Source organism: Microbacterium sp. STRO-2N, assembly GCF_057747775.1.
Map to the genome: position 1 here is coordinate 1,805,205 of NZ_CM173223.1, position 114,262 is coordinate 1,919,466.

At 70.0% G+C, this 114,262-nt stretch carries 100 protein-coding genes, 7 tRNA genes and 1 other RNA gene (2 of these 108 only partly in view); 36 read left to right on the plus strand and 72 right to left on the minus strand.

Annotation, left to right across the window (positions count from 1 at the left end; genetic code table 11):
- The 6 genes from ruvB to pdxS form a co-directional block, all read right to left on the minus strand.
- Positions 1-260 carry the beginning of a Holliday junction branch migration DNA helicase RuvB gene (ruvB, locus tag AC3ANN_RS08400; RefSeq protein ID WP_488340525.1) on the minus strand. The gene continues 769 nt to the left of window position 1, outside the view, so the window shows 260 of its 1,029 coding nt (coding positions 1-260); the start codon lies at positions 258-260; its stop codon lies off the left edge, out of view.
- Positions 253-879 (minus strand): Holliday junction branch migration protein RuvA, encoded by a 627-nt coding sequence (gene ruvA, locus AC3ANN_RS08405; protein ID WP_488340526.1) that lies wholly within the window; start codon positions 877-879, stop codon positions 253-255. The genes ruvB and ruvA overlap by 8 nt, the downstream gene beginning before the upstream one ends.
- 70 nt (positions 880-949) lie before the next feature.
- Positions 950-1,525 carry a crossover junction endodeoxyribonuclease RuvC gene (ruvC, locus tag AC3ANN_RS08410; protein WP_488340527.1) on the minus strand — a complete coding sequence of 192 codons (576 nt, stop codon included), beginning with the start codon at positions 1,523-1,525 and terminating at the stop codon, positions 950-952.
- Positions 1,526-1,602: 77 nt separating this feature from the next.
- Positions 1,603-2,364, minus strand: coding sequence for a YebC/PmpR family DNA-binding transcriptional regulator (locus AC3ANN_RS08415; protein WP_488340528.1), 762 nt, complete (start codon positions 2,362-2,364; stop codon positions 1,603-1,605).
- A gap of 126 nt (positions 2,365-2,490) precedes the next feature.
- Complete coding sequence (gene pdxT / locus AC3ANN_RS08420) at positions 2,491-3,093, minus strand: pyridoxal 5'-phosphate synthase glutaminase subunit PdxT (protein ID WP_488340805.1); 603 nt, start codon at positions 3,091-3,093, stop codon at positions 2,491-2,493.
- Positions 3,087-3,977, minus strand: a complete 891-nt coding sequence (gene pdxS, locus AC3ANN_RS08425) for a pyridoxal 5'-phosphate synthase lyase subunit PdxS (protein WP_488340529.1) — start codon at positions 3,975-3,977, stop codon at positions 3,087-3,089. The genes pdxT and pdxS overlap by 7 nt, the downstream gene beginning before the upstream one ends.
- Before the next feature lie 112 nt (positions 3,978-4,089).
- Here pdxS and AC3ANN_RS08430 point away from each other — a divergent pair, with 112 nt between their 5' ends.
- On the plus strand, positions 4,090-5,445 hold the full coding sequence (locus AC3ANN_RS08430) for an aminotransferase class I/II-fold pyridoxal phosphate-dependent enzyme (protein ID WP_488340530.1): 1,356 nt from the start codon (positions 4,090-4,092) through the stop codon (positions 5,443-5,445).
- A gap of 8 nt (positions 5,446-5,453) precedes the next feature.
- Entirely contained in the window at positions 5,454-6,305 is an 852-nt protein-coding gene (gene pdxY / locus AC3ANN_RS08435) for a pyridoxal kinase PdxY (protein ID WP_488340531.1), read from the plus strand.
- Positions 6,306-6,354: 49 nt separating this feature from the next.
- On the opposite strand, the gene AC3ANN_RS08440 is transcribed toward pdxY, so the two are convergent.
- Together AC3ANN_RS08440 and thrS are read right to left on the minus strand one after the other, a co-directional pair.
- Positions 6,355-6,894: an HIT family protein gene (locus AC3ANN_RS08440; protein ID WP_488340532.1), complete on the minus strand. Its 540-nt coding sequence runs from the start codon at positions 6,892-6,894 to the stop codon at positions 6,355-6,357.
- Positions 6,895-6,959: 65 nt separating this feature from the next.
- Positions 6,960-8,963, minus strand: coding sequence for a threonine--tRNA ligase (thrS, locus tag AC3ANN_RS08445; RefSeq protein WP_488340533.1), 2,004 nt, complete (start codon positions 8,961-8,963; stop codon positions 6,960-6,962).
- 346 nt (positions 8,964-9,309) lie between these two features.
- On the opposite strand from thrS, the gene AC3ANN_RS08450 reads away from it, so the two are divergent.
- Positions 9,310-9,522, plus strand: coding sequence for a KTSC domain-containing protein (locus AC3ANN_RS08450; RefSeq protein ID WP_488340534.1), 213 nt, complete (start codon positions 9,310-9,312; stop codon positions 9,520-9,522).
- Between the two features lie 97 nt (positions 9,523-9,619).
- Here the strand turns inward: AC3ANN_RS08450 and AC3ANN_RS08455 are convergent, their stop codons facing one another.
- The 4 genes from AC3ANN_RS08455 to AC3ANN_RS08470 form a co-directional block, all read right to left on the minus strand.
- Positions 9,620-11,062 carry a collagen-binding domain-containing protein gene (locus AC3ANN_RS08455; RefSeq protein WP_488340535.1) on the minus strand — a complete coding sequence of 481 codons (1,443 nt, stop codon included), beginning with the start codon at positions 11,060-11,062 and terminating at the stop codon, positions 9,620-9,622.
- A gap of 244 nt (positions 11,063-11,306) precedes the next feature.
- A tRNA-Val gene (locus AC3ANN_RS08460) sits at positions 11,307-11,381 on the minus strand.
- Between the two features lie 27 nt (positions 11,382-11,408).
- Positions 11,409-11,482 (minus strand) — tRNA-Cys (locus AC3ANN_RS08465).
- Positions 11,483-11,536: 54 nt separating this feature from the next.
- Positions 11,537-11,609, minus strand: a tRNA-Gly gene (locus AC3ANN_RS08470).
- 155 nt (positions 11,610-11,764) lie between these two features.
- Between AC3ANN_RS08470 and AC3ANN_RS08475 the strand changes: the two genes are divergently transcribed.
- Positions 11,765-11,840: transfer RNA gene (locus AC3ANN_RS08475), tRNA-Val, on the plus strand.
- Between the two features lie 29 nt (positions 11,841-11,869).
- Here the strand turns inward: AC3ANN_RS08475 and AC3ANN_RS08480 are convergent.
- The 3 genes from AC3ANN_RS08480 to zapE form a co-directional block, all read right to left on the minus strand.
- Positions 11,870-12,379 carry a type II toxin-antitoxin system PemK/MazF family toxin gene (locus tag AC3ANN_RS08480; protein WP_488340536.1) on the minus strand — a complete coding sequence of 170 codons (510 nt, stop codon included), beginning with the start codon at positions 12,377-12,379 and terminating at the stop codon, positions 11,870-11,872.
- A 75-nt stretch (positions 12,380-12,454) separates the two neighbouring features.
- Positions 12,455-13,723 carry an ammonium transporter gene (locus AC3ANN_RS08485; protein WP_488340537.1) on the minus strand — a complete coding sequence of 423 codons (1,269 nt, stop codon included), beginning with the start codon at positions 13,721-13,723 and terminating at the stop codon, positions 12,455-12,457.
- A 161-nt stretch (positions 13,724-13,884) separates the two neighbouring features.
- Positions 13,885-14,913: a cell division protein ZapE gene (gene zapE, locus AC3ANN_RS08490; RefSeq protein WP_488340538.1), complete on the minus strand. Its 1,029-nt coding sequence runs from the start codon at positions 14,911-14,913 to the stop codon at positions 13,885-13,887.
- A 152-nt stretch (positions 14,914-15,065) separates the two neighbouring features.
- Here zapE and AC3ANN_RS08495 point away from each other — a divergent pair, with 152 nt between their 5' ends.
- Entirely contained in the window at positions 15,066-15,962 is an 897-nt protein-coding gene (locus AC3ANN_RS08495; protein WP_488340539.1) for a sulfurtransferase, read from the plus strand.
- Positions 15,963-16,004: 42 nt separating this feature from the next.
- Positions 16,005-16,442, plus strand: coding sequence for a SufE family protein (locus AC3ANN_RS08500; RefSeq protein WP_488340540.1), 438 nt, complete (start codon positions 16,005-16,007; stop codon positions 16,440-16,442).
- A gap of 1 nt (position 16,443) precedes the next feature.
- Here the strand turns inward: AC3ANN_RS08500 and AC3ANN_RS08505 are convergent, their stop codons facing one another.
- On the minus strand, positions 16,444-17,679 hold the full coding sequence (locus AC3ANN_RS08505; RefSeq protein WP_488340541.1) for an alpha/beta hydrolase family protein: 1,236 nt from the start codon (positions 17,677-17,679) through the stop codon (positions 16,444-16,446).
- A gap of 25 nt (positions 17,680-17,704) precedes the next feature.
- Between AC3ANN_RS08505 and AC3ANN_RS08510 the strand changes: the two genes are divergently transcribed.
- The 5 genes from AC3ANN_RS08510 (at position 17,705) to AC3ANN_RS08530 (ending at position 23,676) form a co-directional block, all read left to right on the plus strand.
- Entirely contained in the window at positions 17,705-18,292 is a 588-nt protein-coding gene (locus AC3ANN_RS08510) for a DUF3000 domain-containing protein (RefSeq protein WP_488340542.1), read from the plus strand.
- Entirely contained in the window at positions 18,285-19,484 is a 1,200-nt protein-coding gene (locus tag AC3ANN_RS08515; RefSeq protein WP_488340543.1) for a ribonuclease D, read from the plus strand. Before AC3ANN_RS08510 ends, AC3ANN_RS08515 begins: the two co-directional genes overlap by 8 nt.
- 72 nt (positions 19,485-19,556) lie before the next feature.
- The gene (locus tag AC3ANN_RS08520; protein ID WP_488340544.1) at positions 19,557-20,762 is read left to right on the plus strand and encodes a thiolase family protein; all 1,206 of its coding nucleotides are present in this window, start codon (positions 19,557-19,559) and stop codon (positions 20,760-20,762) included.
- Positions 20,763-20,773: 11 nt separating this feature from the next.
- Positions 20,774-22,918 (plus strand): 3-hydroxyacyl-CoA dehydrogenase NAD-binding domain-containing protein, encoded by a 2,145-nt coding sequence (locus AC3ANN_RS08525; protein ID WP_488340806.1) that lies wholly within the window; start codon positions 20,774-20,776, stop codon positions 22,916-22,918.
- 80 nt (positions 22,919-22,998) lie between these two features.
- Entirely contained in the window at positions 22,999-23,676 is a 678-nt protein-coding gene (locus AC3ANN_RS08530; RefSeq protein ID WP_488340545.1) for a TetR/AcrR family transcriptional regulator, read from the plus strand.
- A 6-nt stretch (positions 23,677-23,682) separates the two neighbouring features.
- Here AC3ANN_RS08530 and dxs read toward each other — a convergent pair whose 3' ends face one another.
- From dxs to dut, 5 genes are all read right to left on the minus strand, one after another.
- Positions 23,683-25,641: a 1-deoxy-D-xylulose-5-phosphate synthase gene (dxs, locus tag AC3ANN_RS08535; protein WP_488340546.1), complete on the minus strand. Its 1,959-nt coding sequence runs from the start codon at positions 25,639-25,641 to the stop codon at positions 23,683-23,685.
- Positions 25,642-25,737: 96 nt separating this feature from the next.
- Complete coding sequence (locus tag AC3ANN_RS08540; protein ID WP_488340547.1) at positions 25,738-28,572, minus strand: aconitate hydratase; 2,835 nt, start codon at positions 28,570-28,572, stop codon at positions 25,738-25,740.
- A gap of 134 nt (positions 28,573-28,706) precedes the next feature.
- Positions 28,707-29,513 carry a DUF3159 domain-containing protein gene (locus tag AC3ANN_RS08545; RefSeq protein WP_488340548.1) on the minus strand — a complete coding sequence of 269 codons (807 nt, stop codon included), beginning with the start codon at positions 29,511-29,513 and terminating at the stop codon, positions 28,707-28,709.
- Positions 29,510-30,109, minus strand: coding sequence for a DUF3710 domain-containing protein (locus AC3ANN_RS08550; protein ID WP_488340549.1), 600 nt, complete (start codon positions 30,107-30,109; stop codon positions 29,510-29,512). Before AC3ANN_RS08550 ends, AC3ANN_RS08545 begins: the two co-directional genes overlap by 4 nt.
- Complete coding sequence (dut, locus tag AC3ANN_RS08555; RefSeq protein WP_488340550.1) at positions 30,106-30,567, minus strand: dUTP diphosphatase; 462 nt, start codon at positions 30,565-30,567, stop codon at positions 30,106-30,108. The genes AC3ANN_RS08550 and dut overlap by 4 nt, the downstream gene beginning before the upstream one ends.
- A 12-nt stretch (positions 30,568-30,579) precedes the next feature.
- Between dut and AC3ANN_RS08560 the strand changes: the two genes are divergently transcribed.
- Positions 30,580-31,083: a DUF3093 domain-containing protein gene (locus AC3ANN_RS08560; protein ID WP_488340551.1), complete on the plus strand. Its 504-nt coding sequence runs from the start codon at positions 30,580-30,582 to the stop codon at positions 31,081-31,083.
- On the opposite strand, the gene AC3ANN_RS08565 is transcribed toward AC3ANN_RS08560, so the two are convergent.
- The gene (locus AC3ANN_RS08565; protein WP_488340552.1) at positions 31,058-31,351 is read right to left on the minus strand and encodes a DUF4193 domain-containing protein; all 294 of its coding nucleotides are present in this window, start codon (positions 31,349-31,351) and stop codon (positions 31,058-31,060) included. The genes AC3ANN_RS08560 and AC3ANN_RS08565 overlap by 26 nt on opposite strands.
- 261 nt (positions 31,352-31,612) lie before the next feature.
- On the opposite strand from AC3ANN_RS08565, the gene sepH reads away from it, so the two are divergent.
- The gene (sepH, locus tag AC3ANN_RS08570) at positions 31,613-32,650 is read left to right on the plus strand and encodes a septation protein SepH (protein ID WP_488340553.1); all 1,038 of its coding nucleotides are present in this window, start codon (positions 31,613-31,615) and stop codon (positions 32,648-32,650) included.
- A gap of 1 nt (position 32,651) precedes the next feature.
- Here the strand turns inward: sepH and AC3ANN_RS08575 are convergent, their stop codons facing one another.
- Positions 32,652-33,776: an alkaline phosphatase family protein gene (locus AC3ANN_RS08575; RefSeq protein ID WP_488340554.1), complete on the minus strand. Its 1,125-nt coding sequence runs from the start codon at positions 33,774-33,776 to the stop codon at positions 32,652-32,654.
- 67 nt (positions 33,777-33,843) lie between these two features.
- On the opposite strand from AC3ANN_RS08575, the gene AC3ANN_RS08580 reads away from it, so the two are divergent.
- The gene (locus AC3ANN_RS08580) at positions 33,844-36,303 is read left to right on the plus strand and encodes a DNA gyrase/topoisomerase IV subunit A (RefSeq protein ID WP_488340555.1); all 2,460 of its coding nucleotides are present in this window, start codon (positions 33,844-33,846) and stop codon (positions 36,301-36,303) included.
- Positions 36,304-36,386: 83 nt separating this feature from the next.
- Here AC3ANN_RS08580 and AC3ANN_RS08585 read toward each other — a convergent pair whose 3' ends face one another.
- Positions 36,387-38,474 (minus strand): DNA gyrase/topoisomerase IV subunit B, encoded by a 2,088-nt coding sequence (locus AC3ANN_RS08585; protein ID WP_488340556.1) that lies wholly within the window; start codon positions 38,472-38,474, stop codon positions 36,387-36,389.
- Positions 38,475-38,642: 168 nt separating this feature from the next.
- On the opposite strand from AC3ANN_RS08585, the gene AC3ANN_RS08590 reads away from it, so the two are divergent.
- On the plus strand, positions 38,643-38,861 hold the full coding sequence (locus tag AC3ANN_RS08590; protein ID WP_488340557.1) for a DUF7455 domain-containing protein: 219 nt from the start codon (positions 38,643-38,645) through the stop codon (positions 38,859-38,861).
- A gap of 72 nt (positions 38,862-38,933) precedes the next feature.
- Here the strand turns inward: AC3ANN_RS08590 and AC3ANN_RS08595 are convergent, their stop codons facing one another.
- The 6 genes from AC3ANN_RS08595 to AC3ANN_RS08620 all read right to left on the minus strand — a co-directional run bounded on the left by AC3ANN_RS08595 (position 38,934) and on the right by AC3ANN_RS08620 (position 45,296).
- Positions 38,934-39,977 (minus strand): alanine racemase, encoded by a 1,044-nt coding sequence (locus tag AC3ANN_RS08595; protein ID WP_488340558.1) that lies wholly within the window; start codon positions 39,975-39,977, stop codon positions 38,934-38,936.
- Complete coding sequence (locus AC3ANN_RS08600; protein ID WP_488340559.1) at positions 39,974-40,633, minus strand: alanine racemase C-terminal domain-containing protein; 660 nt, start codon at positions 40,631-40,633, stop codon at positions 39,974-39,976. Before AC3ANN_RS08600 ends, AC3ANN_RS08595 begins: the two co-directional genes overlap by 4 nt.
- Before the next feature lie 41 nt (positions 40,634-40,674).
- Positions 40,675-41,430 carry a type 1 glutamine amidotransferase gene (locus tag AC3ANN_RS08605; protein ID WP_488340560.1) on the minus strand — a complete coding sequence of 252 codons (756 nt, stop codon included), beginning with the start codon at positions 41,428-41,430 and terminating at the stop codon, positions 40,675-40,677.
- Positions 41,427-42,785: a MurT ligase domain-containing protein gene (locus AC3ANN_RS08610; RefSeq protein ID WP_488340561.1), complete on the minus strand. Its 1,359-nt coding sequence runs from the start codon at positions 42,783-42,785 to the stop codon at positions 41,427-41,429. The genes AC3ANN_RS08605 and AC3ANN_RS08610 overlap by 4 nt, the downstream gene beginning before the upstream one ends.
- On the minus strand, positions 42,782-44,137 hold the full coding sequence (locus tag AC3ANN_RS08615; RefSeq protein WP_488340562.1) for an RNA polymerase sigma factor: 1,356 nt from the start codon (positions 44,135-44,137) through the stop codon (positions 42,782-42,784). Before AC3ANN_RS08615 ends, AC3ANN_RS08610 begins: the two co-directional genes overlap by 4 nt.
- Before the next feature lie 238 nt (positions 44,138-44,375).
- Positions 44,376-45,296 (minus strand): PAC2 family protein, encoded by a 921-nt coding sequence (locus tag AC3ANN_RS08620; RefSeq protein ID WP_488340563.1) that lies wholly within the window; start codon positions 45,294-45,296, stop codon positions 44,376-44,378.
- Positions 45,297-45,380: 84 nt separating this feature from the next.
- Between AC3ANN_RS08620 and AC3ANN_RS08625 the strand changes: the two genes are divergently transcribed.
- From AC3ANN_RS08625 to sucB, 3 genes are all read left to right on the plus strand, one after another.
- The gene (locus AC3ANN_RS08625; RefSeq protein ID WP_488340564.1) at positions 45,381-46,856 is read left to right on the plus strand and encodes a leucyl aminopeptidase; all 1,476 of its coding nucleotides are present in this window, start codon (positions 45,381-45,383) and stop codon (positions 46,854-46,856) included.
- Positions 46,853-48,226 (plus strand): dihydrolipoyl dehydrogenase, encoded by a 1,374-nt coding sequence (gene lpdA / locus AC3ANN_RS08630; RefSeq protein ID WP_488340565.1) that lies wholly within the window; start codon positions 46,853-46,855, stop codon positions 48,224-48,226. Before AC3ANN_RS08625 ends, lpdA begins: the two co-directional genes overlap by 4 nt.
- Positions 48,227-48,287: 61 nt before the next feature.
- Complete coding sequence (gene sucB, locus AC3ANN_RS08635; RefSeq protein ID WP_488340566.1) at positions 48,288-50,036, plus strand: 2-oxoglutarate dehydrogenase, E2 component, dihydrolipoamide succinyltransferase; 1,749 nt, start codon at positions 48,288-48,290, stop codon at positions 50,034-50,036.
- Between the two features lie 21 nt (positions 50,037-50,057).
- Here sucB and AC3ANN_RS08640 read toward each other — a convergent pair whose 3' ends face one another.
- Positions 50,058-51,311: a hypothetical protein gene (locus tag AC3ANN_RS08640; RefSeq protein WP_488340567.1), complete on the minus strand. Its 1,254-nt coding sequence runs from the start codon at positions 51,309-51,311 to the stop codon at positions 50,058-50,060.
- A gap of 152 nt (positions 51,312-51,463) precedes the next feature.
- On the opposite strand from AC3ANN_RS08640, the gene AC3ANN_RS08645 reads away from it, so the two are divergent.
- Positions 51,464-52,174 (plus strand): DUF4191 family protein, encoded by a 711-nt coding sequence (locus AC3ANN_RS08645; RefSeq protein ID WP_488340568.1) that lies wholly within the window; start codon positions 51,464-51,466, stop codon positions 52,172-52,174.
- Between the two features lie 51 nt (positions 52,175-52,225).
- Here the strand turns inward: AC3ANN_RS08645 and AC3ANN_RS08650 are convergent, their stop codons facing one another.
- Positions 52,226-52,618 (minus strand): RDD family protein, encoded by a 393-nt coding sequence (locus tag AC3ANN_RS08650; RefSeq protein WP_488340569.1) that lies wholly within the window; start codon positions 52,616-52,618, stop codon positions 52,226-52,228.
- A 135-nt stretch (positions 52,619-52,753) separates the two neighbouring features.
- On the opposite strand from AC3ANN_RS08650, the gene glnA (AC3ANN_RS08655) reads away from it, so the two are divergent.
- A complete protein-coding gene (glnA, locus tag AC3ANN_RS08655; protein WP_488340570.1) occupies positions 52,754-54,178 on the plus strand; it encodes a type I glutamate--ammonia ligase in 1,425 nt (474 codons plus the stop codon).
- A gap of 104 nt (positions 54,179-54,282) precedes the next feature.
- Here glnA (AC3ANN_RS08655) and AC3ANN_RS08660 read toward each other — a convergent pair whose 3' ends face one another.
- From AC3ANN_RS08660 to AC3ANN_RS08670, 3 genes are read right to left on the minus strand one after another with little or no spacing between them, the layout of a single operon-like run.
- A complete protein-coding gene (locus AC3ANN_RS08660) occupies positions 54,283-57,285 on the minus strand; it encodes a bifunctional [glutamine synthetase] adenylyltransferase/[glutamine synthetase]-adenylyl-L-tyrosine phosphorylase (RefSeq protein ID WP_488340571.1) in 3,003 nt (1,000 codons plus the stop codon).
- Between the two features lie 13 nt (positions 57,286-57,298).
- Positions 57,299-58,636 (minus strand): type I glutamate--ammonia ligase, encoded by a 1,338-nt coding sequence (gene glnA / locus AC3ANN_RS08665; protein ID WP_488340572.1) that lies wholly within the window; start codon positions 58,634-58,636, stop codon positions 57,299-57,301.
- 51 nt (positions 58,637-58,687) lie between these two features.
- Positions 58,688-58,912 carry an SPOR domain-containing protein gene (locus AC3ANN_RS08670; RefSeq protein ID WP_488340573.1) on the minus strand — a complete coding sequence of 75 codons (225 nt, stop codon included), beginning with the start codon at positions 58,910-58,912 and terminating at the stop codon, positions 58,688-58,690.
- A 115-nt stretch (positions 58,913-59,027) separates the two neighbouring features.
- Here AC3ANN_RS08670 and ppgK point away from each other — a divergent pair, with 115 nt between their 5' ends.
- Positions 59,028-59,792, plus strand: a complete 765-nt coding sequence (gene ppgK / locus AC3ANN_RS08675; protein WP_488340574.1) for a polyphosphate--glucose phosphotransferase — start codon at positions 59,028-59,030, stop codon at positions 59,790-59,792.
- A gap of 102 nt (positions 59,793-59,894) precedes the next feature.
- Here the strand turns inward: ppgK and rnpB are convergent.
- From rnpB to AC3ANN_RS08695, 4 genes are all read right to left on the minus strand, one after another.
- Positions 59,895-60,264, minus strand: an RNA gene (gene rnpB / locus AC3ANN_RS08680) — RNase P RNA component class A.
- A 48-nt stretch (positions 60,265-60,312) separates the two neighbouring features.
- Positions 60,313-62,043: a bifunctional 3'-5' exonuclease/DNA polymerase gene (locus AC3ANN_RS08685; protein ID WP_488340575.1), complete on the minus strand. Its 1,731-nt coding sequence runs from the start codon at positions 62,041-62,043 to the stop codon at positions 60,313-60,315.
- Between the two features lie 6 nt (positions 62,044-62,049).
- Positions 62,050-62,781 carry a zinc ribbon domain-containing protein gene (locus AC3ANN_RS08690; protein ID WP_488340576.1) on the minus strand — a complete coding sequence of 244 codons (732 nt, stop codon included), beginning with the start codon at positions 62,779-62,781 and terminating at the stop codon, positions 62,050-62,052.
- Positions 62,782-62,850: 69 nt separating this feature from the next.
- A tRNA-Val gene (locus AC3ANN_RS08695) sits at positions 62,851-62,923 on the minus strand.
- 141 nt (positions 62,924-63,064) lie between these two features.
- On the opposite strand from AC3ANN_RS08695, the gene aceE reads away from it, so the two are divergent.
- The 6 genes from aceE to AC3ANN_RS08725 all read left to right on the plus strand — a co-directional run bounded on the left by aceE (position 63,065) and on the right by AC3ANN_RS08725 (position 70,764).
- Complete coding sequence (gene aceE, locus AC3ANN_RS08700) at positions 63,065-65,794, plus strand: pyruvate dehydrogenase (acetyl-transferring), homodimeric type (RefSeq protein ID WP_488340577.1); 2,730 nt, start codon at positions 63,065-63,067, stop codon at positions 65,792-65,794.
- An 8-nt stretch (positions 65,795-65,802) separates the two neighbouring features.
- Positions 65,803-67,023, plus strand: coding sequence for a PucR family transcriptional regulator (locus AC3ANN_RS08705; protein WP_488340578.1), 1,221 nt, complete (start codon positions 65,803-65,805; stop codon positions 67,021-67,023).
- 105 nt (positions 67,024-67,128) lie between these two features.
- A complete protein-coding gene (locus AC3ANN_RS08710) occupies positions 67,129-68,040 on the plus strand; it encodes an ACP S-malonyltransferase (RefSeq protein WP_488340579.1) in 912 nt (303 codons plus the stop codon).
- A 13-nt stretch (positions 68,041-68,053) separates the two neighbouring features.
- The gene (locus tag AC3ANN_RS08715) at positions 68,054-69,055 is read left to right on the plus strand and encodes a beta-ketoacyl-ACP synthase III (protein WP_488340580.1); all 1,002 of its coding nucleotides are present in this window, start codon (positions 68,054-68,056) and stop codon (positions 69,053-69,055) included.
- 73 nt (positions 69,056-69,128) lie between these two features.
- Positions 69,129-69,377, plus strand: a complete 249-nt coding sequence (locus AC3ANN_RS08720; protein WP_127818446.1) for an acyl carrier protein — start codon at positions 69,129-69,131, stop codon at positions 69,375-69,377.
- A 148-nt stretch (positions 69,378-69,525) separates the two neighbouring features.
- Positions 69,526-70,764, plus strand: coding sequence for a beta-ketoacyl-[acyl-carrier-protein] synthase family protein (locus tag AC3ANN_RS08725; protein ID WP_488340581.1), 1,239 nt, complete (start codon positions 69,526-69,528; stop codon positions 70,762-70,764).
- 171 nt (positions 70,765-70,935) lie between these two features.
- Here the strand turns inward: AC3ANN_RS08725 and AC3ANN_RS08730 are convergent, their stop codons facing one another.
- Positions 70,936-71,439, minus strand: a complete 504-nt coding sequence (locus tag AC3ANN_RS08730) for a DUF3145 domain-containing protein (protein WP_488340582.1) — start codon at positions 71,437-71,439, stop codon at positions 70,936-70,938.
- A gap of 159 nt (positions 71,440-71,598) precedes the next feature.
- Positions 71,599-72,372, minus strand: coding sequence for a hypothetical protein (locus AC3ANN_RS08735; protein WP_488340583.1), 774 nt, complete (start codon positions 72,370-72,372; stop codon positions 71,599-71,601).
- Between the two features lie 142 nt (positions 72,373-72,514).
- Here AC3ANN_RS08735 and AC3ANN_RS08740 point away from each other — a divergent pair, with 142 nt between their 5' ends.
- The gene (locus tag AC3ANN_RS08740; protein ID WP_488340584.1) at positions 72,515-74,521 is read left to right on the plus strand and encodes a DUF262 domain-containing protein; all 2,007 of its coding nucleotides are present in this window, start codon (positions 72,515-72,517) and stop codon (positions 74,519-74,521) included.
- 46 nt (positions 74,522-74,567) lie between these two features.
- On the opposite strand, the gene nagE is transcribed toward AC3ANN_RS08740, so the two are convergent.
- From nagE to AC3ANN_RS08755, 3 genes are all read right to left on the minus strand, one after another.
- Complete coding sequence (gene nagE / locus AC3ANN_RS08745) at positions 74,568-76,520, minus strand: N-acetylglucosamine-specific PTS transporter subunit IIBC (protein ID WP_488340585.1); 1,953 nt, start codon at positions 76,518-76,520, stop codon at positions 74,568-74,570.
- 268 nt (positions 76,521-76,788) lie between these two features.
- Positions 76,789-76,862: transfer RNA gene (locus AC3ANN_RS08750), tRNA-Ile, on the minus strand.
- Between the two features lie 50 nt (positions 76,863-76,912).
- The gene (locus AC3ANN_RS08755) at positions 76,913-77,998 is read right to left on the minus strand and encodes a DMT family transporter (RefSeq protein WP_488340586.1); all 1,086 of its coding nucleotides are present in this window, start codon (positions 77,996-77,998) and stop codon (positions 76,913-76,915) included.
- Positions 77,999-78,039: 41 nt separating this feature from the next.
- On the opposite strand from AC3ANN_RS08755, the gene def reads away from it, so the two are divergent.
- Positions 78,040-78,606, plus strand: a complete 567-nt coding sequence (gene def / locus AC3ANN_RS08760; protein WP_488340587.1) for a peptide deformylase — start codon at positions 78,040-78,042, stop codon at positions 78,604-78,606.
- A 39-nt stretch (positions 78,607-78,645) separates the two neighbouring features.
- Here def and AC3ANN_RS08765 read toward each other — a convergent pair.
- From AC3ANN_RS08765 to dusB, 5 genes are all read right to left on the minus strand, one after another.
- Positions 78,646-78,718: transfer RNA gene (locus tag AC3ANN_RS08765), tRNA-Asn, on the minus strand.
- Positions 78,719-78,795: 77 nt separating this feature from the next.
- Entirely contained in the window at positions 78,796-79,584 is a 789-nt protein-coding gene (locus AC3ANN_RS08770; protein ID WP_488340588.1) for an ATP-binding cassette domain-containing protein, read from the minus strand.
- Between the two features lie 49 nt (positions 79,585-79,633).
- Entirely contained in the window at positions 79,634-81,490 is a 1,857-nt protein-coding gene (gene dnaG / locus AC3ANN_RS08775; RefSeq protein WP_488340589.1) for a DNA primase, read from the minus strand.
- A complete protein-coding gene (locus tag AC3ANN_RS08780; protein WP_488340590.1) occupies positions 81,490-82,833 on the minus strand; it encodes a deoxyguanosinetriphosphate triphosphohydrolase in 1,344 nt (447 codons plus the stop codon). Before AC3ANN_RS08780 ends, dnaG begins: the two co-directional genes overlap by 1 nt.
- A complete protein-coding gene (dusB, locus tag AC3ANN_RS08785; RefSeq protein WP_488340591.1) occupies positions 82,823-83,998 on the minus strand; it encodes a tRNA dihydrouridine synthase DusB in 1,176 nt (391 codons plus the stop codon). Before dusB ends, AC3ANN_RS08780 begins: the two co-directional genes overlap by 11 nt.
- 52 nt (positions 83,999-84,050) lie before the next feature.
- Here dusB and AC3ANN_RS08790 point away from each other — a divergent pair, with 52 nt between their 5' ends.
- On the plus strand, positions 84,051-84,554 hold the full coding sequence (locus AC3ANN_RS08790) for a glutathione peroxidase (RefSeq protein WP_488340592.1): 504 nt from the start codon (positions 84,051-84,053) through the stop codon (positions 84,552-84,554).
- Positions 84,555-84,564: 10 nt separating this feature from the next.
- Here AC3ANN_RS08790 and AC3ANN_RS08795 read toward each other — a convergent pair whose 3' ends face one another.
- The 6 genes from AC3ANN_RS08795 to recO form a co-directional block, all read right to left on the minus strand.
- Entirely contained in the window at positions 84,565-85,245 is a 681-nt protein-coding gene (locus AC3ANN_RS08795; protein ID WP_488340593.1) for a DsbA family oxidoreductase, read from the minus strand.
- Positions 85,242-85,904 carry a hypothetical protein gene (locus AC3ANN_RS08800; RefSeq protein ID WP_488340594.1) on the minus strand — a complete coding sequence of 221 codons (663 nt, stop codon included), beginning with the start codon at positions 85,902-85,904 and terminating at the stop codon, positions 85,242-85,244. Before AC3ANN_RS08800 ends, AC3ANN_RS08795 begins: the two co-directional genes overlap by 4 nt.
- A gap of 72 nt (positions 85,905-85,976) precedes the next feature.
- On the minus strand, positions 85,977-87,371 hold the full coding sequence (gene gad, locus AC3ANN_RS08805; RefSeq protein WP_488340595.1) for a glutamate decarboxylase: 1,395 nt from the start codon (positions 87,369-87,371) through the stop codon (positions 85,977-85,979).
- Between the two features lie 56 nt (positions 87,372-87,427).
- Positions 87,428-88,906: a glutamate/gamma-aminobutyrate antiporter GadC gene (gene gadC / locus AC3ANN_RS08810; RefSeq protein WP_488340596.1), complete on the minus strand. Its 1,479-nt coding sequence runs from the start codon at positions 88,904-88,906 to the stop codon at positions 87,428-87,430.
- Positions 88,907-89,053: 147 nt separating this feature from the next.
- Complete coding sequence (locus AC3ANN_RS08815) at positions 89,054-89,866, minus strand: isoprenyl transferase (RefSeq protein ID WP_488340597.1); 813 nt, start codon at positions 89,864-89,866, stop codon at positions 89,054-89,056.
- Positions 89,863-90,606: a DNA repair protein RecO gene (gene recO / locus AC3ANN_RS08820; RefSeq protein WP_488340598.1), complete on the minus strand. Its 744-nt coding sequence runs from the start codon at positions 90,604-90,606 to the stop codon at positions 89,863-89,865. The genes AC3ANN_RS08815 and recO overlap by 4 nt, the downstream gene beginning before the upstream one ends.
- Positions 90,607-90,710: 104 nt before the next feature.
- Between recO and AC3ANN_RS08825 the strand changes: the two genes are divergently transcribed.
- The 3 genes from AC3ANN_RS08825 to AC3ANN_RS08835 are packed head-to-tail and all read left to right on the plus strand — an operon-like array spanning position 90,711 to position 92,535.
- A complete protein-coding gene (locus tag AC3ANN_RS08825; protein WP_488340599.1) occupies positions 90,711-91,178 on the plus strand; it encodes a MarR family winged helix-turn-helix transcriptional regulator in 468 nt (155 codons plus the stop codon).
- Complete coding sequence (locus AC3ANN_RS08830) at positions 91,175-91,810, plus strand: hypothetical protein (RefSeq protein WP_488340600.1); 636 nt, start codon at positions 91,175-91,177, stop codon at positions 91,808-91,810. The genes AC3ANN_RS08825 and AC3ANN_RS08830 overlap by 4 nt, the downstream gene beginning before the upstream one ends.
- 38 nt (positions 91,811-91,848) lie before the next feature.
- Positions 91,849-92,535, plus strand: a complete 687-nt coding sequence (locus tag AC3ANN_RS08835) for a trimeric intracellular cation channel family protein (protein ID WP_488340601.1) — start codon at positions 91,849-91,851, stop codon at positions 92,533-92,535.
- 85 nt (positions 92,536-92,620) lie between these two features.
- Here the strand turns inward: AC3ANN_RS08835 and leuA are convergent, their stop codons facing one another.
- Positions 92,621-94,381, minus strand: coding sequence for a 2-isopropylmalate synthase (gene leuA, locus AC3ANN_RS08840; protein ID WP_488340602.1), 1,761 nt, complete (start codon positions 94,379-94,381; stop codon positions 92,621-92,623).
- Positions 94,382-94,589: 208 nt separating this feature from the next.
- Here leuA and AC3ANN_RS08845 point away from each other — a divergent pair, with 208 nt between their 5' ends.
- Positions 94,590-95,219, plus strand: a complete 630-nt coding sequence (locus tag AC3ANN_RS08845; RefSeq protein WP_488340603.1) for a hypothetical protein — start codon at positions 94,590-94,592, stop codon at positions 95,217-95,219.
- Between the two features lie 14 nt (positions 95,220-95,233).
- Here AC3ANN_RS08845 and era read toward each other — a convergent pair whose 3' ends face one another.
- From era to lepA, 11 genes are all read right to left on the minus strand, one after another.
- A complete protein-coding gene (gene era / locus AC3ANN_RS08850) occupies positions 95,234-96,148 on the minus strand; it encodes a GTPase Era (protein ID WP_488340604.1) in 915 nt (304 codons plus the stop codon).
- Positions 96,145-97,497: a hemolysin family protein gene (locus tag AC3ANN_RS08855; RefSeq protein ID WP_488340605.1), complete on the minus strand. Its 1,353-nt coding sequence runs from the start codon at positions 97,495-97,497 to the stop codon at positions 96,145-96,147. Before AC3ANN_RS08855 ends, era begins: the two co-directional genes overlap by 4 nt.
- Positions 97,494-97,964, minus strand: coding sequence for an rRNA maturation RNase YbeY (ybeY, locus tag AC3ANN_RS08860; RefSeq protein WP_488340606.1), 471 nt, complete (start codon positions 97,962-97,964; stop codon positions 97,494-97,496). Before ybeY ends, AC3ANN_RS08855 begins: the two co-directional genes overlap by 4 nt.
- A complete protein-coding gene (locus AC3ANN_RS08865) occupies positions 97,961-99,073 on the minus strand; it encodes a PhoH family protein (protein WP_488340607.1) in 1,113 nt (370 codons plus the stop codon). Before AC3ANN_RS08865 ends, ybeY begins: the two co-directional genes overlap by 4 nt.
- Entirely contained in the window at positions 99,030-99,377 is a 348-nt protein-coding gene (locus AC3ANN_RS08870; protein ID WP_488340608.1) for an HIT domain-containing protein, read from the minus strand. Before AC3ANN_RS08870 ends, AC3ANN_RS08865 begins: the two co-directional genes overlap by 44 nt.
- Before the next feature lie 52 nt (positions 99,378-99,429).
- The gene (locus AC3ANN_RS08875) at positions 99,430-100,167 is read right to left on the minus strand and encodes a 16S rRNA (uracil(1498)-N(3))-methyltransferase (protein WP_488340609.1); all 738 of its coding nucleotides are present in this window, start codon (positions 100,165-100,167) and stop codon (positions 99,430-99,432) included.
- A 3-nt stretch (positions 100,168-100,170) separates the two neighbouring features.
- Positions 100,171-101,280 carry a molecular chaperone DnaJ gene (dnaJ, locus tag AC3ANN_RS08880; RefSeq protein ID WP_488340610.1) on the minus strand — a complete coding sequence of 370 codons (1,110 nt, stop codon included), beginning with the start codon at positions 101,278-101,280 and terminating at the stop codon, positions 100,171-100,173.
- Positions 101,281-101,331: 51 nt separating this feature from the next.
- Positions 101,332-102,372, minus strand: a complete 1,041-nt coding sequence (gene hrcA, locus AC3ANN_RS08885) for a heat-inducible transcriptional repressor HrcA (protein WP_488340611.1) — start codon at positions 102,370-102,372, stop codon at positions 101,332-101,334.
- Between the two features lie 98 nt (positions 102,373-102,470).
- Positions 102,471-103,691: a radical SAM family heme chaperone HemW gene (gene hemW, locus AC3ANN_RS08890; protein ID WP_488340612.1), complete on the minus strand. Its 1,221-nt coding sequence runs from the start codon at positions 103,689-103,691 to the stop codon at positions 102,471-102,473.
- 7 nt (positions 103,692-103,698) lie between these two features.
- Positions 103,699-104,349 carry a DUF1990 domain-containing protein gene (locus AC3ANN_RS08895; RefSeq protein WP_488340613.1) on the minus strand — a complete coding sequence of 217 codons (651 nt, stop codon included), beginning with the start codon at positions 104,347-104,349 and terminating at the stop codon, positions 103,699-103,701.
- A 10-nt stretch (positions 104,350-104,359) separates the two neighbouring features.
- Entirely contained in the window at positions 104,360-106,210 is a 1,851-nt protein-coding gene (gene lepA, locus AC3ANN_RS08900; protein WP_488340614.1) for a translation elongation factor 4, read from the minus strand.
- A 65-nt stretch (positions 106,211-106,275) separates the two neighbouring features.
- On the opposite strand from lepA, the gene AC3ANN_RS08905 reads away from it, so the two are divergent.
- Entirely contained in the window at positions 106,276-106,995 is a 720-nt protein-coding gene (locus AC3ANN_RS08905; protein WP_488340615.1) for an alpha/beta fold hydrolase, read from the plus strand.
- 115 nt (positions 106,996-107,110) lie between these two features.
- Complete coding sequence (rpsT, locus tag AC3ANN_RS08910) at positions 107,111-107,371, plus strand: 30S ribosomal protein S20 (protein ID WP_488340616.1); 261 nt, start codon at positions 107,111-107,113, stop codon at positions 107,369-107,371.
- A gap of 63 nt (positions 107,372-107,434) precedes the next feature.
- Here the strand turns inward: rpsT and holA are convergent, their stop codons facing one another.
- The 5 genes from holA to pabB all read right to left on the minus strand — a co-directional run.
- Complete coding sequence (holA, locus tag AC3ANN_RS08915) at positions 107,435-108,472, minus strand: DNA polymerase III subunit delta (RefSeq protein WP_488340617.1); 1,038 nt, start codon at positions 108,470-108,472, stop codon at positions 107,435-107,437.
- Positions 108,473-108,499: 27 nt separating this feature from the next.
- Positions 108,500-110,896 carry a ComEC/Rec2 family competence protein gene (locus AC3ANN_RS08920; RefSeq protein ID WP_488340618.1) on the minus strand — a complete coding sequence of 799 codons (2,397 nt, stop codon included), beginning with the start codon at positions 110,894-110,896 and terminating at the stop codon, positions 108,500-108,502.
- Complete coding sequence (locus AC3ANN_RS08925) at positions 110,896-111,510, minus strand: ComEA family DNA-binding protein (RefSeq protein ID WP_488340619.1); 615 nt, start codon at positions 111,508-111,510, stop codon at positions 110,896-110,898. The genes AC3ANN_RS08920 and AC3ANN_RS08925 overlap by 1 nt, the downstream gene beginning before the upstream one ends.
- A 98-nt stretch (positions 111,511-111,608) precedes the next feature.
- A complete protein-coding gene (leuS, locus tag AC3ANN_RS08930; protein WP_488340620.1) occupies positions 111,609-114,179 on the minus strand; it encodes a leucine--tRNA ligase in 2,571 nt (856 codons plus the stop codon).
- An 82-nt stretch (positions 114,180-114,261) separates the two neighbouring features.
- Position 114,262, minus strand: partial view of an aminodeoxychorismate synthase component I gene (gene pabB, locus AC3ANN_RS08935; protein WP_488340621.1) — a 1-nt sliver only. 1,301 nt of this gene lie beyond the right edge of the window; only 1 of the gene's 1,302 nt is visible here; its start codon lies off the right edge, out of view — the gene reads right to left on this strand; its stop codon straddles the right edge of the window (only 1 of its three bases is visible, at position 114,262).

Consider the following 114,262-nt stretch of genomic DNA (forward strand, 5'->3'; position numbering starts at 1 on the left):
CCGCTCGAGAGCCTGAGGGGCCGGCGGCTCTCGTGCGCGACGATCATCGCTAGCGTGGTCTTGCCGAGCCCCGGAGGGCCTGACAGCAGGATGTGATCGGCGGGGCGCTGCTGAATGCGCGCGGCGTCGAGCAGGAGCTGCATCTGGCCACGCACCTTCTGCTGCCCGACGAACTCGGCCAGCGAGGCGGGGCGCAGTGCGCCCTCGATAGCCAGCTCGGTCTCGTCGACGGGCTCGCCCGCCTCGCGCACGTCAACCACTCACGGGCTCCTTGCGTGCCGGGCCGAGGGTGGCCAGAGTGAGCCGCAGCAGCACGGGAACCGAGGCGCGGTCGCTTGCAGTGGCCTCGTTCGCGACGGCTTCGACCGCGTCGGCGGCCGTCCTCTCGGACCAGCCCAGCCCGACCAGGGCCTGCACGACCTGTGCCGGGACGGCCGCCGAGGCCGCGGCATCCGTCCCGCCCGCCAGGGCAGGCCGCGAGACCGCGATCTTGCCTGCGAGCTGCACCACGATCAGCTTCGCGGTCTTGGGCCCGATGCCCGACACGCGTCGGAACGGCGCGTCGTCGTCTGCGGCGACGGCGTCGGCGATCTGCGGCACGGTGAGCGTCGCGAGGACCCCCAGCGCCGACTTCGGACCGACCCCGGTGACGCCCAGCAGCTGCGTGAAGACGGTGAGCTCTTCGCGAGTCTCGAAGCCGAACAGCGACAGCGCGTCCTCGCGGACGATGAGGCTGGTGTGCAACATGAGCGCCTCGCCGACGTGAGCCGCGCGCGCCACCTGGGGCGTGACCGCGACGTGAAGGCCCACCCCTCCGACCTCGACGACGACCGAATCCGCATCGACGTGCACGGCGGTGCCACGGACTGAGGAGATCATGGGTCGAGCCTACGGGGCGGTTCGGACGTTTGTTCGAGCGACACGCACTCCCCCTCGCAGGCTTCGATGCTCACCGCCGCGCGAGGCGTTCGGCGTCGGCCCACGCGCGCTGCGCCGGCGTGAGCGGACCGGCGGCCGGGGCCGTGGGAGCACCTCGCCACGCATGGCACAGGGCCAACGCGAGCGCGTCGGCGGCGTCGGCGGGCTTCGGCAGTTCGTCCAGCCGCAGCACGCGCGCGACCATCGTCTGCACCTGGCGCTTGTCGGCGTTGCCGTACCCCGTCACAGCGGCCTTGACCTCGGACGGCGTGTGGGTCGCGGCCGGCAGCCCCCGCTCTCCGGCGACCAGCAGCGCGATTCCACTGGCCTGCGCCGTGCCCATCACCGTCTGACGGTTGTGCTGCGCGAAGACTCTCTCGACCGCGACCACATCGGGTCGGTGCTCGTCGAGCACCGACCGGAGCCCGGCCGCGATCACCGCGAGCCGCACCTCGATCGCCGCATCCGGATCGGAGCGCACGACACCGACGTGCACCAGCCGGGCGGAACGGTCGGGCGCGACGTCGACGATGCCGACGCCGCATCGGGTCAGTCCCGGGTCGATGCCCAGCACCCGGAGGGATGCGCGAGAGGTTCCGGACGGCACTCCCCCACGTTAGGCGAGAGATGCGGATGCCCCGGCCAGGCGCGCCCGGCCGGGGCATCCGTCTCTTCAGCGAGGGGTCATTCCTCGTCGTTCTCGAGCTCGGCCTGCACCTCGGCGGTGAGGTCGAAGTTGCTGTACACGTTCTGCACGTCGTCGCTGTCCTCGAGCGCGTCGATGAGGCGGAAGATCTTGCGCGCCGTGTCGGCGTCGATCTCGACCTTGAGGTTGGGCACGAACTCCACGTCGGCCGACTCGTAGTCGATGCCGGCGTCCTGCAGCGCCGAGCGCACCGTCACGAGGTCGGACGCCTCGGTGATGACCTCGAAGCCCTGCGCGTGCGGTTCGACCTCTTCGGCACCTGCCTCGAGGACCGCCAGCATGACGTCGTCCTCCGTCGTGCCCTCGCCGCCGACGACGATCACGCCCTTTCGCGTGAAGTTGTAGGCGACGCTTCCCGGGTCCGCGAGGGTGCCGCCGTTGCGGGTCAGCGCGGTGCGCACCTCGGCCGCCGCGCGGTTCTTGTTGTCGGTGAGGCACTCGATCATGAGCGCCACGCCGTTGGGGCCGTAGCCCTCGTACATGATCGACGAGTACTCGACCGACTCGCCGCCGATCCCCGCGCCGCGCTTGATCGCGCGGTCGATGTTGTCTTTGGGAACGGACGTCTTCTTGGCCTTGAGCACCGCGTCGAACAGCGTCGGGTTGCCCTGGAGGTCGGGTCCGCCGAGCTTCGCGGCCACCTCGATGTTCTTGATGAGCTTGGCCCACGACTTCGCACGGCGCGCATCGATCACGGCCTTCTTGTGCTTGGTCGTCGCCCACTTGGAATGCCCGGACATGGTCCTCCTGAATCACGCTCTTCGGGGGCAGCGGCGGAGCGCCCCGCGCTCGTCGGCTTCCCGGCCGCCCGACGGACCATTGTAGGCCCCGCGCTCTCGCCTCCGACGCGGCGCCGGCCGGGCCGGTCAGCAGGCGCGTGCGCGCACCATGTCGAGGAACAGCGCATGGAACCGCGCATCGCCGGTCATCTCGGGGTGGAACGACGTCCCCAGGATGCTCCCCTGCCGCACCGCGACGATGCGCCCGTCATCCAGCGCGGCCAGGGACTCCACGTCCGGTCCCGCCTGCTCGACGAGCGGCGCCCGGATGAAGACGGCGTGCACGGGCGGCGTTCCGAGCGCCGGCACGTCCAGGTCGACCTCGAAGGAGTCGACCTGGCTGCCGAACGCGTTGCGACGCACGGTGACGTCGAGGCCGCCGAACGTCTGCTGGCCCTCGATGCCGTCCACGATGCGGTCGGCGAGGAGGATCAGCCCCGCGCACGTCCCGTACACGGGCAGCCCGCCCGCGATCGCCTCGCGCAACGGCTCTCTGACTGCGAACGCACGCGACAGCTTGTCGATGACGCTCGACTCGCCACCCGGGATGACGAGCCCGTCGATGTCGGACAGCTCCGACGCCCGCCGTGCCGCGGTGGCGGAGGCGCCCAGGTCCGTGAGCACGCGGACGTGCTCACGGACGTCGCCCTGCAGCGCGAGGACGCCGATCCGAGGGCTCGCGCTCACCAGCCGCGCTCGGCCAGGCGGTGCGGGGCGGGCAGGTCGGCCACGTTGATGCCGACCATCGCCTCGCCGAGCCCGCGCGAGACGTCGGCGATGACCTTGGCGTCGTCGTAGAACGTCGTGGCCTTGACGATGGCGGCGGCGCGCCGCGCCGGGTTGCCCGACTTGAAGATGCCGGATCCGACGAACACGCCGTCGGCGCCCATCTGCATCATCATGGCGGCGTCGGCGGGGGTCGCGACGCCGCCCGCGACGAACAGCACGACCGGGAGCGTGCCGGTCTCCGCGATCTCGGCGACCAGGTCGTACGGAGCCTGGAGCTCCTTCGCGGCGACGTAGAGCTCGTCCTTGGTCATCGAGCGCAGCACGTTGATCTCGCTCGTGATCCTGCGGATGTGCTTGGTGGCCTCCGACACGTCGCCGGTGCCCGCCTCGCCCTTCGAGCGGATCATGGCGGCGCCCTCGTTGATGCGGCGCAGCGCTTCGCCGAGATTGGTGGCGCCGCACACGAACGGCACGGTGAAGTTCCACTTGTCGATGTGATTGACGTAGTCGGCCGGCGACAGCACCTCGGACTCGTCGATGTAGTCGACGCCGAGCTCCTGCAGCACCTGCGCCTCGACGAAGTGGCCGATGCGCGCCTTCGCCATCACCGGGATCGACACGGCATCGATGATGCCGTCGATCATGTCGGGGTCGCTCATGCGCGACACGCCGCCCTGGGCGCGGATGTCGGCAGGCACCCTCTCGAGCGCCATGACGGCGACGGCGCCGGCGTCCTCGGCGATCTTGGCCTGCTCGGGCGTGACCACGTCCATGATGACGCCGCCCTTCAGCATCTCGGCGAGGCCGCGCTTGACGCGGTCGGTGCCCGTGTCGGCAGTGCTCACGTGGAATCCCTTCGGTGGAGCGCGTGGTGTCCACGCGAGACGAATCAGGACAATGCGGGTATTGACCTAGGCCAAAAGATAGCATGGACCGGCGCCCTACAATCGGCAGGGCATGGACGGTGACATGGACCTCGGGATCACAGGGCGCTCGGCATCGGAGATCGCCGAGAGCCTTCGCGCCATCATCGAGCGCGGGCGTCTGCGTCCCGGCGACGCGCTGCCGTCGGTGCGCGCCCTTGCCGAGAGCCTCGGCGTCAATCGCAACACCGCGGTCGCTGCGTACCGCCAGCTCACCCAGGCCGGCGTGGTCGTCACCCGCGGCCGCGGCGGCACGAGGGTCGCCGACCTCATCCCCGTGCCGCAGGAGGGGTTCGCCGTCGACAGCGTCCTGCGTGACATCGGGACCGGCAACCCCGACCCCGATCTCATCCCCGACCCGTCCAGGGCGCTCGCCGGCATGGCGGGGCGGCCGGTGCTCTACGGCGAGCCCGTCATCGATCCCGCACTTGAGCGGTGGGCGCGCGAATGGATGCGCGAGGGGCTCGCACCTGCGGCATCCATGCGGCTGACGGTCACCAGCGGTGCGGCGGACGCCGTCGAGCGGCTGCTCGCGCAGGCCCTCACGCGCGACGACGCCGTGGCCCTGGAGGACCCGTGCTTCCTCACCAGCATCCACACCGCACGCATCGGCGGCTACCGCCCGGTGCCGGTGCCGGTGGACGACGAGGGGATGACGGTGACCGGCCTCCGCGCGGCGCTCGAGCAGGGCGTGCGCGCGGTGGTGTGCACGCCGCGCGCGCAGAACCCGACCGGGGCGAGCCTGTCGGCCCGCCGCGCCGCGGAGCTGCGCGCCGTGCTCCGTGACCATCCGTATGTCCTCGTGATCGAGGACGACCACTTCTCGATGCTCTCGCGGCAGCCGTTCCACTCCGTCATCGGCCCTGACCACCGCCGCTGGGCGCTGGTGCGCTCGGTCTCGAAGTTCCTGGGGCCCGACATGTGCCTCGCGGTCACGGCATCCGACCCCGAGACGGCCGACCGACTGGCGATGCGGCTGACGCCCGGCACGACGTGGGTGAGCCACCTGCTGCAGCGCCTCACGCTCGCCCTCGTCAGCGATCCCGGAGTCACTGCGGCGATCGAGGCGGCCGGCGCCCACTACGCCGAGCGGAACGATGCGTTCGCCCGCAGGCTGACCGCGCACGGCGTCCCCGCGCACGCCGGGGACGGCCTGAACCTGTGGGTCGCGCTGCCGGTCGCCGCCCGCGCGGTCTCGGAGCAGCTGATGCGCCGCGGCTGGCTCGCACGCACCGGGGACGAGTTCGCGCTGGGCGACGAGTCCCCCGCGCGGCGGCTGCGCCTCACCGTCCACGATCTCGACGTCGCCGAGGCCGAGCAGCTCGCCACCGACGTCGCGGCCGCCGTGAACGCCGTGCGAGGGCGGGTCGTGGCCGCGGAAGTGGCATGATCGAGCGGGTGAAGATCCTCTCCATCCAGTCCGCGGTGGCGTACGGCCACGTCGGAAACTCCGCAGCCGTCTTCCCGCTGCAGCGCATCGGCGTCGAGGTCATGCCGGTCTACACGGTGAACTTCTCCAATCACACCGGCTACGGCGCATGGCGCGGCCCCCTCATCGACCCCGGCGACGTGCGCGAGGTCATCACCGGCATCGAGGAGCGCGGGGCGTTCCCGCAGGTCGATGTGGTGCTGTCTGGCTACCAGGGCGGCGAGGGCATCGCCGACGTGATCCTCGACGCCGTCGCCCGCGTCAAGGCCGCGAACCCCGACGCCGTCTACGCGTGCGACCCGGTCATGGGCAACGCCAAGTCCGGCTGCTTCGTCGCACCGGCGATCCCGGTGCTGCTGCGCGACCGTGTCGTGCCCGCCGCCGACATCATCACACCCAACCAGTTCGAGCTCGGCTTCCTCACCGAGACCGAGCCGGCCGACCTCGAGTCGACCCTCGCCTCGGCCGACCTGGCACGCGCCATGGGACCGCGCACGGTCCTCGTCACGAGCGTCGAGCGCCCCGACCGTGCCGAGGGCACGATCGAGATGCTGGCCGTCACCGACGACGGCGCCTGGATCGTGCAGACCCCGCACATCCCGATGAAGGCGAACGGCTCGGGCGATGTGACCGCGGCGCTCTTCACCGCCCACTACCGCCGCACCGGGGACGCGGCCGACGCCCTCGCCCGCACCACGTCGAGCGTGTTCGACCTGCTCGAGCGCACGCACGCGTCGGGAGAGCGCGAGCTGCAGCTCGTCGAGTCGCAGGAGGCCTACGCGAACCCCCGCATGCAGTTCGAGGTCACGCAGGTCCGCTGACACCGCGTGCGGACGGATGCCGCGGGCCGCGGCATCCTCTCGCCACCCGTCAAGCGGGCCAGGCGTCGGCGATCGCTCGGCGCACGTCGCCGAGCAGCTGCGGCAGCGCCTTGGTCCTCGCGATGATCGGGAAGAAGTTCGCGTCGGACGCCCACCGCGGCACGATGTGCTGGTGCAGGTGCTCGTCGACACCGGCTCCGGCGACCTGGCCCTGGTTCATGCCGATGTTGAAGCCGTCGCAGCGCGACACGGTGCGCAGCACCTGCATACTCCGCTGCGTCAAGGCGCCGATCTCGGCGACCTCCTCGTCGGTGGCCTGGTCGTACGTTGGGATGTGGCGGTACGGGCACACCAGCATGTGTCCCGAGTTGTACGGGAAGAGGTTGAGCAGCACATAGGCCGTCACGCCGCGGAAGACGATGAGCCCATCCTCGTCGGACTTGCGCGGCGCCTCGCAGAACGGGCACTCCTCCCGGAGCACCTCGGGACCCGCCTGAATGTAGGCCATCCGGTGTGGTGTCCAGAGGCGCTGGAACCCATCGGGCACTCCCGCGAGCGTGGCAGCGTCGACGAGGTCGGGATCGCTCACGCGTCCTCCGACAGGCTCGGCGACCGGGTCTTCGCGTTCGTGGGTTCGCGCAAGCGCGTCGTCGCTCACGCGAAGTCCTGGGCCGTGTCGACCAGTGCGTGCGCGTCGATCGCGGCGCGAACGCGGCGCACGGCGTCGGCGATCGGCACGCCGTTCTCCTGCGAGCCGTCGCGGAAGCGGAACGACACCGTGCCGGCCGAGCGGTCCTGCTCGCCCGCGATGAGCAACAGCGGCACCTTCTGCGTCGTGTGCGTGCGGATCTTCTTCTGCATGCGGTCGTCGGAGTGGTCGAGCTCGGCTCGCACGCCTTCCGCCTGCAGCTGTCGCACGATGTCGCCGAGGTAATCGGCGTACTCCTCGGCGACGGGGATGCCCACGACCTGGACCGGGGCGAGCCACACCGGGAAGGCGCCCGCATAGTGCTCGAGCAGGATCGCGAAGAACCGCTCGATCGAGCCGAAGAGCGCGCGGTGGATCATGATCGGGCGCTTCTTCTGGCCGTCGCGGTCGGTGTACTCGAGCTCGAAGCGCTCGGGCAGGTTCGGGTCGACCTGCACGGTGGACAGCTGCCAGACACGGCCGATCGCGTCACGGGTCTTGAGGTCGATCTTGGGTCCGTAGAACGCGGCCTCGCCCGGGACCTCGGTGAGCTTGAGCCCGCTCGCCAGGGCGACGTTGCGCAGCGCGTTGGTGGAGTAGTCCCAGAACTCGTCCGACCCGATCCACTTGTCCTTCTCGTCGTCGCGCATCGACAGCTCGAGCTCGAACTCGTCGAGGCCGAAGTCGCGCAGCATCGAGATGACGAACTCCAGGACGCGCGTGGTCTCGGCCTCGAGCTGCTCGGGGGTGACGAAGAGGTGCGAGTCGTCCTGGGTGAACCCGCGCACGCGGGTGAGCCCGTGCAGCGCGCCCGAGAGCTCGTTGCGGTAGACGGTCCCGTTCTCGGCGAGTCGCATCGGCAGGTCGCGGTAGCTGCGCGCACGCTCCTTGTAGATCAGGATGTGCATCGGGCAGTTCATCGGCTTGAGGTAGTAGTCCTGGCCGTGCCTGACGATCTCGCCGTGCTCGTCGCGCTCCTCGTCCATCACGATGGGCGGGAACATTCCCTCCTTGTACGTGACGAGGTGGTTCGAGGTGAGGAACAGGTCCTCCTTCGAGATGTGCGGCGTGTAGACGTAGGTGTAGCCGCCCTCGACGTGGCGACGGCGCGCGTGCTGCTCCATCTCGCCGCGTACGATGCCGCCGCGCGGGTGCCACACCGACAGCCCCGAGCCGATTTCGTCGGGGAACGAGAACAGGTCGAGCTCCTTGCCGAGCTTGCGATGATCGCGCTTGGCCGCCTCCTCGAGGCGCGTCTGGTACGCGCGCAGCTCGTCCTTGGTCGGCCACGCGGTGCCGTAGATGCGCTGCAGCTGCGGGTTCTTCTCGCTCCCCCGCCAGTACGCACCGGCGATGCGCTGCAGCGCCCAGCCGTTTCCGATCATGCGGGTGTTCGGCAGGTGCGGTCCGCGGCAGAGGTCCTTCCACACGGTCTCGCCATCGCGGTTCACGTTGTCGTAGATGGTCAGCTCACCGGCGCCGACCTCGACGGACGCGCCCTCGGCGGCGTTCGCGCCGGATCCGGGACCCCCTGCGAGATCGATGAGCTCGAGCTTGAACGGCTCCGCGGCGAGCTCGGCACGGGCCTCCTCGTCGGTCACGACACGGCGGACGAACCGCTGACCCTCGCGGACGATGCGCTGCATCTCCTTATCGATCGCCTTCACATCTTCGGGCGTGAACGGATGCTCGACGCCGAAGTCGTAGTAGAAGCCGTCGGCGATCGGCGGGCCGATGCCGAGGTTCGCCTGGGGGTTGATGCGCTGCACCGCCTGCGCCAGCACGTGAGCCGTCGAATGGCGGAGGATGTCGAGCCCGTCCGGGCTGTCGATGGCCACCGGCTCCACGGCATCCGTCTCGGTCACCGTCGTGGCGAGGTCTTTCAGCTCGCCGTTCACGCGGAGGGCGACTACGGAGCGATCGGGGAAGAGGGCGAACCCGTCGGCGGGGTAGGACACGGCGTCAGACACGGCATCCAGGCTATCGTCCCGGACGTATCCCCCCGTCCGCCGCGTGCTCCGGAACATCGTGACGCGAACGCATTCCGGGCAATATGCTGACCCCGTCGTCGCGCCGAGGCCCGAGAGCCCGCCCGTCGCGACGCACTCCACGCGGCATCCGCACTCGGTTCGAGATGGCAAGGGGTCGACATGAGCGAAGGCGAGACGACGACGGATGCCGCGACTCGGGTGCGCCGGCACTCCGGTGCGGTGCGCCCTCGATCCATGTGTTCCCGGCAGAGGACGGCGTGACGCTGCGGCTCACCCGGTTCGAGGGCGGACCGAAGGGACCGGTGAGGAGCGTAACCTCGGGCCGATGAGGCGGAAGCACCTGGATTCGACCGCGATCGCGTCCGCGGGGTACGACCCCGCCACGGCGCTGCTCGAGCTGGAATTCACCTCGGGCGAGGTCTATCAGTACTTCGCGGTGCCGAAGGCCGTCTACCGCGGCCTCATGGACGCCGACAGCGCCGGCCGGTACTTCCGCGACCACATCCGGGACGTGTATCCGTCGCGCCACCTGCGCTGACGCCGGCGCCGCCCTCGGTCGAGGGCCCGCGCCGGCATCGGGCTGATCGCACGTGGAGGCCGATTCAGAGCGGGACGACGGATGCCGCGCACGGCCTTCAGCGGACGCGGAGGCGTCTCCTGACCGCGACGAGCAGAACGCCCGCAGCGAGCAGTGCGACGCCCGCCGCAACGGCGACGCCGCTGAGCGAGCCGCCGGTGACGGCAAGAGCGCCTGGCTGGCCGGCCTCGCCTGCGGGGGTGATGTGGGGCGACGTGTCTGCCGGTTCGGCGGGTACCGCGGGTTCGGTGGGTTCAGTGGGTTGCATCGGGTCCACCGGGTCGGTCGGGTCCACGGGGCCGGTCGGGTCCACCGGGTCGGTCGGGTCCACGGGGTCGGTCGGGTCCACGGGGCCGGTCGGGTCCACGGGGTCGGTCGGGTCCACGGGGTCGGTCGGGTCCACGGGGTCGGTCGGGTCCACCGGGTCGGTCGGCGTGCACGGGATCTCCCCGCCGAAGAGGTGGTGGTGCAGTTCCCCGCCACCCCGGGCGGTGAACGACCGCGTGATCCACTGTCCGTTGTGCGAGATGCCGGAGTCGAAGGTGACGTCGGCGTTCGGTGCGTAGACGGCCCCGAGTTCGAGGCCGCTGACCGTCACCGCGCCGGAGACCGCGGACATGTCGAGCATGATGTAGCGCGCAAGAGCCTGCTGCGCGCCCTGCTGAGAGCTCCAGCCTTCGATGTTGACCGGCCCGATCGAGGTCGTGCCCGCGGGGACACGGATGACGAGCGGAGCGTGCGCTGTCGGCACATAACCGTCGAATCGATCCCGCTTGATGATCTTCGGTCCCCACTCGCTCACGAGGTCGCTGTAGTCCAGCACATTGGGCCGGTCGTCGACGAAGTCGCTCGGGAGCACGAGCCCGCCCTGGTCTTCGATCGCGACGTGGTTGACGCGATCGGTGTCGTACATGCGCGCAAGGCACGACGTCGCCGGAGCGGTGCCGCCGAGGTACGCCTCGACGGCGTCGCGCTCGGTCGTGACAGCAGCGAGCGACGCCTCGCTGAACGGCATGCGCGGCAGATGGATCACGCGGCCGGCCGCGCTTTCGAGCATCACCTGTCCGTTGTGCGGCGACGCGACGACGTCCGTCGTGTCGACGAGCTTCGCGACGGCGCTCCACTCCGGCGTCGCTGTCGTCGCGCCGGCGTTCGTGACATCGAAGACACCGGTGCCCAGTCGGCCCGCCAGAAGCCGGACAGGGAGGCCGTCGACGAGGGGCACGGCGTAGTCGCCGGTTCCCGCGACATGATGAATGAGCGGATAGTTGCCGGACGGCGTGGAGAGCGTGCCGCCCGCGGCGACGGAACCCTCGAGCTCGTGGTTGCCGAGGCTCACGTCTCCGCTCGCGACGATCGTGAAGCCGCTACTGGACGCGAACGGGTTGACGCCGATCTCGGCGGCGTGAGCGCCGGGGACGGCCGCAAGCGCGACGATGCCGGCGGACAGCGCGCCGGCGACGAGCGCGCGCTTCGAGCGCGCGCGGACGGATGAGGACATGCGTTCTCCAGGTCGAGTGGGCGCGTTGCCGCGATGGGCATCGCACGACGTCGCTCGGGTAGCGACGGCGGGTTTCGCTCGCATCGCGCCGATCGGACGGGCGACGCAGAACGCGAACACCTATCAAGACGCGGGGGCCGTCGATCCCTTACGCGGCGCAGGAAACTCCCAGGTACGCCGGGCAGAGGATCGGACTCGCTCCGGAAACGAAGAAACCCCCGGTGATCCGGGGGTTTCGGGAAGGTGGTGGGCGATACTGGGATCGAACCAGTGACCTCTTCCGTGTCAGGGAAGCGCGCTACCGCTGCGCCAATCGCCCGAGTCGAGCTCCGGTCGGGACCGGGAGTGGAGGTGGCGACGGGATTCGAACCCGTGTAAACGGCTTTGCAGGCCGGTGCCTAGCCGCTCGGCCACGCCACCGCGTGTGGTTTGACCCCACGTGCCGCGATCCCCCGAAGGAGATCCCTGCACTCGAGCGGATGACGAGACTCGAACTCGCGACCCTCACCTTGGCAAGGTGATGCGCTACCAACTGCGCTACATCCGCATTTCGCTCCCGGGATTCGCACCCCGGGCACTTGAAAGACTTTAGCCGATCCTCGCCGCCATGCAAAACCGAGCGCGCCCCGCGCGTGTCATGTGACGTGGTTCGAGCCAGGGCTCGGCATCCGGTAGGATCGTTACTCGTCCCCCTCGGGGAACGGGCGATTGGCGCAGTTGGTAGCGCGCTTCCTTCACACGGAAGAGGTCATCAGTTCGAGTCTGGTATCGCCCACCACTTGCTCCGTCCCGTCGGCTCCCGGGATGTCAGGCGACACTCCAGCCGTAGCGGCGGTGAAGCGCGTCGGCGATGCGGACGAACCGGTCCGGATCGAGAGCGGATGCCTCGCGCCGCATGCCATCCCGGTGCACGCTGTAGATCTGCTCGATGTCGACCCACGACGGCCGTCCGCGGGAGTCCCACTCCCCGGTCCCGATCGCGAGGAAGTCGCGGTCCCCGTCGTGAGCCTTGCTGGTCAGGCGCACGACGTACACGCGGTCCTCGTCCTGCCGTGCGATGACGAGGACCGGCCGATCCTTGCCCCGCCCGTCGTTCTCTTCGTAGGGCACCCAGGTCCACACGATCTCACCGGCGTCGGGCTCTCCATCCCGATCGGGTGCGTAGCCGATGCGCAGCGCGTCACGTGACGGCGGGGGCACCTCGACGGTTCCGACGGGGCCGCTCCGCCCGTCGCGAGGGATCGGCGGGGCGGGCGGAACGCGCTTCGAACGGAAGAGGCCTCGTAGCCGCGCCATCAGGCGGGAGGGCTGTGTCACGCGTTCACGATAGGGCACGAAGTAGGGGCGCCGCGGCCGGGGGGAAGCCGCGACGCCCCTGAGGGTTTGACGTGATCAGGCGCGCGCGCCCTCCAGCACGTAGCCCTCCTCGCCGTGCACGACCGTGTCGATGCCCGCGACCTCGTCCTCGTTCTTCACGCGGAAGCCGATGGTCTTCTCGATGGCGAAGCCGATGACGTAGGCGAGCACGAACGAGTACACCAGCACGGCCACGGCGGCGATCGTCTGCACGAGCAGCTGGGTGGCGTTGCCGCTGTAGATCAGGCCCGAGCCGTTCGCGAAGAACCCGAGGTACAGCGTTCCGATGAGGCCGCCGACCAGGTGGATGCCGACGACGTCGAGCGAGTCGTCGTAGCCCCACTTGAACTTCAGCTCGATCGCCAGGGCGCACACGGCGCCCGCGACGAGGCCGAGCACGATCGCCCAGATCGGCGTCAGCGATGCGCAGGCCGGAGTGATCGCGACGAGGCCCGCGACCGCGCCGGAGGCGGCGCCCACGGAGGTCGGCTTGCCGTCCTTGATCTTCTCGACGACGAGCCATGCCAGCAGCGCCGCGGCGGGGGCTGCGATCGTGTTCACGAACGCGAGAGCGGCGGTGCCGTCGGCGGCGAGTTCGGAGCCGGCGTTGAATCCGAACCAGCCGAACCACAGCAGGCCCGCGCCGAGGAGCACGAACGGCGGGTTGTGCGGGACGTGGACGCCCTTCTGGAATCCGAGGCGCTTGCCGAGCACCAGCGCCAGCGCGAGGGCCGCGGCGCCGGCGTTGATGTGGACCGCGGTGCCACCGGCGAAGTCGATCGCGCCGACGCCGAACCACTCCTGCATGCCGTACGTGATCCAGCCGCCGTACGCGAAGCTGCCGTCCTCGGCCAGGCCGAAGTTGAAGACCCAGCTGGCGACTGGGAAGTACACGATCGTCGCCCAGATCGCGGCGAAGACCATCCAGGCGCCGAACTTCGCGCGGTCTGCGATGGCACCCGAGACCAGCGCGACGGTGAGGATCGCGAAGGTGGCCTGGAAGGCGACGAACGCGAGCGGCGGATACGCGGCGCCTTCGGGGACCTCGAGGAGGCTCGTCAGCCCGATCGCGGACCAGTCGATGGACCACGGCGGGACGAGCCCTTCAGAGCCCGGGAACGCGATCGCGTAGCCGTACACGACCCACAGGACGCCGATGAGCCCGAGGGCTCCGAAGCTCAGCATCATCATGCTGATGACGCTCTTGGCCTTGACCAGGCCGCCGTAGAAGAACGCGAGTCCTGGCGTCATCAACAGGACGAGCGCTGCCGCGATGAGCATGAATGCGGTGTTGCCTTGATCCATCTCGGTGGAGAACCTCTCTGCGGGGACGCAGGTGTAGCGTCGGGTTCCCCCAGTGTGGACACGGCCGGTTTCCGCCGCCGGTCATCCCGTGTTTCCTCGGCGTTACGCGAACCCGTGCCGCGTAAACATCGTGTTTCGAGACGCCGATGCGATGCCGCGAATCAGGCGAGAGTCGACGCAACGAGCCGCGAGATCGCGCGCAGGTACTTCTTGCGGTACCCGCCCGAGAGCATCTCGTCGGGGAAGACCAGGTCGAGCGAAGTGCCCGTCGCGCGGATGGGCAGCTCGGCATCGTAGACGCGGTCGATGAAGGCGACGAAGCGGAGCGCGGCCGACTGGTCGGTGAACGGGGCGACGTCGCGGATGCCGACCACCGAGAGGCCGTCGATCAGCTTGATGTACCGCGACGGATGCACCCGCGCGAGCTGGGCGACGAGGTCGGCGAACGTGTCGTCCGACGCGATGCCCCGGGCCGAGGCATCCGCGATCGCCGCCTCGTACTCGGGCTGCGTCAGCACCGCGGCGTGGCCGTCGACGGCGCGGTGTCGGTAGTCGGTGCCGTCGATGCGGATCGTCTGGAAGCTCGAGGCCATCGCGTGGATCTCTCGCAGGAAGTCCTGCGCCGCGAAGCGCCCCTCGCCCAGGGCGTTCGGAGGGGTGTTGGATGTCGCGGCCAGCCGCGTGCCCGATGCGACGAGCTCGCCGAGCAGCCGCGTCATGACCATCGTGTCGCCGGGATCGTCGAGCTCGAACTCGTCGATGCAGAGCAGATCGGAGCCGCGGAACAGATCGACGGTGTTCTGGTATCCGAGCGCTCCGACCAGGGCGGTGTACTCGATGAACGAGCCGAAGTACTTCCGGCGCGCCGGCATCGCGTGGTAGACGGCGGCGAGCAGGTGGGTCTTGCCCACGCCGAACCCGCCGTCGAGGTACACCCCGGGCTTCACCTCCGGGCGCTTCGCGCGCCGGAACAGCCCGCCCTTGACCGGAGCCGCGGCGCCCGAGAACACCCCGAGCAGGTCCTTCGCCTCCTGCTGCGACGGGTAGGCCGGATCCGCGCGGTACGTGTCGAACGTCGCGTCGGCGAACTGCGGCGGCGGAACCAGGGCGGCGACCATCTCGGCGCCCGTGAGCTGCGGCGACCGCTCGGCCAGATGGACGACGCCCGTGCGCGCGGCGGAAACGGTCATGGGGATCCTGTGTCGGAGTCTTACATCGGGGCTGTGCTCGTGCGTCCGGGAATCTAAGGTCGGACACGACGGTTCAACCCTAACCGTCACCCGAACGCGCCCCGACCCGGGTGCGGAACCGAGGTCCGACACCCACGCCGTCAGGAGCTGCCATGACCGTCGAGCACGACACCTCATCCCCGAAGTTCGCCGAGTACGCCGACCCCGGCCGGCTCGTCACCGGCGATTGGCTCGAAACGCACCTCGACGAGCCCGGGCTCGTCGTCGTGGAGTCGGACGAGGACGTGCTCCTGTACGAGACGGGCCACATCCCGGGCGCGGTCAAGGTCGACTGGCACACCGAGCTCAACGATCCCGTCGTCCGCGACTATGTCGACGGCGCCGGTTTCGCGGCGCTCCTCGGTCGCAAGGGCATCTCGCGGGACGACACCGTGGTGATCTACGGCGACAAGAACAACTGGTGGGCGGCGTACGCCCTGTGGGTCTTCTCGCTGTTCGGCCACCCCGACGTGCGCCTCCTCGACGGCGGGCGTGACAAGTGGATCGCCGAGGGCCGTCCCTTCACGACCGACGCGACCACCCGCGAGCCCACGGACTACCCCGTCGTCGAGCGCGACGACACCGTGCTGCGCGCCTACAAGGACGACGTGCTCGCGCACCTCGGGAAGGGCCCCTTGATCGACGTCCGGTCGCCGGAGGAGTACGACGGCTCGCGCACATCGGCGCCCGCCTATCCCGAGGAGGGCGCACTTCGCGCCGGCCACATCCCCACGGCCCGCAGCGTGCCGTGGGCCCGCGCGGTCGCCGAGGACGGCGGGTTCAAGTCCCGTGCCGAGCTCGACGCGATCTATCGCGGCGAGGTGGGGCTCGGCGACGCCGACAGCATCGTGGCGTACTGCCGCATCGGCGAGCGGTCGAGCCACACGTGGTTCGTGCTCAAGCACCTGCTCGGGTTCGAGGACGTGCGCAACTACGACGGCTCCTGGACCGAATGGGGCAGCGCCGTGCGAGTGCCGATCGCGACGGGCGCGGCGCCCGGATCGGTCTGACACGCGGAGCCGAGGCATCCGTCGCGTGGGACGATGGAAGGGATGAACGACGTCCTGCCCGCGCGTCTCGCCGAGATCCGCGATGAGTTCCTGGAGCTGACCGAGCCCGAGCGCCTGCAGCTGCTCCTGGAGTACTCGCAGGAGCTGCCGCCGATCCCGGCGGAGTACGAGGATCACCCGGAGTTGTGCGAGCGGGTGGTCGAGTGCCAGTCACCGGTGTACATCGTGCTCGACGTCACGGCCGACGGCACGGTCGCCATGCATGCCACCGCGCCGCCCGAAGCGCCGACCACACGGGGGTTCGCGAGCATCCTCGCGCAAGGTCTCACCGGGCTGAGCGTCGACGAGGTGCTGGCCGTGCCCGCGGACTACCCGCAGAGCCTGGGGCTCACCCGCGCAGTGTCGCCGCTGCGCATCGCGGGCATGACCGGCATGCTCCTGCGCGCACAGCGCCAGGTGCGAGCGAAGGCCGCGGCCTGAATCACGCCCCGGGCGCCGCGAGCCCCTGCGTCGCCAGCCACCCGTGGATGGTCTCGGTCCAGCGCGCCTGATCGTAGTTCCACAGCTTCGTGTGCCGCGCGACCTCGAACACCTGCATCTGGACGAGATCGGGACGCGCGAGAACGAGATCGTGCGAGGCGTCCGAGGGCACGAAGCCGTCGTCGTCGCTGTGGAGGATGAGAATCGGATGCCGCAGCTCATCGGCTCGCGCGACGATGTCGAGCTCGTCGAACCGGATCGCACCGCCCGAGCGGGTGAGCGGCGCAGCCCACTCGGTCTGGAGCGCCTCGATCGCGAGACCGCTGACCGCGTTGGGCACGCGCTGCAGCCGCGCCTGGTAGTCGAGCACGACGCGCCAGTCGATCACCGGCGACTCGAGGATCAGGCCCGCGATGATGTCGGCGTGCGCCGAGTTGAGCGACAGCTGCAGAGCGATCGCGCCGCCCATCGACCAGCCCATCACGATCACGCGACGGGCCCCACGGCGACGCGCGAAGCCGACGGCGGCGTCGACGTCGCGCCATTCCGTCGCACCCAGGGTGTACGTGCCGTTGCGGCTGCGCGGAGCCTCGCCGTCGTTGCGGTACGACACCACCAGCGAGGTGATGCCGAGCGAGCGGAACACGGGCACGGCGCGAAGGCACTCGGCACGGTTCGTGCCCCGGCCGTGGACCTGGATCACCCACGTCTCGCCGTCCCCCGCGGGGAATCGCCACGCCGGGCAGGGACCGACGCTCGACCCGATGAGCTCGGGCTCGAAGTCGAGGTGCAGCTGCTCCGGCCGGTCGTAGTACCAGCCCGAGAACGCCGCCTCGGGTGAGAGCCGTGCGTCGGATCCCACATGCGTGAGCAGCTTGCGCTTGACGCTCGTCGCGTCCTCCCACAGCACCGATCCGAGCTTGATGTAGTCCGAGGACCCGGTGGTGAAGAGGCCGTATCGGCCCGGCAGCTCGGTGTCGGGCGTGCGCGCCAGGGTGATCGTCTGGGCGGCGGTGTCGAGCGCGAGGATGCGGGTGTCGGGCAGCCGGCGAGCGGGGGTCACCACGCGACGCGCCATGCGGACGGATCCGGCGGCGAGCACACCGAGCACGGCTGCCAGCGCGAGGCTCAGCACCGTGAGCGCCGCGCGGATCCCTGAGACGAGAACGGGCGTCCTCGACCGGGTGCCTGCAGGACGGGTGGCGCCGCGCATCGCGGCGCGCCTGGAGTCGACCATCGAGGCCTCACTCTAGTCTGTCCGCGTGGCTGAGCATCGTCCTCCAGCGGCACCTACTTCGTTCGAGCAGGCGGCGGAGGCGGTGCGCGAGATGCATTTCCGCGACGACCTGACCGTGCGTGAGATCCCCGCACCGCAGGGACTCGCGCCGAACGCGCTGGCCATCGCCGGTGACGTGCGGGCGGAGGCGGAAGGCGAGGACTCGCCGTACGGGACGGGCAGGCTCGTACTGCTGCACGATCCCGACGAGCCCGCGCCCTGGAACGGCCCGTGGCGCATCGTGTGCTTCGCCCAGGCACCGCTCGAGCCCGAGATCGGCACCGATCCGCTGCTCGCCGATGTCGCGTGGGCGTGGCTGACGGATGCCCTGCAGTCACGCCAGGCCGGGTTCCACTCGGCGTCGGGCACGGCCACCAAGACGCTGTCGAAGGGCTTCGGAACGCTGGCCGACGAGGGCGACGGCGCGCAGATCGAGCTGCGTGCCTCGTGGTCCCCGGAAGGCGCGATCGCCCCGCACGTGGAAGCATGGGCGGAGTTGGTATGCATGCTGGCGGGACTCCCGCCCGGGTCGGAAGGGATCGCGATGCTGGATTCACGGAGGCCGCGTGGCTGAGTACGTCGTCATCGATGACGTCGAGGACGCCGCCGACGCGGCGCGCGTCCTCGCGGCGGGCAGCGGCCCGGTGGCGGTCGACGTCGAGCGCGCGTCCGGGTTCCGCTACTCGCAGCGGGCCTACCTCGTGCAGGTCTACCGCCGCGACGCGGGACTCTTCCTCTTCGATCCGCCCCCGATCGGTGACTTCACCGCGCTGCAGGACGCGATCGGCGGCGAGGAGTGGGTGCTCCACGCCGCCAGCCAGGACCTTCCGTCGCTGCGGGAGCTGGGCCTCGAGCCCGCGAGCATCTTCGACACCGAGCTGGCGGCCCGGCTCCTCGGCCACGACCGCGTGGGCCTCGGCGCCGTCGTCGAGGACACCCTGGGCATCGCGCTGGCCAAGGCCCACTCGGCGTCCGACTGGTCCACGCGGCCGCTCCCCCAGTCGTGGCTCGAGTACGCGGCCCTCGACGTCGAGCATCTCGTCGACGTCCGCGACAAGCTCGTCGCCGAGCTCGAGGAGCAGGGGAAGACCGAGTTCGCGGCACAGGAGTTCCTCGCCGTGCTCGAACGCGAGCCGAAGGCCCCGCGCGAAGAACCGTGGCGCGGGCTGTCGGGCCTGCACACGGTCCGCGGTCGCAGGGCGCTCGCCGTCGCCCGGGAGCTCTGGACGGCGCGCGAGGAGTTCGCGCGTGAGCAGGATGTCGCGCCCGGCAGGCTTGTCCCGGACCGCGCGATCGTCGCGGCGGTGCTCGCAGACCCCGCGTCCAAGAGCGCTCTCGCGGCGGTGAAGGAGTTCACCGGCCGCGCGAGCCGTTCGCAGCTGGACCGGTGGTGGGCCGCCATCGAGGCCGGCCGCGCGGCGACACAGCTTCCGCTCGAGCGTTCCACCGGCGGCGACTCGCTGCCCCCTCCGCGCGCGTGGTCGGACCGCAATCCCGAGGCCGACGCACGGCTGAAGGCCGCTCGGCCCGTGGTGGAGCGTCGCGCGGAGGAGCTGCGCATGCCTACCGAGAATCTGCTCACTCCCGACGTGCTGCGCCGGGTCGCGTGGGCTCCGCCGGAGCCCGTGACGGCGGCATCCGTCGGGGAAGCCCTCCGAACGCTTGGTGCGCGACCGTGGCAGATTGAGCAGACCGCACAGGGGATCGCCGATGCCTTTGTCGGATCCGTGCAAGCGGCATTGCACGCGTCGGAAACGGCTTCGTAGGTTTCCCCCACCCGATTCTCTGCCGTCTTGGGCCGCTTCTAGGCTGGCGTCATCCCTACTTTTGGAGGCAGAGTGGCCGAGATCTCGGACGTCTTCTTCGTCGATGGAATGCGCACCCCGTTCGGGCGCGCCGGCGAGAAGGGCATGTACTGGAACACCCGAGCGGACGACCTCGCCGTCAAGGCGACGAGCGGGCTCATGGAGCGCAACCCGGGCGTTCCGAAGGACCGCATCGACGACGTCGCGATCGCCGCGACGAGCCAGACCGGCGACCAGGGGCTGACCCTCGGCCGGAGCGTCGCGATCCTCGCAGGGCTCCCCCAGACCGTCCCCGGGTTCGCGATCGACCGCATGTGCGCCGGCGCGATGACGAGCGTCACCACGATGGCCGGCTCGATCGGCGTCGGCATGTACGACCTCGCCCTCGCGGGTGGCGTCGAGCACATGGGTCACCACCCGATCGGCGCCAACGCCGACCCGAACCCGCGCTTCGTCGCGGAGAAGATGGTCGACCCCGGCGCGCTCAACATGGGAGTGACGGCGGAGCGCATCTTCGACCGGTTCCCGCACCTGACGAAGGAGCGGTCGGACCGATTCGGCATGCTGAGCCAGCACAAGGTGCAGGCCGCGTATGACGCCGGGAAGATCCAGCCCGACCTCGTGCCGGTGGCGATCAAGGACGCCGACGGCGCGTGGGGCCTCGCCACGGAGGACGAGGGCCGCCGTCCGCAGACCACGATGGAGGACCTGGCGGCGCTCAAGACTCCGTTCCGTCCGCACGGCCGCGTCACGGCCGGCACCTCCTCGCCCCTCACCGACGGCGCGACGATGTCGCTGCTGGCCGGCGGGGGCGCGGTCAAGGAGCTGGGTCTGGCTCCGAAGATGAAGCTCGTCTCTTTCGCGTTCGCGGGCGTACAGCCCGAGATCATGGGCATCGGACCCATCCCGGCGACCGAGAAGGCGCTGAAGAAGGCCGGACTCACGATCGATGACATCGGGCTGTTCGAGCTGAACGAAGCGTTCGCGATCCAGGTCATCTCGCTGCTCGACCACTTCGGCATCGCCGACGACGACCCCCGCGTGAACCCCTGGGGCGGCGCCATCGCGTTCGGCCACCCGCTCGCGGCGTCGGGTGTGCGCCTGATGATCCAGCTCGCGGCGCAGTTCGCAGAGCGTCCCGACGTCCGGTACGGGCTGACCGCGATGTGCGTGGGCCTCGGCCAGGGTGGATCGGTCATCTGGGAGAACCCGAACTACGACGGCAAGAAGAAGAAGTGAGCAGCGCACCGATGACGAACTACGAGGACATCGACTTCTCCCCCATCCAGGCGCTCGCGGACGACGAGGTCGTGACGCACTCGCGGGTGCGCGACATCCGTCTCCCCTCCGGCAAGGTGCTCGCACTCATCACGCTCGACAACGGCCGTGACCACACGCGCCCCAACACGCTCGGCCCGGGGACGCTCACCGAGCTCGGCAGCACGCTCGACGGTCTGAAGGCGCGCGCGACGGCGGGCGAGATCCAGGCGGTCGGCATCACCGGCAAGCAGTACATCCTGGCCGCCGGCGCCGACCTGTCCGACATCTCGCGTGTGGGATCGAAGGACAACGCGCGCCTCATCGCGCAGTTCGGGCACCATGTGCTGGGCAAGCTCTCGGAGCTCGGCGTGCCGTCGTTCGCCTTCGTCAACGGCCTCGCGCTCGGCGGCGGTCTCGAGATCGCGCTCAACAGCACGTACCGGACGGTGGATGCCTCTGCCGCCGCGATCGCGCTGCCCGAGGTGTTCCTGGGCATCATCCCGGGCTGGGGCGGCGCGTATCTGCTGCCGAACCTCATCGGCATCGAGAATGCGCTCGAAGTCGTCATCTCGAACCCGCTCAAGCAGAACCGGATGCTGAAACCGCAGCAGGCCTTCGACTACGGCATCGTCGACGCGATCTTCCCTGCGGCCAACTACCTCGAGGAGTCCCTCCGCTGGGCCGACGGAGTGCTGGCGGGTACCGTCAAAGTCGAGCGCAAGCACGAGCCGGGAAGGATCGAGCGCCTCACGAAGTGGCCGATCGCGATCAAGGTCGCCCGCGGAATGCTCGAGTCGAAGATCGGCACCGTGCCGAAGTCTCCCTATGCGGCGCTCGACCTGCTCGAGAAGGCCAAGAGCGGCACGAAGGCCGAGGGCTTCGCCCGCGAGGACGAGATCCTGGCCGAGCTCGCCACGGGCGATCAGTTCGCGGCCTCGATGTACGCGTTCGATCTCGTGCAGAAGCGCGCCAAGCGCCCCGTCGGTGCCCCCGACAAGGAGCTCGCGAAGAAGGTCACCAAGGTCGGGATCATCGGCGCGGGGCTCATGGCCAGCCAGTTCGCGCTGCTGTTCGTGCGCAAGCTCCAGGTACCGGTGCTCATCACCGACCTGGACCAGGCGCGTGTCGACAAGGGCGTCGCGTACATCCACGACGAGATCGGCAAGCTCGAGGCCAAGGGACGCCTGGACGGAGACACCGCGAACAAGCTGCGCGCGCTCGTCACGGGCACGACCGACAAGAGCCTCTACGCCGACTGCGACTTCGTGATCGAGGCCGTCTTCGAAGAGGTCGGCGTCAAGCAGCAGGTGTTCGGCGAGATCGAGCGGATCGTCGCCGATGACGCGATCCTCGCGACGAACACGTCCTCGCTGTCGGTCGAGGAGATCGGCGCGAACCTCGCTCACCCCGAGCGTCTGGTCGGGTTCCACTTCTTCAACCCGGTGGCGGTCATGCCGCTCATCGAGATCGTGAGGACCCCGCAGACGTCGGATGCCGCACTCTCGACCGCGTTCGTCGTGGCGAAGAACCTCGGCAAGAACGCCGTCCTCACCGCCGATGCTCCCGGCTTCGTCGTCAACCGGCTGCTCGCGAAGGTCATGGGAGAGGCGGCTCGCGCGGTGTACGAAGGCACCCCGCTTCCCGCCGTCGAGAAGGCCTTCGGCCCCCTCGGCCTGCCGATGGGCCCGTTCCAGCTGATCGACCTGGTCGGCTGGAAGGTCGCAGCGCACGTGCAGGACACCATGGTCCGGGCCTTTCCAGACCGGTTCTACGCGAACGAGAACTTCCACGCTCTCGCGGAGCTCCCCGAGGTCATCGAGAAGGACAAGGGCGGTCGCGTCACCGGCTGGACGAAGGCGGCCGAGAAGGTGCTGAAGCCCGCGGTCGGCTCCACCCCGGCGTCTGCGGACGAGATCCTGCGCCGTGTGCAGGACGGACTGGCACAGGAGATCCGGATCATGCTCGACGAGGGCGTCGTCCCGGAGGTCGAGGACATCGACCTGTGCCTCATCCTCGGCGCCGGCTGGCCCTTCATCGACGGCGGGGCTTCGCCCTATCTCGACCGCGAAGGCGCGTCGGAGCGGGTGTTCGGCGACACGTTCCACCACCCCCCGATCCGCGGCATGGTTTCGTAGCGGCGCGATCGCACGAGGACGGGGCGCGCTCCGCGAGGAGCGCGCCCTTCCCGTATCGTCAGGCGCCGTATGCTTTGAACATGTTCAGTTCAGGTGCTCCCCTGCCCACCAAGAGCGAACGTACGCGCGCGCACCTCCGCGAGATCGCGCTGAGGTCCTTCCGGGAACGCGGGTACGACGCGACGACCATCCGGCTCATCGCGCAGGAGGCGGGGGTCTCGGTCGGCACCACCAACTACCACTTCGCCTCGAAGAACCACCTGGTGCAGGAGCTGTACCTCGATGTTCAGGTCGCTCATCGTGCCGCAGCGGAGCCGCTGCTGGCGGCATCCGCCGATCTCGTCGATCGGCTCGGCATCGTGTACCGGACGGGCCTCGACCAGCTCGGGCCGTACCACCGGTTCGCGCCGGAGTTCCTTTCGGCGGCCGTATCGCCCCGCTCGCCCATCAACCCCCTGTCGGAGGAATCTGCGCCAGCTCTCGCGATCGTCGAGGGACTCTTCCGCGAGGCTGTCGACGTGCCGAGGAGTCCGGTGCCCGAGGAGTTCCGGGCGGCACTCCCCCACGCGCTGGTGCTCGGCCACCTGCTGCTGGCGTTGTTCTGGGTCTACGACCGCTCGCCCGGCCAGGAGCGTACGCGCACGCTCCTGAAGCGCGGGCTGCGCCTGCTGCGGCTCGCGCTGCCTCTCACGAAGGTGCCGCTGCTGCGCGCTCCGCTGCGCGAGCTCCTCGACCTCGTGGGACAGGTGCGCGCCTGACGGGTGCTAGCCGCGCTCGTCGCGGCTGCGGGCGAGGTACCCCAGCGTGGGAATCTCCGACGTCTGGGCGCCGCGGGCGACCGGGATGCGAGTGCCGAGAACCTGGGCGACGACGTCCTGAGCGATCTTCGCGGGCGCGAGTCCGGCATCCTCGAGAATCTGCTCGCGGCTGGCGTGGTCGATGAACTCGGCCGGAAGGCCGAGCTCGTCGACGGCGGTGTCGACGCCCGCCTCGCGCAGCACCTGGCGCACGCGCGTGCCGATGCCGCCGACGCGAATCCCGTCCTCGATCGTGATGACGAGGCGGTGGGATGCCGCGAGTCGCACGATCGACGGCTGCACGGGCACGACCCACCGCGGGTCGACGACGGTCGCGCCGATGCCCTGGGCGCGCAGGCGTCCCGCCACGTCGACGGCGATGTGCGCCATCGGGCCGATGCCCACGAGCAGCACGTCCTGCGAGTCGGACCGCACGAGCACGTCGACCCCGTCGTCGAGACGTTCGAGCGCGGGAAGCTCCGGGCTCACCGCGCCCTTCGCGAAGCGGATGACGGTAGGAGCGTCGTCGACCGCGACCGCTTCGCGCAGCTCCTCGCGCAGGCGCGGTTCGTCCCGCGGGACCGCGATGCGGATGTTGGGGACGATCTGGAGCATGGCGAGGTCCCAGATGCCGTGATGGCTCGGGCCGTCCGGACCCGTCACGCCGGCCCGGTCGAGCACGAAGGTCACGCCGGCCTTGTGGAGCGCGACATCCATCAGCACCTGATCGAAGGCGCGGTTCATGAACGTCGCGTAGATCGCGACGACCGGATGAAGGCCGCCGAAGGCCAGGCCGGCCGCCGACGCGACCGCGTGCTGCTCGGCGATGCCGACGTCGTACACGCGGTCGGGGAACCGCTGTGCGAACGGCAGCAGGCCTGTGGGGCGCAGCATCGCGGCGGTCATGGCGATGACATCGCCGCGGTCCTCGCCGACGGCGACGAGCTCATCGGCGAACACGTCGGTCCAGCCCGTGCCGCCCGCATTGCCGAGCGCCTCGCCGGTGATCGGGTCGATCTTGCCGACGGCGTGGAACTGATCCGCCTCGTCCTCGAGGGCGGGTGCGTAGCCGCGGCCCTTCTCGGTGATGGCGTGCACGATCACCGGGGCCCCGTACGCCTTCGCGAGCTCGAGCGTCTCGATGAGTGCGGGCAGATCGTGCCCGTCCACGGGACCGAGGTACTTGATGTCGAGATTCGAGTACAGCGCGGCGTTGTTCGTGAAGCGCGACAGGAATCCGTGCGTGCCGCCGCGCAGGCCGCGGTACACCGCACGGGCAGCCGGACCGAGCTTGCGCGACAGCGTGTCGGAGCTGCGATGCAGGGTGCGGTACGAGTCGGCGGTGCGAACGCGGTTGAGATACCGCGCCATGCCGCCGATCGTAGGTGCGTACGAGCGCCCGTTGTCGTTGACGACGATGATCAGGTTTCGGTCGTTGTCGTCGGAGATGTTGTTGAGCGCCTCCCACGTCATGCCGCCGGTGAGCGCGCCATCGCCCACCACCGCGACGACGTGGCGGTCCTTCCGGCCGGTGCGAGTGAGGGCGCGAGAGACGCCGTCAGCCCAGCTCAGCGAACTCGAGGCGTGCGAGGACTCGACGACGTCGTGTGGGCTCTCCGAGCGCTGCGGGTAGCCCGCGAGGCCGCCGCGCTGCCGGAGGTTGGCGAAGTCCTGGCGGCCGGTGAGCAGCTTGTGGACGTAGGACTGGTGTCCCGTGTCGAAGATGAACGGATCGGATGGCGAGTCGAACACCCGGTGCAGAGCGATCGTGAGCTCGACGACGCCGAGATTCGGCCCGAGGTGGCCGCCGGTGCGGGCGACGTTCTCGACGAGGAATCCGCGGACCTCCTCGGCCAGCTGCTCGAGCTGGTCGACGCTGAGGGAGTCGAGATCGCGGGGTCCGGTGATGGACGACAGCAGCGACATCCCCGCTCCTTTCCGGCCCGGAAGGGCTCTGTCAGTCTACCCGGGGCGAAACGAAGGGACCGGATGCCGTGGCATCCGGTCCCCGTGAATCCGCTGTCAGACCAGCGAGCGCAGCACGTACTGCAGGATGCCGCCGTTGCGGTAGTAGTCGGCCTCACCAGGCGTATCGATGCGGACGACCGCGTCGAACACGACGGTCTGCTTGCCCTCGGGCGAGAACTCGCTCGGCGCCGCCGTGACCTTGACGGTCTTCGGGGTCACGCCCTCGTTCAGCTGCTCGAGACCCTCGATCGAGACGATCTCGGTGCCGTCCAGGCCCAGCGACTTCCAGCTCTGGCCGGCCGGGAACTGCAGCGGCACCACGCCCATGCCGATGAGGTTGGAGCGGTGGATCCGCTCGAAGCTCTCGGTGATGACCGCCTTGACGCCCAGCAGGCTGGTGCCCTTGGCCGCCCAGTCGCGCGACGAGCCGGAGCCGTACTCCTTGCCGCCGAACACCACGAGCGGGGTGCCCTGCGCCTGGTAGTTCATGCACGCGTCGTAGATGAACGACTGCGGGCCGCCCGCCTGGGTGAAGTCACGCGTGTAGCCGCCCTCGACGATCTGACCGTCGTTGACGGCCGCGACGAGCTCGTTCTTCAGGCGGATGTTCGCGAAGGTGCCCCGGATCATGACCTCGTGGTTGCCGCGACGCGAGCCGTAGGAGTTGAAGTCCTTCTGCGCGACGCCGTGCTCCGTGAGGTACTGCGCGGCGGGTGTGCCCGCCTTGATGTTGCCGGCGGGTGAGATGTGGTCGGTCGTCACCGAGTCGCCCAGAGCCGCCATGACACGCGCACCGGTGATGTCCTTGACCGGGGTCAGCTCCATCGTCATGCCCTCGAAGTACGGAGGCTTGCGCACGTACGTCGACGACTCGTCCCACTCGAAGACGTCGCCGGTCGGTGTCGGCAGGTTCTTCCAGCGCTCGTCACCCTCGAACACGGTGGCGTACTGCTTGGTGAACATGTCCTCGCTGATCGACGAGTCGATCGTCGCCTGGACCTCCGCGGCGTCCGGCCAGATGTCCTTCAAGAAGACGTCGTTGCCGTCCTGGTCCTTGCCGAGCGGGTCGGTCTCGAAGTCGAAGTGCATCGAGCCGGCGAGCGAATAGGCGATCACGAGCGGCGGGCTCGCGAGGTAGTTCATCTTGACGTCGGGATTGATGCGTCCCTCGAAGTTGCGGTTGCCCGAGAGGACGGCCGTGACCGCGAGATCGTTCTGCTGTACCGCGGCCGAGACCTCCTCGATGAGCGGACCCGAGTTGCCGATGCAGGTCGTGCAGCCGTAGCCCACGGTGTAGAACCCGAGGTCCTCGAGGTCCTTGGTCAGTCCGGCCTTCTCGTAGTAGTCGGTGACGACCTTCGAACCCGGCGCGAGCGTGGTCTTGACCCACGGCTTCGCCTTGAGGCCCTTCTTCACGGCGTTGCGGGCCAGCAGTCCGGCCGCCAGCATCACCGACGGGTTGGACGTGTTCGTGCACGAGGTGATCGCTGCGATCGTGACCGCGCCGTTGTCGATGACGTAGGGGCTGCCGTCCTCAGGCGTGACGGTGACGGGCTTGGATGCCGCGGCGGGGCCGCCGCTGGCGATGTGGACCGTGCGGGTGACGGGCTCCTCCTCGCCGGGGACCGCGCCGGGGTCCGATGCCGGGAAGGAGTGCTTCGACTCCAGGTCGACGATCGAGGTCGACTCGGTCGGGTTGGCGTAGTTGAGGATGTCCTGCTCGAACTGCGACTTGGCGTCCGAGAGGCGGATGCGGTCCTGCGGGCGCTTGGGCCCGGCGATGGAAGGGACCACCGTCGACAGGTCCAGCTCCATGTACTCGCTGAAAACCGGCTCGACCGCGGGGTTGTGCCACAGTCCCTGCTCCTTGGCGTACGCCTCGACCAGGGCGAGGCTCTGCTCGCTGCGGCCCGTGAGCCGGAGGTAGTCGATAGTGACGTCGTCGATCGGGAAGATCGCGGCGGTCGACCCGAACTCGGGGCTCATGTTGCCGATCGTCGCGCGGTTCGCCAGCGGCACCGATGCGACGCCCTCGCCGTAGAACTCGACGAACTTGCCGACGACGCCGTGCTGACGCAGCATGTCGGTGATCGTGAGCACGACATCGGTCGCGGTCACGCCGGTCGGGATGCTGCCCGAGAGCTTGAAGCCCACCACGCGGGGAATGAGCATCGACACGGGCTGACCCAGCATCGCTGCCTCGGCCTCGATGCCGCCGACGCCCCACCCCAGGACGCCGAGCCCGTTGACCATGGTGGTGTGCGAGTCGGTGCCGACGCACGTGTCGGGGTAGGCGCGCAGCACACCGCCGACCTCCCGGTCATAGACGACCTTCGCCAGGTGCTCGATGTTCACCTGGTGCACGATGCCGGTGCCCGGGGGGACGACCTTGAAGTCGTTGAAGGCGGTCTGGCCCCAGCGTAGGAACTGGTAGCGCTCGCCGTTGCGCTCGTACTCGATCTCGACGTTGCGCTCCAGCGCGTTCTCGGTGCCGAAGAGGTCGGCGATGACCGAGTGGTCGATGACCATCTCGGCCGGCGAGAGCGGGTTGATCCGCTTGGGGTCGCCGCCGAGCGCCTCGACCGCCTCGCGCATGGTGGCGAGGTCGACGATGCAGGGAACACCCGTGAAGTCCTGCATCACGACGCGGGCCGGCGTGAACTGGATCTCGGTGTTCGGCTCGGCGTCGGCATCCCACGCGCCGAGCGCCTGGATCTGCTCCTTCGTCACGTTCGCGCCGTCCTCGGTGCGAAGCAGGTTCTCGAGCAGCACCTTGAGGCTGAACGGGAGCTTCTCGTTGCCCGCGACCGTGTCGATGCGGTAGATCTCGTAGTCGGTGCTGCCGACCGTCAGGGTGCTCTTGGCACCGAAGCTGTCAACCGTGGACACGTCTGTCTCCTTCGTCGGCGGCGGGAGCGGGCCGCAGCCCGGCATCCCCATCTTCCCCCGCTCCGGAGCCCTCTGCTAGTGAGGCCAGCCTAATCGCGTGGGACGAAATTTATCTCGATATCAAGATAAATATATCACTTCGCCGACCGTGGATAGAGCGCCCGCACGGCGAGCCACGTCACGGCGACGAGCGGTGCGAACAGCGGCAGCCCCATCACGAGCTTGAGGGTGCCGAGCGCGGTGATGGCGCCGGGCTCGCCTGCGAGATCGGCGAGATAGAGCGGGAACTGAACGAGCAGGCGCGCCGCGAACAGCGAAGCCCATGCGATCGCGAGCCAGAAGAAGGCACGGCGCTTGCGCTTGTCGGCACGCCATGCGGTGCCCTCCCCCATCAGGAACCCGACGGCGAGGCCGATGAGCGACCACCCGACCAGCGCGGAGATGAGGAACGCCGAGCCGTACAGCGCATTCGTGATGAAGCCCGGGATGAAGTTGTTGCCCGCCTCACCCGTGAACGCGGCGAACGCCGCGGCCGCGCCGGCGGCCACCAGCCCGCCGATCGCGGCGGTGACGGACTGCCGCGCGATCAGGCGCACGATCGTGAACACGAGCGCGATCCCGACGGACAGGCCCAGCGAGAGCCACAGATTGCCGTCACCGGTGCCGGGATCGATCGTCACTGTGTACACGACGATGAACACGAGACCGGGGAGCACCGACTCCAGGACGCCGCGCCAGCCGCCCATCGCCGACCAGACGACGTGCCCGGTGCTCTTGCCCTCCGCCGGATCGAGTCCTGCCCGCCGAGCGGCGTCGCCCAGCGCCGCACCGAGGATGTCGGACGCGCTCGGCTCGGCAGGAGGAGGCGTGAGGGGAACGGATGCCTCGGCCGCGGCATCCGCGTCGTGCTCCGCCCGCTCGGGACGGGGGTCGTCGCTCACGCGACGCCCGGGGTCGCCGGCATGCGCAGCGGGATGAGGTCGCGGGGCGGCATCGGGGAGCCGCCGCGCACCACCACGATCGAGCGGAAGAGGTCCTCGACCTTGGCGGCCGCCTCGATGTCGCTCGTCGCTGCTCCGCCGATGACTCCGCGCAGGAACCAGCGCGGCCCGTCGACGCCCACGAACCGCGCCAGGCGCTTGCCCGCGGTGCCCTCGGGCCCCGCCACGACGGGGACCTCGGCGAGGAGCTCAGGTCCGAGCGGTCCCTCGCGCTCCTCGACACGACCGCCCTGCTGGCGGATCTGCTGGCGGATCTGCTCGCGCGTCTCGTCCCACAGCCCCGCCGAACGCGGCGCCGCGAACGGCTGCACCTGCAGCGTCGAGTCGGCGTAGTCGAGGCCGACGGCCACGATGCGCTTGGTCTGCTCCTCGACCTCGAGACGCAGGTTGAGCCCCTCGCGCGGCAGGATCTTGATGCCGCCGAGGTCGATGTAGGGACGAACCGGGTTCGCCTCGGACTCGTCGAAGGGTCCGTCGGTGCCGCGATCCTGCGGCGCGACCTTGCGCGGCCCGTCGGCGGATATGGGGTCGGTCATGCGAGGACTCCGTCCTTGTTGTCCTTCTGGTAGCCGGTGGATCCGAACCCGCCCTCGCCCCGGGCGCTGTCGGGCAGCGCCTCGACGGGGATGAAGCGGGCACGAGGCACCGGCATGACGATGAGCTGGGCGATCCGGTCCCCGACGGCGATGTCGTGCGGCTGCTCGGTGTCGGTGTTGAGCAGGATGACCTTGATCTCGCCGCGGTAGCCGGCGTCGACGGTGCCGGGGGCGTTGACGACGGTGATGCCGTGCTTCGCCGCAAGACCGCTGCGCGGGACCACGAAGGCGACGTAACCCTCGGGGAGCGCGATCCGCACCCCGGTGCCCACGAGTGCACGCCGGCCGGGCTCCAGGCGCACCGCTTCTGCGGCGACGAGGTCGGCGCCCGCGTCTCCGGGGTGCGCGTACGCGGGAAGGTCGGGGGCGATAATGGGGACGTCCACCGTTTCAGTCACCCAACGAGGGTAATGCAGAAGACAGCGCGCAGTACCAGGGCAGCGGGCGCCCGCTCGGACGTCTATCGCGAGCGGCTCGGGCCCTCCCTGTGGATCCTGGTCGCAGCCGCGGTCGCGGCGCCGATGGCCGCCCTCGTGTTCACGCCGGTGGACGCGACCGTGGGGCTCCTCATCGGGGCTGCCGTCGGCATCCTCGTCATCGTCCTGCTCGTCGCCGCCGCGCCGGTGGTGGTGGTCCGTGACGGCGAGCTGCGGGCCGGGCCCGCGCATATCGACGTCCGTCATCTCGGCGAGCCGGAGGTGCACGTCGGTGACGGCGCGCGCCATGCGCGCGGTGCCGGACTCGACCCGCGTTCGTGGCACCTCATCCGCGGGGGGATCGACGGGGTCGTCGTCATCCCGCTGAACGATGCCGACGACCCGACGACCGCGTGGGTGATCTCCTCGCGGACGCCGGATCGGCTGGCTGCCGCGGTGCGGCGGTCTCAGGCTACGCGGAGCACTCCGAGCAGATAGGTCCGTCGGCGGTCTCGTGGTCGAGCTGCGAACGGTGCTTCACCAGGAAGCAGTTGGAACAGGTGAACTCGTCCTCCTGAGGCGGCAGCACGACGACGTCGAGCTCGAGGTCCGACAGGTCGGCTCCCGGCAGCTCGAAGCCGGACGGGTTGTCGGCGTCCTCCACATCGACCGAGCCCGAGAGCTTGTCGGGAACGCGCTCCTTCAGAGCCTCGATCGACTCGCTGTCGTCCTCGGTCTTGCGGGGGGCGTCGTAATCGGTGGCCATTCGTGAAGATCTCAACTTCCGGGTATCGCGGGCTGCGCTCGCCCTTGCGGGCGGCGATAGTTTGCACGACCGACTCCCTTTTCGCAAATGCGCGAGAGAAAGGTCCTCGGCGTGCGTTCGCGTGAAACTCGCGGCACGCGCGCGATATTCCCGGCGCATGGGATGCGCTGTGACACCATGGGCGCACAGGCAGGATCGACAGCCATGAGCCCGGCGGAACCACGCAGCCATGAGCCGGGCTGGAAAAGCGGAGGCGTTCGCATGGAACAGCTCAAGGTCATCGGAACCGAGGACGACAAGCTCATCCTGGCGACCGAGTCCGGAGACAGATTCGCGCTCGACGTCGACGACGTGCTGCGCGCCGAGCTGCGCAAGGCGCGCCGCGATCGCGACGGCGACACGCAGGGGCCCCGCCCGAGCCCGCGCGAGATCCAGTCGCACATCCGTGCCGGCCTGTCCGCCCGCGAGGTGGCTGAGCTCCTCGGGGCTCGCGTCGAGGACGTCGTCCGGTTCGAGGGGCCGGTGCTCGCCGAACGCGAGCACGTCGTCGGCCAGGCGCTCGCGGTGCCCGTGCTGCTGGGCGGCGAGTTCGAAGGCGACGGCCACGCCACCTTCGGATCCGCAGTGCGCGCCAAGCTCGCCGAAGCCGGCGCCATCGGCGAGCGGTGGACGAGCTGGAAGGAGCCGACGGGCTGGATCGTCAAGCTCGAGTTCGCGGCGAACGACGTCGACCACGACGCGCGGTGGGGATTCGACCCGCGGCGCAGCACGCTCTCGCCTCTGAACAACGACGCCATCCAGCTCTCCCGCCAGGGCTCGCTGCCGGAGGGTCTCATCCCGCGGCTCCGCGCGCTCGAAGTCGTGCCCGCAAAGGACGACTCGCGCTTCGACAGCGGCGCCTTCGGGCCTCGCCGGCTGCCGGACGCGGACCTCGAGTCGCCCGACCTGCCTGCTCCCGCCGCCCCGGCGGTGCAGGAGGCGGCGATCAAGCGCGCGGAGGAGCCGACGGTGACCTCGGCCGAGACCGCCGACCTGCTCGAGGCCCTGCGGCGCCGCCGCGGCCAGCGTGAGCCGCTGCCCGGTTCGGAGGAGGCCGCCACGGGTGCCCGTGGTTCGGCTCCGGTCGCCCTGTTCGACGCTCTCGAGCCGGGATACGACGACGCCCCGGCAGAGGAGCAGCCCGAGCCGACCGACTATCAGCCGTCGTCGCCCGCCGTGGCCGAAGCGGGCCGGCGCAAGGGACGCACCTCGATGCCGTCGTGGGACGAGATCGTCTTCGGCGCACGCGCCGACGACTGAGTCACCGGGACAGGGCGAATGCGCCCAGCCGGATGAGCGGGACGAGGCGCTCCTCGTCGGTGAGCGATCCGTGCTGCCCCACCATCTTCTGCGGTGCTTTGTCGGCGAGCCGGTCGTCGTAGTAGGCGATCCCCGCACGTGGGGCGACGACGACATCGCCGATCCGTTCCGAGACGGCGGGGTCCACTACGCCCATCAGCCCGGACTCGACGACCTCACGGCGCGACAGCACCCAGGACCGGCCGCCTTCCCCGTCCCGCCATCGCGCGAGCACGGCGCTCGCGGCCCCAGACTCGGCGTAGAGATGCAGCATCCGCGGCTCGCCGCCGATGAGGCGCACACCATCGAGCAGCGGGTCCCCTTCGGCGAGCAGCACGTGTCGGTGGCGCGGGACGTCGATCATGCCGTGGTCGCTCGTCACCAGCACGCCGGTCCCCGGTGCCAGAGCCGACGACAGCGACCGTGCCGCGGCATCCACCCGCTCCAGCATCGCGACCCACTCGTCGGACTCCCAGCCGCGCTTGTGACCGATGGAGTCGAGCTCCGGCGCGTAGAGGTAGGTGAGCGATCCGGGATGCCGCGCCGCGAGGTCGGCGGCGACCCGCACGCGTGCGTCGAGGTCGTCGGCGCCGTGGAACTCTGCGTCGCCCAGCGTGACCGCCGTGAACCCGGTGCCCGCGTACTCGTCGCGTGAGACGGAGAAGAACGGCCGGCGGAGAGTGTCGGCCAGCGGACGCGCCCGCTGGAACGACAGCGGGAGTCCGTCGGTCTCCCAGCCGCGGAGCTGGTTGACCACATCGTCGGTGCCCGGGACGCGCGCCCGATACCCCACGATGCCGTGCTGGCCGGGCATGGTGCCCGTCAGCAGGCTCGTCAGGGCCGCAGCGGTCGTCGATGGGAAGACCGTGCGTGCCGCGTCCTTCTTCGCGCGTGCCTCCGAGAGGAAGCGCGCATGCCCCGCCCGCGCCGCCAGGTTGTGCGCCCCCAGTCCATCGATGACCCACACGATCGCGCTCCGGGCCGGGGGCAGCCACTCCGAGCTGCCGTCGAGCGCCGCCGCCATCTCGGGCACGACACGGGTCAGGCTCCGGGCTCGGGGCGGGTCCACGGGTAGGCTGAGGGACATCGGGGCCAGTCTCGCACACCGCTGATCCGCCCTTCCGCTCCGCCGTCACCCGAGGCTTCACACGTCTATGCCCGCTTCCCGCACCGACTCCGCACCCGCCGACCACGGCCGCATCGAGGATGTCGACGTCTCGTCCGAGATGCAGACGTCCTTCCTCGAGTACGCGTACTCCGTCATCTACTCGCGCGCGCTGCCCGATGCGCGCGACGGACTCAAGCCGGTGCAGCGGCGCATTCTCTTCCAGATGGCCGACATGGGCCTGCGGCCCGACCGCGGGCACGTCAAGAGCGCTCGCGTCGTCGGCGAGGTCATGGGCAAGCTGCACCCGCACGGCGACGCACCCATCTACGACGCGCTCGTGCGCCTCGCGCAGCCGTTCTCGCTGCGCGTGCCGCTGGTCGACGGCCATGGCAACTTCGGCTCGCTCGATGACGGGCCGGCTGCGCCCCGCTATACCGAGGCCCGCCTCGCGGCATCCGCGCTCGCGCTCACCGAGAACCTCGACGAGGACGTCGTCGACTTCATCCCGAACTACGACGGCCAGTTCCAGCAGCCCGAGGTGCTGCCGGCCGCCTTCCCGAACCTCCTCGTCAACGGCACGACGGGCATCGCAGTCGGCATGGCGACGAACATGGCGCCGCACAACCTCATCGAGGTCGTGGGCGCGGCGACGCACCTGCTCGAGAACCCCGACGCCACCGTCGACGAGCTCATGGAATTCGTCCCAGGCCCCGACCTGCCCGGCGGCGGCATCATCGTCGGGCTCGACGGCATCAAGGACGCGTACACCACCGGGCGCGGCAGCTTCCGCACCCGCGCGAAGGTCTCGATCGAATCGCTCGGCCCGCGCCGCACCGGCCTCGTCGTCACCGAGCTGCCGTACCTCGTCGGCCCCGAGCGCGTGATCGAGAAGATCAAGGACGCCGTCAACGCGAAGAAGCTCCAGGGCATCTCCGACGTCACCGACCTGACCGACCGCCACAACGGCCTGCGCCTCGTCATCGGCATCAAGACCGGCTTCGATCCGCAGGCGGTGCTCGACCACCTCTACCGGCTCACTCCGCTCGAGGACTCGTTCAGCATCAACAACGTCGCCCTCGTGGAGGGGCAGCCGCAGACCCTCGGACTCCGCGAGCTGCTGCGCGTCTACCTCGACCACCGCATCAGCGTGGTCACGCGTCGCAGCAAGCACCGGCTCAACCGGCGCAGGGAGCGCCTGCACCTGGTCGAAGGCCTCCTCATCGCGATCCTCGACATCGACGAGGTCATCCAGGTCATCCGCACCTCCGACGACGGCGAACAGGCGCGCGGGCGCCTCATCGACGTGTTCGATCTGTCGGAGCCCCAGGCCGAGTACATCCTCGAGCTGCGCCTGCGCCGCCTCACGAGGTTCTCGCGGATCGAGCTCGAGACCGAGCGCGACAACCTCAAGGCCGAGATCGCACAGCTCGAGGAGCTGCTCGGGAGCGACGTGCTGCTGCGCGCCCAGGTCGCGCGTGAGCTGGATGCCGCGGCCGAGGCCTTCGGCACACCCCGGCGGACGCTGCTGATGAACGGCGGACCGGTCGTGCCGCGCTCGCGTGCGGCCGCAGCGGCGGCCGACCTGCAGATCGCGGACGCCCCCTGCCGGGTGTTCCTCTCGGCGACAGGGCGCATGGTCCGCGCCGAGCTCTCGACGGAGGCACCCGCCGGCGGCATCGTCCCTCCGGCGCGACGCTCCAAGCACGACGCGATCCGCTCGGCCGTCGACGCGACGACGCGAGGAGACCTCGGCGCCGTCACGAGCGCCGGGCGCCTGGTGCGCTTCTCCCCCGTCGATCTTCCGTCCGTGCCGGGCAACTCGGTGCAGCTGGCGGCCGGCACACGCGCAGACCAGTATCTGGGCCTGTCGGGCGGCGAGCACGTCGTGGCGCTGGTGCCGCTGACGGATGCCCCGCCCATCGCACTCGGCACGCTCCAGGGCGTGGTCAAGCGCGTGGCCGCCTCGGAGCTCGGAACCAAGCACGACATCGAGGTCATCGCCCTCAAGGACGGCGACCGCGTGGTCGGCGCCGCCCCCGCCTCGGATGGCGCCGAACTCGTGTTCGTCGCGAGCGATGCACAGCTGCTGCGGTTCGACGCGTCGTCGGTGCGCCCGCAGGGGCGTTCCGCGGGCGGCATGGCCGGCATCCGTCTCAGTGACGGCGCTCACGTCGTCTCGTTCGACGTGGTCGGCCCTTCTGAGTTCGATGCCGTCGTCGTGACGGTGGCCGGCTCGACGACCGCGATCCCCGGAACGGACGCCGGCAGCGCGAAGGTCTCGCTGTTCAGCGAGTTCCCTGCGAAGGGCCGTGCGACCGGCGGGGTGCGCGCCCAGCGCTTCCTGAAGGGCGAGGACGCCGTGACCGTGGCGTGGGTCGGCACCGAGCCCCGGGCCGTGGGGACGGACGGGTCGACGCGCACTCTACCGGCCTCCGGCGCCAAGCGCGACGCGTCGGGCACGGCGCTCGACGCGGTCGTCGGCGCGGTCGGAACCGGCGTCCGCTGACGCCGGACGTCGGCTTCGACGCCAGCGAGCGAGACGAGACGCCCGGAGCCGCACGCGAGCCGCGTTACGACTCGCTTCGCTCGCTAGGCGTCGATGCGCTCGCGCGCGAGGCGGCCGCTGGAGTCGACGATGAACTCGCGCCGGGGTGCGACGTCGGTCCCCATGAGCAGCTCGAAGACGGATGCCGCCGCCTCGGCATCCTGCATCCGCACGCGGCGGAGCGTGCGGCCTGCGCGATCCATCGTCGTCGTGGCCAGCTGATCGGCGTCCATCTCACCGAGGCCCTTGTACCGCTGCACCGGCTCCTGCCAGCGCTTGCCGGCCTTGGTGAGCTTGGCGAGCAGGCCGTGCAGCTCCTGTTCGGAGTAGGTGTAGATCGTCTCGTTCGGCTTGGAGCCCGGGTTCATCACGACCACGCGATGCAGCGGCGGTACCGCCGCGAATACGCGGCCCTCCTCGATGAGCGGGCGCATGTACCGGAAGAAGAGCGTCAGCAGCAGGGTCCGGATGTGCGCACCGTCGACGTCGGCGTCGCTCATCAGGATGATCTTGCCGTAGCGGGCGGCCTCGAGATCGAAGGAGCGGCCCGATCCTGCTCCGATGACCTGGATGATGGCCGCGCATTCCGCGTTCGAGAGCATGTCGCTGATCGACGCCTTCTGAACGTTGAGGATCTTGCCGCGGATCGGCAGCAGGGCCTGGAATTCGCTGTTGCGCGCCAGCTTCGCCGTGCCGAGCGCCGAATCCCCCTCGACGATGAACAGCTCCGACTCCGAGACGTCGTTCGAGCGGCAGTCGGCGAGCTTCGCGGGAAGGGACGAGGATTCGAGGGCGTTCTTGCGGCGCTGCGTCTCTTTGTGGGTGCGCGCCGAGATGCGCGCCTTCATCTCGGAGACGACTTTGTCGAGCAGGAGCGAGGTCTGCGCCTTGTCGTCCCGCTTCGACGAGGTGAAGCGGGCGGTGAGCTCGCGCGTGACGACGTTCGCGACGATCTGACGCACCGCGGGAGTGCCCAGGACCTCCTTCGTCTGGCCCTCGAACTGCGGCTCGGGGACCCGGACGGTGAGCACCGTCGTGAGGCCCGCGAGGATGTCGTCCTTCTCGAGCTTGTCGTTGCCGACCTTGAGGCGGCGCGCGTTCTGCTCCACCTGGGTGCGGAGCACCTTCATGAGGGCCTGTTCGAAGCCCTGCTGGTGCGTGCCGCCCTTGGGCGTCGCGATGATGTTGACGAACGACCGCGAGACCGTCTCGTAGCCCGTGCCCCACCGCACTGCGATGTCTACGTGGCACTCGCGCTCCACCTCGGTGGGGACCATCGCGCCGGTCGGCTGCAGCACCGGCACGGTCTCGGTGAAGGTGCCCGACCCGGTGAGGCGCCACGTGTCGGTCAATGCGGCGTCGGGGGCGAGGTAGTCGGCGAACTCCGAGATGCCGCCGTCGAAGCGGTAGCTGGTCTCGACCGGAGCGCCTGTCTCAGCAGTGGATTCGGCACGCTCGTCGCGGATGACGATCTCGAGTCCGGGGACGAGGAACGCGGTCTGCCGCGCGCGCTGCTCGAGCTCCTGGAGGTTGAACGCGGCATCCTTCGTGAAGATCTGACGGTCCGCCCAGTAGCGGATGCGCGTGCCGGTGACGCCCTTCGGCGCGCGGCCTGCGACGCGGAGCTCGCTCCGCTCCTCGAACGGCGTGAAGGCCGAATCAGGGCTGCCGTTGGAGAAGATGCCGGGCTCGCCGCGGTGGAACGACATCGCCCACGTCTTGCCGCCGCGGTCGACCTCGACGTCGAGGCGCTCCGAGAGCGCGTTGACAACGGATGCCCCGACCCCGTGCAGACCGCCGGATGCCGCATACGAGCCGCCGCCGAACTTGCCGCCCGCGTGCAGCTTGGTGAAGACCACCTCCACGCCCGAGAGTCCGGTGCGCGGTTCGATGTCGACCGGGATCCCGCGCGCGCGGTCCCGGACCTCGACGCTGCCGTCGGCGTGCAGCACGATGTCGATCCGGGATCCGTGCCCGGCCAGCGCTTCGTCGACGGAGTTGTCGATGATCTCCCACAGGCAGTGCATGAGACCCCGGGAGTCGGTCGAGCCGATGTACATTCCGGGGCGCTTGCGGACCGCCTCGAGTCCCTCGAGCACCTGGAGATGATGGGCAGAATACTCGGCGGTCACAATCTCCCATCGTAATCGCGGGCCTGCAGGACGCCGGGTCGACACGCTCCTCCGAGGGCGCGCGTACGCGCTCAGCGAAATGTCCCCGGTTCGCGGCATTCTCGCATCCTGGCCGTGGTTGTATTTCATGACCGCAACGGAGTTCTACGCATACGAGGAGGGAACGAGATGACCACGCTTTCGACACCCACGGAGAACGCCGCCGTCCTCGAACACCGCCTCACAGCGGTGGACCGGTGCGATTCGTGTGGAGCCCAGGCCTATATCGCGGCCGAGGTCAACGGCAGCGAGCTGCTCTTCTGCGCCCACCACGGCCGCAAGTACGAAGAGAAGCTGCGCGCGGTCGCCACGTCCTGGCACGACGAGACCGAACGACTTCAGGCCTGATCCCCGGCCCTCACGGCGCTCATCCGGATCCTCCGGTGGGCGCCGTCGTCGTTTCTCACATCGCCCTCGCCGTCAGCCGCTGTACACGCGCGGGATGAGCGGAGAGACGCGCAGCAGGGGCTCCTCACCCACGGTTCCGACCGCTTCGCCGACGTCGGTGGGGCTCGGCGCCCCGTCCTCCGCCGGCGCCCCGAACACCGCGACCTCGTCGCCGGCGGAGGCGCCGGGCCAGCCCGCGACGTCCGCGTCGAACAGGCCGACCCTCAGAAGCGCACGCCGGCCTGCGGGCGTCGAGACGCTGATGCGACCGGCGAGCGTGGACGGCACACCGTCCACGGATCCGATGCCGATCGTCACGCGGTCCGCCGTCGCACGCACGACTCGCGCCACGAGGGCCGCGACCGGCTCGATTCCGTCCAGGCTCGGGCCGCCCGCGGAGCGGATGCCGTAGCAGAACGCACCGACGCGCACGAGTTCGTAGCGGAACTCGAGGCGGTGCCATGCCGCGGCGCTGGCGGCCAGATGTCGCACCTCGGGCGTGAGCCCGGCGCGACGGGCGGATGCGACGGCTGCGTCGAACTCCGCCCGCGCGGCGTCGTCGTCGGCGTCGCCGGCCTCGGCGATGTGGCTCCAGATGCCGGCGACGCGCAGGCGTCCGGATCGCTCCAGCTCGACAGCCCGCGCCACCACGGCCGGCCACTGCTCGGGCCGCACGCCGTTGCGGTGCAGCCCGGTGTCGATCTTGAGGTGCACGGTGGCCGGACGGCCGGTTCGCGCCGCGGCCTCCGCAACGCGTTCGAGGTATTCTGCGTCTCCGACACCGAGCTCGAGACCGGCCGTGAGTGCCTCTTCCGCCTCCTCGACCCCGAGGGTCAGCCACGCGAAGACCCGCGCGCGGTCCCCCGTGACCGCCTTCGCGCGCAGCGCGCTGGCCGGGTCCAGCGCTCCGAACCAGGACGCCCCGGCCTCGAGCGCCGCGCGCACGATCGGCTCGACACCGAGAGCGTAGGCGTCGTCCTTCACGACGACGAGCACCTCGGCCGGCGCCATCCGGGCGCGGACGGCGCCGACGTTCTTCCGGAATCGGTCCAGATCGACCCGCAGCTCGGCGTTCACGGCGCCACCTCCCGCGCGACGTGCAGCCCGACCGATGCGACGAGCTCGAGCTCCGTCCACCCGCTCGCGCGAGCCCACGCTGCCGCGGCCCCGGGATGTTCGGGGCCCAGGAAGACCGCACGGTCGCCGGGGGCGACATCCGCATCCCCGACGTCGACGACGCACACGTCCATGGCGACGCGACCGATGATCGGGAATTCCGCCGCACCGATGCGCACCGTCGCGTGCCCGCCGATCGCGCGCGCGACGCCGTGGGCGTAGCCTCCCGACACAAGGGCGACGCGCGTGTCGTCTACGGCGCGGTGGAGGTAGCCGTACGACACTCCCTCGCCGGCGAGCAGCGGCTTGACCGAGAGCACCGGCGCAGTGAGAGCGAGGGCCGGCGTGCCGCGTCCACACAGTCCGAACACGGCCTCGGGTTCGAGGACGGCGTGCCGCGTCGGGTCATGCGAGTCGCCCTCATCGGCCAGGACGTCGACGACCCCCGCCTCCCGGGCGGCGTCCGCGACCAGCCGCGCCCCGTGTCCGCACGCATCGCGCCGCACGTCGACGGCGGCACCGGGCTGCGACGCGAGAGCAGTCCGCAGGTTCTCGACCAGCGCGGAGCGCGACACGCGCACCAGTGGCGCGCTCGGGCGCGGCTCGGCCACGATCATGCTCTCCACCCTAGGACGGCGGTACGGCGAATCCGGGCGCCTCACACGCCCATCGAGTTGAACACCTTGCCGGCGCGCGTGACGATCGCGTCCCGCGCACCCGCCGCGAGGCGGTCGATCCCGGCGTGCGCGTCGCCCGTGCGGTAGTCGCCCCCACGCCGCGCAGCGGCGGCGACCAGGAGGGCGTCGGTCAGCTGCGGATTGAGCGGGAGCGCGGGGCCCTGCACGTTCGTCGCGTAGGCATTGCCGCGGGTCACTCCCTCGCCGCGGCCCTGCCCGTGCGCGAAGGATCCCTTGCCCGCCGTCACGGTGCCATAGGGAACCGCGCCGTCGGCGAGCACCCACTCCGACGCGTGGTCCTCGAAGCCGACCAGGCGGCCGTGGGAGGCGTCGGCGACGACATAGCCCACGCGTCGCTCGCGGACCCGGCGCACGCGGATCGGAAAGACCCCCACGCCGTCGAGCTTCTCGCCGTCGAGCGTCTCGACGCCGTCGCCGAGCAGCTCCGCTCCCCCGCCCACCGCGAGCAGCGGCGTGCCGGCGGCCACGAGGGCCTCCAGCTCGGCGGCCTTCTCGCGCAGGTCGGGCAGCACCAGTCGCATGGCCGACAGCGGGCCGTTGCCGATCACCACGACATCGGCGTCCCCCGGGATCGCCTCGCCCCGCGCGACCAGCACATGCTCGGTGACGCCACCGGCGCGCTCCCAGCGCGCCTGCAGTGCGAGCACGTTGCCGCGGTCGCCGGTGATGCCGAGCTCGTCGGGGTACAGCTGCGCGATGCGAAGCGGTTCGTTCATCGTGGCCCCCGATCCGCCTTGTCGCGGCGCGCCGAGCGGCGCGCGACCTCCTGGTCGCCGTGCCCGAGCAGGCGACGGCCCACGAACATGAGCTCGTAGTTGACGAACCACGTCTGGCGTCCCGCGGCGGTCGGTGCGAGGCCGCGCATGTGGGCGACCGCCTTCTCCATGTCGGGTTCGACGAGGTCGATGGGAATGCCCGCGTGCTCCAGTCGCAGCGCGAGCTGGTAGGCCTTCTCACCCGCGACGACGTCCACCCGCTCGATCGCGTCGAGATCCACGTCGTACAGCCACGACACGTCCGGGGTGCCCTCATCGATCGCCATGAGCAGGCGCTCGGGCGACCCGTCGAGGGCGTCGAGGTTCATCTGCAGGCTCGGGCCGTTCTTGAACATCACGAACTCGACCTGCTCGCCCGCCGGGTCGGTGCGCAGCGGAACGACCTCGCCGCGCCCGTACGCCGGCGCCATGCGGGCGAAGCCGGCGGCGGCGTCGGCGGGGCGGAAGTCTTCGCCGAGCATGCCTGCGGCCACGGCCAGGGCCGCCGCGGCGTCCGCGGCGTAATGCATCCCGCGCGCGGGGATGCGGATGTCGAGCGCCGTGCCGCCGACGGCCACGGCGACATCGCGGCCGTTGACGGCCGTCACTTCGGCGAAGGCATCGTGGTGGGTGGCGCCGAACTCACCGCTGCGCAGGTCGGCGGCGTTGGCCAGGCCGTGCGCCGAGGCCGCAACGAGCTCGGGAGCGACGCCGAAGTACGACACCGGGGCGCGCATCGCGCTCTCGTCGATCTTCGACAGATAGGGATCGTCGCGATTGACGATGACGTGCGCCGACGCGCGGGTCGAGGCATCCAGCATCATGTCGGCCACGCGCTCCGTCTCGAAGAAGCGGTAGAGCTGATCGACCTGGACGTTCAGCGAGACGATGATCGAAGGCGAGAGCCGATCGGCCAGGTCCGCCGCGAAGCCCTCGTCGACCTCGAGCACCGCCACATCCGCGCGGACGCGACCGGTGAGCGTGGCCTCGGCGAGCATCGCGCTCGTGACGCCCTGCGGCAGGTTCGCCCCGGTCGGGTTCGTGAACACGTTCAGTCCGTGGGCGCGCAGCACCTCGCTGATCATGTGAGTCGTCGTGGTCTTGCCGTTCGAGCCCAGCACGAACACCACCCCGTGACCGAACTGACCGGCGAGCGTCGGCAGCAGCGTCGGCGACATCCGGTTCGTCAGGTAGCCGGGGAACGCCGACCCCCCGCCGCGCAACCGCGTGGCGAAGCGCGCGAGCTTGCCGGCGAGGACGGGCACGACGTACCGCAGTCCCGGCTTCCGGGGAGCCGGGGCGTCCGCCTCGCTCACTCCAGGTAATCCCGGAGGGACTGCGACCGGGACGGATGCCGGAGCTTGGCCATCGTCTTCGACTCGATCTGGCGGATCCGCTCTCGCGTGACGCCGAACGTGTCGCCGATCTGGTCGAGCGTCTTGGGCTGGCCGTCACCGAGCCCGAAGCGCATGCGGATCACGCCCGCCTCGCGCTCCGAGAGCGAATCGAGGAGCGACTCCAGCTGACGCTGCAGCATCGTGAACCCGACGGCATCGGCCGGCACGACGGCCTCGGTGTCCTCGATGAGGTCGCCGAACTCGCTGTCTCCGTCTTCGCCGAGCGGCGTGTGCAGCGAGATGGGCTCGCGCCCGTACTTCTGCACCTCGATGACCTTCTCAGGGGTCATGTCGAGCTCGCGGCTCAGCTCTTCCGGCGTGGGCTCACGGCCCAGGTCCTGGAGCATCTGCCGCTGCACGCGGGCCAGCTTGTTGATGACCTCGACCATGTGCACCGGAATGCGGATGGTGCGCGCCTGGTCGGCCATCGCGCGCGTGATCGCCTGACGGATCCACCACGTCGCGTACGTCGAGAACTTGAATCCCTTGGTGTAGTCGAACTTCTCGACCGCGCGGATGAGACCGAGGTTGCCCTCCTGGATGAGATCCAGGAACTGCATGCCACGGCCGGTGTAGCGCTTGGCGAGCGACACGACCAGGCGCAGGTTCGCGCCCAGCAGGTGGCTCTTCGCGCGCTGGCCGTCACGGGCGACCCACTGCAGGTCCAGCCCCAGCTGCGACGACTTCTCGGCCGCCGACATGTGCGAGAGCTTCTCCTCGGCGAACAGTCCCGCCTCGATGCGCATCGCGAGCTCGACCTCTTCGGCCGCGTTCAGCAGCGGGACCTTGCCGATCTGCTTCAGGTAGTCCTTGACAGGGTCGGCGGTCGCGCCGGTGATCTGCGTGGAGTAGACGGGGATGTCGTCCTCGTCGCTCGACGAGATGACGATCGCACCGGTCGGGAGCGGCTCGGTGAACGCCGGCTTGGTGCTCTCCTCGTCCTCTTCCTCGTCGTCGGTCGCGTGGGCGTCGTCCGCGGCAGCCTTGCCGCCGGTCTTCGCGGGAGCAGCTTCGGTGTCGTCGGCGGCGTCAGCCTCGATGTCGTCGGCGACGAGTTCGACGTCGTCGTCGAGCTCCTCGACGTCGTCCTCGAACTCTTCGTCAGCCTTCGCACCGCGCTTGGACGCCGTCTTCGGCGCAGCCTTCGCCTTGGAGGCCGGCTGGGCCTTGGCCTTCGGCGCGGCCTTCTTCGTCGCTGCCGTGGCGGTCGCCTCGTCCTTCTCGGTGTCCTTCGCGGCCGTGCTGGCCTTGGTCTTCGTGCCTGGAGTCACGTTTCGCCTTTCACCGGTCGACGTGCCGTGCACGCTCCGGTCGGTTTCGGACACTAGTAAGACCCTTGTCAAGTCCACGTCTCGCGGAGAAACCCACGAAGACGGTTGACAACGGGTCAGAGCATCCAGTATCTCATACTTGCCGCGCGCCGCCAGCATCGCCCCGTCTGGGTCGTCGCGCCTCCGTCGAAAGAGACAACGCACCCGGTGGGCGCGGCATTCCGCGTCAGCTGAAGCGTCAGACTCCGCGCTTGTCGTCGTCGCCCGGACGCGACGCGAGGAAGCGCTCCAATTCGGCGGCCAGCTCATCCGCGCTCGGCAGATCGCCGGTGTGGATCATCGGGGTCGCGAGAGTGGACCCGGCCATGTAGGCGTCGTAGCGCTCCTCCAGGCCCTGCACCATGCGCGCCAGCTCGTCGCTGCCCTCGATCTGCTCGGTGACCTTCTCGAGATAGGCGCGGTTCTCTTCGCGCAGCTCCTCACCGGCGAACACCAGACCGGTCGCCGCGGTGAGGCTGTCGAGCGCGGCGAGGGCGGCGGCCGGGTACTCCGTGTCGCCGAGGTAGTGCGGCACCAGCAGGACGAAGCCCGCGATCCTCGCGCCCGCTTCAGCGAGCCGGTACTCGAGCAGATGGCCCGCCGTTGCGGGCACCTGGGTGTGCGGCTGCCAGACCGAGTGGGCCTCGGTCAGCTCGGAGCGGGTGCCGCTCACCGTCGTGCCGATCGGTCGCGTGTGGGGCACCGGCATCGGGATGGCATGCACCCACGTCACCGTGGACACGCCGTAGGCCTCCGCGAAGGCGACGACGGATGCCGCGAACGCGTCCCACCCGAAGTCCGGCTCATAGCCCGCAAGCAGCAGGAACGGCTGACCGAGCGAGTCGTGCGCGAACGAGAGCTCGAGGCGCTGCGGACGATAGTCCGTCAGATGGTCCTTCTCGAACGCCACGATCGGGCGCCGGGCACGGTAGTCGAGGAGAGAGTCGTTCGAGTAGACGGCGAGCGGAGTCGGTGCCAGTTCATCGCGGAAGTACTCGATCAGGCGGCTCACGGCACTGCCGGCGTCCGTGAATCCGGTGAGGGCGATCACGAGCGGCAAGCCGCGCGGCACCGGCGGCGCGGAGGCCGCACGCTCGTACAGCGGGCCGGGAAAGGGCATGGACTAATGCTACGAGCCGTACGGACGCGCCGGGTCGCGACCGTCGCGCTCAGAGCGAACACCCGCGTCCCTAGGATGGAGACCATGTCGCTTCCCGACCTCGAGTACCGCACAACCCCCGTCCGAGAGTCCGACGCCGACGCGATCCTCCTCGCGCTGCCCCCGCTCGAGGCCGACACCGCACCCGACCTGGCGGAGTGGCCGGGACTGCGCGATGCGCTCCTCGCGGTGGGGTTCACCGGCGGCAACGGGTCGCTCGTGCGCGTCCACGCGCCCGAGAGCACCACGCGGCCCCTCGCCGTCGTGGGTACGGGTGCCGCACCGGATGCCTCAGCCCTGCGCGACGCCGTCGGCGCCGGCATCCGCACCCTCACCGGGTTCGCGACCGTCGCCGTCGCGGCGCCGTACGCCGAGCCCGCGGACTGGACGGCCATCGCCGAAGGCGCGGCACTGGGCGGCTACCGGTTCGACGGCTACAAGACCGAGGCGCCCAAGCCCCGGGCCGCACACGTCATCGTCCACGGAACCGCCGAGCCCGACGACCGCGCGCTGCGCCTCGTCTCCGAGACCGCGGCCGCCGTCGCACTGGTGAAGGACCTCGTCTCGACGCCGGCCGAATGGCTCGGACCGGCGGACTTCGCCGAGCGCGCCGCGGAAGCGGTGTCGGAGCTGCCCGTCACGGTCGAGATCCTCGACGAGACGGCGCTCGCCGAGCAGGGGTACGGCGGGATCCTCGGCGTCGGCCAGGGCTCGGATCGCCCTCCGCGACTCGTCCGCCTCGACTACGCACCCGCCGGATCCTCCCGCCACGTCGCCCTCGTCGGCAAGGGCATCACCTTCGACACCGGCGGGCTCTCGCTCAAGCCCGCAGCCTCCATGGTCGGCATGAAGTACGACATGGCCGGCGCCGCGACCGCGCTCGGCGTGCTCCGGGCCGCGGCATCCGTCGGCGCACCCGTCAGGATCACGGCGTGGCTGTGCATCGCCGACAACATGCCCTCCGGCCGCGCCACGCGGCCGGGAGACGTGCTGCGCATGCTCGACGGCACGACGGTCGAGGTGCTCAACACCGACGCCGAGGGCCGCCTCGTCCTCGCCGACGGCCTCGCCGCCGCCAGTCGCGAGGACCCCGATGTGATCGTCGACATCGCGACCCTCACGGGGGCCATCACGATCGCCCTCGGCACGCGCCACGTCGGCGTGATGGGCGACGATGAGGCGACCGCCGCATACCTCGCCGCAGCCGAGGACGCGGGCGAGCTCGCGTGGCGGCTGCCGCTGCCCGCCCACATGGTGGAGGAGCTGGACTCCCCCATCGCCGACCTGCAGAACGCCAAGATCGGCGACCCCGCCGGCGGATCGTTGTTCGCAGGCCTGTTCCTGCGCCACTTCGTCGGGCGCATCGGAGGGGACGCCGAGGCGCCGCGCATCCCGTGGGTGCACCTCGACATCGCCGGTGCCGGCAACACCAAGAGCGCGTTCGGCTACACCGACAAGGGTCCCACCGCGGCGACCGTGCGCAGCCTCATCCGCTTCGTCATGACAGAGGAGTCACGATGACCGACCACACCTTCGACCTCGTCGTCCTCGGCGGAGGCAGCGGCGGGTACGCCGCGGCCCTGCGCGCCGCTGAGCTCGGCAAGTCCGTCGCCCTCATCGAGAAGGACAAGGTCGGCGGCACGTGCCTGCACCGCGGCTGCATCCCGACGAAGGCGCTGCTGCATGCGGCGGAGGTGGCCGACACGACACGGGATGCCTCGGCCATCGGCATCCGCGCGTCCTTCGACGGCATCGACCCGGCGGGCGTGCGGGCCTATCGTGAAGGCATCGTCGCGAAGAAGTACAAGGGGCTGGAAGGGCTCGTCAAGGCACGCGGCATCACCGTCGTGCCGGGCGAGGGTCGCCTCGAGTCGGGGCTCGCCGTGCGCGTGGGCGAGGACGTCTACCACGGCACCGACGTCGTGCTGGCGACCGGCTCCTACAGCCGCACGCTCCCGGGGCTCGAGATCGGCGGCCGCATCCTCACCAGCGAGCACGCGCTCGAGCTCGACGAGATCCCGCGCAGCGTCGTGATCCTCGGCGGGGGCGTCATCGGCGTCGAGTTCGCGAGCGTCTGGCGCTCGTTCGGCGCGGAGGTCACCATCGTCGAAGCCCTCGACCACCTGGTGCCGAACGAGGACGTCGCGCTGAGCAAGGCGCTCGAGCGGGCCTTCCGCCGCCGGGGCATCCAGTACTCGCTCGGGGTCCGGTTCCAGGCGGCGACGCAGACCGCGGACGCCGTCACCGTGACCCTCGAGGACGGCAAGGCCTTCGAGGCCGACTTCCTGCTCGTCGCGGTCGGGCGAGGACCTGCGACCGCGGGCCTCGGCTTCGAAGAGGCCGGTGTCACGATCGACCGCGGCTTCGTCGTCACCGACGAGCGCCTGCGCACCGGCGTCGACCACGTGTGGGCCGTGGGCGACATCGTGCCCGGTCTGCAGCTCGCTCACCGCGGCTTCCAGCAGGGCATCTTCGTCGCCGAGGAGATCGCCGGTCTCGATCCGGTCGTGATCCCCGACACGCAGATCCCGAAGGTCACCTACAGCCATCCCGAGGTCGCCTCGGTGGGGCTCACCGAGGCTCAGGCGGTCGAGGCGCACGGCGCCGACGCCGTGGTCGCCTACGAGTACAACCTCGCGGGCAACGGAAAGAGCGAGATCATTGGCACGGGCGGCCTTGTGAAGGTCGTGCGCGCGAAGGACGGGCCTGTGCTCGGCGTTCACCTCGCCGGCGATCGTGTCGGCGAACTCATCACCGAAGGCCAGCTGGCCGTGGGTTGGGAAGCGCACCCCGAAGACATCGCGCCGTTCATCCACGCGCACCCCACCCAGAGCGAGGCGCTCGGCGAAGCCTTCCTCGCTCTCGCCGGCAAGCCGCTCCACGCGCTCTGACGCTCGGGCACCGCGCGATCACTAAGCTAGATCCGATATCCATTCCGAAGGAGACATCGTCATGAGCACTTCCGTGGTCCTCCCCGCTCTCGGTGAGAGCGTCACAGAGGGTACGGTCACCCGCTGGCTCAAGAAGGTCGGCGACACGGTCCAGGCGGACGAGGGCCTGCTCGAGATCTCCACGGACAAGGTGGACACGGAGATCCCCTCCCCCGTCAGCGGTGTGATCGAGGAGATCCTGGTCCAGGAGGACGAGACCGTCGAGGTCGGCGCAGTGCTCGCGAAGATCGGCGACGGCAGTGGAGCTGCCGAGTCGCCCGCGCCGCAGGCCGCCGCGGAACCTGCCGCGTCGGAGGCGCCGGCTGCCGAAGCCGCGCCCGCCGAGGCTCCCGCTCCCGCCGAAGCTCCCGCGACTGAGACGCCGGCCGCCGAAGCCCCCGCTCCCGGCACCACCACGTCGGGAGGCAAGGACGTCGTGCTGCCCGAGCTCGGCGAGAGCGTGACCGAAGGCACCGTCACCCGCTGGCTCAAGCAGGTCGGCGATGACGTCGCCGTCGATGAGCCGCTTCTCGAGATCTCGACCGACAAGGTCGACACCGAGATCCCGTCGCCGTTCGCCGGCGTCCTCCAGGAGATCCTGGTCCAGGAGGACGAGACGATCGCGGTCGGGTCGCCCCTCGCCCGAATCGGCGAGGCCGGCACGGCTACCGCGCCGGCTCCCGCTGCCCCGGCTCCGGCCCAGGCACCGGCAGCCGAGACGCCCGCTCCCGCCCCGGCAGCCCCGGCAGCGCCGGCACCGGCCGCGCCGGCACCGGCCGCGCCGGCACCGACGGCTCCCGCCCAGGCGGCTCCTGCCCCCGCTGCTGCTCCTGCGCCCGCCGCGCAGGCTCCTGCGGCCGACGACGCAGATGGTGTGGCGTACGTCACGCCGCTCGTGCGCCGTCTCGCGCAGCAGCAGGGCGTGGATCTTTCCACCGTCAAGGGCACCGGCGTCGGCGGGCGCATCCGCAAGGAGGACGTCCTGAAGGCGGCCGAAGCGGCCGCCGCTCCCGCTGCCGCGGCACCGGCCGCGCCCGCGCCGCTGGAGGTCTCGCCGCTGCGCGGTACGACGCAGCCGATGTCGCGACTGCGCAAGGTCCTCGCGGAACGCGCCGTGGCCTCGATGCAGTCGACGGCGCAGCTGACCTCCGTCGTGGAGGTCGACGTCACCAAGCTCGCCGCCTTCCGCGACAAGGTGAAGGGCGACTTCCAGGCCAAGACCGGCGACAAGCTGTCGTTCCTGCCGTTCTTCGCACTCGCCGCCGCCGAGGCGCTGCAGGCGTACCCCGTCGTCAACTCGACGGTGGACGGCGACCAGATCGTCTACCCCGCGACCGAGAACCTCTCCATCGCGGTCGACACCGAGCGTGGCCTGCTCACGCCGGTGCTGCGCGACGCGGCGACCAAGAACCTGGCGCAGATCGCCCACGAGATCGCCGATCTCGCCGCGCGCACCCGCGACAACAAGCTGAAGCCCGACGAGCTCGCCGGCGGAACGTTCACGCTGACGAACACCGGCTCGCGTGGCGCGCTGTTCGACACGCCTGTCGTGTTCCTCCCCCAGACCGCGATCCTCGGAACGGGTGTCGTCGTCAAGCGGCCCGGCATCGTGACCGTCGACGGCAAGGATGCGATCTCGGTGCGCTCCTACGTCTACCTCGCGCTCTCGTACGACCACCGCGTGATCGACGGAGCCGACGCGGCCCGCTTCCTGGGAGCGGTCAAGACCCGCCTCGAGGCGGCGGCGTTCGAGGGCGACCTCGGCATCTGATCGGCTGAGCGCCGATCGCGCTCATGGCTGCTGCGCGACGTCATGTACGTCGCGCAGCAGCCATTTCTCGTCGTGTCGGATGACGACCACGAGCTGAGAGACGGATCCGCCGTCGTTCGCATCCACGCGCAGCACGGCGACGTCGCCGAAATCGTCGAGCAGGGTGAGGGTGCGCCCGGCCGTCGGCAGATCGATCGCGCCGACGCCGAGCGGCCTCGTCGGATCGGCGACCACGCCGGCGAGGCACTCGGCGTCACCGGCGCACGCCAAGCGCGTGTCGAGCAGCGCCGCCGTGAGCGCGCCGAGGTCGTCCGCCTCAGGCACTCCGTGCACCGCAGTCGCTGCGGGTTCACCAGCCTCAGCGGTCGCCGTCGGGGTTGCGGTGCGTGATGGGTTCCCCACGGCGTCCGGAGGCTCGACGCTCGCGACGCCCCCGACCGGCCACAGTGCGCCGCCCGCCAGCACCGCGGCGGCGACGGCGCCTCCGACGAGCAGCGGCGCGCGACGCGACCGCGCCGGAGTTCGCAATCGGCGCCAGACGGCAGTCGTCGCCTTCGACACGGAGTCGGCCAGATCGGCGTCGACACTCCCGATGAGCGCCTGCCACAGCGGGCGCGGCCCCGTGTCCCCTACGGGGGTCGGCGGGCGGGCATCCGGCGCGACGTCGGCGGCCCTGCGGGGGCTCAGACTGATCGTGCTCAGCGGCTCGGGGTCGGCTGCCGCGAAGAGAAGCTCCTCCGCGTCGGCGATGTCGCGTGCCGTGACGCGGCCCGCCGAGACGGCCTGCACCGCGGCATCCCACGCGCGCTGCATGCGGGGGTCGATCGCCGCGGCACTCAACACTCTCGCCGCAGCGGTGAACGCACGCTCCGACGATGCATCGGTCGCGAGCACCGGGCGGCCGCTGTCGTCGAGCCACCAATCGCCCGCCGTGTCAGGAGCGGCCACGAGCTGCGCGCATCCCCGGAGGACACTCACCCCGAGGGTGACCGCCTCTCCCGGCAGCAGCTCCGACCGCGCACCACGGCGCCGCACGAATTCCTCGAGGCGCTCCGAGCACACCGGCAGGAGCACGTCGTGACCCCCGGGTCGTCTCACGAGGTCGATCGGCGTCAGAACGTGCCCGCCGGTTACGGCATCCCATCCTCCCCAGTCCGCGCCGAGGACGCCGGCGTCCACGAGGACGCCCACCGCGCCCGATGCCTGGCGGACCAGCACTCCGGGCCAGGGGCCGTCCTCCCGCTCCCGGACCGCGCGGATCTCCCAGAACGGCATGCGAAGGAGGCTCTCATCACGCATCACCTCGCCAGTGTGGTTCGCGATGGCGCCCCGGCAGGCACTCGTCACGGTGGCTGTGGAGGAAATCCACGGGAGCCGTGCCTGGGGAGGAGCCGATCCGGGGCCGCGCGAAAGGTAGGCTGGAGCGCATGGCCGCGCGCACGACTGCCCCCGAGAAGAGGCCCGGATTCTTCTCCCAGATCCGGACGCTCTACACGTTCACCCAGAAGGAATTCCGCTGGCTGCCGTTCCTGCTGATCGGCATCGTGCTGGCAGGCATCGCGATCGGCGTGGGGGTCGGCTTCGCCATTCCTCCGTTCGCCATCTGGAGCGTGGTGCTGTGGGGCATCACGGGCCTCATGCTCGGCATCCTCGCGTGCCTCATGACCATGACGCGTCTGTCGACGCGCGCGATGTACAAGAAGATCGACGGGATGCCGGGCGCCACGGGTCACGTGCTCTCGACGTCTCTCGGCCGCCGCTGGCAGGCCAGCGAGATGCCGGTCGGGATCAATCCCAAGACGCAGGAGGCCGTGTATCGTGCGGTCGGCCGCGGCGGTGTGGTGATCGTGGGCGAAGGTGCTCGCGGCCGGCTCACCCGCCTCGTGAACGACGAGCGCTCCAAGGTGCAGCGCGTCGCCTCGGGCGTGCCCGTCACGGTGCTCTACGTCGGCCATGGCGACGACGAGGTGCCGATCGCGAAGCTCGCCTCGACCATCAAGGGCCTGCCCAAGAAGATCGACCGTGCCACGATGGCCGCCGTCATCAAGCGCATCGACTCGGTCTCGCAGTCGCTGACCTCTTTGCCGATCCCCAAGGGCATCGACCCGACCAAGGTCCGCGCTCCCCGACCCCGCTGAGCGGGAGGCGAGTGCGGGATGCCGCGGCGCTGTGCGCCGCGGCATCCGTCGTCACGACCGGATGAGGACCGTGCCCGCTGCCTTGTCGTGGAGGCCGCGCTGGTCGGGGTCCCAGATGACCGCCGGGATCACCACGATGAGCAGCGCCGTCCGGATCACGGGGCGCCAGAGCCCGACCCATGCGCCGTCGAGGCGCACGAGGCGGAGCCCGAACAGCCGGTGCCCGGGGCTTCCCTGCAGCGTCGGGAGGAACACCAGCTGGATGGCCGCGAAGATCGCGAGGATCGCTAGCGGATCCCACCCGAAGAAGCCTGAGATCAGGTAGGCGGCCCCGTAGTCGACGAACAGCGCCCCGACGCGGCGGCCTAGGCGTCCGATGGATCCGCTGCCCTCGCGGGGCAGTCCGAGCCGCTCGCCCGGGTAGTCCTGTGCGCTCTGAGTCACGCGCTCCAGCGTATCCAGCCGCCCGTAACATGCCGGAAACATAGGTGACACTGCCGGGCAATGCCCTGCCGATAGCGTGCCAGGAAGTCCGCGCCGTGCGCGGGCGGTCCCGAATGCCCTACCTCTGGAGTCTTCATGTTCAAAGATTCATCCGAGGTGCTGAAGTTCATCAAGGACGAGGACGTCAAGTTCCTCGACATCCGGTTCACGGACCTTCCTGGCGTCCAGCAGCACTTCAACATCCCGGCCTCCACCGTCGATGAGGAGTTCTTCACGGTCGGCCAGCTGTTCGACGGCTCCTCGATCCGGGGGTTCGCGAACATCCACGAATCGGACATGCAGCTGATCCCGGATGTGTCGACGGCCTACCTCGACCCGTTCCGCGAGGCGAAGACGCTCGTCATGATCTTCGACATCTACAACCCGCGCACCGGGGAGATCTACCACAAGGACCCGCGCCAGGTCGCCAAGAAGGCCGAGAAGTACCTCGCCTCGACGGGCATCGCCGACACGGCGTTCTTCGCCCCCGAGGCCGAGTTCTACATCTTCGACGACGTCCGCTACGAGGTGAAGCAGAACTCCAGCTTCTACTCCGTGGACTCCGAGGAAGGCGCCTGGAACGCCGGCCGCACCGAAGAGGGCGGCAACCTCGGCAACAAGACTCCCTACAAGGGCGGCTACTTCCCGGTCTCGCCGGTGGACAAGACCGCCGACCTGCGCGACGACATCAGCCTCCGCCTCATCGAGTCGGGCCTGCAGCTCGAGCGCGCGCACCACGAGGTGGGTACGGGCGGTCAGCAGGAGATCAACTACCGCTTCGACACGATGGTGCACGCGGCGGACGACATCCTGAAGTTCAAGTACATCGTCAAGAACGTCGCCAACGAGTGGGGCAAGGTCGCGACCTTCATGCCCAAGCCGCTGTTCGGCGACAACGGCTCGGGCATGCACACGCACCAGTCGCTGTGGCTCGACGGCAAGCCGCTGTTCTTCGATGAGAAGGGCTACGCGCAGCTGTCCGACACGGCCCGCTGGTACATCGGCGGACTGCTGGCGCACGCTCCCGCCGTCCTCGCGTTCACCAACCCGACGCTGAACTCCTACAAGCGTCTCGTGAAGGGCTACGAGGCTCCGGTCAACCTGGTGTACTCGGCCGGCAACCGCTCGGCGGCGATCCGCATCCCGATCACGGGCTCGAACCCGAAGGCCAAGCGCATCGAGTTCCGCGCGCCCGACGCCTCCGGCAACCCGTACCTCGCGTTCGCGGCGCAGCTCATGGCCGGCCTCGACGGCATCCAGAACCGCATCGAGCCGCATGAGCCGGTCGACAAGGACCTGTACGAGCTTCCTCCCGAGGAGGCGAAGAACATCCCGCAGGTGCCGAACTCGCTGCTCGACTCGCTCGACGCGCTGCGCGCCGACCACGAGTTCCTGCTGCGTGGAGGCGTCTTCACGCCCGAGCTGATCGAGACGTGGATCGAGTACAAGATCGAGAACGAGATCCAGCCGATCAACGCTCGTCCCCACCCGTACGAGTACGAGCTGTACTTCGGCGTCTGACGTTCCGGCAACGAGGGGGCTCCCGGTTTCGACCCGGAGCCCCCTTCGCGTTGATCGACGGATGCCGCAGCCCGCCGCCTGGCGCCGAGGCGAGGCATCCGTCGTCAGCCGTAGAAGAGCTTCTCGAACACGCGCCGCGCGCGCCGCGTCGTGCCGAGGTAGTCCTCCTCGACCTGCGTCGCGGACCGCGGCGGGTATTCGAGGAGGCGCCCGATTCCGTCGAGCTTCTTGCGGTCGACGGGCAGCACGTCGCTCGTCTGCCCCGACAGCAGGGTGTTCGCCGACCGCAGCCGGCTCGCAAGGCGCCACGCCTCGGCCAGGCGGTCGGCGGCGCTGGCCGGGATGAGCCCGGCCTCCTCGGCGGCGCGCAACGCGCCGATGGTCGAGGTGGTGCGCAGCCCGGGGACGCGGTGCGCGTGCTGCAGCTGCAGCAGCTGCACGAGCCATTCGACGTCGCTGAGCGAGCCGGGTCCGAGCTTGAGGTGCCGTGACGGATCGACGCCCTGCGGCAGGCGCTCGCTCTCGACCCGCGCCTTGATCCGCTTGATCTCGCGCACGGCGGTGGCCTCGACGGCGCCCGGATACCGCACCTGGTCGGCCAGCTCGGTGAAGTCGCGGATCAGCTTCACGCTGCCGGCGATCCCCCTGGCCCGCAGCAGCGCCTGGGCCTCCCACGGGAGCGCCCAGCGGCGGTAGTACTCGGCGTACGCGTCGAGAGAGCGGGCGAGGGGTCCGTTGCGCCCTTCGGGTCGGAGATCGGCATCGAGCTCGAGCGGCACGCGCTGGTCCTCGGAGTGCGTTCGCAGGGCCGACACGAGCTGGAGCGCGAGCTCGTGGGCGCGCTGCTGATCCACGCCGTTCGGGCGGTACACGTACATGACGTCGGCGTCGGAGCCGAACCCGAGCTCGGCTCCGCCGAACCGGCCCATGGCGATCACCGAGAAGTCCAGCGCGGCGTCCTCGGCGGGGACGATCTCACGACGGACGGCCCGCAGGGTCGCCTGGATCGTGACCTCCGTGATCGTCGTGAGCGCTTCGGCGATCTCCTCGATCGTGATCGCGCCGAGGATCGCGGCCATCGCGACGCGCAGCTGCTCGCGACGGCGGAGGGCCCGCACCGCGCGCATCGCATCCTTCGTGGTCTCGTGCCGGGTCTGGATGGCGCGGGCCTCGTCCTGCAGCGCCACACCGGAGCGCGGCCGCAGCAGATCCGGATCGTCCAGCCAGGCCGCCGACTCGGGAATCCACTCGATGAGCTCGCCGACGTAGCGTGAACCGGCGAGCACCCGCGACAGACTCTCGGCGGCGCCCGACGAGTCGCGGAGCATCCGCAGGAACCAATGCGTGTCGCCCAGCCGTTCGCTGAGCCGCCGAAAGGCGATCAGGCCGTAGTCCGGATCGACGCCGTCGGCGAACCACCGGATCATGACGGGCATGAGGTGACGCTGGATCGTGGCCTTGCGGCTGAGCCCGCTCGTCAGCGCGGCGATGTGCCGCAATGCGCCGGCCGGGTCGGCGAATCCGATCGCCGCGAGGCGGTCGTGCGCCTGCTGTGGCGAGAGCAGGCGCTCGTCGGCCGGCAGCGCGGCGACCGCCGACAGCAGGGGCCGGTAGAACAGCCGCACGTGGATGTCGCGCACTTCGCGTTTTACCGACTCCCAGAGCTGCCACACGCCGTCGCCGGTGTCGGCGAGGCCGGACGCCCGGGCCAGCACCCGCAGTTCCTCGGGCCGCGCGGGCATGAGATGCGTGCGCCGCAGGTGCCGCAGCTGCACGCGGTGCTCCAGCAGACGCAGCACGCGGTAGTCGCGCGAGAACGCTGATGCCTCGGCGCGGCCGATGTAGCCCTCCTCCACCAGGGCGTCCAGGGCTTCGAGCGTCCCGCGCCGACGGATGCGATCGTCGGTGAGCCCGTGCACGAGCTGCAGGAGCTGCACGGTGAACTCGATATCGCGGATGCCGCCCGGCCCGAGCTTGATCTGATAGGGCACGTCGCCGGGCGGAATGTGCTCGGTGACGCGCTCGCGCATGCGTTGCACGCTGTCGACGAAGTTCTCGCGCGCCGCACTCGTCCACACCTTCGGCTGGACAGCGTCGAGATACGCCTGCCCGAGCGCCGGATCGCCCGCGATCGGACGCGCCTTCAGCAGCGCCTGGAACTCCCAGCTCTTTGCCCAGCGATCGTAGTACGCCAGGTGCGAGTCGAGCGTCCGGACGAGGGCTCCCTGCTTGCCCTCGGGGCGCAGGTTCGCGTCGACCTCCCACAGGGGCGGCTCGACCTCGATCTCCGAGATGCCGCGCATGGTCTGCACCGCCAGTCGCGTGGCGATGTCGACCACGCGGCTCTCGCCGAGGTCGTCGATCACCCCGTCGTCGGCGCCCGCCACGAAGATGACGTCCACGTCGCTGACGTAGTTGAGCTCGCGTGCGCCGGTCTTGCCCATTCCGATGATGGCGAGGCGAGTGCCGGCGACATGGTCTCTCGGAAAGAGGCCTGCTCCGGCGGCGCCGCCCGACACCCGCGTGCGGGCGACGGCGAGGGATGCCTCGAGCGCGGCGCCCGCGGCATCCGCCAGGGCCGCGGAGACCGCCGCGATCTCGTCGACGGGCGATTCGCTGAGCAGGTCGTAGGCGGCGACCCGGGCGAGAAGCCGGCGATACCGTCGACGCAGCGCCACCCAGGCCGTCTCGCCGCCGTCGGAGGCGAACCCGTCCACAGCGCCGACCGCGTCCAGCAGCGACGTGCGCAGCTCGTCGTCCGACGGCAGTCGCTCCCCCGCGTCCGCGAGCTCGGCGAGCTCGGCCGGATGCCGCAGGAAGAACTCGCCGAAGCCCGTCGAAGCGCCCAGCAGCGCCCACAGCACGCGCCACGTGCGGGCATTCTCACCCGCGCGGCGGACGGCGTCGGCGTCGCGGCGCGCGAGCCGGCTGAGCGCCTGCAGCGCGTCGTCTGGATCCGCCGCCCCGACGGCGCCCTCGAGTGCCCGCTCCCTCGGAATGCCGGCGGTGTCGTGCAGTTCCGCCAGCAGTCCCTCGGCTTCGGTGAGACGGCTGAAGCCCAGCCGCGCAAGCGGCGTCAGAGAGCCGGATCGTTCGCTCGCGGACATGCGTGCTGCGGCTTCAGAGCATCTCGAGGTTGCTCTTGAGCTCGAAGTGCGTCACCTGCGACCGGTACTCCTGCCACTCTCGGCGCTTGTTCAGCAGCACGTAGTTGAAGACCTGCTCGCCCAGTGTCTCGGCGACGAGCTCGGACTCCTCCATGTACTCCAGTGCATGGTCGAGGCTGGCAGGCAGCGGGGCGTAGCCGAGCGCGCGACGCTCGGCATCCGTCAGCGACCACACGTTGTCCTCCGCCTCGGGCGGCAGCTCGTACTCGTTCTCGATGCCCTTGAGCCCCGCGGCGAGCATGAGAGCGAACGAGAGGTACGGATTGGCCGCCGAGTCGAGCGCACGGTACTCGACGCGCGACGACTGTCCCTTGTTCGGCTTGTAGAGCGGCACGCGCACCAGGGCGGAGCGGTTGTTGTGACCCCAGCAGATGAAGCTGGGAGCCTCGTCGCCGCCCCACAGCCGCTTGTAGGAGTTCACGAACTGGTTCGTCACCGCCGAGATCTCGTTCGCGTGGCGCAGCAGCCCCGCGATGAACTGGCGGCCCACTTTCGAGAGCTGGTACTGCGCGCCCTCCTCGTAGAACGCGTTGACGTCGCCCTCGAACAGCGACATGTGGGTGTGCATCCCGCTGCCGGGCTTGCCGGTCATCGGCTTCGGCATGAACGTCGCGTAGACGCCCTGCTCGATCGCGACCTCCTTGATGACGGTGCGGAAGGTCATGATGTTGTCGGCGGTCGCCAGCGCATCCGCGTAGCGGAGGTCGATCTCGTTCTGGCCGGGCCCGCCTTCGTGGTGACTGAACTCGACCGAGATGCCGAGGTCTTCGAGCATCCGCACCGAGCGGCGGCGGAAGTCGTGCGCCGTGCCGCCGGGGACGTTGTCGAAGTAGCCGGCCGAGTCGACGGGCTCGGGGCCTTCCGCGCCGAACGACGAGGACTTCAGCAGGTAGAACTCGATCTCGGGGTGCGTGTAGAACGTGAAGCCCGCATCGGCCGCCTTGGCGAGGGTCCGCTTGAGCACATGCCGCGGGTCCGCGACCGCCGGCTGCCCGTCGGGCGTCGTGATGTCGCAGAACATGCGCGCGGTCGGGTCGATCTCGCCGCGCCACGGCAGGATCTGGAACGTCGTCGGGTCGGGATGTGCGAGGAGATCCGACTCGTACGAACGCGTGAGGCCCTCGATTGCGGAGCCGTCGAAGCCGAGTCCCTCGCTGAAGGCACCCTCGACCTCTGCGGGGGCGATCGCGACCGACTTGAGCGTGCCGATCACGTCGGTGAACCACAGCCGCACGAACTTGACGCCTCGCTCCTCGATCGTCCTCAGAACGAAGTCACGCTGCTTGTCCATCGCATCCTCTCCGGTGCCCGCACCGCCGGGCCGGTCGCGGCCGAAGCCAGACTACTGGTCGTCGCCGTCGTCGCCCGACGCGCCGCGGCCCCACGAGTCGTCGCGGGCTTCGTCCTCGGCCCACGCGCGTGAGCGCTCGCGCATGATCTCGGGCGCGCGCGCCGCCTCCTCCGGGGTCTCGAAGGGGCCTGCACGATCGACGGCGGGCGATTCGTAGCCCTTCTCCACCTCGCCCGTCTTGAGGTTGTACCAGTACTTCTCGCTGTCGCCGGTCATCGTGCACTCCTCCCGATCGCGGGCGTCGCCGCCGTCAGCACGATCCTAGTGAGCCGCGCGCCCCGCGAGAGCGTCGGCTTCTCGCCGTGCCCGGTCGCCTGGCTAGGCTGAGCGCATGGCATCTGACGCAGCGCGCGCCGTGGGCGTGGACATCGGCGGGACCGGCATCAAGGCGGGAATCGTGGACCTCGACCGCGGCGAGCTGGTGAGCGATCGCGTCAAGGTCGCGACCCCGGAGGGAGCCCACCCACCGGACGTGCTCGCCGCTGTCACCGAAGTGCTTTCCACCCTCGGCGTCGAGGACGACACCTCGGTGCCGCTCGGTGTCGCGTTCCCCGCGATCGTCAAGAACGGCCGCACGCTCTCGGCCGCCAACGTCTCGTCGGACTGGATCGGCTTCGAGGCCGAGAAGTTCTTCGAGGACGGCCTCGGTCGTGGCATCCACTTCGCCAACGACGCCGACGTCGCCGGGGTCGCCGAGGTGCGCTACGGCGCCGCGAGGAACCAGGCGGGCCTGACCATCCTGACGACGCTCGGCACCGGCATCGGCTCGGCGCTGCTCTACAACGGCGTGCTCGTGCCGAACTCCGAGCTCGGTCACGTCCAGCGTGCGAAGCACGGGAAGGATGCCGAGGCTTACGCCGCGTACTCCGCCATGGAGCGGGACGACCTGACGTGGGAGCAGTGGGTGAAGCGGCTGCAGTGGTACTACAGCCACATCGAGTTCCTCTTCAGCCCCGACCTCTTCGTGGTCGGCGGCGGAGTGTCGAAGCACTCGGACCAGTTCCTGCACCTGCTCGAACTCAAGACGCCGATCGTGCCGGCGGTCCATCGCAACAACGCCGGGATCATCGGGGCCGCCGCGCTGGCGCGCGACTGACACCCCGTCAGCGATGCGCGGGAACCCCGCTTCCCCATGAGAAGCGGGCCGCGACACTGGCGCGCGGCTGACACTCCGTTCGGCGCAGCGGCGTCGAGGGTGCGAATGGGCCGGCCTGTACGCCGGGTTCTGTCCGGGGGCCGAAGCCCCGTGGACGGTCATCTCTCTCGGCGGCACGTTGCCGTGCCGCTCCAGCGGCCTACCCGGGGACTCGGCGGGCCGCGTCGTCATCCCCTGTCTGGCCTTGCTCCGGGCGAGGTTTACCTTGCGAGTCGCGTCACCGCGACCCCGGTGGTCTCTTACACCACCCTTTCACCCTTACCGGGACTCGCGTCCCGGCGGTCTGCTCTCTGTGGCACTGTCTCGCGGATCGCTCCGGGTGGGTGTTACCCACCGCCCTGCCCTGCGGAGCCCGGACGTTCCTCGGCGCGAGGCGGCGAACCGCTCGCGACGCGACCGTCCGGCCGACCCATTCGCTCTCGGAGTCTACCGCCGTCGCCTGGGCTCAGCCTCGGAGCGGTCAGTCCTTGAGCGCGGTCTCGGCGATGCGCACGTCGAGCGGGAAGTCGAGGGGGAACCCGCCGAAGAGGATCCGGCCGGCAGTGGCTGCGGCATCCGTGACCGCCTGCGCCGCGGCGTCCGCATGCTCGTGCGGAGCGTGCACGATGACCTCGTCGTGCAGGAAGAAGGCGATGTGCGGCTGCCGCGCGAACGCCGGACCCGAGCGAGGGGCGCCCCGCTCGGGTGCTACGGGCTCGAGGGCGGTCAGTCGTGTGCGCAGGTCGGCGAGCCACGCCAGCGCCCACTCCGCGGCGGTTCCCTGAACGACGAAGTTGCGTGTGAACCGGCCGCGATCGCGCGCCCAGCGCCGCGCGCGGTTCTCGTCGGCGCCGGATGCCTCGGCCTCGGTCGCGCGCGACTGCGCGTCCGACCACGCCTCTGACGGTGGCGGCGACGTGCGGCCGAGCCAGGTCGAGACCAGTCCCCCGTCCTCGCCCACGCGCGCGGCGTCGTCGACGAGCCCCATCGCCTGCGGGTACGCGCGACGCAGCCTCGGCACGAGCCGGCCGGACTCACCCGTCGTCGCGCCGTACATCGCCCCGAGGATCGCCAGTTTCGCCTCGGACCGTGTCGACACCGCACCGCTGTCGACGATGCCGGCGTAGAGGTCGCGGCCCCGTGCCGCAGAAGCGAGCGCGAGGTCGCCCGCCATCGCGGCCAGCACGCGGGGCTCGAGCTGTGCGACGTCGGCCACAATGAGCCGCCATCCGGGGTCGGCGCGCACGGCCTCGCGGAGCTGCCGCGGCAGCTGCAGCGCTCCGCCGCCCGACGACGCCCAGCGCCCCGTCACGACGCCGCCCGGCACGTAGACGGGCCGGAATCGTCCGTCGGCGACCCACTCGTCGAGCCACGCCCATCCGTTGGCGGACAGCAGCCGCGAGAGCTTCTTGTACTCCAGGAGCGGCTCGATCACCGGATGCCGCTGCTCCGCCAGCTCCCATCGGCTCGTGGACTCCACCAGCACGCCCACGCGATGCAGCGCCCTCAGGAGCTTCGGCTGCGAGTCCAAGCTCGCGGCCGGGTCGCCGAGCGCCTCGCGGACGCGCGCAGCCGCCGCCGCGAGCTTCGCGGGCTGCCCTCCGCCCGCGCCGCGCTCTCCCAGCGTCTCGAGGAGGATGCGGTCGTGTTCCGCAGCGTCCCACGGGAGGCCCGCCGCCCGCATCTCGGCCGCGACGAGGGCGCCCGCCGATTCCGCCGCGGTGAGCAGACGCAGCCGCCCCGGATCGGCGCTGCCGGCGATGGCCTCGCGCTGCCGTGCGAACTCCGCGACGGCGTCGTCGGCACCCGACGGCGGGCCGCCCGCGTTCGAGGAGTCATCCAGCGTGAACAGCGCAGGCGCCTGGTCGCCGGCGTCGACCGCGGTCGCGGCATCCCATCCGCTCGCTCGCCGCACCTCCGCGGCGGCCGCGACGAGCGCGGACGAACGCAGGATCGCGTGGCACAGCCTCAGGTCGTGGCAGCGCGCGACGCGGATGCCGCGATCCAGCAGCGCCGGATACCACCGCGGTGTGTCGTTCCACACCCAGCGCGGCGCGAAACGGGCCTCGGCGTGCGCGATCCACTCCGCCTCGTCGGAGGTCGCGACCTGCTCACGCGCGAACTCACGCCCGGCGGAGTCGAGGAGCACGGCGACGGCGATGCCGTCCGCGCGGCCGAGGACGATCCAGACGGGAGCCTCAGCCGCGTCCACTTCGTGTCACAGTCCGGACTCCTCGTCCCGCACGAGGATGCAGCCGCACTCGGGGCACGTGACGACCTCATCCTCGGGGGTTTGACGGATCGCGTTCAGATCGGTGCCCGAGAGGACCATGTGACAGCCCTCGCACGTCCGCCGGCGCAGCAGCGCCGCGCCCGCGCTGCGCGCCGCCACGCGGTCGTAGAGCGCGAGGAGATCAGCAGGAACCGTGCCGGCGATCGCGGCGCGATCCCGCGTGGCGGCCTCGAACGCAGCCGTCGCCTCGGCGACGGCACGCTTGCCCTCGGCGCTCAGCTCGGCGCCCTCGGCGTTCGTGGCGGCGATGAGCGCCTCCTGCTCGGCGACCGCGGCGTCGGCCTGCTCGAGTCGCTCCATCACGACGAGCTCGGCATCCTCGAGATCGCTCTTGCGACGGGCGAGGGCCGCCAGCTCGCTCTCGAACCCCTGCGCCTGCTTCGAGTTGCTCGACGATGCGAGGCGCTCGGCATCGCGGGCCGCACGCGCGTCGACCACGACGACGTCGGACTCGATGCGGGACAGCTCGGCCCGCAGGTCGTCGCGCACGCCGAGGCGCGTCGTGAGTTCGTGGGACAGCTCCTGGCGGCGGGCCAGGAGCTCCTGAACGCGGCCCGCCTGCGGCGGGTTCTTGCGGGCGTTGTCGGCCTGGCGGATCCGGGCGTCGAGCTGGGCGACCTCCACGAGGCGGCGCTGGTCTGCGGGGCTGGCGTTCACGGATACAACCTACCGCGCATCTCCCCGCACGCCGCCGGCGCTTCAGCGGGCGCGTGCGACGCGGCTGCGTGGGCCCTGCCGGGATCGAACCGACGACATCCACGGTGTAAACGTGGCGCTCTACCAGCTGAGCTAAAGGCCCGTGGCGCCAGTCTACGAGGTGCGTCCGGACGGCTTCGAACTCGCTAGGCTGGAAGATGGTGCGTTGTGCGCGGCTGACAAAGCCCGCATCGCTCCGGCAGCGATTCCCTGGCACGATCTGCCAGACGACGAAAGGTCATCTGTGACTGTCAACGATCAGGATCCGTACTCGCAGGACCCCCTCGACAGCGATCCCGACGAGACCGCCGAGTGGCAGGAGTCCCTGCAGCAGCTCGTGCAGGCGAAGGGCCACGGTCGTGGCCGGGAGATCATGCTGAGTCTGCTGCAGACCTCCCACGAGCTGCAGCTGAACGTGCCGCAGGTCCCGACGACGGACTACATCAACACCATCGCCCCCGAGAACGAGCCCGAGTTCCCCGGCGACGAGGAGCTCGAACGGCGCTACCGTCGCTGGATCCGGTGGAACGCGGCCATCACGGTGCACCGCGCGCAGCGCCCGGGCATCGGCGTGGGCGGGCACATCTCGACCTACGCGTCGTCCGCGTCGCTCTACGAAGTCGGCTTCAACCACTTCTTCCGCGGCCTCGACGACCCCAACGGCGGCGACCAGATCTTCATCCAGGGTCACGCCTCCCCCGGCATCTACGCCCGCTCGTTCCTCGAGGGGCGCCTGAGCGAGACGCAGCTCGACGGGTTCCGCCAGGAGAAGTCGAAGGCACCCGAGGGTCTGCCGTCGTACCCGCACCCGCGCCTCATGCCGGAGTACTGGCAGTTCCCGACCGTCTCGATGGGCCTCGGTCCCATCAACGCCATCTACCAGGCGATGACGAACAAGTACCTCACCAACCGGGGCATCAAGGATCTCTCGAACTCCCGCGTGTGGGCGTTCCTCGGCGACGGCGAGATGGATGAGGTCGAGAGCCGCGGTCAGCTGCAGGTCGCCGCGAACGAGGGGCTCGACAACCTCACGTTCGTCGTCAACTGCAACCTGCAGCGCCTCGACGGTCCGGTGCGCGGCAACGGCAAGATCATCCAGGAGCTCGAGAGCTTCTTCCGCGGCGCCGGCTGGAACGTCATCAAGGTCGTCTGGGGCTCCGGCTGGGACGAGCTGCTCTCCAAGGACGCCGACGGCGCCCTGGTGCACCTCATGAACACCACGCCGGACGGTGACTTCCAGACGTACCGCGCCGAGGACGGCGCGTTCATCCGCGAGCACTTCTTCGGCCGAGACGAGCGGACCGCCGCGCTGGTGAAGGACTGGTCCGACGAGGACATCTGGGGCAAGCTCCGCCGTGGCGGCCTGGACTACCGCAAGGTGTACGCCGCCTACAAGGCCGCGACCGAGCACAAGGGCCAGCCGACGGTCATCCTCGCCAAGACCATCAAGGGCTACGGTCTGGGCCACCACTTCGAGGGGCGCAACGCGACCCACCAGATGAAGAAGATGACCCTGCAGGACCTGAAGTACTTCCGCGACTCGATGCGCATCCCGATCTCGGACGCCCAGCTCGACGAGAACCCGTACCTGCCGCCGTACTACAACCCCGGCCCGCAGGAGGAGACGATCCAGTACATGCTCGAGCGCCGCCGCGCTCTGGGCGGGTTCCTCCCCGAGCGCCGGTCGCACCACGTCGGTATCCAGCTGCCGGGCGACGAGGCATACGCGCTGCCCAAGAAGGGCTCGGGCACGCAGGAGATCGCCACGACCATGGCGTTCGTGCGCCTGCTGAAGGATCTGCTCCGCGCGAAGGACTTCGGCCACCGCATCGTGCCGATCATCCCCGACGAGGCCCGCACGTTCGGCATGGACGCCTACTTCCCGACGGCGAAGATCTACAACCCGCACGGCCAGAACTACACATCGGTCGACCGCGAGCTGCTCCTGGCGTACAAGGAGAGCCCGCAGGGCCAGATCATGCACGTCGGCATCAACGAGGCCGGAGCGATGGCCGCCTTCACCGCGACGGGGACGTCGTACTCGACGCACGGCGAGCCGCTCATCCCGGTGTACGTCTTCTACTCGATGTTCGGGTTCCAGCGCACCGGCGACGCACAGTGGGCGGCCGGCGACCAGATGGCGCGCGGCTTCATCATCGGCGCGACCGCAGGTCGCACGACGCTGACGGGCGAGGGCCTCCAGCACGCCGACGGGCACTCGCAGCTCCTGGCGTCGACGAACCCCGCCACCGTGTCGTACGACCCCGCGTACGGCTACGAGATCGCACACATCGTGCGTGCGGGCATCGAGCGCATGTACGGCGGCAACCACCCCGACCCGAACGTCATGTACTACCTCACGGTGTACAACGAGCCGCTCGTGCAGCCGGCCGAGCCCGAGGGCGTGGATGTCGACGGCATCGTGCGGGGCCTCCACCGCATCTCGGCGCCCGAGGGCGACGGACCTCGCGCGCAGATCCTCGCGTCGGGCGTGGGAGTGCCGTGGGCTCTCGAGGCCCAGCAGTTGCTGCGCGACGACTGGGGCGTCCAGGCGGACGTGTGGTCGGTCACGTCGTGGACCGAGCTGCGCCGTGACGGCCTGGCCGCCGACGAGCACAACTTCCTGCACCCGCAGGAGGAGCCGCGCACGGCGTACGTGACCGAGAAGCTGCGGGATGCCGCCGGCCCGGTCGTCGCCGTGAGCGACTTCATGCACGCCGTGCAGGACCAGATCCGCCCGTGGGTCCCGAACCGGTTCGTCACGCTCGGAGCCGACGGCTTCGGCTTCTCGGACACGCGGCCCGCCGCTCGCCGGTTCTTCAAGATCGACGGACCTTCGATCGTCGTCCGCACGCTCCAGGCGCTCGCCGCCGAGGGCGTGGTCGACGGCGGTCTGGCCGCGCAGGCGATCGAGCGGTACCGCCTGCACGACGTCACGGCCGGCACGAGCGGGAACGCGGGCGGCGAGAGCTGACCCCTGGCATGGCCGAACCGACCGAGGTGATGGGCAAGACCGAGACGCTCGCGTGGCTGCGGCGCATCTCGGGTGATCTCGCCACCGTCACCATCAAGCGGCTCGAAGACACGCTGCCGTGGTATGCCGAGATGCCACCGGCCCGACGCTCCGCCGTCGGGCTGGTGGCACAGGCCGGCATCACGTCGTTCATCCAGTGGTACGACGACCCGGGCTCGACGCCGTGGATCGCGTCCGACATCTTCGCCGTCGCTCCCCGCGAGCTGCTGCGCAGCGTCAGCCTGCAGCAGACGCTGCAGCTCATCCGCGTAACGGTGGAGGTCACCGAGGAGCGGGTGGCCGGTAAGGGCGAGCACCTGCGCGAGGCCATCCTGCTGTACTCGCGCGAGGTGGCTTTCGCGGCGGCGGACGTCTACGCGCGGGCCGCCGAAGCGCGGGGCCTGTGGGATGCCCGGCTCGAAGCGCTCGTCGTCGACTCGATCCTCACCGGCGAGGCCGACGAAGAGCTGCCGAGCCGCATCGCGGCGCTCGGGTGGCACGGCCACGGCGAGGTCGCGGTGCTCGTCGGCACGACGCCCCCCCAGTTCGACGTCGACCAGCTGCGCCGGACCGCGCGCAAGCTCGGGGTGGATGTCCTCATCGGCGTGCAGGGCTCGCGCCTGGTGCTCGTGCTCGGGCGCGCGGAGCCCGCCGCGCGCACCGAGGACTCGACCGGCGACCTGCCGTTCGCCGAGATCGCGAAACGGCTCGAGCCGGGATTCGGCGCGGGGCACCTCGTGCTCGGCCCCACGGTTCCGGCGCTCGTGGACGCGAGCCAGAGTGCCCGCGCGGCGCTGGCGGGCTTCGCGGTCGCGCGAGCGTGGCGCCACGCGCCGCGGCCGGTCGAGGCGGACGACCTCCTCCCTGAGCGGGCGCTCGCGGGGGACCCTCTGGCCAAGCAGACCCTCGTCGAACGCATCTACCGACCGCTGCAGACCCACAGCACGGATCTCGTGGCGACGCTGTGGGCGTATCTCGACAACGGGCGCTCACTCGAGGCGACCGCACGCGAGCTCTTCGTGCATCCCAACACGGTCCGGTATCGGCTGAAGCGCGTTTCCGAGGTGATCGGGTGGGACGCGACAGGGCCTCGCGAGGCGCTCATCCTGCAGACGGCGTTGATCCTCGGCTCGATCGGCTCGGACGCGACGCGGCGTCGCCCGCAGAACGCGCGACGCAACCCCGTATGACCGGAGGGAACCGACGATGACTGTGTGGGACGCGCACAAAGCCCTTCGCGATTCTTGTGACGGTGTCGCCAGAACCCGCCTGGCGATCGTTGGCAGGATGGAACGGTGAGAATCGCGGTCTTCCCCGGGCAGGGTTCGCAGTCCCCGGGCTTCCTGGCTCCCTGGCTCGACGTCGACGGCACTCGCGATCGCCTCGCGCAGTACTCCGAGTGGGCCGGCATCGACCTCGTCGCCGCCGGCACCGAGTGGGACGCCGACCGCATCCGCGACACGCAGGTCGCTCAGCCGCTCATCGTCGCCGCCAGCCTGCTGTCGTGGAACGCGCTCCCCGATCGCGACCGGATCGGCGGCGTCGCCGGCCACTCGGTCGGCGAGTTCGCGGCCGCGGCCGCGGCCGGAATACTCAGCGAGCAGGCCGCGCTGACCCTGGTCGGCATCCGCGGTCGCGCGATGGCAGAGGCCGCGGCGGCGGCCGAGACGGGCATGAGCGCCGTGATCGGCGGCGACGAGGCATCGGTGCTCTCCCGCCTCGACGAGCTCGACCTCGCCCCCGCGAACTACAACGGCGGCGGCCAGCTCGTCGTCGCCGGTGCGATCGACGGGCTCCAGGCGCTCGCGGCGGAACCCGTCGCGGGCACGCGCGTCATCCCGCTGCAGGTCGCGGGCGCCTTCCACACCCGCTACATGGCACCGGCCGTCGAAACCCTGCGCGCGGCAGCCGCCGAGGTCGCGGCATCCGACCCCTCGGTCACGGTGTGGAGCAACCGCGACGGTCGCACCGTCGACGCAGGCCCCGCGTTCGTCGACCTCCTCGTCGACCAGGTGGCCTCTCCGGTCCGCTGGGACCTGTGCATGGCGGCCTTCGCCGAAGCGGGCGTCTCGGGCATCGTGGAGCTGTCCCCCGCAGGCACGCTCACCGGACTCGCGAAGCGCGCGCTGCGCGGCGTGCCGGCCGTCGCCGTCAAGACCCCCGCCGACCTGGACGCGGCCACGGCTCTGCTGTCCGCGGACGCCTGACCGGAGAGACCCGATGACCCGCTCGATCATGCAGCCCACGGGCGCCGCGCACACCCGCATCTACTCGTACGGAGCCGCCCGCGGCGAGATCGCCGTTCCGAACGACGACCTCGTCGGACCCATCGACTCGAGCGACGAGTGGATCCGCCAGCGCACGGGCATCGTGACCCGTACCCGTGCGGTGGCCGAGACAGACGCCATCGATCTCGCGACCGATGCCGCCCGCGAGGCGATCGAGCGCTCCGGCGTCGATCCGTCGCAGATCGACGCCGTCATCGTCGCGACCGTGAGCAACCCCAAGCAGACGCCATCGGTGTCTGCGATCGTGGCCGACCGCGTGGGCGCCAACCCCGCTGCGGCCTACGACGTGAACGCAGCCTGCGCGGGCTTCGCCTATGGCATCGCCCAGGCCGATGCGCTCATCCGGGCCGGCGCTGCCAACTACGCTCTTGTCATCGGCGCTGAGAAGCTGAGCGACATCGTCGACCCCACGGACCGCAGCATCTCGTTCCTGCTCGGCGACGGCGCCGGCGCGGTCGTCGTCGGTCCCAGTGACACGCCCGGCATCGGACCGACGGTATGGGGCTCGGACGGCTCGAAGGCCGACGCGGTCGGCATGAACCACACGCTCATCGAGTTCCGCGACGGGAAGGCGCCGTGGCCGACGCTGCGGCAGGAGGGCCCGACGGTGTTCCGCTGGGCGGTATGGGAGATGGTGAAGGTCGCACGTCAGGCGCTCGAGGCCGCCGGCGTCGAGGCATCCGATCTCGCCGCCTTCGTCCCTCATCAGGCGAACATGCGCATCATCGACGAGTTCGCCAAGCAGCTGGGGCTTCCCGATACGGTCGTCGTCGGCCGCGACATCGAGACCACCGGCAACACCTCGGCTGCTTCCATCCCGCTGGCGACGCACCGTCTGCTCGAAGAGCACCCCGAGCTCAGCGGTGGGCTGGCGCTGCAGATCGGCTTCGGCGCGGGCCTCGTCTTCGGCGCCCAAGTGGTCGTCCTTCCCTGACGCGAGAAGCCCCGACTCTAGACTGAGACCCGGCCCCCCGGGCTCGTGAACCCCTAAGAAACAGGAGAAACCCATGGCATTCACCAACGACGAGGTCCTCGCCGGGCTCGCCGAGCTCATCACCGACGAGACCGGCATCTCGGCCGACGAGGTCGCGCTCGAGAAGTCGTTCACGGACGACCTCGACATCGACTCGATCTCGATGATGACGATCGTCGTCAACGCCGAGGAGAAGTTCGGCGTCACCATCCCCGACGACGAGGTCAAGAACCTCAAGACCGTCGGCGACGCCGTCAGCTACATCACGTCGAACCAGGCGTAGCAGTCCCTGGTGGGGCTCTGCCCCACACCCCGGCTCGCGCACGCTGAACGGTGTGGGGCTACGCCCCACGCCCCCGGCTCGCTGACGCGAGACCCCCGGTGGGGGCTTCGGCCCCCACCGGCACATCTACGAGGACTTTCCACCACACATGAGCACCTCACGCATCGTCGTCACCGGCATCGGCGCGTCGTCGCCCCTGGGCGGCACGGCACCCGAGAGCTGGGCCGCACTCCTGGACGGCGCCTCGGGCGCGCGGACCCTCGAGTACGACTGGGTAGAGCAGTACCAGCTGCCCGTCACGTTCGCCGCCGAGGCGAAGGTCCGTCCCGATACCGTCCTCGAGCGGCCGGTGGCGAAGCGCCTCGACCCCTCGTCGCAGTTCGCGCTGGTCGCCGCGATGGAGGCATGGGCGGATGCCGGCAGCCCCGAGATCGAGCCCGAGCGCCTCGGCGTCGACTTCGCGACCGGCATCGGCGGCCTGTGGACGCTGCTGGATGCGTGGGACACCCTACGCGAGAAGGGTCCTCGCCGCGTCCTGCCGATGACGGTCCCGATGCTCATGCCCAACGCGGCGGCCGGGAACCTCTCGCTCCACTTCAACGCCCGGGCGTACGCCCGCACTGTCGCCAGCGCCTGCGCCTCGAGCACCGAGTCGATCGTGAACGCGGTCGAGCACTTGCGCGCCGGTCTTGCCGATGTCGTGATCGCAGGCGGCACCGAGTCGACGATCCACCCCATCACGATCGCGGCGTTCTCGTCGATGCAGGCGCTGTCGCGCCGCAACGACGACCCGGCCACCGCCTCGCGGCCGTGCAGCGTCGACCGTGACGGCTTCGTCATGGGCGAGGGCGCAGGCGTGCTCATCCTCGAGACCGAGGAGCACGCTCGTGCCCGCGGCGCGAAGATCTACGCCACGGTCCTCGGCGGCGGAGTGACGGCGGACTCGTACCACATCACGGCCAACGACCCCGAGGGCCTCGGCGCGTCCCGCGCGGTGCGCATGGCCTTGGAGATGGCGGATGCCTCTCCCGACGACGTGACGCACATCAACGCACACGCGACGTCGACCCCGGTCGGGGACCCGAACGAGTACACGGCGCTCAAGACCGTCTTCGGCGCTCGGATCGACGAGATCCCGGTCTCGGCGACGAAGGCGTCGACGGGGCACCTGCTCGGCGGCACGGGTGCTCTGGAGGCGATCTTCACCGTGCTCGCGATCCAGAATCGCGTGGCACCGCCCACGATCAACATCACCACGCAGGATCCGGAGGTGCCGTTCCGCATCTCGGGCGAGACCGTCCCGCTCGGGGACGGCCAGCAACTGGCGATCAGCAACTCGTTCGGATTCGGCGGCCACAACGCGGTCGCCGCATTCGCCTCGGTCTGACACACGCACGACGAGACGCCCCCGGGAAGCCACCGGGGGCGTCTTGTCGATACGGGCGGTGGCGATTCGCTTTCCCAGCGCCAGGAGTCAGTTCACCGGCATCCGGTAGTCACGCCTCGCCCCGCCCGTGTCCCGAAGACCGGTCGCCGCACGTAAGCGACGGGTCTCAGCTCATCCGACCTTGTGGAGCCAGACCACGGGCGCGTCATCGCTCGCGTGGCGGAACGGCTCGAGCTCTTCGTCCCACGCGGCGCCCAGTGCGACATGGAGTTCGCGCTGCAGTTCGAACGCGTCGCCGCCTGCGATCTCCATCGCATAGCGGATGCGGTCCTCGCCGATGACGACGTTGCCGGCGGAGTCGATCTGTGCGTAGTGGATGCCGAGGCCCGGCGTGTGCAGCCAACGGCCGCCGTCGCTGCGAGGCGTCGGATCCTCGGTGACCTCGAACCGCAGATGCTCCCATCCACGGATCGCCGTCGCCAGGGCGGCGCCCGTGCCGGCGGAGCCTTCCCAGTAGAACTCGCTGCGACGGCTGCCGGCGAGCACCGGCTGGTCCACCCAGTCGAAGCTGACCGCGCGCCCGAGGGCACGACCGACTGCCCACTCCAGGTGGGGGCACAACGCTCGTGGCGCGGAGTGGATGTAGATCACCCCACGCGCCTGTGGTGTCGCCATGTTCTCTCCGTTCTTCAGGTGCGTCTTCCCCAACGACCTGAACTCCGGATCACAGCGATGCTGTTCGGTTGTGCTGTCGCCATTATCGCGGAGAGGGCGGTCGAATCACAAGAGTGTGATTCGACCGCCCTCTCGCGGCTCTCGGACGAGGATCGGGACTCAGGCCTCGCTCATCGCCTGGACCTCGGCCTTGCCCTTGGCTGCGTAGTACGCCGCGCGGGCGGCGTCACGGCGGGCCTGCTCGGCCTGTCCGGCGTCGAGCACGTCCTGCGGGACCTCGAACTGGTCGGTCGTCGGCCGGGCGTGGTACTTCTCCATGTACGCGTCGAGCTCGGGGCCGGACTCCCACGACGTGATGAGGCAGTAGCGGGGCTCGTCGCCGTCGTGGTGCACCGCGTGCCACAGGCGCTGCGTGTCGACGATGAGCTGCGCACCGGCGGGAAGCGCGACGCGGTACTCGATGCTGGGGTCGGTGCGGTTCTCGCGCAGCACGAAGTAGCTGTTCTTGTCGTCGGTGAGGTTGAAGAACCCGCGCACGACCCAGCCGGTGCCGTCAGGGTTCAGTCGGTTGTTGTCGTCCTGGTGCAGGTTGTACAGAGCGTCGGCGTAGCTGTTGGGCTGCAGCTCGATGATGCGGCAGCGGCCGACATTCGCACCCGGCTCCTGCGCGCGGCGCGTCAGAGTCGGGGCCTTCTCGGTCTGCGACGGGATCCAGACGCCGTCCTTGTCGGTGCGCGGCGGCGTGTGGTTCCAGAAGCCGTTGCACTCGATCTCGCCCTTGGCCGAGGCCAGCGGCGCGAAGCGGGTGTCACCCGAGGACTTCCAGTCGACGTACTCGATGGACAGCCATTCCTGTGGGTCGATCTCCTCGTTGTAGGAGTCGAGCACCACGAAGCCGGTCTCTTCGAGAGCGGCGGACTTGATGTAACCCATGACGAATCATGCCTTTCGGTCAGTGAGCCAGCGCGTTTTTACAGGCTCAACTTAGGCAAGCCTACATCGGCGCCCTGGCAGCCCTCGGATGCGTCGCCCCGTGCGGCCGGCGGCGGGGCCGCGCCCATAGACTGGATGGGCCATGGTCACTGCCACGAACGTCGACGCGACCGCCGTCAACACGATCGGGTGGCTGTCAGCCGCGGACTGGACGATCGTCGTCCCGGTCTACCAGCGGCAGTACCGGTGGGACATCGGCGGCTGCGAGCAGCTCCTGGCCGATATCCGCGCGGTGGCAGACCTCGACGATCGCCACATGCACTTCATCGGCTCGATCCTGTCTTCGTCGAGCGCCGAGTTCGGCGACACCGAGCTCGTGCTGATCGACGGCCAGCAGCGCACCACGACCCTCATGCTGCTCGTCGCGGCGCTCCAGCACACCGTGCGCGCCGCGCATCCCGAGCTCGCCGATGAGCTGCAGCGCGTGCTGGTTCACTCGAAGGATCCTTCCCGCACGAAGCTGCGTCCGCATCCGGCGTGGGCTTCGGTGTTCGAGCGCGTCGTACTGGATCTGCCGCTCGCACGCGGCGAGCAGCGCGACTCGCGCTTCGACGACAACTACGCGTTCTTCCGCAGTCAGATCAGCCTCGACGAGGCGCCGCACATCTGGCGCGGCCTTCAGAAGCTCGAGCACGTGGCGATCACGCTGGGGGCCGGAGCCAACGCGCAGCAGATCTTCGAGAGCCTCAACTCCACGGGCGAGCCTCTGCGCGACCACGAGCTCATCCACAACTACGTGTTGATGGGCTTGAACCACGCAGAGCAGCGCCGGATCGAGTCGGAGTGCTGGCAGCCGATCGAGCGGGACACGGGCGAGGCGATCGCCGACTTCTGGCGCCAGTACCTCACCATGCGCACGGGCCGCGAGGTGACCGTGGTCGGCGGCCGCGGCGTCTACGACGCGTTCCGGCACGAGTTCCCGCGGCTCGAGTTCGCCGACCTCGTCTCGCACGCCGAGGAGTGGCGCGCGCTGGCGCGTGTGTACCGGATCCTCCTCGATCCCGCACAGGCCCCTGACGCCGATGTCGCCCGCCAGCTGCGCTACCTCAACACGTTCGGCTCGGCGATGTACCCCCTCGTCATGCGGGCGTACCGCGATCTCGAGCTGGGCAGGATCGATCGCACCGAGCTCATCGAGACCCTCGAGATGGTGCAGTCGCTGCTCGTGCGTCGCTCCGTCGTGGGCACCGGCGTCGAGCGTCTGGTCGCGCGGCTCTGCCGCGCGCGCGAGCAAGGCTACGGCGCGCTCGTCACGGCGGTGTCGCGTATCACGCCGTCCGATGAGCGCATCGCCGTCGCGTTGAAGTACTCCGAGCTCCCCCACGCGACCTACGTGCTGGGTCGCCTCGCCGGCGTCGACGGCGCGGCGGACCTCGACCTCGAGCACATCTTCCCTCTCGCACCGGGCGACTCGTGGTCGGGCGACGGCGTGCGGGAGTGGTCGTCGTACACCGAGGACGAGCAGAACAGCCACCGCGCGCTCGCGCACACGATCGGCAACCTCACCGTCCTCGAGGAGGATCTCGCCCTTCGTGCCTTCGACCGGTCGTTCCCCGAGAAGAAGAGCCTGTACGCGCGCAGCGCCGTCCGCACCACGACGGAACTGGCTGAGCTGCCCGCGTGGGGAACCGCCGCGATCGCCGAGCGCTCCGCCCGGCTGACCGACCGGTTCGTGCAGGTGTGGCGCCGCCCCGGCGGACCGGCGATCGACGACGACGGCCTCACGCCCATCCTCGACGCCGTGCGCCGACGCGGGTGGCCGCCCGGGTGGCACCGCGAGTGGTCGTACGTCGAGTACTGCGGCGAGCACTGGGAGGTGTACGACGTCAAGCACCTCTTCAACCGCGTGTTCAAGCGACTCTGGGCCGACGCTCGCGATGCCGTCGTCTCGTACAGCGCGCGCCGTGGTGGTCCCGTTTACACCGCACAGTCCTGGAACGGGCAGTGGGACCGGCTGGACGACGAGCACTCGCTGTACATGGGGTGGGACTCCAGCTACATGCTGAGCGCCGTGCAGGGGGTCCTCGACGAGGCGGGGATCGCCCCCGAGGTGTTCGTCAAGTACTCCTACATCGGCAACGCCATGTGACAGGCGGTGACGGATGCCGCGGCATCCGTCACCGCCTTCGCCGGTCCTATGAGAACTCGATCGTCGCGTTCTCGTTGTTGAGGACGATCACCGGCGTGATGGCTGGGTGCCCGGCAGCGCGGATGCGGTCGAGGTCGAATCGCAGCAGCGGCGTGCCGGCACTCACGGACTGCCCCTTCTCCACGAGGGTCTCGAATCCGTCGCCCTTCATGCCGACGGTGTCGATGCCGACGTGGATGAGCAGCTCCGTGCCGTCCCGAAGGACGAGGGCCACCGCGTGGCTGCTCTCGAACGTGGCGCCGACCGTCGCATCCGCGGGTGCCACGACTGTGTCGCCTGTGGGCTCGATCGCGACACCCGGGCCCATGATCCCCTGCCCGAACGTCGGGTCGGGCACCTCTGAGAGCGGAACGACCTTGCCCTCCAGCGGCTGCCGGAGCGAGATCGTCGTCGCCGGTGCGGCGGTGAGGACGCCGCCTCCCCCGGCGTCCACCGACGCCGCGGTCGACGTCGACGCGGCCTCGGGGGCAGCGCCTTCGGGCACCGTGGCCTCGCCCGATATGATCCGCTCCATCGCATCCTTCACGAACTGGACGTTGAGCCCGTAGACGACCTGGACGGACTTGCCGCCGGGCTTCATGGTGCCCGCAGCGCCGGCCCGCTTGAGCGCGGTGTCGTCGACCTTCGAGACGTCGGCGACCTCCATTCTCAGGCGCGTGGCGCAGTTGTCGAGCTCGACGATGTTCTGTCTGCCGCCGAGGGCGTCGATGAATCGGCCGGCCGTCACGAGATAGGCGTCGTCCTTGACGTGGGTGTCGAACTCGGTGCCCTCTCCGAGGATGTCGTCGTCCTCGCGTCCCGGCGTCTTCAGGTTGAAGCGCTTGATGAAGAAGTAGAAGACCACGAAGTAGATGCCGAACCAGAACAGACCCATCACCGGGATCAGCCAGGGATTCTGGGCCATCGGATTCATCCAGCCGAGGACGAGATCGACGAATCCGCCCGAGAAGCCGAAGCCCATGCGCACGGGGAGTATCTGACTGATCGCCATCGAGATGCCCGTGAAGACCGCGTGCACGAGGTACAGCACGGGGGCCAGGAACATGAAGGCGAACTCGAGCGGCTCGGTCACGCCGACGAAGAACGACGAGATGGCGCCGCCGAGGAGGATGCCGTACGCGAGCTTCTTGCGCGTCGTCTTGGCCGTCAGGTACATCGCGAGAGCCGCGCCCGGCAGCCCGAACATCATGATCGGGAAGAAGCCCGTCATGTACTGGCCCGTCACTCCGTACGTGCCCGTTCCGTCGAGGAAGTTGTTCAGGTCGTTGATGCCGGCGACGTCGAACCAGAACACCGAGTTCAGTGCGTGGTGGAGGCCGACGGGGATCAGCAGGCGGTTGAGGAAGCCGTAGATGCCCGTGCCGAATGCGCCGAGCGTGACGATCCACTCTCCGAACCCGACGAGCGCGGTGTAAACGAAGGGCCATACGAAGAAGAGGATGATCGCGAGCACGAGCGAGAAGCCCGCGGTGACGATCGCGACGGAGCGCTTGCCCGAGAAGAACGACAGCGCGTCGGGCAGCTTGGTGTCCTTGAACCTGTTGTAGCACCACGCGCCGATCAGACCGCAGATGATGCCGACGAACACGTTCTGCACCCGCAGGAACGCGGGGTCGACCTCGTTGACGTTGCCGACGCCGGTGAAGAGCATCACCGTCTCGGGCTTGAGGAGCGTCGTGACGACGAGCCACGACACGAGACCGGCGAGAGCGGAGGTGCCGTCGGACTTGTTCGCCATGCCGATGGAGATGCCCACCGCGAAGAGCAGGGCCATGTTCCCGAGCAGCGACCCGCCCGCCGCGTCGAGGAACGTCGAGACGAGGTTCGGATTCTTCCCGCCGTTGCTGATCCAGAAACCGATGCCCGACAGGATCGCCGCGACCGGCAGCACGGCCACCGGGAGCATGATCGATCGTCCGAGCCTCTGCAAGAACTTCATTGTTCGCCTCCGTGGGGAGCCAGGGACAGTGTGATGCCGATGACGCTACACGGAACGCCGGCGGACGCGACAGAGCGCCCCCTCCGAAAGTAAGGATGGTGAACGAACTCTCACCTGGGGCCGCGTCCGCGCATCGCGGCCGGGTCGACGTCCGCCTCACTTCGGGCGCGGACGCGCCGCATGACGGACGAGTTCACCGGGCGGATCGTCGATGAGCATGCCGACGGACCGCAGCCCACGAAGCCGGCGTCCGAGCGCGCTCGAGTTGTAGGGCGGGTGGGACTTGAACCCACGATCGTCGGGTTATGAGCCCGCTGCCTTGACCAGCTTGGCCACCGCCCCTTGCACATGCGTGCGCAGAAGAGCCTACCCGGGGTCTCGCGATGGCGGCGTCAGCGCTGTCCTGCGTCGTCCGCCGGATCCTTCACAGGCGGCTCGGGCCACACCTTGGCGACGGCCTCGGTGACCCGGATGGAGCCGGTGCGCGGGTGAGCGGCATCCGCCACTCCCCCGCTGCCGCGCTGGATCGGCAGCTCCTGACTGTCGCTGACGATCTGAGGATGATGCCGCGCCAGCTGGAAGACGCCCCACACCGAGATCGCCCCCGCGATGCCGAAGGCGATGTACACCCACAGCGGCGCTCCTGCGGCCTCCTGCAGCACCAGCAGGCCGATCAGGATCGCCACGAGCGGATCGACCACCGTGAGGCCTGCGACGACCAGGTCAGGCGGCCCCGAGGAATACGCCGTCTGCACGAAGTAGGCGCCGACGATCGCACTGAGGATCAGAGCGGCGAGGCAGACGAAGGTGAGCCAGTCGAAGTCGCCGGTCTGGACGCGCACGATGACGACCTTGGCGAGCGTCGCCACGAATCCGTAGATCACCCCGGCCGCGGTGATGTAGAAGAGCGCTCCGACGCGCTTGCGGAACCAGATCCACAACCCGGCGAAGACGATGGTCACGATGCCCAGCAGGATGAGGATCGTGATGAGCTGTCCGTTCGAGACCGGCTTCTCCGTCGCGAACAGGGCGGCGATCGTGACGAACAGGAAGATGCCGCCCACGCACGCGGCGATGGCGATGAGCGACCGCTTCGTCGGTCGGTGTCCGCTGATCTGGGCGTTCAGGAGCGTCGTGATGACGAGCGCGATCGCGCCGAGTGGCTGCACCACGATGAGCGGCGCGAACGCGAGGGCCGACAGCTGGCAGACGATCGCAAGCGCGAGCATGAGCGTGCCGATCACCCACGACGGGCGGGACAGCAGCTTCAGCAGCTGCCCTGCGCCGAGCCCCTGGTTCGCCGTCGAGCCGCTCAGCCGCTCGACCTTCGTCACGCCCCGGTGCTGGTACTGCGCGCCGAACGACATGAACACGGCACCGAGCAGCGCGAGCGGAATCCCGATGAGGATGCCGGGGTTCTGGAACGCGCCGACGAGCTGATCGCCGACGTCCTCGAGCTCTGCCACGGTCCACACCACATGACGACACTAGCCGCAGGTGCCCCCGATAGGCTCGAGGCGTGGCCGTTCTCCCGATTCGCATCATGGGCGATCCCGTCCTCCATTCCCCCGCATCGCCCGTCGAGGCGATCACCGACGAGATCCGCGAGCTGGTCGCGGACATGTTCGAGACGATGGATGCCGCACCCGGCGTGGGCCTCGCGGCCCCGCAGGTCGGCGTGCCCCTGCGGCTCTACACGTACTCGTACGCCGACGACGACGGCGCCCCCTGGCGCGGCGTGATCATCAACCCCGAGCTGTGGATGCGCCCGACCGAGCCCGGCGAACCGGATCCCGATGAGGAGTCCGAGGGATGCCTGTCGTTCCCGGGCGAGCGGTTCCCGCTCCGTCGGTCCGAGGAGGTCCTCGTGACCGGCATCGACCTCGACGGCGAGCCCGTTCGGATCGAGGTCGACGGGTGGCGTGCCCGCATCATGCAGCACGAGTTCGACCATCTCGACGGCGTGCTGTACGTCGACCGTCTCGGCGACGGGGACTGGAAGACCGTGCAGAAGATCGCCCGCAAGCGTGGCTGGGGTCGTCCTGGGCAGTCCTGGACGCCCGGCGTCGACGATCTCGACGCCTGACACGAAGAAAGCCCCGAGGGTGGAGCCTCGGGGCTTTCGCTCCCCCACTTGGACTCGAACCAAGAACCTATCGGTTAACAGCCGATTGCTCTGCCAATTGAGCTATGGAGGAATGTCCGCGCTCTCGCGCGGGCAACCAGTCCATATTAGCAAAGCTCACGGGGTGGTCATGACATCGACCGCCGACGATCACGACCCGACGAGGCGCCGGTCGGCCGAGGCGCTCGGAGTCCAGAGCAGGTCGCGGGTGCCGTGACCGTACGCGACGGCGTGGCCGCCGCGAAGCACGAGCACATCGGCGTCCAGATCTCGCACGACGTCCGCCTCGTTCGTCACGACGAGGGTGGCCATGCCGAAGTCTCGGCGCCGGCGCACAATCGCCTCCCGCGCCGCCTTGCGCACCTCGACATCGAGATTCGCGAACGGCTCGTCGGCGATCAGCACGCGAGGCTGGAGGACGAGCGCCCGCGCGAATGCGACACGCTGGCGCATGCCGGCGCTGAGCTCGTACGGGTACTTCGCGGCCACGCCGAGCGGAAGCATCATCTCGTCGAGCAGAGCCGACACGCGCACCGCGAGGGCCCGCTGGTTCACCCTCCGGTCCCGGCTCGTGATCGGCTCCCCGATCACCTCGGCGACGGTGAGACGCGCGGGCAGGCGTGCGCCCGCGGACTGCGGAAGGTACCCGCAGTAATAGGTCAGCAGACGCTGGGCGCGGCCCGGACGACGCACCGGGATGCCCTCGACGTGCGCCGTGCCGCCGACGACGGCGAGACCGGACTCGTCCGCGCCCGCGAGAACGGCGGCCAGCGATGACTTGCCTGCGCCGGTGGGGCCCATGACGGCGAGGGTGGCGCCGTGATCGAGCGTGAAGGAGACGCCGTCGATGACGCGCGCAGCCGATCCGCCGCGCCCGGCGCGTGCGATCGAGATGTCCGAGCAGTGGATCGCGACATCGGCGTCTCGTCGTCGGGCCATGCCCCTCATCCTGCCGTGCGCGGGTCGTCCGCGCCAGCCGCGCGGCGCGTCACACCTCTTCGAGGAGGGTTCGTCGCCGGACGTCCAGCTCGCGCAGCCGGATGCGGATACCGCGGCCCTCGTCCGAGTCCGCGGGCACGCGCTGGATCGCACCGAGCAGCTCGGCCTTCTCGCGATCGAGGGCTCTCATCACGAGTCGTCGCAGCAGGTCGCCTGCCGACGTCACCGCGGCATCGTCGTTCAGGGCCGGAAAGTCTCCCGCCAACAGCTCCGCGCCGAGGGTGCGGTAGGGCTCGCGGACCGTGTCGATCGCGTCGACGGCCCATCCGGGCCGCTGCCTGTCGGCGGCCCCGCGCACGGCGATCCGGACGGCATCGAGCGCGGGATGGCGGAACGGCGGTTCGAGCGCGCGCTCGACCAGGGCCGCGTCGAGGCGATGCCCGAACTGGAGCACGCCCATCAGCGCATCGCGTTCGAGCCCCGCCTCCGGCGTGCGCGGCAGCTCGGCGAGCCCGACCCGCAGCGCGGCGTCGCCACCGGGCGCGGGCGCCGGAGCCGGCTCGTGCGCGCCCTCGCGCCGTGAGCCCCCACCTCGCCCCGCGCGGTCCACCTCGCGGCGGACGTCCTCGGTGTCCATGCCGAGACGGCGTGCGAGCACGCGCACGTACTCGGGCTGCAGCAGCGGGTCACGCAGCTCGGCGACCACGGGAGCCGCGGCTCGCAGGGCACCGACGCGTCCCTCCACGCTCGCGAGGTCGAAGCCGGAGATGCGCTGGTCGAGCACGAACTCCACCATCGGCACCTTCGTGTCGACGAGCGCGCGCACCGCGCCGTCGCCGCGAGCGAGCCGCAGGTCGCAGGGGTCGAGCCCCTCCGGTCCGGTGGCGACGTAGGTCTGGGCGTTGAACCGCTTGGCGTCGGCGAAGGCGCGGAGCGCGGCCTTCTGGCCGGCGGCGTCCGGATCGAACGTGAACACTACTTCGCCCGCGGTCGAGTCGTCGCCCATCACGCGGCGGAGCACGGTGATGTGGTCGGAGCCGAACGCGGTGCCGCACGTGGCGACGGCCGTCGTGATGCCAGCCAGGTGACAGGCCATGACGTCGGTGTAGCCCTCGACCACGACGACGCGGTGCTCCCGCGAGATGTCGCGCTTGGCCAGGTCGAGGCCGTACAGCACCTGTGCCTTCTTGTAGATCGTCGTCTCGGGCGTGTTCAGGTACTTCGGCCCCTGGTCGTCGTCGAAGAGCTTCCGGGCCCCGAACCCGATCACCTGACCGGTGACGTCGCGGATCGGCCACACGACCCTGCCACGGAAGCGGTCGTACACCCCGCGCTGGCCCTGCGAGACGAGCCCCGCCGAACTGAGCTCCTCGTCGCTGAAGCCCTGCGACCGCAGTGCCGCGTGCATCGACGACCAGCCCTTCGGCGCGTAACCGACGCCGAAATGCGCGGCGGCGCCGGCGTCGAAGCCGCGCTGACCGAGGAATCGGCGCGCGATGTCGGCCTCGGACGACGTGAGCTGCCCGCGGAAGTACTCCGCGGCGGCGGCGTTCGCGGCGTACAGCCGCGCGCGACCGCTGTGCTCGGGCGCCGCGCCGCCGTCCTCGTAGTGCAGCGTGTAACCGATGCGCGCGGCGAGACGCTCGACCGCCTCGGTGAACGACACATGGTCCATGGCGCGCAGGAACGAGTACACGTCACCCGACTCGCCACAGCCGAAGCAGTGGTAGAAGCCCGCCTGAGGGCGCACGTTGAAGCTCGGACTGCGCTCGTCGTGGAAGGGGCACAGGCCCTTCAGCGAGCCCACGCCCGCCGACTTCAGTGCGACGCGCTCGCCGATGATGTCGGCGATGTTGGTCCGCGCCTTCACCTCGTCGACGTCGGCCTGACGGATCCGCCCCGCCATCAGCGGTCCTCGCGCGATCGGGCGTCGACGGGGCGTGCGCCCGGTGCCCAGACGCCGACGGATGCCGCGTCCACCGGCGCGATGAGGGCGCCATGCCATGCGATCGCCAGCTGATCGGTGAGGCTCGCGACCTGGTCCACGACAACGCGCCGGCGTGCGGCATCCGTCTCGGCCGCCGCGAAGTCCTGCCCGTGGAGCGCGTCGAGCGCCTCGGGCCGCTCCCACAGCGCGGTCGCCAGTCGCTTCAGCAGGCGGCGCTGCTCCTTGTAGAGATCCTTGCGTCCTTCGATCGACACGACCGCGGCGCCGATGATGCCCTTGAGCACCGCCATCTCGGCCTCGACCACGCGTGGCACGACGAGGTGGCCACGGTACCGCGTCAGCACGCTCGCCGCGTACGCCTCGCGCGTCGCGGTCGTCGCGGCCCGCGCGAAGCGTCCGATGAGGTCCGAGGTCAGGTTCTTCAGACGCGCGAGGTCGGCCCGGGTCCCGTCGAACACGCCGATCCATTCCGGGATGCGGGTCAGGCGGAACAGCGCGTCCTCGAGCTCGTCGCGGGCGAAGTCGAAGCCCACCCATGACTGGATCGCGGTGAGCAGCGCATCGTGCTCGGCCGGGTCGGCGAGCCGCGCGGGATCGAGGTAGCCGTTGACGATCGCGTCCTCGAAGTCGTGCACCGAGTAGGCGATGTCGTCCGAGAGGTCCATCACTTCGGCCTCGATGCACCGCACGCGCCCAGGGGCGTCCTCGCGCAGCCAGCGGAAGACGGGCTCGTCCTCGGGATACACCCCGAACTTCAGGCGGCCGCCAGGATCAGGCAGTGGGTGATCCGCCGTCCAGGGGTACTTGCACGACGCGTCGAGGCTCGCGCGTGTGAGGTTCAGGCCGAAGCTGCGACCGTCGTCGTCGATCACCTTGGGCTCGAGCCGGGTGAGGATGCGCAGCGTCTGCGCGTTGCCCTCGAAGCCGCCGATGTCTTCGGCCCACTCGTTGAGGGCGCGCTCGCCGTTGTGGCCGAACGGCGGGTGCCCGAGGTCATGGCTCAGGCACGCCGTGTCGACGACGTCCGCGGCAAGGTCCAGCGCCGTGGCCAGCTCGCGTCCGACCTGCGCGACCTCGAGCGAGTGCGTCAGCCGGTTGCGGGCGAAGTCGGCCGGGCTCGCGGGGCTCAGCACCTGGGTCTTCGCGGCGAGGCGCCGCAGCGCGGCCGAGTGGAGCACGCGTGCGCGGTCCCGTGCGAAGTCGTCTCGCTGCGAACGGTGGTGTTCTATGTGGAAGCGGGCGGCGTCCGCGTCGTCGTAACCGGTGGGACGGTCGGACGGGCCGACGAGGTCAGCCGCCACTGTGGTCGAGTTCCGCTTCGGCGAGGGCGCAGGACGCGTCGGCACCGAGCTCACGGGAGTCCAGCCATCCGTCGGGCAGTGCCGGCCGCTTCGGCGTGCCGGCGCGCCCGCGCTGGCCCTCGGCGGCGGCGCCCGGGTAGGGGGCCTCGAGGTCCAGGGTCGCGAGGAGGGCGTCGATCTCGTCGAGGCTCGCCACTGTCGCGAGCTTCGCGCGCACGTCGCCGCCGACCGGGTAGCCCTTGAAGTACCACGCGACGTGCTTGCGGATGTCGCGACAGCCGCGGTCCTCGTCCTCGAAGAACTCGACCAGGAGCTCCGCATGACGGCGGAACGCGCGGGCGACGAACCCCAGCGTCGCGTCGACCGGCTCGGTCGGCGCGGCGCCAGGCGAACCCAGCGCACGGGCGAGATCCCCGAACAGCCACGGCCGGCCGAGGCATCCGCGCCCCACGACGACGCCGTCGCATCCGGTCTCGGTCATCATGCGCTCGGCGTCGTCGGCCGACCAGATGTCGCCGTTGCCGAGCACCGGGATGCTTGTCACGGCGTCCTTCAGCTTCGCGATCGCCGACCAGTCCGCGTGCCCCGAGTAGAACTCCGAGGCGGTCCGCGCGTGGAGGGCGACAGCGGCAACGCCGGCGTCCTCGGCGATGCGGCCCGCGTCGAGATAGGTGAGGTGGTCGGCGTCGATGCCCTTGCGCATCTTCACCGTGAGCGGGATATCTCCCGCTGCGCGTGCCGCGCGCGTCACGATCTCGCGGAACAGCCCGATCTTCCAGGGCAGCGCGGCACCTCCGCCTTTGCGCGTCACCTTCGGGACGGGGCATCCGAAGTTCAGGTCGATGTGGTCGGCACGATCCTCTTCGACCAGCATGCGGACCGCCGCCTCCGTCGTCGAAGGATCGACGCCGTACAGCTGGATCGATCGCGGCGTCTCGGACTCGTGGTGCGTGATGAGCCGCATCGTCGTCGCGTTGCGCTCCACGAGCGCGCGCGTGGTGATCATCTCGCTGACGTAGAGGCCGGCCCCGTACTCGCGGCAGAGGCGCCGGAACGCGGTGTTGGTGATCCCCGCCATCGGCGCGAGCACCACCGGCGCGTCGAGGTCGATGGGCCCGATGCGGAGAGTCCGCGCGGGCGCGATGGCAGTGGTCACGTCAACCATTCTCCCAGAGGAATCCGCCGCTTCGCTGAATCCGAGGGCATAGCCTGGGGATATGACCGAGGCCACGACCACCGACCTGCGCGACATCCCCTTCCAGACCGCCGACGGCGGCACCGCGACCCTGTCCGATTTCGAGGGAAGCGTGCTGCTCGTGGTGAACGTCGCTTCCAAGTGCGGGCTGACCCCTCAGTACGAGCAGTTGGAGCAGCTGCAGCGCGCGTATGCGGATCGCGGCTTCACCGTGCTCGGGTTCCCCTGCAACCAGTTCATGGGGCAGGAGCCGGGCTCGATCGACGAGATCCTCGAGTACTGCTCGACCACGTGGGGCGTGACGTTCCCGGTCTTCGACAAGGTCAAGGTGAACGGCGGCAAGGCCGCCCCGCTCTACAAGGCCCTCAAGAAGACGCGGGACGCAGAGGGCAAGAAGGGCCCGGTGCGGTGGAACTTCGAGAAGTTCGTGATCACGCCCGAGGGCGAGGTGCACCGCTTCCGCCCCAACACGAAGCCCGACGACCCGGCGATCGTGGAGGTCATCGAGGCCAACCTGCCCCGATGACCTCGACGGATCAGCCGACGGTGGCCGCCGGCTCGAGGTGCTCGGCCCACACCTGACGCACGATCTGCGCGAACGCCTCCGGCGGCTGTGCGCCCGAGACGCCGTACTTGCCGTCGATGACGAAGAACGGCACGCCGTTGATCCCGTACGCGGTCGCCTGCGCCTGATCGGCGCGCACCGCGTCGAGGAACCGACCGCTGCGCAGGGCCTCGCGCGCGGCGTCGGCGTCGAGTCCGGCATTCGTCGCAAGCTCCACGAGCTCGTCTTCGCGACCCAGGTGGCGTCCCTCGGTGAAGTAGGCCGACATCAGCCGCTCGGCGAGCTCATGCTGACGACCCTGCTCCTTCGCGAAGTGCAGCAGCTCGTGCGCCTTCACGGTGTTGGTGTGCTTGAGAAGGTCGAACCGGTACTCCAGGCCCGCTTCGGCCGCGACGCCGGTGACGCGCTCGAGCATCTGCTGCGCCTGCGCCGGCGAGATGCCCTTGTGCGTCGCGAGGTAGTCGGCCTCGCCGCCCTCGAAATCCACGGGCGTGTCGGGCGACAGCTCGAACGAATGGAACGTCACCTCGACCGCAGGGGCGTCGTCATCGGCGGATGCCTCGGCCAGTCCCTTCTCGAGATTCCGCTTGCCGATGTAGCACCAGGGGCAGGCGATGTCGCTCCACACGTCGATCTTGATCGCATCCGTCATGCTGAGGGCAACCGCGACCGACCGCCCTCGTATTCCATCGACCGCCGCGCCAGCACGGCGGCGAGGAAGAAGCAGACCGCCCCGAGGAACGTGCCGAGGTTCACCCAACGCAGATTGAAGATCTCGGCCGTCGCCGGCAGCACGTACGCGCCGACCGCCGAGAATCCGAACGCGACCGAGCCTGCCATGTTCAACCACGTTCCGTGGGCGGTGCGCGCGTCCGGGTCCCACAGCTCATGGCGCCGGTAGGCCGCCACGAGGGCGGCTCCGCTCGAGAGGAGGAACGCGGCCGAGCCCCAGGCATCCGGGACCCAGCCCGTGGACGCGGTCCCGGACTGCTGGATCGCCCCGACGAGCACGGCAGCTGTGCTCACGTTGAACAGGAGCGTCCCGACGAACTGCACGGCCGCCGACCACCAGTCCGCGAAATCCGCCGGTGACGACGAACGATGCGGCGGGCGTCTGCCGCTGAGCGCGAGCTGGATGAACGCCGCCAGCGTGAAGAAGATCGAGCCGGCGAAGAACGTCGCGGCGTCCCACACCGCGCCGACGGCATCGGCGTACCAAGGGACCACACCCAGCGCGAACAGCGCCGAGCCGATCGCGAACCCCCAGGACTCACGTCGCAGTCGAGTCGTCCGGGTTCGGTGAGGGCGCACCCGCACGATCGTAGCGGTTGACGCCGCCGGGTCCGCGGCCCCTGAGGGAGTCGGGGACCCGGCGGGTCCGCGTCAGTGGTGGAAGGCTCCTGCCTCTTCCTCGCTCATCGGCACCGTGATGGGGTGCCGATCGAAGTGGGCGATCGCATCACGGTAGTCGTCCATCAGGAGTGACGCCTGGTCGCGTTCGAACCCGGCGCGGACCAGGATGCGCTGCACCGGAAGATCCTCGCGGTGCGGCGGCATCGTGTACGCCGGCACCTGCCAGCCGCGCGTGCGGAGGCGGTCGGCGAGGTCGAACAGCGTGAATGCGTGCTCCATGCCGTCCTTGAGCTTCCAGGACACCGCCGGGATGCCGTTCTGCGGGCTGCCGTCGTTGATGATGTCGAAGTGCCCGAGCTTCTCGATCTCGGCGGCGAGGTACATCGCGGTGTCGTAGCAGGACTGGTGCACCTTGCGGTACCCCTCGCGGCCGAGCCGCAGGAAGTTGTAGTACTGCGCGACGATCTGCCCGCCGGGGCGAGAGAAGTTCAGCGCGAACGTCGGCATGTTCCCGCCGAGGTAGTTCACGTTGAAGATCAGGTCTTCGGGCAGGTCCGCGGCATCCCGCCATACAACCCAGCCCACGCCCAACGGCGCCAGGCCGAACTTGTGGCCCGACGTGTTGATGGACTTGACGCGCGGCAGACGGAAATCCCACACGATGTCGGGCGCCGTGAACGGGGCGAGGAAGCCGCCGCTCGCGCCGTCGACGTGGATCGGGATGTCGAGCCCGGTCTCCGCCTGGTGCGCGTCGAGCGCCTCGCTCACGGCTTGGACGGGCTCGAAGGCGCCGGTGAAGGTGACGCCCAGCGTCGGCACGACGCCGATCGTGTTCTCGTCGACGCGCTTGAGCACCTCCTCGGGATTCATGTGGAACCGCTCGCCCTCCATCGGAATCTCGCGCAGCTCGACGTCCCAGTAGCGGGCGAACTTGTGCCAGCAGACCTGCACCGGGCCGGTGATGAGGTTCGGCTTGTCGGTGGGCTTGCCGGCCGCGCGCCGGCGCGCCCGCCAGTTCCACAGCAGGGCCATTCCTCCGAGCATCGCCGCTTCGCTCGAACCCGTGGTCGACGTGCCGAGTGTGTTGGCGGCGTCCGGCGAGTTCCACAGGTCGGCGAGCATGTGCACGCACCGCTCTTCGACCGCCGCGGTCTGCGGGTACTCGTCCTTGTCGATCATGTTCTTGTCGAGCGTCTCAGCCATGAGCTGGCGGACCTCCGGCTCGAGCCAGGTCTGGCAGAACGTCGCCAGATTCTGCCGCGAGTTGCCGTCCATCATGAGCTCGTCCGAGACGACCTGGTACGCGTGTCGGGCGAGATGCTCCTTATCCGGCATCCGGTACTTCGGCATCGAGATCGACAGGTCGGTCGACGAGAAGACCTCGTCGAGCATCTCGTCCCGGATGTTTTCGCGCTTGTGCAGCATCTTGGTTCCCCTACTTCGATAGAGATCAGTCGGTATGCGTCGTCATCGGGCGAGCGTCAGGTGGTCACCGCCTCCGTCTTGTTCGCATCCACATCGCCGTCCTCGTGCGCGTGGGAGACTTCCGGGTGGATCTTCCAGCTGTCCTTGCGGAACAGCATGATGATGAATGGCCAGATGCCGAGTCCGACGATGCCGCCCACGAGCAGCAGCGTGTAGCCCATCTGCCCCATCGTGCTGCCTTCGGGCTCCACGAAGCCGATCAAGAAGGCGAGGAGACTCGCGAGGAAGCCGAGCCAGCCGAAGAAGCCCATGGCGGGGGTCCGGAACCCGCGCTGCACATCAGGATGCGTCCGGCGCAGCCTCATCGCCGCGAGGAACATCATCATGTACATGATCAGATAGAGCTGGACGGCCATCGCCGAGAAGATCCAGAACACACTCTGCACTGACGGCACGACCGCGAACAGCACAGCGAGCACCGTCACGATGAAACCCTGGACGACCATGATCGGCACCTGCATGTCGTTCTTGTTCGTCTTCTGCAGGCTCGGCGGGAGATATCCCTGGCGCCCGACGAGCAGAAGACCCTTGCTCGGGCCGGGGATCCACGTGACGACGGAGGCGAGGATGCCGAACACGATGAGCAGCGCCATCACCGTGGTGCCCCATGGCATGCCCAGCTGCTGGAAGAACACGTCGAAGGCCTGCAGCACGCCCTGAGTCAGGTTGACGTCGCTCGGGGCGACGCCGACCGAGAGGGCGAGGGTCGGGAAGATGAACACGACGAGGATGACGACCGAGGCCAGGACGATCGCACGAGGGAAGTTCTTCGCGGGCTTGTCCATCTCGTTGACGTGGACCGCGTTCATCTCCATGCCGGCGTAGGACAGGAAGTTGCTGACGATGAGCACGATGCTGGCCAAGCCGGTCCACGTCGGGAACCACTGAGCCTCGGTCACGGGAGGAAGCTCTGACTTGCCGCCCGACGTGAGGAACAGGATCGCGAAGAGCACGAGGCCAAGCGAGGGGATGATGGTGCCGGCGAGGAAGCCCCATTTGCTTACCCCCGCGAAGGCTTTGACGCCACGGAAGGCGATGAACGTCGAGAACCAGTACACGACAAGGATCACGGCGCCGGTGAACAGCCCGTTGTTCGCAAGAGCGGGGTTGAACACGTAGGCCAGCGCCGACGCGAAGAACGCGAGCTGCGCCGGGTACCACACGACGTTCTGGATCCACTGCTGCCAGATCGCGCTGAAGCCCATCCGTTCGCCGAAGGCCTCCTTCACCCAGACGAACACGCCTCCCTTCCATCCGCTCGCGAGCTCCGCCGCGACGAGTGCGACGGGCACCATGAAGACGAGCGCGGGGAGGATGTACAGGAAGATCGACGCCCACCCGTACTCCGCCATCGCGGGGAGACCGCGTACGCTCGCGACGGCGGTGGCGATCAGGATCGCCATCGTCGTCCAAGACATGCCGGCCGCAGCTTTCTGTGCGGCCGCAGCCGCTCGGGACTTGCTGTTATCACTCATGTCGACCCCTCGATGTGAGGGCCCCAGCGGGGCCACCCGGGCCGCCAGACGCGTGGAGATGCGAGCAGCGACGCTTTCGCGTCCGACTTAACTCGCGGTGTCAGCGTCCCAGCATCGCGCAGAATGCGTGAAATCCGCTCGGAGGTCTCAGCTGCCGGGCGGTTGCGGCACATCGACGGCGCCGCCGAACCGCCGTTCGCGGCCGAGGTAGAGGTCGATCCCGTGCCACAGGTCGGCGCGTGTGAAGTCCGGCCACAGCGTGTCGAGGAACACGAACTCGGCGTAGGCCGACTCCCACAGCAGGAAGTTCGAGGTGCGCTGTTCGCCGCTGGAGCGCAGGAACAGGTCGACGTCGGGCATGTCGGGCCGATAGAGGCGCCGCTGGATGAGCTTCTCCGACACCGCCGACGGCTTCAGCCGCCCGGCTGCCACGTCGTCGGCGATCGAGCGCATCGCGTCGACCAGCTCGACGCGCCCGCCGTAGTTGACGCACATCGTGAGCGTCAGCACGTCGTTCGCCGCGGTGAGCTTCTCGGCGTACTGCAGCTCCTTGATGACGCTCGACCACAGGCGGGGCTTGCGTCCCGCCCACTGCACGCGCACGCCCCACTCGTTCAGCTGGTCGCGACGACGGTGCAGCACATCGCGGTTGTAGCCCATCAGGAAGCGGACCTCCTCGGGCGAGCGCGACCAGTTCTCGGTCGAGAACGCGTACACCGACAGGTGCTTCACACCGGCCTGGATCGCGCCCGCGACGACGTCGAGGAGCGCCGCCTCGCCTGCCTTGTGGCCCTCGATGCGGGTGAGGCCACGGCGGTTCGCCCAGCGTCCGTTGCCGTCCATGACGATCGCGACATGCTTCGGCACGGTGCCCGGCTCGTAGTGCGGCGGGTACACGCCCGTCCAGTCGAGCGGGCGATAGGGCACCGCGTCGCGGTGCGTGTACGGCTTCGGGGTCACCTGGCGCCTTCCTGCGGTGCAGCCGAGACGTGGGAGAGCGAGCGGATGCCGCGCTCGAGGTGCCACTGGGCGTACGCCGCGATGAGTCCCGATGCGGCCGCCGTCGAACCCGGAGCCGCGGCATCCACCGCATCCCACTCCCCTGCCATGAGCGACTGAAGGAGGGACACGGTCGCCGTGTCGATGCGCGCCGCGCCGGTGGGGGCGCAGTCGCCGCACACGATGCCGCCCTGCTGCGCGACGAACGTGTTATGGGGACCTGCGCGCCCGCAGCGGGCGCACTCCGAGAGGCCGGGCGCCCAGCCCGACAGCGCCATCGCGCGCAGCAGATAGGAGTCCAGCACGCTGCGCGCCGCATGCTCGCCACGGGAAAGGGCCCGCAGGCCGCCCACCAGCAGCAGGTACTGCTGCGGCGTCGCCTCGGCCTCGTTGAGCCGGTCGGCCGCCTCGACCATCGCGTGCGCGGCGGTGTACCTGTCGTAGTGCACCGCGATGTCGGCGCCGTACGAGCCGAGTGACTCCGCCTGCTGGACGATGTCGAGCGAGCGCCCCTGATAGAGCTGCACATCGGCGACCATGAACGGTTCGAGCCGCGCGCCGAACCGCGACGAGGTGCGCCGGACTCCCTTCGCCACCGCGCGCAGCTTGCCGTGGCGACGGCTCAGCATCGTCACGATCCTGTCGGCTTCTCCCAGTTTGTGGGTTCGCAGGACCACGACCTCGTCGCGGTAGGTGGGCACCCGTCAATTATCGCTGTGCCCGCGCGCGTTGCGGCGCCCCACGCGGGCCGGGTGCTCTGCCGCCGCGATCGAGCCACGGCTATACATTATGTATACTATTCACTATGTCGGCAACGAACATTCTCGATCGCCTCCTCGCCATCTCGCAGCTGCTGGAGGCCGATCAGGCGTCCGAGCTCGACCGGCGCGGGCTCACCACCGCGCGGACGCATCTGCTCTGGGTGCTCTACCACGGCGGCCCGGCGACCCAGATCCAGCTGGCGGAAGCGATCGGCGTCACGCCGCGCAACGTCACGGCCCTCGTCGACGCGCTCGACGCGACGGGCTTCGCCCGCCGCGAGCCGCATCCGACCGACCGGCGTGCGGTCCTCGTCCACCTCACGGAGCGCGGGCTGTCGATCATGGAGACGATGGATGCCGAGCACACGGCCCTCGGGAGCGACCTGGTCGCCGGCCTCGACGACGACACGATCGCCACGGTGGCGCACGCGCTCGAGCACATCCAGCGCCGGCTCGGCGACCTCATCGCCGAACATGCGGCGCGTGAGGACGAGCGGGCGGACCTTCGATGACCACCGTGAGCTCGTCCACACCGTCGGCTGTGCACACCGCGAGGCGATTCGCCCGCATGGCGTGGCGCGCCGAAGTCGGGGTCTGGCAGAGCCTCTACCGCTGGGCGTTCCGGCGACCGCGGGTGCCGGCTGGTGCGTCGGGGTTCACGTACCACTCCCCCGTGCTGACCATCCTGGTGATCTTCATCGTCCTCTCAGCCGTGGAACTGCCGATCGTCGACCTGATCGTGCATCCCTGGCCGTGGGTGCGGATCCCGCTGCTGATCCTCGGCATCTGGGGCCTCACCTGGATGTTCGGACTCCTCCTCGCGTACCTCACGCGTCCGCATGCCGTGGGACCGGAGGGCATCCGGGCGCGGCTCGGGGCGGATCTCGAGGCCGTGCTGCCGTGGGACGTCGTCGAGTCGGTCGAGCGGTCGCGAGATGTCGCCGAGAAGGCCCCGAAGGTGCGTGACGAGGAACACGGGCGCACCCTGGCGATCCGCATCGCGAATGAGACGAACGTGCTCATCGTGCTCGAGCGCCCGGTGTGCGTCCACGTCGGCGGGCGCGACGTCGAGGTGGACGCGGTCCGGCTGTGGGTCGACGACCTCGACGGCTTCCTCGACGCGGTGCGCACGCACATCCCCTGAATCCCCCGCACGGTGCGACGTACCGCGACAATGGAGGGGTGGACGCGCAGGCCTTCGTGATCCCGCTGTGGGCGGATCTTGTCGCCGTCGGTCTCGGCGGGATCCAGGGCGCCCTCTTCGCGTCGGGCTTCCGCGGTCAGCAGCGCCTCGACCTGCTCGGTGTCGCCATCATCGGAATCGTGGTCGGCATGGGCGGCGGCCTCATCCGCGATCTCCTGCTGAACGTCACGCCGACGACCCTGCAGAGCAACTGGTACCTGCTCACCGCGACGGGCGCCGCGCTGTTCGGGATGCTGCTGGCCGGGGTCTTCCAGCGGCTCAACGCCCTCATCGTCGGGCTGGACGCGCTCGTCATCGGCCTCTTCGGAGCCTTCGGCACCAGCAAGGCGCTCGTGCTGGGGCTGCCTCTCGTTCCGGCGGTGTTCGTCGGCGTGTGCTCGGCGGTCGGCGGCGGCATCCTGCGCGACATGATCATGGGGCTCCCGGTCGCGATCATGCACGTCGGGTCGCTGTACGCCGTGGCCGCAGGCGCCGGCTGCCTGGTGCTCGGGATCGCGCACGAGCTCGGCGCGAACGTCGTGGCGGCCGCGGCGATCGGCATCGCCGTGACGACCGTCATCCGTCTGCTCGCGGTCATCTTCGACATCTCGCTGCCCGAGCAGCGCGCGCTGTACCGCCGCAAGGTCGCGGTCGAGACCTCGACGATCCCGATCGTCAAGTCCTGACCGGATTGCGCCCGAAACGCCGTGCCGAGCACCCCGACGGGCGCGTGCAGGGATCACCCGCGCGCGCCCGCCGAGAGTTCGCTCGTCAGACCCCCGCGAGGGCCCCGGAGCGCTCCCGCGTGCGGATCGCGCGGTTCACCCCCGACACGATCGCCTTGAGCGACGCGGTCGAGATGTCTCCGTCGATGCCGACGCCCCACAGGCGCTCGCCATCGACCTGCAGTTCGACGTAGGCGGCAGCCTGCGCGTCGCCGCCGGCGCTGAGTGCGTGCTCGACGTAGTCGTACAGAGTCACGTCGAATCCCTGCGCGCGCACGATCTCGAGGAACGCCGCGACCGGGCCGTTGCCATGACCGGATGCCTCGTAGCTGTCGTCGCCGTCGCGCAGGGTGACATCGAGAGCGACGTCACCCGACATGTCGCTGCGCGTGCTGGTCGCCAGCAGCTCGAAGCGGCCCCACCGGTCGTCGGCCACCTGCGACGGCAGGTACTCGTCGGTGAAGATGGCCCAGATCTGGTCGCTCGTCACCTCGCCGCCCTCGGCATCCGTCTTCGCCTGCACGACGCCCGAGAACTCGATCTGCAGCTTGCGGGGCAGGTCGATCGCGTGGTCGGTCTTGAGCAGGTACGCCACACCGCCCTTGCCGGACTGCGAGTTCACCCGGATGACCGCTTCATACGAGCGCCCCAGGTCCTTCGGGTCGATCGGCAAGTAGGGAACGGCCCAGTCGATGTCGTCGACGGTGACGCCCGCTTCTGCGGCGCGGGCCGCCATCGCCTCGAACCCCTTCTTGATCGCGTCCTGGTGCGAGCCGCTGAACGCCGTGAAGACGAGGTCTCCGGCCCAGGGGCTGCGCTCGGGGACGGGCAGCTGGTTGCAGTACTCCACCGTCCGCTTCACCTGATCGATGTCGCTGAAGTCGATCTGCGGGTCGACGCCCTGCGTCAGGAGGTTGATGCCCAGCGCGACGAGGTCGACGTTGCCGGTGCGCTCGCCGTTGCCGAACAGGCACCCTTCGATGCGGTCGGCGCCGGCCATGTAGCCGAGCTCGGCCGCGGCGATCGCAGTCCCGCGGTCGTTGTGCGGGTGCAGTGACAGGATCACGTTCTCGCGGTGGTTGAGGTGGCGGCTCATCCACTCGATCGAGTCGGCGTAGACATTGGGGGTCGCCATCTCGACCGTTGCCGGCAGATTGATGATGACCTTGCGGTCGGGCGTCGGCTCGAACACCTCGAGCACCTGGTTGCACACGTCGACAGCGAACTCGAGCTCCGTGCCGGTGTAGCTCTCGGGCGAGTACTCGTAAAAGACCTGGGTCTCGGGAACCCGCTTCTCGAACTCACGGCACAACCGCGCGCCCTCGAGGGCGATGTCGATGATCCCCTGTCGGTCGGTGCGGAACACCACCTCGCGCTGCAGCACGCTCGTGGAGTTGTACAGGTGCACGATCGCGCGCTTCGCGCCGGCGATCGACTCGTAGGTGCGCTCGATCAGATGGGCGCGGGCCTGGGTCAGCACCTGGATCGTGACGTCGTCGGGGATCAGGTCGTCTTCGATGAGCTGCCGTACGAAGTCGAAGTCGGTCTGACTCGCCGACGGGAAGCCGACCTCGATCTCCTTGTAGCCCATGCTCACGAGCAGATCGAACATGACGCGCTTGCGCTCCGGGCTCATCGGGTCGATGAGTGCCTGGTTGCCGTCACGCAGGTCGACGGCGCACCAGCGCGGCGCCGTCGTGATGCGCTGGTCGGGCCACGTGCGGTCGGGCAGATGCACCGCGATCTGCTCGTGGAACGGCCGGTACTTGTGGATCGGCATGCCGGACGGCTGCTGGGTGTTCTCCATGATTCGTCGCTTCTCTCTTCGCCCGATGGGGCTGGCTCGATGCCTGATGATGCGGGCCAACGAGAAGCTCCGCGACGAGGAAGGCCCTAGAACGAGGTCTCGTCGCGGCGGCTAAGAAGGAGAAGCGTGCCCGCGCGCATGTATCGATCGTAGCAGGATGCCGCGAACAGGCGCGAGACGATCGCATCATGCACGACACTGGCAGGGTATGAGCCGCCGTCCCAGAGCACTTCGCCTCGTCCTGACGCTCGCCGCCGCGGGCCTCGTCGTGACGGCGTGCGCCACGCCGTCCGCTTCCGACGCCCCTCCGGGTGCATCGCTCGGGTCGCTGTGGCCCGCGCCGCCGGAAGGCGAGGTGGTGGGCGTCGGGACCGTGATGGATGTCGCGCGCAGCGCCGAGCTGTGCCTCGGGCCGGTCGCCGAGTCGTACCCGCCGCAGTGCTCGGGCATCCCGCTCGAGGGCTGGACGTGGGACGGACTGGAGGGCTCCGAGACGTCGGGCGATACGACGTGGGGCGCGTACGCCGTGCACGGCACGTACGACGGCGAGACGCTGACGGTGACGCAGCCGCCCGTGATGCTGGCACTCTACGACCCGATGATGATCGAGGACCCGACGGGGGGCGAGCCCGGCTCGACCGACGAGGACACGCTGCTGCGCATCCAGGAGGACCTCCCCGCTGCTCTCGGCGAGGAGTACCTCGGCTCCAGCCCGCAGGACGGCCGGCTGTGGGTCGACGTCGTGTGGGACGACGGTACCTGGCAGCAGGCCGCCGACGACGACTTCGGCGCCGACGTCGTGGTGATCCGCTCGGCGCTTCGCGAGACGGCGGGCTGAGACCCGACTCCGGGTCAGAACCCCAGGCGGCCCAGCTGCTTCGGATCGCGCTGCCACTCCTTGGCCACGCGCACGTGCAGCGAGAGGTACACACGGGTCCCGAGGAGGGGCTCGATGCCCGCCCTCGCGCGCGCGCCGACGTCGCGTAGACGCGAACCCTTGTGCCCGATGATGATCGCCTTCTGGCTGTCACGCTCCACCACGACGTCCGCGTAGACATCCGTGAGATCGGAGTCCTCGCGGGCGGCGATGTCCTGCACGACCACGGCGATGGAATGCGGAAGCTCGTCGCGCACGCCCTCGAGCGCCGCCTCGCGGATGATCTCGGCGATGCGGTCCTCGGTCGATTCGTCGGTCACGACATCGTCGGGGTACAGCGCCGGCCCCACGGGCATGAGCGAGAGCAGCTCGTCGCTCAGGACCTCGAGCTGATCGCGGGTCAGCGCGGACAGCGGGATGACGGCTGCCCAGTCCTCGCGCAGCTGGTCGACCTCGATCAGGCGCTCGGTGATCTGCTCGCGCGTCGCGGCATCCGTCTTCGTCACGATCGCGACCTTCTTCGCGCGCCCGTACCCGTCGAGCGACTCCGCGATCCGGCGGTCGCCCGGCCCGACCTTCTCGGTCGCCGGAACGCAGAACCCGATGACGTCCACGTCTCCGAGCACCTGCTCGACGAGGTCGTTGAGCCGCTGGCCGAGCAGCGTCCGCGGCTTGTGGAGCCCCGGCGTGTCGACGATCACCAGCTGGCCGCCGGGACGGTTCAGGATGCCTCGGATCGCGCGCCGCGTCGTCTGCGGCTTGTCGCTGGTGATGGCCACCTTCTCGCCGACCAGGGCGTTGGTGAGCGTGGACTTGCCGACGTTGGGACGGCCGACGAACGTCACGAATCCGGACCGCCCCTCGGCAGGCTCGGCGACGGGTTCGGTCATGGGCTGTCCTCCTTCTTCGAGACGCGGATCTCACCGGTGCGCGCCCCCACCGTGCGGATCTCACCGGTCCGCGGGGCGCGGCCGGAGTCTGGCGCGGATTCGCCGCGCTCGACGAAGACCGTCGAGATGCCGCGGCCGCGCCCCCTCGACGCACCGCCGGTCAGCACGAGACCCCCGTACTCCGCGGTCGCGCCGGGCTGGGGGACGCGACCGAGCGCCTTGCCGAGCAGGCCGCCGATCGAGTCCACGTCCTCGTCCTCGAGCTCGAGGCCGAACAGATCGCCGACCTGGTCGAGGCCGAGCCGGGCGCTGACCCGGTAGTGGCCCGGCTCCAGTTCGGTCACCTCGTCGGCGCGCGGGTCGTACTCGTCCGAGATGTCGCCGACGAGCTCCTCGATGAGGTCCTCCAGCGTCACGAGCCCCGAGACGCCGCCGTACTCGTCGATCACGAGGCACACGTGGACGGCGTCGCGCTTCATCTGCTGCAGCAGCGTCTCGGCCTTCATGGACTCCGGCACGAACACCGCGGGGCGCGCGATCCGCGTTATCGGCGCGTCGCGCCATCCCGACTCGTCCCTGAAGCCGAACTGCACGAGATCCTTGAGGTACAGGACTCCGACGACATCGTCGGCGTCGTCGTCGACGATCGGCACCCGCGACACGCCCTTGTCGAGGAAGATCGCCATCGCGTCGCGGGTCGAGGCCGAGGCATCCACCGTCACCATGTCGGTTCGCGGCACCATGACCGCGCGCACGAAAGTGTCGGTGAAGTCGAACACGGAGTGGATCAGCTCGCGGTCGTCCTCCTCGATGAGCTCGTTCTCTGCCGCCTCGTCGATGATGCTGAGAAGCTGTTCCTCGGACGCGAATGAGGCGCCGCGGGACGCGCCGGGCGTGATGCGCGTGCCGAGCGCCACGAGCCCGTGCGCGAGCGGCCCGAGGAGGATGCGCACGCCGCGGATCACCGGAGCGGATCCGCGCAGGAGCGCCTTCGCGTGCAGCCGGCCGACGGTGCGCGGGCTCGCGCCCACCACGACGTACGACACCCCGGTCATGAGCACGGCCGCGGCGAGCATCGCCCACCAGATGCTGTTGAACAGGTCGACGAAGGCCACCGTCACGAGGACGGCGGCGGAGGTCTCGGCGAGCACGCGGATGAAGATCACCGCGTTCGCGTGCGCCTCCGGATCGGCCGCGATGCGCTGCAGCGAGCGGGTGTTGCGTCCCTCGGCGCCGAGTTCGGCGAGATCCGCGCGCGAGGTCACCCCGAGCGCGGCGTCGATCGCGACCATCAGGGCCCCGAACGCGAGCAGCAGCACCGCCGCGACGAGCAGGAGGGCAGCGGTCATGTGCGCGGTCGTCGCCGCTCGGCGGCTTGGAACGACGCGATGAGCTCGCGCTGCAGGCCGAACATCTCACGCTCCTCGTCGGGCTCGGCGTGGTCGAAGCCGAGCAGGTGCAGCAGCCCGTGGGTGGTCAGGAGGATCAGCTCGTCCATGGTGCTGTGCTTGGCGGCGACCGCCTGGGTCTCGGCGACCTGCGGGCACAGCACGATGTCGCCGAGCAGCCCCGGCGGGGTCGGGGTGTCCTCTGTGCCGGGACGCAGCTCGTCCATCGGGAAGCTCAGGACGTCGGTCGGACCCGGCTCGTCCATCCACTGCACGTGCAGCGCCTCCATCGCGCCCTCGTCGACGAGGAGGATCGCGACATCGGCCTCCGGGCTCACGTGCAGCTCGGCGAGGTTGTGCTCCATGAGCCGCAGCAGGACCGTCTCGTCGACGTCGATGCCCGATTCGTTGCCGATCTCGATGGTCATGAGCGTCCTCGCTTCGGAAGGTGGTCTCGCGGTCCAGCCGGGCGCGCCACCGAGCGGCGCTCCGCCCGGTTGGCGAATTCGGATGCCTCGTCCCGCTCGCGACGCGCGGCGAGCCGGCGTTCGTCGTACTGGCTGTACGCGTCGACGATCCTCCCGACGAGGGTGTGCCGAACGACGTCGTCACTGGTGAGATACGCGAAATGGATGTCGTCGATGTCGTTCAGCACCCGGGTCACGAGGCGCAGACCCGAAGCGCCCTGCGGCAGATCGATCTGGGTGATGTCACCGGTGACCACCATCCGCGTTCCGAAGCCGAGACGCGTGAGGAACATCTTCATCTGCTCGGGTGTGGTGTTCTGCGCCTCGTCGAGCACGACGAACGAGTCGTTCAACGTCCTTCCGCGCATGTACGCCAGCGGCGCGACCTCGATGGTGCCCGTCGCCATCAGCTTCGGAACGAGCTCGGGGTCCATCATCTCGTTGAGCGCGTCGTAGAGCGGTCGCAGGTACGGATCGATCTTGTCGGTGAGCGTGCCGGGGAGGAAGCCCAGCCGCTCCCCCGCCTCCACCGCGGGACGCGTGAGGATGATGCGGCTGACCTCCTTGCGCTGGAGCGCCTGCACGGCCTTGGCCATCGCGAGGTAGGTCTTGCCGGTTCCGGCCGGGCCGATGCCGAAGACGATGGTGTGCTCTTCGATCGCGTCGACGTACGCCTTCTGCCCGAGCGTCTTGGGGCGGATGACCTTGCCGCGCGACGACAGGATCGCCTCACCGAGCACTTCGGACGGACGCGGTCCCCCCTCGCTGCGCAGAATGCGGTTCGACGAGGTGACGTCCTCTTCGCCGAGCGAATGCCCGGCCTTCGTCATGGCGAGCAGCTCGTCCACGAGCGAGCGAGCGGCGGCTACAGCCGCGGCGTCGCCGCTCAGCGTGATCTCGTTGCCTCGCACGTGCACGTCGACATCCGGATGCTCGCGCTCGACGACGCGCAGCAGGCGATCCTGCGGGCCGAGCAGCTGGACCATCGCGACGCCGTCGGCGTACACGCGTTCGGTGGTGGTTTCGTCAGGCACCAAGGCTCTTCTCTTCGAGTCCTCCCGCGAGCACATGCGCGTGCACGTGGAAGACGGTCTGGCCCGCGTTCGGGCCCGTGTTGAACACGAGGCGGAAGTCCCCGTCGCCGTGCTCGGCGGCCAGCGAGTTGGCGAGCCCGACGAGCTCCGACAGGAGCTCCGGGTCGCCGGCGGCCAGTTCGACGACGTTGCGGTACTGCTCGGTCTTCGGGATCACGAGGAGGTGCAGCGGCGCCTTGGGGGCGATGTCACGGATGGCGAACGCGTTCTCGGTCTCGGCGATGATCTCGGACGGGATCTCGCCGTTGCGGATGCGGGTGAAGATCGAGGGCTCGCTCATGCGCAAAGTCTACCGACGGGGTCTCGCCACGAGACCGGTCGCAGTGGGTCGGTCACCAGCGGCCGAGGGCGGTGCTCACGACCGCGAGGGCGGCGGGTCCCGCGGTCGACGTGCGCAGCACCGTGTCACCGAGCCGCACGAGCCGGGCTCCGGCGTCCCGGAGCGCCGAGAGCTCCTCGGGAGCGATGCCACCCTCGGGACCGATCACGAGCACCACGTCGCGATCGTCCGCAGGATCGAGGCGCACGCTGCTCAGCCGCTCGTGCGCCGTGGGCTCCAGGACGAGCACGCGGGACGCCGCGGCGCGTCGGGTGAGCTCTTTCGTCGGGATGAGCACGTCGACCTCCGGCAGCCAGGCGCGGTGCGCCTGCTTCCCCGCCTCGCGTACGATCGCCGCCCACCGCGCGCGTCCCTTCGCGGCCTTGGCCGCGTCCCAGCGCGAGACACTCCGGGCCGCCTGCCACGGCACGATCTCGTCGACGCCGAGCTCGGTCGCCGCCTGCACCGCCAGTTCATCGCGGTCGCCCTTGGCCAGCGCCTGCACGAGCACGATGCGCGGACGCGGCGCCGGGGCATCCGTCCGCTCGTCGATGCGCACGAGAACCTCCCGCGGGGCGACCGACTCGACCGTCCCTGCGAGCCATGCGCCCCGGCCGTCGCCCACCGTGACGTCCTCGCCGACGCGCACCCGGCGGACCGTGGCGGCGTGGTGCGCCTCTGCGCCGGTGAGCGTCACCGCGTCGCCCGGCCGAGCGACCACGGGCGCGTCGAGCAGGAAGTGAAGCGGCATCCGTCAGCCGTTCCGGAAGCGGTCGCGCAGCTTCGCGAACAGCCCCTGGTGGAACTCGGCGAGCCGCGGCGCCGGCGCCTTGGTGCGCTTGGCGAACTCCTCGATGAGAGCGCGTTCCTTGCCGTCGAGCCTCGTCGGGGTGACGACGTGGACGCCGACCCGCAGGTCGCCGCGCTGCGTGCCGCGCAGCGGCGTGATACCGCGCCCCTTGATCGTCAGCACGTCGCCCGCCTGCACCCCCGGGCGCACTTCGAGGTCGACCGGCCCGTCCAGAGACTGGATCGTCGTCGTCGTGCCGAGGATCGCATCGGGCATCGACACCTCGAGCGTCGCGAGCAGGTCGTCGCCGTCGCGGCTGAACACCTCGTGCGGCGAGACGGTCACCTCGATGTACAGGTCGCCGTTGGGACCGCCGGCGGGCCCGACCTCGCCCGAGCCCGGCAGCTGCAGGCGCAGGCCTGTCTCGACGCCGGCGGGGATGTCGAGCGACACCGTGCGCCGTGCGCGCACCCGGCCCTGGCCCTGGCACGTCGCGCACGGGTACGGGATGGTGGTGCCGTAGCCCTGGCAGACGTTGCACGGCTGGCTCGTGACGACATTGCCGAGAAGGCTGCGCACCTGTCGCTGCACGTGGCCCGTGCCGTGGCAGATGTCGCACGTGACCGGGGTCGTGCCCGGCTGGCAGCACGAGCCCTGGCAGGTCTCGCAGAGCACCGCGGTGTCGACCTCGATGTCGCGGTGCACGCCGAACACGACGTCGGCGAGCTCGAGCGTGACGCGCACGAGCGCGTCCTGTCCGCGCTCGCGACGCGAGCGCGGACGCCCGCTGCGGCCGCCGGCCGCGCCGAAGAACGTCTCGAAGATGTCGTTGAAGCCGCCGAACCCGCCGGCCCCGCCGAACGGCGAGTCACCGCCGCCCATGTCGTAGCGCGCGCGCTGGTCGGGATCGCTCAGCACGTCGTACGCGTGGGTGACGAGCTTGAACCGCTCGGATGCCTCTTCGCCGGGATTGACGTCGGGGTGGAGCTCCCGCGCCAGGCGCCGGTACGCCTTCTTGATCTCGTCGGGGGTGGCGTCTCGTGAGACGCCGAGAACCTCGTAGTGGTCAGCCACTTTCGCCTTCCTGCCGCGGTCGTGCCGCGGGATCGTGTGTGCGCGAGCGCGTCAGCGGGTGCTCTCGTCCTGCTCGAGCATCTGCGTGAGATAGCGCGCGACGGCTCGCACCGCCGCGAGATTGGTCGGGTAGTCCATGCGCGTGGGTCCCATGACGCCCACGCGAGCGCGCGATCCGGTCGCGTCGTAGTCGCTCGCGACGACGGATGCCTCGGCCAGGCCGAACGGCTCGTTCTCACGTCCGATGCTCGCCGCGAGGCCGTGCTCGTCGGCGACCATCTCGCCCATCAGCCGGAGGATCGTCACCTGCTCCTCGATCGCCTCCAGCAGCGGGTAGATGCTGCCGCGGAAGTCCGCCTCGCGACGGGCGAGCGTCGCGCTCCCCGCCATGACGAGCCGGTCCTGGCGGAACTCCTCGAGCTCCTCCGCCACCGCTCGGACGATCTCGTCCGTCGCGCGCACGTGCGCAGGCGCCGGGGCCACCGCGGACGCCAGGCGATCCTCGATCCGCTGCAGCCCGTCGCGGACGGGCCTGCCGACCAGCATCGTGCCGAGCTCGGCGCGCATGCGCGCGAGGTCGGGTTCGTCGAACTCATCGCCGACGAGCGTCAGGCGCTGCGAGACGCGACCGGTGTCGGTCACGACGATGACGAGCATGCGGCCGCCGCCGAGCTGGACGAGCTCGACGTGAGTGACGTTCGCGCGTGCGAACGACGGATACTGGACGATCGCGACCTGCCCGGTGAGCTGCGTCAGCGCACGGACGGTGCGCGCGAGCACGTCGTCGAGGTCGCCCGACCCGTCGAGGAAGGACGCGATGGCCGAGCGCTGCGCCGGACTGAGCGGGCGGAGCTCGGCGAGGTGGTCGACGAACACCCGGTAGCCCTTGTCGGTGGGGACACGGCCCGACGACGTGTGCGGAGCGGCGATGAGGTCCTCGTCCTCCAGCAGCGCCATGTCGTTGCGGATCGTCGCCGCCGACACGCCGAAGGCATGCCGCTCGACGATCGCCTTGCTGCCGACGGGCTCGCGCGTGTCGACGTAGTCCTGGACGATCGCCCGCAGCACCTGGAGTCCGCGTTCGCTGACCATCCCGCCTCCTCACGCTGCTTCCGGCACCAGAGCGTCTGGCACTCGCATGACTTGAGTGCCAATTCTACCGGATCGGTCCCTGATCAGGCGGGAGCGCGTCACGGGGTGAGCGCTCGCACCACCGCGTCCGCCAGCAGCCGTCCGCGGCGCGTCAGCACGATGCGGCCGCCGCGCACGGCCGCGGGGCCGTCGACGAGACCGTCCGCGATGAGCCCGGCCACGGCCTGCCGCCCGGCGGCGGTGAGCTCCGCGATCGGGAGACCGTCACGGATGCGGGTTCGCAGCAGCACGCTCTCGAGCGCCCGGGCCGCGGCATCCGGCGTCTCCCTTGCCGCGGCGGGCGACTCCCCTGCCGCCAGCCGCTGGGCGTAGGCCGCGGGATGCTTCACGTTCCAGAACCGCACGCCGGCGATGTGGCTGTGGGCGCCCGGGCCGAAGCCCCACCAGTCCGTCCCCCTCCAGTACGCGAGGTTGTGCCGCGAGCGGTGGTCATCGCGGCGCGCCCAGTTCGACACCTCATACCAGCCGAATCCCGCCCGCGCGAGGAGGTCGTCGGCCAGCTCGTACATGTCGGCCTGCAGGTCGTCGTCGGGCGCGGCGACCTCGCCGCGCCGGATCTGCCGCGCCAGCTTCGTGCCGTCCTCGATGATGAGCGCGTACGCCGAGATGTGGTCCGGCTCGAGCGCGGTCGCGGCGTCGAGCGAGACACGCCAGTCCTCGAGCGACTCCCCCGGCGCGCCGTAGATGAGGTCGACGCTGACGTCGAGCCCCGCCCTGCGCGCCGCGCGCACGGCCGTCTCGACGTTCGCGGGTTCGTGGGTGCGGTCCAGCGCCGCGAGCACGTGGGGCACGGCGGACTGCATGCCGACCGACAGCCGCGTCACGCCGGCCGCCGCGAGATCGCCCACGACGGCGTCGGTCACCGTGTCGGGATTCGCCTCGACGGTGATCTCGGCGCCGTCGACGAGGCCGAACGCCTCGCGGACGCCCGCCAGCATGCGGGCAAGATCGCCCGGCGGCAGCAGGGTCGGCGTGCCCCCGCCGAAGAACACGGTCGACGCCGGGCGGATCCCACCGGCGCGTGCCAGCACGCCCTCCGCCAGTCGCACCTCGCGCAGCAGCGTGTCGGCGTACTCGTCCTGGCGCGCGCCGCGCAGCTCGGACGACGTGTACGTGTTGAAGTCGCAGTACCCGCAGCGCACGCGGCAGAACGGGACGTGGAGGTACACCCCGAAGTCGGTCGCGGCATCCACGCGCGCGTCGCCGGGGAGGGAGCCGTCCGTGGGAGCGGGCTGGCCCAGCGGCAGCGCAGAGCCCATCAGGCCCTCACGCGGGAGTCGTGTACAGCGGCGAGATCGCGCGCAGGTACCGGGTGAACAGCTCGCGACGGCGGCGGCGCGTGAGCGCGGGCAGCATGCGGTACAGCACGGCCCGTGGCGCGTCGAACGCCCGCACCGTGAACCACACCTCGTCGTTGTCGAGCCAGTCGAGCATGAACGACTCCTCGCCGCTGACGACCGAATCGCTCACCGTGCCGAGCGCGAATCCGATGCGACGCGGCTCCTCGACGGCGAAGATCACGCGCAGCTCGGCATCCGCCCGCATGCCCTTCACACGCCCGCCGACGCGGATCGTCGTGCCCGCGCCGACGTACGGAGTGCCGTCGGCGTCGAAGCGCTGCTCGGACTCCGAACGGCTCGGCGCGATCGGGTTGCCTTCGGCGTCGAAGCTCACGCCCGAGTACATCGGTCCCGCCGCGGGACGCACGTCCTTGACCATGAGCCCGGCACCGCGCTGGGCCGTCCACGACAGCAGGGCGTCGCCGGCGGCGCGGAAGCGCGTCTCGCCGCTGCCGATCCGCCACGACTGCTCCGCCGGGATGCTGCGCTCCGGCGGATACTGCATGAGGTCCGGCGCCTGTGTCGCCCCGACCGCGGCGTAGTCGACGGTGTCGTCCCGGAAACTTCCTCGACGCATGAGCACCAGCCTACTTCGAGGCCTTCCCCTCGACGTCTCCCGACAGCGCGGCGATGAACGCCTCCTGGGGGACCTCCACGCGACCGACCATCTTCATGCGCTTCTTGCCCTCCTTCTGCTTCTCGAGCAGCTTGCGCTTACGCGTGATGTCGCCGCCGTAACACTTGGCGAGCACGTCCTTGCGCATCGCGCGGATGTTCTCGCGGGCGATGATGCGGGCCCCGATCGCGGCCTGGATCGGCACCTCGAACTGCTGGCGAGGGATGAGCTTGCGCAGCCGCTCGGTCATCATCGTGCCGTACGCGTACGCCTTCTCGCGGTGCACGATCGAGCTGAAGGCGTCGACCTTGTCGCCCTGCAGCAGGATGTCGACCTTCACGAGGTCGGCCTCCTGGCTGCCTGCGGGTTCGTAGTCGAGGCTGGCGTAGCCCTGCGTGCGGCTCTTGAGCTGGTCGAAGAAGTCGAACACGATCTCGCCGAGCGGCATGTTGTAGCGCAGCTCGACGCGCTCCTCGCTGAAGTACTCCATCCCCAGCAGCTGTCCGCGCCGCGACTGGCAGAGCTCCATCACGGTGCCGACGTAGTCCTTCGGGGTGAGGATCGCGGCCTTCACCATGGGCTCGCTCACCGACGCCACGCGGCCGTCGGGGTACTCGCTCGGGTTGGTCACGGTGACGGTGTCGCCGGTGTCGGTGGTGACCTCGTAGATCACCGACGGCGCGGTCGTGATGAGGTCGAGGTCGAACTCGCGCGAGAGGCGCTCGGTGATGATCTCGAGGTGCAGCAGGCCCAGGAACCCGCAGCGGAAGCCGAAGCCGAGCGCGACCGAGGTCTCGGGCTCGTACTGCAGTGAGGCGTCCGAGAGCTTGAGCTTGTCGAGCGCCTCGCGCAGGTCGCCGTAGTCGCTGCCGTCGATCGGGTAGATGCCCGAGAAGACCATCGGCTTGGGGTCGGTGTAGCCGGCGAGGGCGGTCGCGGCGGGCTTGCGCGCGTTCGTGACCGTGTCGCCGACCTTGGATTGGCGGACGTCCTTCACGCCGGTGATGAGGTAGCCCACCTCGCCGACGCCGAGTCCCTTCGTCGGGATCGGCTCGGGGCTCGACACGCCGATCTCGAGGAGCTCGTGCGTCGCCTTCGTCGACATCATCTGGATGCGCTCGCGCGGCTCCAGCTTGCCGTCGACCATGCGGACGTAGGTGACCACGCCGCGGTACGAGTCGTACACCGAGTCGAAGATCATCGCCCGCGCCGGGGCATCCGCGTCGCCCTGCGGCGCCGGGATCTCTCCCACGATGCGGTCCAGCAGCTCCTCGACGCCTTGGCCCGTCTTGCCCGACACGCGCAGCACGTCGTCGGGCGACCCGCCGATGAGGCCCGCGAGCTCGGCCGCGAACTTCTCGGGATCGGCCGCAGGAAGGTCGATCTTGTTGAGGACCGGGATGATGTGCAGGTCGTTCTCGAGGGCGAGGTAGAGGTTCGCGAGCGTCTGCGCCTCGATCCCCTGCGCGGCGTCGACGAGCAGGATCGCACCCTCGCACGCCGCGAGGGAACGCGACACCTCGTAGGTGAAGTCCACGTGACCCGGCGTGTCGATCATGTTCAGCGCGAACGTCCCGTCGGCGGTAGCCCACGGCATCCGCACCGCCTGCGACTTGATGGTGATGCCGCGCTCGCGCTCGATGTCCATGCGGTCGAGGTACTGCGCGCGCATGTCGCGGTCCGAGACCACGCCGGTGATCTGCAGCATGCGGTCGGCCAGCGTGGACTTGCCGTGGTCGATGTGGGCGATGATGCAGAAGTTGCGGATCAGCTCAGGAGGGGTCGCGGACGGCTCGAGAGACTTCAGGGCGCGCGGTGACATGTCCAGACGATTGTACGGGTGCCCGATCCGCCGAGCCTCCGCGAAGCGACCACTATTCTGGGCGCATGCCGGTCCAGGTCGTCCTCGTCCACGGCATCCGGACATCCGCCACGATGTGGCGCTCGCAGGTCGCCTACCTGCGGGAGCGCGGGAATCCGGTCGTCGCCGTCGACCTGCCGGGCCACGGCTCGCGCATGGCCGAGGAGTACTCGCTCGACGGGGCCTTCGCGACCATCGACGAGGCGGTGACGGATGCTGCGACCCGCGGTCCGGTGCTGCTGGTGGGGCATTCGATGGGCGGGCTCGTCTCCATCGAGTACGTGGGGCGGGAGGACCGCCCCCCGGTGGCCGGCTTCATCGCCGCCTCGTGCACCGCGATCCCGCGGGGCGTGGGGCTCGCGACGTACCGGCTGCTCGCGCGCGGGTTCGACGCGCTCCCCGACCGCGGACTGTGGCTCACGCGACAGATGCTGTACCGCACGCTGCCGCCCGAGACCGTCGAGGACTTCGGCGCCGGCGGCTACGCGTTCGACACCCAGGACCTCGCGCTGCGCAGTCTCTCCGTTCTCGACCTCCTCACTGCTCTCCACCGGATCGACGTGCCGCTGTGGTTCGTCAACGGGCAGTACGACCAGCTCCGGGTGAACGAGAAGCTGTTCATGCGGGTGGCGCAGCACGCCGAGCTGATCGTCATCCCGCGCACCAGTCACCTCGTGAGCGCGATGCGTCCGCGCGTCTTCAACGCCCTCCTGAACCTCGCGATCACGACGCTCGACCAGACCTGATAGAATCCTTGTTTGGCTTGCGTGTGGGTTCGTCCCTCACGACCGCCGCGAGGCGCCCTCTCTCGCCGACCGGCACATCAATCCGATTCCCTTCGAACGAAAGAAACGTCGACACGTGGCGAATATCAAGTCGCAGATCAAGCGCAACAAGACCAACGAGAAGGCGCGCGAGCGCAACAAGGCCGTCAAGAGCGAGCTGAAGACGCTCGTGCGCAGCACGCGCGCGGCCGTCGCGGCGGGCGACAAGACCGCCGCCGAGAAGGCGCTCGGCAAGGCCACCAAGAAGCTCGACAAGGCCGTCAGCAAGGGCGTCATCCACAAGAACCAGGCGGCGAACCGCAAGTCGGCGATCGCCAAGCAGGTCGCGTCGCTCTGAGCTCCGCACACTCCGACCGTATGGTCCGGGCCCGTCCCGCGAGGGGCGGGCCTTCTGCTTCGGTCAGGAGCCGTAGGGCGCCCGGGTCGCGATCACCGTGATCATGCGCTCGAGGGCGAACACCGCATCGCGGGAACCGCCCTTGACCTCGGCATCGGCGCGGGCTGTCGCCTGGATCGCACGGCCGAGCGTCTCTTCGTTCCAGCCCACGAGGTCGCGCCGCGCACGGTCGACCTGCCAGTCCTTCATTCCCAGCCGAGCGGCGAGGGCCGCGGCGGGCTCGCGGTTGCCCGCGACACGCGCCATCGTGCGCAGCTTCATCGCGAACGCGGCGACGAGCGGCACCGGATCCGCGCCCGACGCGAGCGCGTGCCGCAAGGCGATCAGCGCCTCGCCGTATCGCCCCGCGATCGCCGTATCGGCGACGGCGAACGCGGACGTCTCGACGCGGCCGCCGTAGTAGCGCTGGACGATCTCGTCCGTGACATCGCCGGGAACGTCCGCGATGAGCTGCTGACATGCCGCTGCGAGCTCGGTCAGGTCGTCGGCGAACGCCGACACCAGGGCTCGCAGGGCGGCCGGCGCGATGCGCTTGCTCGCCGCCTGGAACTCGCCGGCGGCGAAGTCGTGGCGATCGGAGTCGCGCTTGACCGCCGGGCAGGCGATCTCGACGCCCGACCCCTCGCCGGCGCGGATCGCGTCGAGCAGCTTCTTGCCGCGCACGCTCGCCCCGGTGTGCCGCAGCACCACGGTCGCGCCGTCCTGGGGCGCGGCCAGGTACGAGATCGCCTCGGCGAGGAAGGTGTCGGAGCACTTCTCGACACCGCTCACGCGGACCAGGCGCGGCTCACCGAACAGCGAGGGCGACGTGACCGCGAGGAGCGTGCCGGCGGTGTAGTCGTCGGCGCGGATGTCGCTCACCTCGAGCGACGGGTCCTCGGCGCGCAGGTAGTCGCGCACTCCGGCGATCGCACGTTCGGCGCACACCTCTTCGGGTCCCGAGACGAGCACGATCGGCGCGGGCTGCGGGGCTCGCCACGAGAGCTGCGGAATGGCGCTGCGCGCCGTCTTCGCGGGAGTGCGGCGCGCGGATGATGCCATTCCCCCAGCCTACCGACGACCTCCGACTCATCCCCCGCGCTCGCGCCAGACGCTGAGCCCCGCGGCGGACTCCCACACCGCGACGAGGCCATGGCGGTCGGTCCGGGCGATGCGCGCGCCGACGTCGCGGAGCACGGCGAGGATCGTGTCGCGCGGGTGGCCGTAGTCGTTCCCTGCCCCCACCGTGATGAGTGCGACCGACGGCTGCACCGCCGCGTAGAGCGCGGCATCCTGATCCGCGCTGCCGTGATGCGCAACCTTCACGATGGCGTACGGCGGTGCGAGATCACCGGATGACTCGAGGGCGCGCTGCGGCGAGGCCGACAGGTCGCCGAGCAGCAGGGTCGGCGGGATCCCGCCGCCACGGATGTCGAGCACGACGCTCGCGTCGTTGCCGGGCGGGAACGCGCGACTCTCGGCGATGGGCCACAGCACGCGCCATCGCGCGTCGCCCAGTGCACCGTTCATGCCTGCCGCCGCCTGGACGCTGCGCGCCCCCGCCGCCACGAGTGCCTCGATCGCCTGCTGTCCGTCCTCGTCCGGCGGCCCGTGGATCACCGTCCCCACGCGGCCGGCGACCGCGCTGAGCCCTCCGGAATGGTCGAGATCGAAGTGCGTCACCACGAGCAGATCGACCCGGTCGATCCCGGCACGCGCGAGGCACGTGCTGAGCGCGGCCGGATCGGGCCCCGTGTCGACGAGTCCGACGACGCCCGCAGACCGAAGCAGCACGGCGTCACCCTGACCGATGTCACACGCGAGAACGCTCCAGGCGGCGGGCAGCGTCCACCGTCCGGCAACGGTGCCGAGCGCACCGCCGCCGGCCACGACGCCGAGCACCACCGCCACCAGCGCGGCCGAGGCGCCCCGAAGCAGCCGGCGCCGCTTCCCGGCGCCTCGGCGCACCGCGATCACCACCGCGACCGCCGCCCCGACGACACCCAGGCTGATGGCGCCCGGCCAACCCTCGAGCCATGGCACCGCGTCGGCGGGCAGCGCCGCGACTGTGGTCGCCGTGGCGGCGATCCAGGATGCCGGCACCCACGCCAGCGCCGCCAGCCCCGACTGCAGGAGGGGCAACGGCGCGGCCAGGCACGCCGCGAGACCCGCGACCGTCGCGACCGGTGCCGCAGGGCCGGCCAGCAGATTCGCGGCGACGCCGTACAGCGGCACGTGCGGATCGATGAGAACCATCAGCGGCCCGCACGCGAGCTGCGCGGCGAGCGGGATCGACAGCGCCAGAGCGAGAACGCGGGGCAGCGCTCGGCCGAGCCCCTCCGCCAGGGGTCGCGCGAGCAGGAGCAGCGACGCGGTGGCGACGACCGACAGAGCGAAGCCGAGCGAGGCCGCGAGCCACGGATCGAGCACCAGCAGCACCGTGACGGCGAGCGTCAGCACGGCCAGACCGGCTCCGGCGCGGCCGAGCATGACCGCGAGCATCGCGATCGAAGCCATCGCTGCGGCACGCACGACGCTCGGCTCCGGAGTCACGAGGAGCACGAACCCGCCGAGCGCTGCCAGCCCGACGGTGACCCGCGCTCGACGCGATCCGCCGAGCGCCGCCGTCGCACCGAAGGCGATGCCGACCACGAGCGCGCAGTTCGCCCCCGACACCGCCGTCAGGTGCGACAGCGACGACTGCTTCATCGCTGCGTCGAGGTCGGCCGAGACGGCGCTGGTGTCGCCGACCGCCAGACCGGGCACGAGCCCTGCGCCCTCGCCTGGCAGGCCGGCGACAGCGGCCACGAGCCCTCGCCGGAGGTCGGCGGTGACGGCGAGGGCCTGCGTCGGGGAACCGGTCACCTCGACGCCGCGCGATGCCCACACGACGATCGCGGCGCGTTCGCCCGGACGCGCGTCGGCGGCAGTGCCTCGCGCGACCACCTCGGCGCCGACGTCGAGCATTCCCGCGCCGTCGACGTCGGCCGGGTCGACCCGCACGACGACGTCGACGCCCACCTCGCGCGACCGAGGACCCGCGGCGATCCGAGTGGCGCGCGCGTCGAACGCGAGCGAGCCGTCGGCGCGACGCTCGAGCTTGCCGATCACTGTGGCCCGCACGTCGACGGCGCGGCCCCCTTCGACGGCGAAGTCCGCCGCGGCCGTCCGCGCTGGTTGAGCCATCGCGACGTGGGATGCCGCCGCCGCGGCGCCGGCCAGTGCGAGCGCGACCACGACGAGCACCGCACCGGCGCGCGGCCGGAGCCGTGGCGACACGGGGTGCAGCTCTCCCCGTCGCGCGAGGGACGGCGGGACGCGCCGTCCTGCGGCGTGCGCGACGGCCGCCGCAGCGGCCAGGACGCCCGCCCACAGGCACAGAGCCATCGCGGGTGCCGCGGCCGGCACGAGGATCGCGAGGGCGCTCATGGCCCACGCGGCGCCCGCCACCGGCACCAGCCGCAGGCTCGCGGATCGCCTCACCATCAGACCGTGACGAGGTCGCGCAGCGACTCGAGCATCTTGTCGCCGATACCCGGCACGGCGAGGAGGTCCTCGACGGTGGTGAAGCCGCCGTTGTCGTCGCGCCATGCAATGATGCGCTCCGCCATGGCCGGTCCGATCCGCGGCAACGTCTCGAGCAGCGCGGCATCGGCGGTATTGAGGTCGACGAGACCGCCGCCGTGCGGCGAGCCGGGCGCGGGCGATCCGGATGACGGCGGGGCCGCCTCGCCGGCGCGCGGCACGTGCAGCTGCTCGCCGTCCTCGACCGTGCGCGCCAGGTTCACCGCGGCGGGATCCGCATCGTCGGCGAAACCGCCGGCGGCCGCGATCGCGTCGACCACGCGCGCGCCGGCGGGCAGCACGTACAGCCCCGGCACCGCTACGGCCCCGGCCACGTGGACGTAGAGCTCGACCGCGTCCGGCGTCGGCGTCGCAGCCGGGGCATCGACCACCACCTCGTCGACCGGCGCGACCGCGCCGCGGAGGATCCCGATCGCCACCGTCACAGCCAGCGCGGCGATGACCAGCACGACGACGGCGCCGACGCCGAGTCGACGGCGCACGGAGGGATCGCCCGCCTCCCCTGTCACCGTCACGCGGCAACGCTAGACGCGGGAACGCGACTCGAGCGCCTGTCGCCGGAGGAATGTGGACGGCCGCCCCGCAGCGGAAGCTGGGGAGGAGCCGCGCCGGCTCAGTGCGTGCTGAAGCTCACGACCTTCGGGGGCCGCACCACGGCACGCGTGATCTCGCGACCTGCCAGCGAGCGGCCAACCCGCTCGTCCGCGCGCGCGAGCGCCTCCAGCTGCGCGGCGTCGATCCGCGCCGGCACCTCGAGGGTCGCCCGGACCTTGCCGTCGATCTGCACGACGGCGGTGACGCTCTCCTCCACCAGAAGAGTCGGGTCGGCACTGCGCCACGGCACGAGGCCGACGAATCCGTCGTAGCCGAGGATCTCCCACATCTCCTCGGCGGTGTGCGGGGCGAAGAGGTCGAGGACCATCGCGGTGACCTCGGCGGCCTCGCGCACGGCGGGGTCGCCCGGGCCTGCACCGGTGTCGATCACCTTGCGCGTCGCGTTGACGAGCTCCATGAGCCGGGCCACGACGACGTTGAACTTCGTCTGCTCGACCAGACCCGGGGCATCCGCGAGCAGCCGATGGGTCACCCGGCGCAATGCCGCGTCGCCATCGGCCCAGACGACGTCCGGTTCGCTCGTGACGTCCTTCGCCACCCTCCACGCGCGGGCGAGGAACTTCTGCGCGCCGGTCGTCGAGACGTCCTCCCAGTTGATGTCGTCCTCGACGGGGCCCGCGAAGATCATGGCGACGCGCGACGCGTCGGCGCCGGGGTCGACCATGCTCGAGGCGAACTCGACGAGGTTGCCCTTCGACTTCGACATCTTCGAGCCGCCCAGCAGCACCATGCCCTGGTTGATGAGGCTCGAGAACGGCTCGGTGAAGTCGATCAGCCCGACGTCGAACAGCACCTTCGTGATGAAGCGTGCGTACAGCAGGTGAAGGATCGCGTGCTCGACACCGCCGATGTAGGAGTCCACCGGCGCCCAGCGATCCGCCTCCCGCGACGGGAACGCCTGGGTCGGGTCATTCGGCGAGAGGAAGCGCAGGAAGTACCACGAGCTGTCGACGAACGTGTCCATCGTGTCGGGATCGCGCAGCGCCGGCTCCCCCGTCTCGGGGTCGGTGGTCTGCATCCACTCCTTCGCGCCGCCCAGCGGAGAAGTGCCCTTCGGCGCGAGGTCCAGGCCCCTCGCGTCTGGCAGGCGCAGCGGGAGCTGGTCTTCCGGCACGGGAACGATGCGCCCGTCCTGCGTGTGGATCATCGGGATCGGAGTGCCCCAGAAGCGCTGGCGCGAGATCAGCCAGTCGCGCAGCCGGTACGACTTCGCGGCGCGGCCGGTGCCCGCCGCCTCCAGCTCCTCGATGATGCGCGCGATCGCGTTGCGCTTGGACAGCCCGTCGAGCGTGCCCGAGTTGATCATGCGCCCGTCGCCGGTGAGCGCGATCCCGGTGGATGCGGGGTCGATGTCGGCCAGCGTCTCGAGGGGGCCGGGATCGATCGGCACGCCGTCGTCGTCGACCTCGATCACGGGGATGGCGCCGGTGATGGGCGCGGTCGTGTCGACGACGGTCCTGATCGGAAGGTCGAAGGCGCGCGCGAAGTCGAGGTCGCGCTGGTCGTGCGCGGGCACTGCCATGACCGCGCCGTGGCCGTAGTCGGCCAGCACGTAGTCCGCCGCCCAGATCGGCAGGCGCTCGCCGTTGACCGGGTTGATCGCGTACCGGTCGAGGAAGACGCCGGTCTTGGGCCGGTCCGTGCTCTGCCGCTCGATGTCGGTCTCGCGCTGCACGCGCTCGAGGTAGTCCTGGAAGCGCATCCGGACGTCCGGTGACGACCCGGCGGCGAGCTCTGCGGCGAGGTCGCTGTCGGGCGCCACGACCATGAAGGTCGCCCCGTGAAGCGTGTCGGGCCGCGTCGAGAACACCGTCACCTTCTCGTCGCGCCCCTCGATCTCGAAGTCGATGTCGGCGCCGACCGAGCGGCCGATCCAGTTCCGCTGCATGCGGATGACCTTCTGCGGCCAGAAGCCCTCGAGCTGGTTCAGGTCGTCGAGCAGCCGGTCGGCGTACTCGGTGATCTTGAAGTACCACTGCGTGAGCTTCTTCTTCACGACCTCCGCGCCGCAGCGCTCGCAGTGACCGTCGACGACCTGCTCGTTCGCGAGGACGGTCTGGTCGTTGGGGCACCAGTTGACCGGGCTCTCCTTGCGGTACGCCAGGCCGCGCTCGTAGAGGAGCTGGAACAGCCACTGGTTCCAGCGGTAGTACTCGGGGTCGCTCGTGTGCAGGATCCGCGACCAGTCGTAGGACGACCCGTACTGGCGGAAGCTCTTCTTGTGGAGCTCGATGTTCGCGTAGGTCCACTCGCGCGGGTCGGCGCCGCGCTGGATGGCCGCGTTCTCGGCGGGCAGCCCGAAGGAGTCCCACCCGATCGGGTTCAGGACGTTGTAGCCGCGGTGGCGCCAGAACCGCGCGACGACGTCGACGTACGCGTAGTTCTCGGCGTGGCCCATGTGCAGATCGCCCGACGGGTACGGGAACATCCCGAGCACGTACTTGCGCGGCCGGGTGTCGTCGTCGCCCCCGGCACGGAACGGGTCGGCCTCGGCCCAGCGCGCCTGCCACTTCTCCTGGATCGCGTAGGCGTCGTAGCCCTCGGCGGGCGCGGTGGTGTCGGAGGACATGGTCTGACTCACGTGGGAAGAACCAATCATGGGATGCCGGGAGGCGCGCGAAGCGCAACCTCCAGGTTAGCGGACCGGGGCGT

Bases quoted from the DNA above. Each gene is read 5' to 3' on its own strand.
- ruvA (WP_488340526.1), bottom strand. From the start codon at position 879: ATGATCTCCTCAGTCCGTGGCACCGCCGTGCACGTCGATGCGGATTCG.
- AC3ANN_RS08415 (WP_488340528.1), bottom strand. From the start codon at position 2,364: ATGTCCGGGCATTCCAAGTGGGCGACGACCAAGCACAAGAAGGCCGTG.
- AC3ANN_RS08430 (WP_488340530.1), top strand. From the start codon at position 4,090: ATGGACGGTGACATGGACCTCGGGATCACAGGGCGCTCGGCATCGGAG.
- AC3ANN_RS08450 (WP_488340534.1), top strand. From the start codon at position 9,310: ATGAGGCGGAAGCACCTGGATTCGACCGCGATCGCGTCCGCGGGGTAC.
- AC3ANN_RS08455 (WP_488340535.1), bottom strand. From the start codon at position 11,062: ATGTCCTCATCCGTCCGCGCGCGCTCGAAGCGCGCGCTCGTCGCCGGC.
- AC3ANN_RS08485 (WP_488340537.1), bottom strand. From the start codon at position 13,723: ATGGATCAAGGCAACACCGCATTCATGCTCATCGCGGCAGCGCTCGTC.
- zapE (WP_488340538.1), bottom strand. From the start codon at position 14,913: ATGACCGTTTCCGCCGCGCGCACGGGCGTCGTCCATCTGGCCGAGCGG.
- AC3ANN_RS08495 (WP_488340539.1), top strand. From the start codon at position 15,066: ATGACCGTCGAGCACGACACCTCATCCCCGAAGTTCGCCGAGTACGCC.
- AC3ANN_RS08500 (WP_488340540.1), top strand. From the start codon at position 16,005: ATGAACGACGTCCTGCCCGCGCGTCTCGCCGAGATCCGCGATGAGTTC.
- AC3ANN_RS08505 (WP_488340541.1), bottom strand. From the start codon at position 17,679: ATGGTCGACTCCAGGCGCGCCGCGATGCGCGGCGCCACCCGTCCTGCA.
- AC3ANN_RS08525 (WP_488340806.1), top strand. From the start codon at position 20,774: ATGACGAACTACGAGGACATCGACTTCTCCCCCATCCAGGCGCTCGCG.
- AC3ANN_RS08530 (WP_488340545.1), top strand. From the start codon at position 22,999: ATGTTCAGTTCAGGTGCTCCCCTGCCCACCAAGAGCGAACGTACGCGC.
- dxs (WP_488340546.1), bottom strand. From the start codon at position 25,641: ATGTCGCTGCTGTCGTCCATCACCGGACCCCGCGATCTCGACTCCCTC.
- AC3ANN_RS08550 (WP_488340549.1), bottom strand. From the start codon at position 30,109: ATGACCGACCCCATATCCGCCGACGGGCCGCGCAAGGTCGCGCCGCAG.
- AC3ANN_RS08560 (WP_488340551.1), top strand. From the start codon at position 30,580: ATGCAGAAGACAGCGCGCAGTACCAGGGCAGCGGGCGCCCGCTCGGAC.
- AC3ANN_RS08565 (WP_488340552.1), bottom strand. From the start codon at position 31,351: ATGGCCACCGATTACGACGCCCCCCGCAAGACCGAGGACGACAGCGAG.
- sepH (WP_488340553.1), top strand. From the start codon at position 31,613: ATGGAACAGCTCAAGGTCATCGGAACCGAGGACGACAAGCTCATCCTG.
- AC3ANN_RS08575 (WP_488340554.1), bottom strand. From the start codon at position 33,776: ATGTCCCTCAGCCTACCCGTGGACCCGCCCCGAGCCCGGAGCCTGACC.
- AC3ANN_RS08580 (WP_488340555.1), top strand. From the start codon at position 33,844: ATGCCCGCTTCCCGCACCGACTCCGCACCCGCCGACCACGGCCGCATC.
- AC3ANN_RS08590 (WP_488340557.1), top strand. From the start codon at position 38,643: ATGACCACGCTTTCGACACCCACGGAGAACGCCGCCGTCCTCGAACAC.
- AC3ANN_RS08600 (WP_488340559.1), bottom strand. From the start codon at position 40,633: ATGATCGTGGCCGAGCCGCGCCCGAGCGCGCCACTGGTGCGCGTGTCG.
- AC3ANN_RS08605 (WP_488340560.1), bottom strand. From the start codon at position 41,430: ATGAACGAACCGCTTCGCATCGCGCAGCTGTACCCCGACGAGCTCGGC.
- AC3ANN_RS08620 (WP_488340563.1), bottom strand. From the start codon at position 45,296: ATGCCCTTTCCCGGCCCGCTGTACGAGCGTGCGGCCTCCGCGCCGCCG.
- AC3ANN_RS08625 (WP_488340564.1), top strand. From the start codon at position 45,381: ATGTCGCTTCCCGACCTCGAGTACCGCACAACCCCCGTCCGAGAGTCC.
- lpdA (WP_488340565.1), top strand. From the start codon at position 46,853: ATGACCGACCACACCTTCGACCTCGTCGTCCTCGGCGGAGGCAGCGGC.
- sucB (WP_488340566.1), top strand. From the start codon at position 48,288: ATGAGCACTTCCGTGGTCCTCCCCGCTCTCGGTGAGAGCGTCACAGAG.
- AC3ANN_RS08640 (WP_488340567.1), bottom strand. From the start codon at position 51,311: ATGCCGTTCTGGGAGATCCGCGCGGTCCGGGAGCGGGAGGACGGCCCC.
- AC3ANN_RS08645 (WP_488340568.1), top strand. From the start codon at position 51,464: ATGGCCGCGCGCACGACTGCCCCCGAGAAGAGGCCCGGATTCTTCTCC.
- glnA (WP_488340570.1), top strand. From the start codon at position 52,754: ATGTTCAAAGATTCATCCGAGGTGCTGAAGTTCATCAAGGACGAGGAC.
- AC3ANN_RS08660 (WP_488340571.1), bottom strand. From the start codon at position 57,285: ATGTCCGCGAGCGAACGATCCGGCTCTCTGACGCCGCTTGCGCGGCTG.
- glnA (WP_488340572.1), bottom strand. From the start codon at position 58,636: ATGGACAAGCAGCGTGACTTCGTTCTGAGGACGATCGAGGAGCGAGGC.
- AC3ANN_RS08670 (WP_488340573.1), bottom strand. From the start codon at position 58,912: ATGACCGGCGACAGCGAGAAGTACTGGTACAACCTCAAGACGGGCGAG.
- ppgK (WP_488340574.1), top strand. From the start codon at position 59,028: ATGGCATCTGACGCAGCGCGCGCCGTGGGCGTGGACATCGGCGGGACC.
- AC3ANN_RS08705 (WP_488340578.1), top strand. From the start codon at position 65,803: ATGGCCGAACCGACCGAGGTGATGGGCAAGACCGAGACGCTCGCGTGG.
- AC3ANN_RS08715 (WP_488340580.1), top strand. From the start codon at position 68,054: ATGACCCGCTCGATCATGCAGCCCACGGGCGCCGCGCACACCCGCATC.
- AC3ANN_RS08720 (WP_127818446.1), top strand. From the start codon at position 69,129: ATGGCATTCACCAACGACGAGGTCCTCGCCGGGCTCGCCGAGCTCATC.
- AC3ANN_RS08725 (WP_488340581.1), top strand. From the start codon at position 69,526: ATGAGCACCTCACGCATCGTCGTCACCGGCATCGGCGCGTCGTCGCCC.
- AC3ANN_RS08730 (WP_488340582.1), bottom strand. From the start codon at position 71,439: ATGGCGACACCACAGGCGCGTGGGGTGATCTACATCCACTCCGCGCCA.
- AC3ANN_RS08735 (WP_488340583.1), bottom strand. From the start codon at position 72,372: ATGGGTTACATCAAGTCCGCCGCTCTCGAAGAGACCGGCTTCGTGGTG.
- AC3ANN_RS08740 (WP_488340584.1), top strand. From the start codon at position 72,515: ATGGTCACTGCCACGAACGTCGACGCGACCGCCGTCAACACGATCGGG.
- nagE (WP_488340585.1), bottom strand. From the start codon at position 76,520: ATGAAGTTCTTGCAGAGGCTCGGACGATCGATCATGCTCCCGGTGGCC.
- AC3ANN_RS08770 (WP_488340588.1), bottom strand. From the start codon at position 79,584: ATGGCCCGACGACGAGACGCCGATGTCGCGATCCACTGCTCGGACATC.
- dnaG (WP_488340589.1), bottom strand. From the start codon at position 81,490: ATGGCGGGGCGGATCCGTCAGGCCGACGTCGACGAGGTGAAGGCGCGG.
- dusB (WP_488340591.1), bottom strand. From the start codon at position 83,998: ATGGTTGACGTGACCACTGCCATCGCGCCCGCGCGGACTCTCCGCATC.
- AC3ANN_RS08790 (WP_488340592.1), top strand. From the start codon at position 84,051: ATGACCGAGGCCACGACCACCGACCTGCGCGACATCCCCTTCCAGACC.
- AC3ANN_RS08795 (WP_488340593.1), bottom strand. From the start codon at position 85,245: ATGACGGATGCGATCAAGATCGACGTGTGGAGCGACATCGCCTGCCCC.
- gad (WP_488340595.1), bottom strand. From the start codon at position 87,371: ATGCTGCACAAGCGCGAAAACATCCGGGACGAGATGCTCGACGAGGTC.
- gadC (WP_488340596.1), bottom strand. From the start codon at position 88,906: ATGAGTGATAACAGCAAGTCCCGAGCGGCTGCGGCCGCACAGAAAGCT.
- AC3ANN_RS08825 (WP_488340599.1), top strand. From the start codon at position 90,711: ATGTCGGCAACGAACATTCTCGATCGCCTCCTCGCCATCTCGCAGCTG.
- AC3ANN_RS08830 (WP_488340600.1), top strand. From the start codon at position 91,175: ATGACCACCGTGAGCTCGTCCACACCGTCGGCTGTGCACACCGCGAGG.
- leuA (WP_488340602.1), bottom strand. From the start codon at position 94,381: ATGGAGAACACCCAGCAGCCGTCCGGCATGCCGATCCACAAGTACCGG.
- AC3ANN_RS08845 (WP_488340603.1), top strand. From the start codon at position 94,590: ATGAGCCGCCGTCCCAGAGCACTTCGCCTCGTCCTGACGCTCGCCGCC.
- era (WP_488340604.1), bottom strand. From the start codon at position 96,148: ATGACCGAACCCGTCGCCGAGCCTGCCGAGGGGCGGTCCGGATTCGTG.
- AC3ANN_RS08855 (WP_488340605.1), bottom strand. From the start codon at position 97,497: ATGACCGCTGCCCTCCTGCTCGTCGCGGCGGTGCTGCTGCTCGCGTTC.
- ybeY (WP_488340606.1), bottom strand. From the start codon at position 97,964: ATGACCATCGAGATCGGCAACGAATCGGGCATCGACGTCGACGAGACG.
- AC3ANN_RS08865 (WP_488340607.1), bottom strand. From the start codon at position 99,073: ATGTGCTCGCGGGAGGACTCGAAGAGAAGAGCCTTGGTGCCTGACGAA.
- AC3ANN_RS08870 (WP_488340608.1), bottom strand. From the start codon at position 99,377: ATGAGCGAGCCCTCGATCTTCACCCGCATCCGCAACGGCGAGATCCCG.
- AC3ANN_RS08875 (WP_488340609.1), bottom strand. From the start codon at position 100,167: ATGCCGCTTCACTTCCTGCTCGACGCGCCCGTGGTCGCTCGGCCGGGC.
- hrcA (WP_488340611.1), bottom strand. From the start codon at position 102,372: ATGGTCAGCGAACGCGGACTCCAGGTGCTGCGGGCGATCGTCCAGGAC.
- hemW (WP_488340612.1), bottom strand. From the start codon at position 103,691: ATGGGCTCTGCGCTGCCGCTGGGCCAGCCCGCTCCCACGGACGGCTCC.
- AC3ANN_RS08895 (WP_488340613.1), bottom strand. From the start codon at position 104,349: ATGCGTCGAGGAAGTTTCCGGGACGACACCGTCGACTACGCCGCGGTC.
- lepA (WP_488340614.1), bottom strand. From the start codon at position 106,210: ATGTCACCGCGCGCCCTGAAGTCTCTCGAGCCGTCCGCGACCCCTCCT.
- AC3ANN_RS08905 (WP_488340615.1), top strand. From the start codon at position 106,276: ATGCCGGTCCAGGTCGTCCTCGTCCACGGCATCCGGACATCCGCCACG.
- holA (WP_488340617.1), bottom strand. From the start codon at position 108,472: ATGGCATCATCCGCGCGCCGCACTCCCGCGAAGACGGCGCGCAGCGCC.
- AC3ANN_RS08920 (WP_488340618.1), bottom strand. From the start codon at position 110,896: ATGGTGAGGCGATCCGCGAGCCTGCGGCTGGTGCCGGTGGCGGGCGCC.
- leuS (WP_488340620.1), bottom strand. From the start codon at position 114,179: ATGTCCTCCGACACCACCGCGCCCGCCGAGGGCTACGACGCCTACGCG.